Source organism: Mesorhizobium sp. AR07, from assembly GCF_024746815.1.
Classification (GTDB): domain Bacteria; phylum Pseudomonadota; class Alphaproteobacteria; order Rhizobiales; family Rhizobiaceae; genus Mesorhizobium.
In genome coordinates, this window is the sequence record NZ_CP080527.1 from 1 (window position 1) to 115,343 (window position 115,343).

General features: G+C 59.4%; 102 protein-coding genes and 6 pseudogenes (1 of these 108 running past the window's edge). 59 read left to right on the top strand and 49 right to left on the bottom strand.

The window, feature by feature from the left end; genetic code table 11:
* The 6 genes from BPNPMPFG_RS34480 to BPNPMPFG_RS34505 all read left to right on the top strand — a co-directional run bounded on the left by BPNPMPFG_RS34480 (window position 1) and on the right by BPNPMPFG_RS34505 (window position 16,141).
* A complete protein-coding gene (locus BPNPMPFG_RS34480; protein WP_258597965.1) occupies window positions 1-5,148 on the top strand; it encodes a DEAD/DEAH box helicase in 5,148 nt (1,715 codons plus the stop codon).
* Between the two features lie 221 nt (window positions 5,149-5,369).
* A complete protein-coding gene (locus BPNPMPFG_RS34485) occupies window positions 5,370-7,934 on the top strand; it encodes a DEAD/DEAH box helicase (RefSeq protein ID WP_258598229.1) in 2,565 nt (854 codons plus the stop codon).
* A complete protein-coding gene (locus tag BPNPMPFG_RS34490) occupies window positions 7,934-12,754 on the top strand; it encodes an Eco57I restriction-modification methylase domain-containing protein (protein ID WP_258597968.1) in 4,821 nt (1,606 codons plus the stop codon). The genes BPNPMPFG_RS34485 and BPNPMPFG_RS34490 overlap by 1 nt, the downstream gene beginning before the upstream one ends.
* Before the next feature lie 100 nt (window positions 12,755-12,854).
* The gene (locus tag BPNPMPFG_RS34495; RefSeq protein ID WP_319946026.1) at window positions 12,855-14,714 is read left to right on the top strand and encodes a chromosome segregation protein SMC; all 1,860 of its coding nucleotides are present in this window, start codon (window positions 12,855-12,857) and stop codon (window positions 14,712-14,714) included.
* Complete coding sequence (locus BPNPMPFG_RS34500; RefSeq protein ID WP_258597972.1) at window positions 14,711-15,487, top strand: HNH endonuclease; 777 nt, start codon at window positions 14,711-14,713, stop codon at window positions 15,485-15,487. The genes BPNPMPFG_RS34495 and BPNPMPFG_RS34500 overlap by 4 nt, the downstream gene beginning before the upstream one ends.
* A 93-nt stretch (window positions 15,488-15,580) precedes the next feature.
* Window positions 15,581-16,141 carry a cold-shock protein gene (locus tag BPNPMPFG_RS34505; RefSeq protein ID WP_258597973.1) on the top strand — a complete coding sequence of 187 codons (561 nt, stop codon included), beginning with the start codon at window positions 15,581-15,583 and terminating at the stop codon, window positions 16,139-16,141.
* Window positions 16,142-16,599: 458 nt separating this feature from the next.
* On the opposite strand, the gene BPNPMPFG_RS34510 is transcribed toward BPNPMPFG_RS34505, so the two are convergent.
* The 3 genes and pseudogenes from BPNPMPFG_RS34510 to BPNPMPFG_RS34520 all read right to left on the bottom strand — a co-directional run.
* The gene (locus BPNPMPFG_RS34510) at window positions 16,600-17,634 is read right to left on the bottom strand and encodes a sensor domain-containing diguanylate cyclase (RefSeq protein ID WP_258597976.1); all 1,035 of its coding nucleotides are present in this window, start codon (window positions 17,632-17,634) and stop codon (window positions 16,600-16,602) included.
* 85 nt (window positions 17,635-17,719) lie between these two features.
* Window positions 17,720-19,564 carry a sensor domain-containing phosphodiesterase gene (locus BPNPMPFG_RS34515; RefSeq protein WP_258597979.1) on the bottom strand — a complete coding sequence of 615 codons (1,845 nt, stop codon included), beginning with the start codon at window positions 19,562-19,564 and terminating at the stop codon, window positions 17,720-17,722.
* Window positions 19,565-19,836: 272 nt separating this feature from the next.
* Window positions 19,837-20,483 (bottom strand): annotated as a pseudogene (locus BPNPMPFG_RS34520) (MFS transporter); the annotation flags it as partial.
* A gap of 336 nt (window positions 20,484-20,819) precedes the next feature.
* Between BPNPMPFG_RS34520 and BPNPMPFG_RS34525 the strand changes: the two are divergent.
* The gene (locus tag BPNPMPFG_RS34525) at window positions 20,820-22,769 is read left to right on the top strand and encodes a putative bifunctional diguanylate cyclase/phosphodiesterase (protein ID WP_258598194.1); all 1,950 of its coding nucleotides are present in this window, start codon (window positions 20,820-20,822) and stop codon (window positions 22,767-22,769) included.
* A gap of 127 nt (window positions 22,770-22,896) precedes the next feature.
* Here the strand turns inward: BPNPMPFG_RS34525 and BPNPMPFG_RS34530 are convergent, their stop codons facing one another.
* Window positions 22,897-23,280, bottom strand: coding sequence for a hypothetical protein (locus BPNPMPFG_RS34530; protein WP_258597981.1), 384 nt, complete (start codon window positions 23,278-23,280; stop codon window positions 22,897-22,899).
* Window positions 23,281-23,322: 42 nt separating this feature from the next.
* Here BPNPMPFG_RS34530 and BPNPMPFG_RS34535 point away from each other — a divergent pair, with 42 nt between their 5' ends.
* From BPNPMPFG_RS34535 to BPNPMPFG_RS34590, 12 genes are all read left to right on the top strand, one after another.
* On the top strand, window positions 23,323-23,469 hold the full coding sequence (locus BPNPMPFG_RS34535; protein ID WP_258597983.1) for a hypothetical protein: 147 nt from the start codon (window positions 23,323-23,325) through the stop codon (window positions 23,467-23,469).
* 514 nt (window positions 23,470-23,983) lie between these two features.
* Window positions 23,984-24,172, top strand: coding sequence for a hypothetical protein (locus BPNPMPFG_RS34540; RefSeq protein ID WP_006205770.1), 189 nt, complete (start codon window positions 23,984-23,986; stop codon window positions 24,170-24,172).
* A gap of 183 nt (window positions 24,173-24,355) precedes the next feature.
* Complete coding sequence (locus tag BPNPMPFG_RS34545) at window positions 24,356-25,255, top strand: DUF3991 and toprim domain-containing protein (RefSeq protein ID WP_258597985.1); 900 nt, start codon at window positions 24,356-24,358, stop codon at window positions 25,253-25,255.
* Between the two features lie 333 nt (window positions 25,256-25,588).
* Entirely contained in the window at window positions 25,589-26,194 is a 606-nt protein-coding gene (locus BPNPMPFG_RS34550; RefSeq protein ID WP_258598196.1) for a DUF1419 domain-containing protein, read from the top strand.
* Between the two features lie 10 nt (window positions 26,195-26,204).
* Window positions 26,205-26,603 (top strand): DUF3085 domain-containing protein, encoded by a 399-nt coding sequence (locus tag BPNPMPFG_RS34555; protein WP_258597992.1) that lies wholly within the window; start codon window positions 26,205-26,207, stop codon window positions 26,601-26,603.
* A gap of 85 nt (window positions 26,604-26,688) precedes the next feature.
* The gene (locus BPNPMPFG_RS34560; RefSeq protein ID WP_258597995.1) at window positions 26,689-31,779 is read left to right on the top strand and encodes a helicase-like domain-containing protein; all 5,091 of its coding nucleotides are present in this window, start codon (window positions 26,689-26,691) and stop codon (window positions 31,777-31,779) included.
* Window positions 31,780-32,105: 326 nt separating this feature from the next.
* A complete protein-coding gene (locus BPNPMPFG_RS34565) occupies window positions 32,106-32,294 on the top strand; it encodes a hypothetical protein (protein WP_258597997.1) in 189 nt (62 codons plus the stop codon).
* A gap of 415 nt (window positions 32,295-32,709) precedes the next feature.
* Window positions 32,710-33,180, top strand: coding sequence for a Ros/MucR family transcriptional regulator (locus tag BPNPMPFG_RS34570; protein WP_258598198.1), 471 nt, complete (start codon window positions 32,710-32,712; stop codon window positions 33,178-33,180).
* 813 nt (window positions 33,181-33,993) lie between these two features.
* The gene (locus BPNPMPFG_RS34575) at window positions 33,994-35,739 is read left to right on the top strand and encodes a ParB N-terminal domain-containing protein (protein WP_258598002.1); all 1,746 of its coding nucleotides are present in this window, start codon (window positions 33,994-33,996) and stop codon (window positions 35,737-35,739) included.
* Between the two features lie 97 nt (window positions 35,740-35,836).
* Complete coding sequence (locus BPNPMPFG_RS34580; protein WP_258598003.1) at window positions 35,837-36,313, top strand: UCP036055 family protein; 477 nt, start codon at window positions 35,837-35,839, stop codon at window positions 36,311-36,313.
* A complete protein-coding gene (locus tag BPNPMPFG_RS34585) occupies window positions 36,310-37,194 on the top strand; it encodes a DUF7007 domain-containing protein (protein WP_258598007.1) in 885 nt (294 codons plus the stop codon). The genes BPNPMPFG_RS34580 and BPNPMPFG_RS34585 overlap by 4 nt, the downstream gene beginning before the upstream one ends.
* A 164-nt stretch (window positions 37,195-37,358) precedes the next feature.
* Window positions 37,359-37,508 carry a hypothetical protein gene (locus tag BPNPMPFG_RS34590; protein WP_258598014.1) on the top strand — a complete coding sequence of 50 codons (150 nt, stop codon included), beginning with the start codon at window positions 37,359-37,361 and terminating at the stop codon, window positions 37,506-37,508.
* Between the two features lie 13 nt (window positions 37,509-37,521).
* Here BPNPMPFG_RS34590 and BPNPMPFG_RS34595 read toward each other — a convergent pair whose 3' ends face one another.
* Window positions 37,522-37,830: an alkylphosphonate utilization protein gene (locus BPNPMPFG_RS34595; RefSeq protein ID WP_128364903.1), complete on the bottom strand. Its 309-nt coding sequence runs from the start codon at window positions 37,828-37,830 to the stop codon at window positions 37,522-37,524.
* 515 nt (window positions 37,831-38,345) lie between these two features.
* On the opposite strand from BPNPMPFG_RS34595, the gene BPNPMPFG_RS34600 reads away from it, so the two are divergent.
* From BPNPMPFG_RS34600 to BPNPMPFG_RS34615, 3 genes are all read left to right on the top strand, one after another.
* On the top strand, window positions 38,346-38,933 hold the full coding sequence (locus BPNPMPFG_RS34600; protein ID WP_258598017.1) for a BAR domain-containing protein: 588 nt from the start codon (window positions 38,346-38,348) through the stop codon (window positions 38,931-38,933).
* 337 nt (window positions 38,934-39,270) lie between these two features.
* The gene (locus BPNPMPFG_RS34605; RefSeq protein WP_258598019.1) at window positions 39,271-40,197 is read left to right on the top strand and encodes an ArdC family protein; all 927 of its coding nucleotides are present in this window, start codon (window positions 39,271-39,273) and stop codon (window positions 40,195-40,197) included.
* Window positions 40,198-41,063: 866 nt separating this feature from the next.
* Entirely contained in the window at window positions 41,064-41,378 is a 315-nt protein-coding gene (locus tag BPNPMPFG_RS34615) for a DUF736 domain-containing protein (RefSeq protein ID WP_056567591.1), read from the top strand.
* Between the two features lie 164 nt (window positions 41,379-41,542).
* On the opposite strand, the gene BPNPMPFG_RS34620 is transcribed toward BPNPMPFG_RS34615, so the two are convergent.
* Window positions 41,543-42,838 carry a DUF2130 domain-containing protein gene (locus BPNPMPFG_RS34620; protein ID WP_258598022.1) on the bottom strand — a complete coding sequence of 432 codons (1,296 nt, stop codon included), beginning with the start codon at window positions 42,836-42,838 and terminating at the stop codon, window positions 41,543-41,545.
* A 117-nt stretch (window positions 42,839-42,955) separates the two neighbouring features.
* Between BPNPMPFG_RS34620 and BPNPMPFG_RS43635 the strand changes: the two genes are divergently transcribed.
* On the top strand, window positions 42,956-43,186 hold the full coding sequence (locus BPNPMPFG_RS43635; protein ID WP_495885009.1) for a sunset domain-containing protein: 231 nt from the start codon (window positions 42,956-42,958) through the stop codon (window positions 43,184-43,186).
* Window positions 43,187-43,380: 194 nt separating this feature from the next.
* Here BPNPMPFG_RS43635 and BPNPMPFG_RS34630 read toward each other — a convergent pair whose 3' ends face one another.
* From BPNPMPFG_RS34630 to BPNPMPFG_RS34640, 3 genes are all read right to left on the bottom strand, one after another.
* Window positions 43,381-43,668, bottom strand: a complete 288-nt coding sequence (locus tag BPNPMPFG_RS34630; protein WP_258598023.1) for a WGR domain-containing protein — start codon at window positions 43,666-43,668, stop codon at window positions 43,381-43,383.
* A gap of 210 nt (window positions 43,669-43,878) precedes the next feature.
* The gene (locus BPNPMPFG_RS34635; RefSeq protein WP_258598024.1) at window positions 43,879-44,220 is read right to left on the bottom strand and encodes a hypothetical protein; all 342 of its coding nucleotides are present in this window, start codon (window positions 44,218-44,220) and stop codon (window positions 43,879-43,881) included.
* Window positions 44,217-44,909, bottom strand: coding sequence for a nucleotide-binding protein (locus BPNPMPFG_RS34640; protein ID WP_258598025.1), 693 nt, complete (start codon window positions 44,907-44,909; stop codon window positions 44,217-44,219). Before BPNPMPFG_RS34640 ends, BPNPMPFG_RS34635 begins: the two co-directional genes overlap by 4 nt.
* On the opposite strand from BPNPMPFG_RS34640, the gene BPNPMPFG_RS34645 reads away from it, so the two are divergent.
* The 3 genes from BPNPMPFG_RS34645 to BPNPMPFG_RS34655 all read left to right on the top strand — a co-directional run bounded on the left by BPNPMPFG_RS34645 (window position 44,802) and on the right by BPNPMPFG_RS34655 (window position 47,912).
* Window positions 44,802-45,116, top strand: coding sequence for a hypothetical protein (locus tag BPNPMPFG_RS34645; protein ID WP_258598231.1), 315 nt, complete (start codon window positions 44,802-44,804; stop codon window positions 45,114-45,116). The genes BPNPMPFG_RS34640 and BPNPMPFG_RS34645 overlap by 108 nt on opposite strands.
* A 118-nt stretch (window positions 45,117-45,234) precedes the next feature.
* Entirely contained in the window at window positions 45,235-45,645 is a 411-nt protein-coding gene (locus BPNPMPFG_RS34650) for a hypothetical protein (RefSeq protein WP_258598026.1), read from the top strand.
* Entirely contained in the window at window positions 45,642-47,912 is a 2,271-nt protein-coding gene (locus BPNPMPFG_RS34655) for a relaxase/mobilization nuclease domain-containing protein (protein WP_258598027.1), read from the top strand. Before BPNPMPFG_RS34650 ends, BPNPMPFG_RS34655 begins: the two co-directional genes overlap by 4 nt.
* A gap of 132 nt (window positions 47,913-48,044) precedes the next feature.
* Here the strand turns inward: BPNPMPFG_RS34655 and BPNPMPFG_RS34660 are convergent, their stop codons facing one another.
* The 14 genes from BPNPMPFG_RS34660 to BPNPMPFG_RS34725 form a co-directional block, all read right to left on the bottom strand.
* On the bottom strand, window positions 48,045-48,326 hold the full coding sequence (locus BPNPMPFG_RS34660) for a helix-turn-helix domain-containing protein (protein WP_006205593.1): 282 nt from the start codon (window positions 48,324-48,326) through the stop codon (window positions 48,045-48,047).
* Window positions 48,323-48,646 (bottom strand): type II toxin-antitoxin system RelE/ParE family toxin, encoded by a 324-nt coding sequence (locus BPNPMPFG_RS34665; RefSeq protein ID WP_027054595.1) that lies wholly within the window; start codon window positions 48,644-48,646, stop codon window positions 48,323-48,325. Before BPNPMPFG_RS34665 ends, BPNPMPFG_RS34660 begins: the two co-directional genes overlap by 4 nt.
* Window positions 48,647-48,866: 220 nt before the next feature.
* Window positions 48,867-51,194, bottom strand: coding sequence for a type IV secretory system conjugative DNA transfer family protein (locus BPNPMPFG_RS34670; RefSeq protein ID WP_258598029.1), 2,328 nt, complete (start codon window positions 51,192-51,194; stop codon window positions 48,867-48,869).
* Complete coding sequence (virB11, locus tag BPNPMPFG_RS34675; RefSeq protein WP_095204880.1) at window positions 51,172-52,218, bottom strand: P-type DNA transfer ATPase VirB11; 1,047 nt, start codon at window positions 52,216-52,218, stop codon at window positions 51,172-51,174. Before virB11 ends, BPNPMPFG_RS34670 begins: the two co-directional genes overlap by 23 nt.
* On the bottom strand, window positions 52,184-53,413 hold the full coding sequence (virB10, locus tag BPNPMPFG_RS34680) for a type IV secretion system protein VirB10 (protein WP_258598030.1): 1,230 nt from the start codon (window positions 53,411-53,413) through the stop codon (window positions 52,184-52,186). Before virB10 ends, virB11 begins: the two co-directional genes overlap by 35 nt.
* Window positions 53,414-53,522: 109 nt before the next feature.
* Window positions 53,523-54,359 carry a P-type conjugative transfer protein VirB9 gene (virB9, locus tag BPNPMPFG_RS34685; RefSeq protein WP_258580742.1) on the bottom strand — a complete coding sequence of 279 codons (837 nt, stop codon included), beginning with the start codon at window positions 54,357-54,359 and terminating at the stop codon, window positions 53,523-53,525.
* Window positions 54,356-55,087 carry a VirB8 family type IV secretion system protein gene (locus BPNPMPFG_RS34690; protein WP_258580743.1) on the bottom strand — a complete coding sequence of 244 codons (732 nt, stop codon included), beginning with the start codon at window positions 55,085-55,087 and terminating at the stop codon, window positions 54,356-54,358. Before BPNPMPFG_RS34690 ends, virB9 begins: the two co-directional genes overlap by 4 nt.
* 12 nt (window positions 55,088-55,099) lie before the next feature.
* Window positions 55,100-56,062: a TrbL/VirB6 family protein gene (locus BPNPMPFG_RS34695; RefSeq protein WP_258598032.1), complete on the bottom strand. Its 963-nt coding sequence runs from the start codon at window positions 56,060-56,062 to the stop codon at window positions 55,100-55,102.
* 334 nt (window positions 56,063-56,396) lie between these two features.
* A complete protein-coding gene (locus tag BPNPMPFG_RS34700; protein WP_258598034.1) occupies window positions 56,397-57,080 on the bottom strand; it encodes a type IV secretion system protein in 684 nt (227 codons plus the stop codon).
* 41 nt (window positions 57,081-57,121) lie between these two features.
* Window positions 57,122-58,018 carry a hypothetical protein gene (locus BPNPMPFG_RS34705; RefSeq protein WP_258598035.1) on the bottom strand — a complete coding sequence of 299 codons (897 nt, stop codon included), beginning with the start codon at window positions 58,016-58,018 and terminating at the stop codon, window positions 57,122-57,124.
* Window positions 58,015-60,426 carry a VirB4 family type IV secretion/conjugal transfer ATPase gene (locus BPNPMPFG_RS34710; protein WP_258598036.1) on the bottom strand — a complete coding sequence of 804 codons (2,412 nt, stop codon included), beginning with the start codon at window positions 60,424-60,426 and terminating at the stop codon, window positions 58,015-58,017. The genes BPNPMPFG_RS34705 and BPNPMPFG_RS34710 overlap by 4 nt, the downstream gene beginning before the upstream one ends.
* Before the next feature lie 2 nt (window positions 60,427-60,428).
* Complete coding sequence (locus tag BPNPMPFG_RS34715) at window positions 60,429-60,737, bottom strand: VirB3 family type IV secretion system protein (protein ID WP_258598037.1); 309 nt, start codon at window positions 60,735-60,737, stop codon at window positions 60,429-60,431.
* Window positions 60,738-60,742: 5 nt separating this feature from the next.
* A complete protein-coding gene (locus BPNPMPFG_RS34720; RefSeq protein ID WP_023819752.1) occupies window positions 60,743-61,051 on the bottom strand; it encodes a TrbC/VirB2 family type IV secretion system protein in 309 nt (102 codons plus the stop codon).
* 12 nt (window positions 61,052-61,063) lie between these two features.
* On the bottom strand, window positions 61,064-61,921 hold the full coding sequence (locus BPNPMPFG_RS34725; RefSeq protein ID WP_258598040.1) for a lytic transglycosylase domain-containing protein: 858 nt from the start codon (window positions 61,919-61,921) through the stop codon (window positions 61,064-61,066).
* Window positions 61,922-62,010: 89 nt separating this feature from the next.
* On the opposite strand from BPNPMPFG_RS34725, the gene BPNPMPFG_RS34730 reads away from it, so the two are divergent.
* Entirely contained in the window at window positions 62,011-62,550 is a 540-nt protein-coding gene (locus tag BPNPMPFG_RS34730; protein ID WP_258598042.1) for a hypothetical protein, read from the top strand.
* A complete protein-coding gene (locus BPNPMPFG_RS34735; protein WP_258598043.1) occupies window positions 62,550-63,149 on the top strand; it encodes a thermonuclease family protein in 600 nt (199 codons plus the stop codon). Before BPNPMPFG_RS34730 ends, BPNPMPFG_RS34735 begins: the two co-directional genes overlap by 1 nt.
* Here BPNPMPFG_RS34735 and BPNPMPFG_RS34740 read toward each other — a convergent pair.
* From BPNPMPFG_RS34740 to BPNPMPFG_RS34760, 5 genes and pseudogenes are all read right to left on the bottom strand, one after another.
* On the bottom strand, window positions 63,106-63,390 hold the full coding sequence (locus tag BPNPMPFG_RS34740; protein ID WP_156394383.1) for a hypothetical protein: 285 nt from the start codon (window positions 63,388-63,390) through the stop codon (window positions 63,106-63,108). The two genes, BPNPMPFG_RS34735 and BPNPMPFG_RS34740, sit on opposite strands and share 44 nt — an antisense overlap.
* 148 nt (window positions 63,391-63,538) lie before the next feature.
* A complete protein-coding gene (locus BPNPMPFG_RS34745; RefSeq protein ID WP_258598045.1) occupies window positions 63,539-64,396 on the bottom strand; it encodes a DUF1173 family protein in 858 nt (285 codons plus the stop codon).
* Window positions 64,393-64,764: a DUF1173 family protein gene (locus BPNPMPFG_RS34750; RefSeq protein WP_258598047.1), complete on the bottom strand. Its 372-nt coding sequence runs from the start codon at window positions 64,762-64,764 to the stop codon at window positions 64,393-64,395. The genes BPNPMPFG_RS34745 and BPNPMPFG_RS34750 overlap by 4 nt, the downstream gene beginning before the upstream one ends.
* Before the next feature lie 238 nt (window positions 64,765-65,002).
* Window positions 65,003-65,164, bottom strand: a pseudogene (locus BPNPMPFG_RS34755) (thiamine phosphate synthase); the annotation flags it as partial.
* A gap of 118 nt (window positions 65,165-65,282) precedes the next feature.
* Window positions 65,283-65,657 carry a hypothetical protein gene (locus BPNPMPFG_RS34760; RefSeq protein ID WP_258598049.1) on the bottom strand — a complete coding sequence of 125 codons (375 nt, stop codon included), beginning with the start codon at window positions 65,655-65,657 and terminating at the stop codon, window positions 65,283-65,285.
* A gap of 696 nt (window positions 65,658-66,353) precedes the next feature.
* Between BPNPMPFG_RS34760 and BPNPMPFG_RS34765 the strand changes: the two genes are divergently transcribed.
* Both BPNPMPFG_RS34765 and BPNPMPFG_RS34770 read left to right on the top strand, forming a co-directional pair.
* Window positions 66,354-66,806, top strand: coding sequence for a helix-turn-helix domain-containing protein (locus BPNPMPFG_RS34765; protein WP_258598050.1), 453 nt, complete (start codon window positions 66,354-66,356; stop codon window positions 66,804-66,806).
* 146 nt (window positions 66,807-66,952) lie between these two features.
* Window positions 66,953-67,285, top strand: coding sequence for a hypothetical protein (locus BPNPMPFG_RS34770; protein WP_258598051.1), 333 nt, complete (start codon window positions 66,953-66,955; stop codon window positions 67,283-67,285).
* Between the two features lie 42 nt (window positions 67,286-67,327).
* On the opposite strand, the gene BPNPMPFG_RS34775 is transcribed toward BPNPMPFG_RS34770, so the two are convergent.
* The 3 genes from BPNPMPFG_RS34775 to BPNPMPFG_RS34785 all read right to left on the bottom strand — a co-directional run bounded on the left by BPNPMPFG_RS34775 (window position 67,328) and on the right by BPNPMPFG_RS34785 (window position 69,390).
* Window positions 67,328-68,038 carry a hypothetical protein gene (locus tag BPNPMPFG_RS34775; protein ID WP_258598052.1) on the bottom strand — a complete coding sequence of 237 codons (711 nt, stop codon included), beginning with the start codon at window positions 68,036-68,038 and terminating at the stop codon, window positions 67,328-67,330.
* Window positions 68,039-68,049: 11 nt separating this feature from the next.
* Window positions 68,050-68,736, bottom strand: coding sequence for a hypothetical protein (locus BPNPMPFG_RS34780; protein ID WP_258598053.1), 687 nt, complete (start codon window positions 68,734-68,736; stop codon window positions 68,050-68,052).
* Between the two features lie 63 nt (window positions 68,737-68,799).
* The gene (locus BPNPMPFG_RS34785; RefSeq protein WP_258598054.1) at window positions 68,800-69,390 is read right to left on the bottom strand and encodes a hypothetical protein; all 591 of its coding nucleotides are present in this window, start codon (window positions 69,388-69,390) and stop codon (window positions 68,800-68,802) included.
* A gap of 67 nt (window positions 69,391-69,457) precedes the next feature.
* Between BPNPMPFG_RS34785 and BPNPMPFG_RS34790 the strand changes: the two genes are divergently transcribed.
* Entirely contained in the window at window positions 69,458-70,528 is a 1,071-nt protein-coding gene (locus BPNPMPFG_RS34790) for an acyltransferase family protein (protein WP_258598056.1), read from the top strand.
* Complete coding sequence (locus BPNPMPFG_RS34795) at window positions 70,525-70,800, top strand: hypothetical protein (protein WP_258598058.1); 276 nt, start codon at window positions 70,525-70,527, stop codon at window positions 70,798-70,800. The genes BPNPMPFG_RS34790 and BPNPMPFG_RS34795 overlap by 4 nt, the downstream gene beginning before the upstream one ends.
* Before the next feature lie 231 nt (window positions 70,801-71,031).
* On the opposite strand, the gene BPNPMPFG_RS34800 is transcribed toward BPNPMPFG_RS34795, so the two are convergent.
* From BPNPMPFG_RS34800 to BPNPMPFG_RS34825, 6 genes are all read right to left on the bottom strand, one after another.
* Entirely contained in the window at window positions 71,032-71,688 is a 657-nt protein-coding gene (locus tag BPNPMPFG_RS34800) for a hypothetical protein (RefSeq protein WP_258598059.1), read from the bottom strand.
* Entirely contained in the window at window positions 71,655-72,137 is a 483-nt protein-coding gene (locus BPNPMPFG_RS34805) for a thermonuclease family protein (protein WP_258598061.1), read from the bottom strand. The genes BPNPMPFG_RS34800 and BPNPMPFG_RS34805 overlap by 34 nt, the downstream gene beginning before the upstream one ends.
* Before the next feature lie 101 nt (window positions 72,138-72,238).
* Window positions 72,239-72,574 (bottom strand): single-stranded DNA-binding protein, encoded by a 336-nt coding sequence (locus BPNPMPFG_RS34810; protein WP_258598062.1) that lies wholly within the window; start codon window positions 72,572-72,574, stop codon window positions 72,239-72,241.
* A gap of 69 nt (window positions 72,575-72,643) precedes the next feature.
* The gene (locus tag BPNPMPFG_RS34815; protein WP_258598064.1) at window positions 72,644-72,988 is read right to left on the bottom strand and encodes a hypothetical protein; all 345 of its coding nucleotides are present in this window, start codon (window positions 72,986-72,988) and stop codon (window positions 72,644-72,646) included.
* Window positions 72,989-73,076: 88 nt separating this feature from the next.
* On the bottom strand, window positions 73,077-73,250 hold the full coding sequence (locus tag BPNPMPFG_RS34820; protein WP_258598065.1) for a hypothetical protein: 174 nt from the start codon (window positions 73,248-73,250) through the stop codon (window positions 73,077-73,079).
* A 192-nt stretch (window positions 73,251-73,442) separates the two neighbouring features.
* On the bottom strand, window positions 73,443-73,757 hold the full coding sequence (locus BPNPMPFG_RS34825; protein ID WP_258598066.1) for a hypothetical protein: 315 nt from the start codon (window positions 73,755-73,757) through the stop codon (window positions 73,443-73,445).
* Window positions 73,758-73,952: 195 nt separating this feature from the next.
* On the opposite strand from BPNPMPFG_RS34825, the gene BPNPMPFG_RS34830 reads away from it, so the two are divergent.
* A complete protein-coding gene (locus BPNPMPFG_RS34830) occupies window positions 73,953-74,690 on the top strand; it encodes a helix-turn-helix transcriptional regulator (RefSeq protein WP_258598068.1) in 738 nt (245 codons plus the stop codon).
* A gap of 1,135 nt (window positions 74,691-75,825) precedes the next feature.
* On the opposite strand, the gene BPNPMPFG_RS34835 is transcribed toward BPNPMPFG_RS34830, so the two are convergent.
* The 5 genes and pseudogenes from BPNPMPFG_RS34835 to BPNPMPFG_RS34850 all read right to left on the bottom strand — a co-directional run bounded on the left by BPNPMPFG_RS34835 (window position 75,826) and on the right by BPNPMPFG_RS34850 (window position 78,671).
* Window positions 75,826-76,545: an IS5 family transposase gene (locus BPNPMPFG_RS34835; RefSeq protein WP_258598069.1), complete on the bottom strand. Its 720-nt coding sequence runs from the start codon at window positions 76,543-76,545 to the stop codon at window positions 75,826-75,828.
* On the bottom strand, window positions 76,469-76,765 hold the full coding sequence (locus tag BPNPMPFG_RS34840) for a transposase (RefSeq protein ID WP_258598070.1): 297 nt from the start codon (window positions 76,763-76,765) through the stop codon (window positions 76,469-76,471). Before BPNPMPFG_RS34840 ends, BPNPMPFG_RS34835 begins: the two co-directional genes overlap by 77 nt.
* A gap of 111 nt (window positions 76,766-76,876) precedes the next feature.
* On the bottom strand, window positions 76,877-77,521 hold the full coding sequence (locus BPNPMPFG_RS34845; RefSeq protein WP_258598072.1) for a hypothetical protein: 645 nt from the start codon (window positions 77,519-77,521) through the stop codon (window positions 76,877-76,879).
* 410 nt (window positions 77,522-77,931) lie between these two features.
* Window positions 77,932-78,165, bottom strand: a pseudogene (locus BPNPMPFG_RS43640) (Y4oE-related protein); the annotation flags it as partial.
* Between the two features lie 89 nt (window positions 78,166-78,254).
* Window positions 78,255-78,671 carry a Ros/MucR family transcriptional regulator gene (locus BPNPMPFG_RS34850; RefSeq protein ID WP_319946027.1) on the bottom strand — a complete coding sequence of 139 codons (417 nt, stop codon included), beginning with the start codon at window positions 78,669-78,671 and terminating at the stop codon, window positions 78,255-78,257.
* Window positions 78,672-79,351: 680 nt separating this feature from the next.
* On the opposite strand from BPNPMPFG_RS34850, the gene BPNPMPFG_RS34855 reads away from it, so the two are divergent.
* From BPNPMPFG_RS34855 to BPNPMPFG_RS34900, 10 genes and pseudogenes are all read left to right on the top strand, one after another.
* Window positions 79,352-79,705, top strand: coding sequence for a hypothetical protein (locus tag BPNPMPFG_RS34855; protein ID WP_258598076.1), 354 nt, complete (start codon window positions 79,352-79,354; stop codon window positions 79,703-79,705).
* Between the two features lie 228 nt (window positions 79,706-79,933).
* The gene (locus tag BPNPMPFG_RS34860) at window positions 79,934-80,179 is read left to right on the top strand and encodes a hypothetical protein (RefSeq protein ID WP_258598078.1); all 246 of its coding nucleotides are present in this window, start codon (window positions 79,934-79,936) and stop codon (window positions 80,177-80,179) included.
* Between the two features lie 521 nt (window positions 80,180-80,700).
* A complete protein-coding gene (locus BPNPMPFG_RS34865; RefSeq protein ID WP_258598079.1) occupies window positions 80,701-82,029 on the top strand; it encodes a trypsin-like serine protease in 1,329 nt (442 codons plus the stop codon).
* A complete protein-coding gene (locus tag BPNPMPFG_RS34870; protein WP_258598080.1) occupies window positions 82,026-82,883 on the top strand; it encodes a lysozyme family protein in 858 nt (285 codons plus the stop codon). Before BPNPMPFG_RS34865 ends, BPNPMPFG_RS34870 begins: the two co-directional genes overlap by 4 nt.
* Window positions 82,884-83,126: 243 nt before the next feature.
* The gene (locus tag BPNPMPFG_RS34875; RefSeq protein ID WP_258598081.1) at window positions 83,127-84,551 is read left to right on the top strand and encodes an ISNCY family transposase; all 1,425 of its coding nucleotides are present in this window, start codon (window positions 83,127-83,129) and stop codon (window positions 84,549-84,551) included.
* 357 nt (window positions 84,552-84,908) lie between these two features.
* Window positions 84,909-86,319 (top strand): annotated as a pseudogene (locus tag BPNPMPFG_RS34880) (ISNCY family transposase).
* 310 nt (window positions 86,320-86,629) lie between these two features.
* On the top strand, window positions 86,630-87,592 hold the full coding sequence (locus BPNPMPFG_RS34885) for a hypothetical protein (RefSeq protein ID WP_258598082.1): 963 nt from the start codon (window positions 86,630-86,632) through the stop codon (window positions 87,590-87,592).
* A gap of 363 nt (window positions 87,593-87,955) precedes the next feature.
* Window positions 87,956-88,258 (top strand): hypothetical protein, encoded by a 303-nt coding sequence (locus tag BPNPMPFG_RS34890; protein ID WP_258598083.1) that lies wholly within the window; start codon window positions 87,956-87,958, stop codon window positions 88,256-88,258.
* Window positions 88,259-88,299: 41 nt separating this feature from the next.
* On the top strand, window positions 88,300-88,596 hold the full coding sequence (locus BPNPMPFG_RS34895) for a transposase (RefSeq protein ID WP_258598070.1): 297 nt from the start codon (window positions 88,300-88,302) through the stop codon (window positions 88,594-88,596).
* A complete protein-coding gene (locus BPNPMPFG_RS34900; protein ID WP_258598069.1) occupies window positions 88,520-89,239 on the top strand; it encodes an IS5 family transposase in 720 nt (239 codons plus the stop codon). The genes BPNPMPFG_RS34895 and BPNPMPFG_RS34900 overlap by 77 nt, the downstream gene beginning before the upstream one ends.
* 22 nt (window positions 89,240-89,261) lie before the next feature.
* Here BPNPMPFG_RS34900 and BPNPMPFG_RS34905 read toward each other — a convergent pair whose 3' ends face one another.
* Window positions 89,262-89,726, bottom strand: a complete 465-nt coding sequence (locus BPNPMPFG_RS34905; RefSeq protein WP_258598084.1) for a hypothetical protein — start codon at window positions 89,724-89,726, stop codon at window positions 89,262-89,264.
* On the opposite strand from BPNPMPFG_RS34905, the gene BPNPMPFG_RS34910 reads away from it, so the two are divergent.
* Together BPNPMPFG_RS34910 and BPNPMPFG_RS34915 are read left to right on the top strand one after the other, a co-directional pair.
* A complete protein-coding gene (locus BPNPMPFG_RS34910) occupies window positions 89,725-90,147 on the top strand; it encodes a helix-turn-helix domain-containing protein (RefSeq protein WP_258598085.1) in 423 nt (140 codons plus the stop codon). The genes BPNPMPFG_RS34905 and BPNPMPFG_RS34910 overlap by 2 nt on opposite strands.
* Complete coding sequence (locus tag BPNPMPFG_RS34915; RefSeq protein WP_258598087.1) at window positions 90,144-91,013, top strand: IS3 family transposase; 870 nt, start codon at window positions 90,144-90,146, stop codon at window positions 91,011-91,013. The genes BPNPMPFG_RS34910 and BPNPMPFG_RS34915 overlap by 4 nt, the downstream gene beginning before the upstream one ends.
* A gap of 588 nt (window positions 91,014-91,601) precedes the next feature.
* Here the strand turns inward: BPNPMPFG_RS34915 and BPNPMPFG_RS34920 are convergent.
* Window positions 91,602-93,158, bottom strand: coding sequence for an ISL3 family transposase (locus BPNPMPFG_RS34920; RefSeq protein WP_258598088.1), 1,557 nt, complete (start codon window positions 93,156-93,158; stop codon window positions 91,602-91,604).
* Window positions 93,159-93,887: 729 nt separating this feature from the next.
* Window positions 93,888-94,238, bottom strand: a complete 351-nt coding sequence (locus tag BPNPMPFG_RS34925; RefSeq protein ID WP_258598090.1) for a DUF2958 domain-containing protein — start codon at window positions 94,236-94,238, stop codon at window positions 93,888-93,890.
* Window positions 94,239-94,928: 690 nt separating this feature from the next.
* Between BPNPMPFG_RS34925 and BPNPMPFG_RS34930 the strand changes: the two are divergent.
* The 5 genes and pseudogenes from BPNPMPFG_RS34930 to BPNPMPFG_RS34950 all read left to right on the top strand — a co-directional run.
* Window positions 94,929-95,365: pseudogene (locus BPNPMPFG_RS34930) on the top strand (transposase); the annotation flags it as partial.
* A gap of 757 nt (window positions 95,366-96,122) precedes the next feature.
* A complete protein-coding gene (locus BPNPMPFG_RS34935; protein ID WP_258598091.1) occupies window positions 96,123-97,172 on the top strand; it encodes a polysaccharide biosynthesis/export family protein in 1,050 nt (349 codons plus the stop codon).
* A gap of 324 nt (window positions 97,173-97,496) precedes the next feature.
* Complete coding sequence (locus BPNPMPFG_RS34940) at window positions 97,497-99,311, top strand: capsular polysaccharide export protein, LipB/KpsS family (protein WP_258598093.1); 1,815 nt, start codon at window positions 97,497-97,499, stop codon at window positions 99,309-99,311.
* Between the two features lie 121 nt (window positions 99,312-99,432).
* Window positions 99,433-101,256, top strand: coding sequence for a glutamine--fructose-6-phosphate transaminase (isomerizing) (gene glmS / locus BPNPMPFG_RS34945; RefSeq protein ID WP_258598095.1), 1,824 nt, complete (start codon window positions 99,433-99,435; stop codon window positions 101,254-101,256).
* A 224-nt stretch (window positions 101,257-101,480) separates the two neighbouring features.
* Window positions 101,481-101,663, top strand: a complete 183-nt coding sequence (locus tag BPNPMPFG_RS34950; RefSeq protein WP_258598097.1) for a hypothetical protein — start codon at window positions 101,481-101,483, stop codon at window positions 101,661-101,663.
* 589 nt (window positions 101,664-102,252) lie between these two features.
* Here BPNPMPFG_RS34950 and BPNPMPFG_RS34955 read toward each other — a convergent pair.
* A pseudogene (locus tag BPNPMPFG_RS34955) lies at window positions 102,253-102,428 on the bottom strand (IS701 family transposase); the annotation flags it as partial.
* Window positions 102,429-102,886: 458 nt separating this feature from the next.
* Here BPNPMPFG_RS34955 and BPNPMPFG_RS34960 point away from each other — a divergent pair.
* From BPNPMPFG_RS34960 to BPNPMPFG_RS35000, 9 genes are all read left to right on the top strand, one after another.
* A complete protein-coding gene (locus BPNPMPFG_RS34960) occupies window positions 102,887-103,984 on the top strand; it encodes a nucleotidyltransferase family protein (protein WP_258598099.1) in 1,098 nt (365 codons plus the stop codon).
* Window positions 103,975-105,003: an NAD-dependent 4,6-dehydratase LegB gene (locus BPNPMPFG_RS34965; protein WP_258598101.1), complete on the top strand. Its 1,029-nt coding sequence runs from the start codon at window positions 103,975-103,977 to the stop codon at window positions 105,001-105,003. Before BPNPMPFG_RS34960 ends, BPNPMPFG_RS34965 begins: the two co-directional genes overlap by 10 nt.
* 2 nt (window positions 105,004-105,005) lie before the next feature.
* Entirely contained in the window at window positions 105,006-106,205 is a 1,200-nt protein-coding gene (locus BPNPMPFG_RS34970; RefSeq protein WP_258598103.1) for a DegT/DnrJ/EryC1/StrS family aminotransferase, read from the top strand.
* Entirely contained in the window at window positions 106,202-106,978 is a 777-nt protein-coding gene (locus tag BPNPMPFG_RS34975; RefSeq protein WP_258598104.1) for an acylneuraminate cytidylyltransferase family protein, read from the top strand. The genes BPNPMPFG_RS34970 and BPNPMPFG_RS34975 overlap by 4 nt, the downstream gene beginning before the upstream one ends.
* Window positions 106,975-107,589 (top strand): hypothetical protein, encoded by a 615-nt coding sequence (locus tag BPNPMPFG_RS34980; protein ID WP_258598105.1) that lies wholly within the window; start codon window positions 106,975-106,977, stop codon window positions 107,587-107,589. The genes BPNPMPFG_RS34975 and BPNPMPFG_RS34980 overlap by 4 nt, the downstream gene beginning before the upstream one ends.
* Before the next feature lie 239 nt (window positions 107,590-107,828).
* A complete protein-coding gene (locus BPNPMPFG_RS34985; protein WP_258598107.1) occupies window positions 107,829-109,100 on the top strand; it encodes a tetratricopeptide repeat protein in 1,272 nt (423 codons plus the stop codon).
* Window positions 109,101-109,126: 26 nt separating this feature from the next.
* Entirely contained in the window at window positions 109,127-110,173 is a 1,047-nt protein-coding gene (locus tag BPNPMPFG_RS34990) for an ABC transporter permease (RefSeq protein WP_258598108.1), read from the top strand.
* 281 nt (window positions 110,174-110,454) lie between these two features.
* On the top strand, window positions 110,455-110,898 hold the full coding sequence (locus BPNPMPFG_RS34995) for a hypothetical protein (protein WP_258598109.1): 444 nt from the start codon (window positions 110,455-110,457) through the stop codon (window positions 110,896-110,898).
* Between the two features lie 145 nt (window positions 110,899-111,043).
* Window positions 111,044-111,490 carry a hypothetical protein gene (locus BPNPMPFG_RS35000; RefSeq protein ID WP_258598111.1) on the top strand — a complete coding sequence of 149 codons (447 nt, stop codon included), beginning with the start codon at window positions 111,044-111,046 and terminating at the stop codon, window positions 111,488-111,490.
* 209 nt (window positions 111,491-111,699) lie between these two features.
* Here BPNPMPFG_RS35000 and BPNPMPFG_RS35005 read toward each other — a convergent pair whose 3' ends face one another.
* The 3 genes from BPNPMPFG_RS35005 to BPNPMPFG_RS35015 form a co-directional block, all read right to left on the bottom strand.
* A complete protein-coding gene (locus BPNPMPFG_RS35005) occupies window positions 111,700-113,043 on the bottom strand; it encodes a hypothetical protein (RefSeq protein WP_258598113.1) in 1,344 nt (447 codons plus the stop codon).
* A gap of 243 nt (window positions 113,044-113,286) precedes the next feature.
* Entirely contained in the window at window positions 113,287-114,537 is a 1,251-nt protein-coding gene (gene neuC, locus BPNPMPFG_RS35010) for a UDP-N-acetylglucosamine 2-epimerase (protein ID WP_258598115.1), read from the bottom strand.
* 1 nt (window position 114,538) lies between these two features.
* Window positions 114,539-115,343, bottom strand: partial view of an LbetaH domain-containing protein gene (locus tag BPNPMPFG_RS35015; protein ID WP_258598117.1) — the 3' portion only. 71 nt of this gene lie beyond the right edge of the window; the window shows 805 of its 876 coding nt (coding positions 72-876); the start codon falls outside the window, past its right edge; it ends in the stop codon at window positions 114,539-114,541.

Genomic DNA, 115,343 nt, shown 5'->3' on the forward strand with positions numbered 1-115,343 from the left:
GTGGACATCTTCGATCTCGATCAAGCGCTGATAGAGCGATATGAATCATTCGCTCGCTCCTTCTCGGAGATCCGCGCGCCGGAAATCCGCGCTCAAGTTGATACTGCCTATAATGAGCAGCGTTTTTGGCCCGAGCCCCTGATCACCATTAATCCGCGCTTTGAGTCTGGTCATTCTGTTGATCAGCTTGTCGCGCAAGAAGTGCTCGATCCGGCTCTTAGCAAGATATTCGCAGCAGGCCCTGACCGGACGCCGATCAAGCTTCACCGCCACCAAGATCGCGCTGTTGCGAAGGCGCGCAATGGTGAAAGCTTCATCGTGACCACGGGCACGGGGTCAGGAAAGTCGCTGTGCTTCTTCTTGCCGATCGTCGATGCGGTGGTGCGCGCGCGGCGCGCAGGCGAGCCGCAGCGGACGCGCGCGATCATCATCTATCCAATGAACGCACTGGCTAACAGCCAACTTGAGGAGCTCGAAAGATTCATCGGCGGATCGGGGCTCGAAGAGGAGCTGCGCCCGACCTTCAGCCGCTATACCGGCCAGGAAAGCGATGCGGAGCGGCAGGCGATCGCCAAGGCCAAGCCCGATATCTTGCTGACGAACTTCATGATGCTCGAACTGCTCATGACGCGCCAGGATGGGCTCGATCGTGCCGTCATCGCTAATGCATCCGGCCTGGATTTCTTGGTGCTGGATGAACTGCACACCTATCGTGGCCGTCAGGGGGCGGACGTCGCGATGCTTGTGCGTCGTGTGAAGGACCGCCTTGTCAAAGAGCGGAAGCTGCTGTGCATCGGTACGTCGGCGACGATGTCGAGCGCACACGACGAGATTGAACGAGCAAGTGCCGTTGCTCGCGTCGGCAAGCTGATTTTTGGGGAAGAACTCAGTTCGGCATCGGTCATCGATGAGAATCTCGCGAGGGCAACGGACCCCCGAATCAACACCACAAGCCTCGGTGCAGCACTCAGAGATGCGGTTCTGTCGCCAATACCGGAAAGTCTGACGGACGAGGAGTTGCATTCCCATCCGCTCGCCTGCTGGATCGAGACTGAGATTGGGCTTGTCGAGGGCGAAAAACTGCGCCGTCGCCCGCCCATGACCTTGAGCGATGCGGGCTCCAAGCTCGTGGCCCAAACTAATGTCTCCTCAGAAGAATGCAGAGCCGCTCTCGCCGCGATCCTGTCGTTGATGGGTCGTAGCGAAGAGCTTCGTGGCGGCGTTAGCGACCGGGCATTCCTGGCATTCAAGCTTCATCGATTCATTTCTGGCGCTGGCCACGCATACGCAACGATCGAGCCCGCGACCGATCGGCGTGTTGTGCTGGAAGGACAGGTCTTTCATCCATCCGATCCGAACGCGCGCTTATATCCAGTCTTTTTTTGCCGTGAATGCGGTCAAGAGCACCACAGCGTGCGGATTGAGAATGTGCTCGACGGTGTTCGCGTTCTCGCACGGCCGATTGACGACCCAGCAAATGAAGATCCGGAGCCAGATGGAGCACGGACGGGCTTCCTGGTCCCCGCGATCAATGTTGATTTCTTGTTCGGGGGCGCTGTCGCCGACTATCCTGATGATTGGCAAGAAACGACGCCGGCCGGACAGGAGCGGCTGAAAGCGGGGCATCGCGGCAAGCACGAAGGACAGCTTCTCCTTGTGAAGCCTGATGGGTCGTTCGCCGGTGACGGGGTGCCGGCGTGGTTCTTCAGCGGAAAATATCGATTTTGCCCCCATTGCCGTCATCAGCCGCCACAACAGGCACGTGACATCAACAAGCTTGCAGGCCTATCGGCCGAAGGGCGAAGTTCTGCGACGACGCTTATCGTCTCAACCATTTTGGCATGGATGGAGGCGGACGGTACGCTTGAGGAAAGCAGCCGGAAGCTTCTGGGTTTCACAGACAATCGCCAAGACGCGGCCCTGCAGGCGGGGCATTTCAACGACTTCATTTACGTCAGCTTGCTCCGCGGCGGCATCTTGCGCGCCGTGCGTGACGCAGGTGATAAGGGCCTCGCGGATGTTCGATTCGGCGAGGCCGTTCGCAAGGCGCTCGGCTTCGATCTTGAGGAATCTGACCGTCTGTCCGACTGGATGGCCGATCCGCGTGTAAAGGGATTTCACAACCGCCAGGCCGCCGAGGAAGTGCTGACGTCGATCCTGGCACATCGCGTGTGGGCGGATCTCCGTAAAGGCTGGCGCTTCACGAATCCCAATCTCGAAGAGGCCGGCCTTGTGGAGGTCCGCTTTCCTGGACTGGGTGAACTAGCGAGCGACGATGAGGAGTTCGCCAACAATCCGCGATTGGCGACCGCCACGCCCCAGCTACGGGCCAAGCTCTTCAATCTGCTTTTCGACTACATGCGTCGCGGCCTTGCCATCGCAACAGAAGCGTTGGATCGCCAGCGGATATTGCAAGTCGCCGAGACGTCGAGGAACCACCTCCGCGATCCTTGGCTTATCGATCAGAACGAAGAGCAGGAATTGCGGCAAGCCGGATTTCTGATGATAGATCCGCCGAGCAAGGCGGAGATCAGCGCCGCGGAAGATGTGCTGATCGTCCGGGGTGGCTGGCGGACAGCGTTGGGCAAAGCACTGCGCAGCAAGGATGTGTGGGGTGAACCGCTCCCAGTCAAAGAATATGACGATGTTATCGCCACGCTACTGCGTGCGGCCGAGAGTCACCAGGTCATCCGCCGGGTGGTTACGGGCGGCGAGGCTTCTGCGTGGCGCCTGTCGTCGACCGCCTTGCGCCTCTTTCCGGCGACCAAGAGGGCCGACGGAAAACGCGAGAATCCCTTTTTCCGCACGCTCTATGAAGAACTGGCCGAAATGCTCGGGCAGGAGGGCGACTTGCCCTTTGCCTTCGAGGCTCGGGAGCACACTGCTCAGGTCGACCAGAGGGTTCGCGCTTGGCGCGAAGACCGGTTCCGGTTCGGGAAGCCGGATATCGAACGGATCGCCCAGAATCGAGACGAAATGCGTCAGGAAGGTGAGCCTGCCAGCTTCCTTCCAGCGATGTTCTGCTCGCCAACGATGGAACTCGGGGTCGATATCAGCGCGCTGAATGCTGTGTTTCTCCGGAATGCGCCGCCGACGCCGGCAAATTACGTGCAGCGGGCCGGTCGTGCCGGCCGCAGCGGCCAAGCAGCGCTTGTTGTCACTTATTGTGCCGCCCAGTCTCCCCACGACCAATATTACTTCAACAATCGTCAAGGGCTCGTCGCGGGCGTGGTGAAGCCTCCGGCCCTGGATCTCGCCAATCGCGATCTGCTGCGAAGCCATCTCCACGCAGAATGGTTGGCGGCGGCCGTCGTGCCGCTAAAGCCTTCGATCCCTGAGAATTTGAACATGGCGACGCCGGAGATGGCCATCTCAAATGAAATTGAATCCGCCTTCGCAAAGCTCGTCGCGAGCGGAGCGGCAAAGGCCACGATGCGGCGCCTGCTTGAGCGAACTGCCAGCGTGGTCGAACTGGCCGATGCGCCTTGGCTCGTCGATATCGATGCCTTTGTTGATGAGACAGATAGAGAAGCCGCTCAGAATTTTGCAGGCAGCTTCGGCCGCTGGCGGGAGCTCTACCAAAGCGCCCGCCGTGAACAGGATGAGGCTCATCAAATTCAGCAGAAAACGTCATTCAAGCCGGGCGAGCGCAAAGAGGCCGCGCGCCGTCATTTCCGCGCGACAGAAGAGCTCGACATGCTTGAGCGCGGACAGGCCTCGAACGGTTCGGACTTTTATACCTACCGCTATTTGGCAACCGAGGGGTTTCTGCCGGGCTACAATTTCCCGCGCCTTCCGCTCTATGCGTTCATTCCTGCGACTAGGCGCGCGGCTGTGTTGCAGAGGCCGCGCTTCCTTGCGATTTCGGAATTTGGCCCCAACAGTTTGATCTATCACGAAGGGCGCGCTTACCGGGTCGTACGTGCGAAGCTACCGGCTCATGGCCGCCTCGATGATGGCAAGCTCGCAACCACCAGCCTCATCTTGTGCGCCGAGTGCGGAGCGGCGCACTCCGATGACAAGCTCGAGCGATGCCATGCATGCAACGCGTCGTTGGCCGGCGTGGATCGTCTCGATAACGTCTATCGGATCGACAACGTCGAAACCGCACCGTCGTCTCGCATCACAGCAAATGATGAAGACCGGCAGAGGCGTGGCTTTGAGATCCAGACCGTCTTCCAATGGCAATTCGAAAAAGGCGTTCCTGATATCCGGACGCTCACAATGCGTTCGGAAGGAGAGCCGCTTCTTCTCCTTGATTATGGTGCGCGCGCAAAGCTATCGCGCATCAACAAGGGACTCCGCCGGCGGAAGTCGAAGTCGATAAACGGCTTCTGCATCGATCCGACGTCAGGGCGATGGGTCAAGGATACGCTCAACGGCGGGGATGACGATGAAATGGATGTCACGATCCCGAAGTCGCAGCGAATCGTGCCGATCGTCGAGGATCACAAGAATGCGCTCCTGGTACGGCCACTCGCGCATTTTGACAATGGGCAAATGGCGACCCTCCAGCATGCCCTTCTTCGGGGCATCCAGATCGTTGCTGAATTGGAGGAGGGCGAACTCTTGGGTGAGCCTTTGCCCAAACGAGAGGACCGCAAGGCGATCCTCCTTTATGAGGCGACCGAAGGTGGAGCTGGGGTTCTAAACCGTCTCGTCTCCGATCCTTGCCGCATGGCGGAAATCGCGAGTCAGGCGCTCGACCTCATGCACTATGATTTCCCAGCAGATGGGGGCGGGCTCAAGGAGCGGTCGGATGCCTGCGTCGCCGGCTGCTACCGCTGTCTGCTCTCATATTTCAACCAGCCCGACCATAATCTGATCGATCGTCGCGACGCGGAGGTCACAACCTTTCTCTGCCAGCTCGCAGCGCCTGAGGTCGTGGAGGCTGGGCCGGTGGAGGTCTCAAGCGGCTGGCTGAACGCGTTACGCCGGTGGGGATTGCCTGCACCATCCTCGCGCAAGGTCGGCGGCACTGTATACGACCTCTATTGGCCAAGCTTCCAGGTGCTCGCGGTATCCGGACCTGTGCCGGATAGACTTGCTTCGGCATGCGCCGACCTGGGAGTGGATGTCGTCGAGCTTCCTGATGTGCCCGGAGATGCGGCGCCGAGGGAATTGGTTGAGTTGTTGGGGGCGGCATAGTGGAAGCGGTCAGATTTTCGCCGGGGGATCTTGTCGAGGCGCGAGGACGCGAGTGGGTCGTTCTTCCGTCTCCTGATGATGACATCCTCAACGTCCGACCCTTGTCCGGGTCGGAAGCCGATGCGCAGCGCATTGCGCTTGCGCTTGAAGTAAATCCTGTCAGGCCGGCGCGATTTGCTCCACCAACACCTGAGCGGCGGGATACCCAAGATGGTGCGCGGTTGCTGGCGGATGCGCTCCGTCTGTCGCTCCGCCGCGGTGCCGGCCCCTTCCGGAGCGCCGCCCATCTCGGTGTTGAGCCGCGCGCCTATCAGCTCGTGCCGCTGATGATGGCCTTGAAGCTGCCTGTCGTGCGGCTGCTGATTGCTGACGATGTGGGAATCGGCAAGACGATCGAGGCAGGATTGATCGTCCGCGAGATGCTCGATCGCGGCCTGATCGACCGTTTTTCGGTATTGTGCCCACCGCATCTCGTTGAGCAATGGGTGGATGAACTTGCAGAAAAGTTCGACATCGACGCCGTCGCCGTCACGTCGGCCAGGGCGCGCAGCCTAGAGCGCGGACTCCCCGCGGCTCAGAGCTTGTTCGAGGCCTATCCGCACACCGTCGTCAGCCTCGACTATATCAAGGCCGACAGCCGCCGCGATGAGTTCGCGAGAGCTTGCCCCCCATTCGTGATCGTCGATGAAGCGCACGCTTGCATCGGCGGAGACCGTGGAAGACATCAGCGTTTCGAGCTTCTCGAACGCTTGGCCTCTGATGAAAAGCGCCACATGCTGCTCCTGACGGCAACGCCGCACAGCGGTGACGAAGCCGCATTCGACCGTCTGTTGGGCCTCATTAGCCCAGACTTCGCAGGAGGTCTGCATGGCGACGAGAATGCACGAGCCCGATATAGCCGCCGCCTTGCTCAGCATTACGTTCAGCGGCGCCGACCCGATATCACTGAGGCTAGCTGGCACGAGAAACGAATATTTCCCGTCCACAATGTGAAGGACGAGCCCTTTAGCCTCAGCGGCGAATTCGCCACCTTCCATGATCGCGTTCTCGACTACTGCCTAGCGGTCACTCAGCGAGCCGGCACCGACCAACGCAGCCGGCGGCTTGCTTTCTGGGGCACGCTCGCACTGATGCGATGCGTCGGCTCCTCGCCTGCGGCCGCGACCAATGCGCTCCGCAATCGTTTGTCGGGTGTCGCGGACGAAGAAGCGATGCAGCCCGTCGTCTTCGACGAAGATGAGGGTCTGCTCGACCAAGGCGACGTGGAGCCTGGCACGGCCAGCGCCGGCGCTGAGGAGCGCGGTGAACTCGTCGCGCTGATCTCTACGGCAGAGTCACTCGATCGCCGTCGTGCAGAGGATCCCAAGGTCGCCCGCCTGTTGAAGGTTGTGAGGGAATTACTTCAGGAAGGAGCCATGCCGGTCATCTTCTGCCGGTTCATCGCAACGGCTGAGGCGCTTGGCGAAGAGATTAAGCGAGTTTGGCCGAAAGCTGACGTTGCGGTTGTGACTGGACGCCTGCCGCCGGAAGAGCGGCGTGTCCGCGTCGACCAACTCGACAGCTCTGAGAGCCGGATCCTGGTCGCGACGGACTGCCTTTCCGAAGGCATCAATCTGCAGTCATTGTTCGACGCCGTCGTCCATTATGACCTCAGCTGGAATCCGACGCGTCATCAGCAGCGCGAAGGGCGCGTTGACCGATTTGGTCAGCAGTCGCCCATCGTCCGGTCGGTCACCATCTTTGGCGACAACAGCGCGATCGACGGGGCGGTGTTGCAAGTCATTCTCCGCAAAGCGGACGCAATTCGCAAGGCGACGGGCATTTCCGTGCCGATGCCCGAAGATAGCGAGGGCGTGACCTCGGCGCTTATGCAAGCGCTCGTGCTTCGTGCCGGCGGACATCGCACGCAGCTGGCATTCGATTTCGGCCTGTCAAGCGAGCGGCTAGATGGCAGATGGCGCGACGCCGAGGAAAACGCGAAGGCAAGTCGCGCGCGATACGCGCAGGGAGCCCTGAAGCCCGATGAGGTATTGCCGGAATGGCAGCAGATGCGCGCGCTGAATGGCGGCCCGACCGAAGTCGCACGCTTCACGGAACGTGCCTTGAAGCGGGTGGGAGCGCCATTGGAGAAGGTCGGAAAGCACCATCTCGTTCATCTCGACGCGATGCCCGACGCTATCAAGGAGCGCCTGGAAGCGCGGGGTTTGCGTGGAACGCGAAGGATTGGCTTCGAGGATGATCCTGCTCCGGGCGTTACCCACGTCGGGCGCGTCCACCCGCTCGTCGCGAGCCTGGCCGAGAGTTTGGCAGAGGGCGCTCTTGATCCGGAAGGCGCCGCGTTCCGGCCGCTTGGCCGGTGCGGCGCCTGGCGCACGCGAGCCGTTAGTCAAATGACAACGCTGCTGCTGCTACGCCTCCGCTTCAAGCTCATAACTAGCGGCCGTACAAACCGCATGCTGTTGGCGGAGGAGGCCACTGGGATTGCTTTTGGGGGAATAGCTCCGGCGGCGCTCCTCGAAGGACCGTCCGCTCTTGAACTTCTCGAGGCTGAGGCAACAGGGAATCTCGATGAGGTTGCTCTTGCGCGTCAGCTTCAGCGGGCTCATGAACGATTAGTGAGTTATCAGCCTGCGATAGGATCTTACGCAGCGGAACGTGGCGCTGCGCTTTCTGCGGACCATCTTCGGCTGACGGAAGCCGCACGCGGCGGGGCGACAGTCGAGGTTGTTCCTGTCGTACCAGCGGACGTCATTGGTCTCTACGTCCTCCTTCCGGAGGGCGAGTGATGGCTCGGCATCTCAAACGCACCGCCAATATTGGGCTTACCGCTGTATCGATCGAAGGTGGGTTGATCTCCCCCGATCAGGTGGCGGCGATCGCCGCCACCGCGCCGGATCAGAAGGCGGCAGCCGACTATGGTTGTCCCAAAGGGACGAACCTGCGAGACGAGATCACGCGCTACTTCAGGATCGGCCAAGCGCATTGGCAGGCGTATGCCAAATTGCCGGCGCCCAACGAAGCTCAGACAGCGACCTTTGTGAAAAGCTTGCTCCAGGAAGCGTTCGGGTTCGAAGCTCTGCGCGGTCCGAACGTTCACCATCAGGATGGCCATACGTACCGCATTGGCCTTGAGGCAAAGGGCGGCCGAGTGCCGATCGTGGTGGTCGCACCTCTACCGGAAGGAGATGCGTTCACCAAAGCGCTTACGCAAATGGGCGACGATCATGTCGGTACGATTCCGCGTCGTTCTCCGAGCGTACTGATTCAGGATTGGTTGAACGCAAATTCCGAGTTCTTATGGGGTCTGGTCTTTGCTGGAGACCGCCTTCGCCTCATGCGGGACAATGCCAGCTTCACCCGGCCGGCCTTTATCGAAGCGGATCTCGGCGCGATCTTTCGCGACGAGATGTTCGCGGACTTTACCGCGACATGGCTGCTGATTCATGCCACGCGCTTTGGCGGCGAGAGCGCTGCAGCAGCCGATTGCGCGCTGGAGCGCTGGCGTGAAGCTGGATTGCGAGCCGGAACCTCGGCGCGCGATCGGCTTGGAACGAGCGTCAAGGAAGCGCTTCTGGCACTCGGCCAGGGGTTCCTGGACGCGAATCCCAATCTCCGCGCGAAGCTCGATGAAAACCATACCAGCACGCAGGGTTGGTTCGAGCAGCTTCTACGTGTTGTCTACCGACTGATTTTCTTGGCGGTCGCGGAGGATCGCGAGCTCCTGCACGGACCGGATGCATCGGAGGCGGCGCGCGACCTCTATGCTTCGGCTTACGGCTTCAGCCATATGCGAGAGCGTTCGGCGCGGCGTTCGTCGCACGATCATCATCATGACGCCTGGGAAGTGGCGAAGATCGTTTTCCGAGCGCTGGAGCGGAGTGAGCAGCTGCTAGGATTGCCTGCGCTGGGCGGGATTTTCACGCGCGGCGCGACGCCCGACCTTGATGATGCGGAGCTGCCCAATCGGGCGTTCTTACGTGCCATCTTCCACCTGAGCTGGCTGATAGAGGATGGACGCCGCGTCCGGGTGAACTGGCGCGACATGGCGACGGAGGAGCTTGGCTCGGTTTATGAGGGACTGCTTGAGCTTGTCCCTATCCGCGAGGACCATGGGCGACGATTTGGCTTCGCCGATGCCAACGAAGCCAAGGGCAATGCGCGCAAGACCTCGGGCAGCTACTATACGCCGGACAGCCTCGTCCAGACGCTACTCGATTCCACGCTCGATCCCGTTCTTATGCGGGCCGAAGCGGAGGGAGGTGCCGAGGCGATCCTCAAGCTCTCCGTGATCGATCCAGCCTGTGGATCGGGTCATTTCCTGCTTGGCGCCGCGCGTCGGATGGCGGCCCGCGTGGCGCAACTCCGCGACAGCGAAGCACCGGACTACCCTGCGGCGATGCGTGATGTCGCGCGCCATTCAATCCACGGCGTGGATCGCAACCCGATGGCGGTAGAGCTTGCGAAGGTCGCGCTCTGGATCGAGGCGCTGGAGCCCGGTAAGCCACTCGCTTTCCTGGACAGTCATATCCGATGTGGTGACAGTCTTGTCGGGGTGTTCGACGTCGCTAGTCTCGCTGGTGGCATCCCCGACGCGGCCTACGATGCGCTTGAGGGCGACGACATCGAAGTGGCAAAAGTCTATGCCCGCCGCAACAAGGAGCAGCGGGAGGGCAAGGGTGCGACTGGGCTCTTCGCCGAGCTGAAGCCACCAGCCGTCGCGGCTGAGGCGTTGACGGCTATGCCGGAGGACACTCTGGCCGATGTCGCCGCCAAGGAGTCAGCCTTCGCGCGGATACACAGCGGACCGAATTGGTCGCGGCTGAAGGCCGCCAGCGACGCCTATGTGGCCGCGTTTTTCATCCCCAAGACCGGACCGATTCCGGGGCCTACCGACTTCACCCGGCCTCTTACGCCGGAAACCGACCACGTCTGGACGGCGGCGCGTGGTCAACCGCTTTATGACCCGCTCATCGCAGAGGTCGAGAGGATTGCTCACTCGGTCAGCGCCTTTCACTGGCCACTAGAATTCCCGGCGATTATGGCGCGCGGGGGCTTCGACGTGGTGATCGGCAATCCACCGTGGGAACGAATCAAGCTGCAGGAGCAGGAGTTCTTCGCCGCGCGCGATCCCGAGATCGCGACCGCTGCAAACAAGGCCGAGCGGGGTGCGCTTATCAAGGCGCTGAAGCAGGCCGACCCGGGGACGCCGAGGGCGTCGTTAGCGGCGGAATTCGAGTTCGCGAAACGCGCGTCCGAGGCGGCAAGCGTGTTCGTGCGCAAGGGCGGGCGCTTTCCCCTGACTGGGACAGGAGATGTCAATACCTACGCGTTGTTCGCCGAGCTTTTTTCCCAACTCGCGCGGGCGGGCGGACGCGCCGGAATAATCGTGCCAACCGGCGTCGCCACCGACAGCTCCACAAGTACGTTCTTCGGCGATCTAGTAGTCAACCGAAAGCTCTTCAGCCTATATGACTTCCAAACCGGACTTGGGTTCTTTGACGATATTGGTCACGCTCGATTCAAATTTTGCCTTCTAACGGCAGGTCAAGCGAACACGGGACCTGCGGCGATAAAACTCAGCTTCTTTTCAAGAACAGAGGAAGAGTTTCGAGATGAGCGGCGTCATCTCACGCTCACGCCTGATCAAATTCTTGAATTGAATCCAAACACTGGAACTTCTCCAATTTTTAGAACCGAATTTGATGCGGTTCTGACTCGAAAGCTCTATCGCGTAGCGCCCATACTCATTCGCGAGCGCCCGGAGCACCAAGATGGCAACGACAATCCGTGGGGCATTAATTTTCAGCGCCTGTTCGATATGTCGACGGACAGCAAGCTGTTTCGCACTGCTTCACAGCTCGCCGCGCATAGCTTCCAACGTGATGGAGCGGATTGGGTGCGTCGAGACGAACCTCGCTACGTGCCGCTCTACGAAGCGAAGATGATTCATCATTTCGATCATCGTTTCGGTTCCTACGCGGGCTTCTCCGAGCGCTCGGGCGAGGGCTCATTGCCGCCGACGCCAGACGCTGCCAAGGCCGATCCCGACTACGAGGCCGACCCGTGGTACTGGGTGCCGCAGGCCGAGGTCGAGCTGCGCGTCGCACGCGCGCCGTCGCGCCTCAAGCAATATTTCCGTAAGGAGAACGCCGAGGGTTGCCTGAAGGTACTGGCGCAATGGGTACTGGGCACGTTGGACCCCGAAGATTTGCTGGCGGGCAACCTGGCACGCTCAGCCTCCCGCGCGAGCGCGCACCTGCGCGATGTACTGGGGCAACGCGCACTCGAGCGCGATATTGTAGGCGGTAAATTCGCGACATGGCTTCACAAGGCCGCGGACGGCGCGCACGAGATGCGCCGTGAGACGCCGCTTACCGACGACGATCTCGTCTTCATCAAGACCGGTCCCGCCGATCCGCTGGCGCTCACGGCCGCGTTGATCAACCGCAAACAGCCGCACTGGCTGATGGGTTGGCGGGACATCTGCCGATCCACCGACGAACGCACGGTAATCGCGAGCATTTTCCCGAAGGCAGGTGTGGGCAACAAGCTTCCTCTAATGGAATGTGCAGACGCCGGCGCAGAGGAGGTTGCTTGCTTCCTAGCGAACCTGTCGTCGATCTCCTTTGATTATGCTGCACGTCAGAAGATTGGCGGCACAACGATGAACTACTTCATCTACAAGCAACTCCCCGTCCTTTCCCCACACCAATTTTCGCGTAGCGATCGCGCCTTCATCATGCCGCTCGTGCGCGAGCTCACCTATACCTCGTATTCGATGCGTCCATGGGCCGAGGATCTCGGCCATGCGGGTTCACCGTTTATCTTCGATGCCGCCCGCCGCGCGGATCTGCGAGCCGAGCTCGACGCTCTGTTCGCGCTGAAATACGGGCTTTTGCGCGATGAACTGCGCTATGTGCTAGATCCGGCCGATACGCATGGCGCGGATTATCCCTCCGAAACCTTCCGCGGTCTCAAGCGCAACGAGGAGGCCGCCCTGGGCGAGTTCCGCACGCGCCGGCTCGTGCTTGAAGCCTATGATCGGCTATCCGGATCGCACGTGGCGAGCGGACCGATCGAGCTTCGCTCTGCTCAGCCACGGCCGGTTGAGGTCACTCTGCCGGACGCCACATGGGCACGGGCTCAACAATCCACCCCTGGAGACACGGGCGCCGTCTTGGCTGCCATTCTCAAAGCCATGGATGGACCGAAGCCGATCCGCGATGTTCGTCTCGCCGCCGCCTTCGTCATGGAGCCGCGCCTACTTGCTCCGCTCCTGCCGACCGCCAAAGCGGCGGAATGGCGCCGCCTGGTGGGTGCGGAAGCTGATCCTCTTGCCGGAAATGTCGCCACATTTGTAGCAAGGAACAACACAGCGTGGGGCGCGGCCGTCCGAAACCACCGCGGTAATGGGCGACTGGTTGAGGATCTCCAGCGTGTGACATGGGCACGTGGCGCCGGATTGGACGCCGCCGACACTTCGGGATGGCTCGAGGGGCGCTCGGTCTTCGTGTTCGACGCCTTGGAGAGTATCAACCTCGACGCAGCGGTAAATTCATTGCCCGCTGACATTCAGCACTGGGTGGCCAATGCCGCAGCAGCCTGACCTTCTAGACCCGCAGCTCCTGACGGTAACACCCGGGTTGGACGGGCCGCGGCTCTGGGTGCGGCGCCTCGTCATATGGAGGGAACCCGGCGGGGAGAAGGTGCGGGACATCGAACTGCGTCCCGGCCTGAACATCGTCTGGTCACCCGATGGAGCAGATGATGCCGCATTGGCAGGTCAGACAAATGCCGTTGGGCATGGTAGCGGCAAGACGCTTTTCTGCCGGCTTATCCGCTATTGTCTCGGCGAGGACCGCTTCGCCACGGAGCCCCAGCGCGATCGTATCGGCACAGCATTCCTGAATGGCGTCGTTGGTGCCGAGGTTGTGCTTGATGGGATTTGCTGGGCGATCGTTCGCCCACTTGGCGTGCGCCGCAGACACATGGCTGTGCCGGGCGGAAATCTCGATGAGATCGCCGCTGGCGAGGGGGCTTCCACTGGGATGGAGCCGTTCATCGAAGCAGTCGACCAGCGCATCATCACCACCGCGCTTGCCGAGTTGGTCCGCCCGCAGGCGAATGGGCCTGTTTGGCCGGTCGCGCTCGCTTGGCTGACGCGAGATCAGGAGTGTCGATTTGATGATGTTCTGGATTGGCGCTCGCCGACGTCCGATTCGGATTCCCCAATGCCCGCTAGCGGGCAGGAGAAAGGACCAAGGCTCGAGGCGCTGCGTTCGTTTCTGATGGCCATCACACCTGAGGAGCAAGCCACGCGGGCTGAAGTGAATAGCCTCGGCGAGCAACGCCGAGTCCTGGATCAAGAGATCGGCCATCGCCGGTGGGAAATCGAGCGTACCCAAACGCGGCTCGTTGCGGGTCTCGACCTCCAAGGCCAGGCGCTTCCCGAAATGCCACTGCTGATTGATGTCATGCGCAGATCCGCTGGAAGGCGCTTGGCGGCAGCAATTCAGCTTCCCGCTGGTGGCGACGCAGAACTCGTCGCAGCACGCGAGCAAAGAGAGGCCGCGAGAAGTGATTGGGCACGCCTGGACGGCGAACGCATCCGAATCCATACTCTTGTCCCCGCGGAAGAACGCGCATTGGCGATGATACGGGGGGAACTGCCGGGAATTTCTTATTCAAAAATAGAGGCGGAAAGCCCGATTTGCCCAATCTGCGAAGTCCCGATAGATCGCGCCTTGGCAGAGGGGTGCAAGCTCTCACACAAGATACCAGATGCCGACGCATGTCGGCAGCGCTGGGGTCAACTTCAGGCGGATCACAACGCGCAAGCGAACCGGGTTGAAAGCTTGCGGCAAGAGCAGAAACAGATCTTGCCCCAAGTCGCGCTGGCCAAGCAGCACTTCGATCGATCAGTCGAACGCGTGGAGAGTATCGAAAAAACCCACGATGCTCGAGAGTCCACTTGGTATACCGCCCGCAGGCTCCAGGACGATGTCGAGCGACTGGCTGAGCTCTGCGAAACCCAGGAGGCTGCGATTAAGCGTCTCCGTGAGCAGGGCACGAAACTAGAGACAGAGAGGGAGCGGCTAGGCGCGTTTCGAGACAAACAGGCCCGCGTTTTTGGCCGCATAAGCGAAAAGTTCGACCCGATCATCCGACGGTTGGTCGGCCAACATGCAAAGGGACGGATCATCCTTACAGGGAATGGTCTTGATCTGTCGGTTGACATGGGCGGCGACCGCAGGACAGCCGCGATCGAGTCGCTCAAGATCTTGGCTTTCGACCTTGCCGCGATGTGCGTCAGCATCGAAGGCGCGACTCGCGTGCCGTCGTTCCTGCTTCATGACAGCCCCCGTGAGGCCGACCTTGGCTTGTCAATCTATGGAAGGCTCTTCGATATCGTTCAGGAGCTTGAGCACATCGGCGGAAGGCCGCTGTTTCAGTACATCGTAACGACCACGACGGCGCCTCCAAGCGAGTTTAGGGAACGTCCCTACCTGCAGCTCAAGCTACACGGTGATCCGCCTGCGCAACGCTTGCTCAGGGTGGACTTGTGATTAGCACGGAACGCCGTCTCACAGCTTATCCATTCGTCCTTCTCTCTGAGCTGCGAGATGCCGCGAACGAACATGGCTACCGCATTGGTCCTGAAGAGGCCGGGGGGTGGATCTTTTTTCGATCAGCCAGCGCGCCAGGGGAGATCGGACTGGCGGCCGCGGGTGTCTCTGGGCCTTTCTTTTTGTCTGTCGTGCTGCAAAGTGTGGCGCGAGCTCTGGATGCACAACCTGCATCTCCATGGGCCAAAGGCCATGCAGGGGCCTTCATGTTTGCCACACGTGATGATCTGCATGCTGGGGTCCAGGCGGTTTACCGCCTATCGGTCAGCCTGCCCAATTTCCCCCTTGAGAAATATGAAAAGGCCGTGGCGGGAATTGGCGAGACTGAAGGGGAGCGCGCCCAGAAGTTCAGGATTGGGCAGAATATCTTTCGTGATGCCCTGAGGGAATACTGGAATGGGAGTTGCCCGTTGAGCCGGATCTCAAATCCCGATCTTCTGCGAGCCTCGCACATGATGCCATGGTCTGACTGCGCCACCGATGCTCAGCGTCTCGATGTGCATAACGGACTTCTCCTGTCCGCTCTATGGGACGCTGCCTTCGATGCTGGGCTGGTGACATTCGATGACGCAGGAATGGTATTGACGTCTAGTCACTTGGAGGGCGTTGCGCGTGAAGCGCTGGCCATCAATGAAGCGCCGACGCTGGCGCTACGTGATGAGCATCGGCCCTACCTGGCCTATCACCGCAACCACGTTTGGATTCGGGGTTAGGCAGCACAGAAAAAGATTTGACATAAACGCGTCGCCCGATTGAGATTATCTTGACGGTAGCGTAGTTCGCCAACCAAGCCAGTCGAGATGATCATGGGCAAATATCGAGACCATCGCGAGCCACGCGGGCATCGCCATGACGATGACCCCGTTTCCTTTTCGGAACGGACCTCCGAGCCAAGCTATTTTCAGCGCCCGGCGACCGTGACGGCGCACCCCGTCGACGCCGAGGTATTGTGGTTCACAGTCAGCAAGGGTTTTGGCTTCGTCAAACTGTCGGACGGCAGGGAGGCCTATCTGCACGTCCGAGTGCTAGAGGCGGCCGGAAGCCGGGATGTTGCCGAGGGGACGCCTCTCAAGGTCACGGTCGAAAAAAGTCCGAAAGGTCATCAAGTCGCGCAGGTGCTGGAGATCGGCGATCAGATCACGAAAACTCCGTCGCATAATCGCGCCGCTGGAGGGACCATCGTCGAGACAGGTGCGCAGCTAGAGTGCGGTGCTATGAGCAGGCAAGTCTGGTCGCTAAGTCCGGTCTGGAAAAGGCGCACGAGGTCAGAGGCAACATTTTCGGCTTCTGGTGACCCCGGCTGGATATGGCTCTGTTGGCAAAGCTGGTCGAAAACCGACTTCAGGCTTTCCAAATCACTTGGATAGAGGGCTGGGTCAAGGTTGAGACGATCAATCATCCGGGCCTCCTGCGGGCTGAGATCTTGAACGACACAAAGGCGGCGGCGGAGAGACCCGCCGACAGGCGAAGATGACTCCGCCGAAAGTGCTTGTCATCAAAAAAAGTTACTGACGGCTCGGCACATTCTTGACAACGAGGCAGGACCATATTCCTATCATGTTTTTGGCCGGAGACAGCAATGCCTGCCAGCCGCAAACGCATCCAAACCGATGCCTATCTGGACCGCTTTTGGCCCTATTACGCCGCTGTTGCGAGACGGCCTACAAACCCGCCCACAGCCGGGCTGCGTCAATGGCAACCGGGTGACCGCAGCGTGCAGAGGGCAGAGGGCATATCTGCCGCGCTCGAGGTTTGCTTCTGGCCCAGGCCAACGAAATCGGGACCTTCTGGCTGAGTCGGTGCGCGGGGCTGTAGCGTCTTTTGATTAGGCCGCGTCGGGACCTTCCGATGCGAGCAGCAGTGCAACTTCGACGCGGTTTCGGCCTTTGTGCTTGGCCTTGTAAAGTGCGGTGTCGGCGGCGAGAAGCAGGCCTTCCGGCATCCTGATCGTCCCGCCCGATCGTGACAGTGCGGTCGCTGAACCAATGCTGACGGTGACGTGTCCGCCGCCTTCCAAATTGTCGCCATGAGGCAGGCCGAGGTTTTCGATTGCGAGCCTCAGCCGTTCCGCTATTTCAAGTGCTCCCTCGCTGTCGGTATCAGGCAAGATGACGGCGAGTTCTTCCCCGCCGTATCGCGACGCCAGATCCCCTGGACGATGAAGCACGTCTCTCATGGCGGCAGCGACGGCACGAAGACAATCATCACCAACCTGATGACCGTATTTGTCGTTAAAGCCTTTGAATCGATCGATATCGAGCAACAGCAAGGACATCTGTCCAGCGCTGCCAACGGTGCGCCGCCATTCCCTGTCCAAGGTTTCGTCGAAGGCTCGACGGTTGGCCAGGCCGGTCAGCCCGTCCGTCATCGCAAGCGAGCGGAGTTGTTCTTCGAGCCGTTTGCGTTCTGTTATATCTCTCATGATCAGGACGAAGTCGCCTGGAACGCCAGTTAGCGGATCACGGACGATGCGCGCCTTGCTCTCCACCCAGACGGTTTTCCCATCTTTGCGCCGGATCTCGATCGCAAGAGGCTCGCCTTCATCTGCTCCGGCAAGCAAGAGCGCGGCTGCCGCAGCGATGTTTTGAAGATGCTCGGGCGGGACGAACTCCTCCGGACCATGCCCCACCATTTCCTCCGGAAGCCATCCCAGAAGTCGGGTGCATGACGGTGAAACGTAGCGTGCCTTCGTGTCCGGCCCGAGTTGCATGATGACGTCACCGCTGTTCTCAGTGAGCATTCGGAAATTCGTTTCCTCCGGGAGAATGTCCGATCGGATAGCCTGGCCTGCCGATGACTGCCCCGACCCGGTGCGACCAAAAGCCTTGCGAATAAGCTGTGACGCGGATGGCATGCGCATATTTGTCTCCTCTTCGGACATTCTCTGCGAGGCGCCGCAGCATTCTGTATCGCCTGTTCAAGCCGCCCCCAGGGAGGGATTTCTGTCAGGCGATCAGATCGATTGGGTTCGCTATGTCGCTCGCAATCCAAGTCTCCTCAGCAGGTGGTTGCCCGAACCGCTTCAAAAGGCCTTTCGCTATCTGACGTGGTACCGCTTGCGAAAACAGATATCCCTGACCGAGCTGACACCCGATCTCCGCAAGTAAGACGGCCTGGGTTTCGTTCTCGATGCCTTCGGCGATGACCTGGATGTCGAGCTTGCGAGCGATGCCGACCAAGCCCTCGACGATCGCCAGGCTCGGATCTCCCTGGACAAGGCGATCAATGAAGGATTTGTCGATCTTGATGATATCGACCGGCACCGTCAGCAAATGGGTGAGCGAAGCGAAGCCGGTTCCGAAATCATCGAGTGCGACACGCAGGCCATGGGCCCGCAACGCCTTGATCTCTCGAGCAACGACCGGATCGCGCTGCCCGAGATAGACCGACTCCGTGACCTCCAAAATGATGTGCTTCAACGGAACGTTCTCGCGGCCGAAGGCGGCTTCAAGACGTGCGTAAAGCGTGCCGCTATGAAAATCGGCTGAGGTAATGTTGATGCCGACATGCTGCAACGGAATACCTTGATCCAGCCACGAGCGCGCGTCGGCTGCGACGATCGCTATCATGCGTTCCGTCAGATTCGAAGCGACGCTGACATCGGACGTCGCCTGGTGAAACGCAGCGGCGGAAACGACCTCGCCATCCGGCTTGCGAAGGCGGCAGAGGGCCTCCATGCCGACGATCGCGCGGGTGTCGAGCCGCAGGATCGGCTGGTAGAACGCGTCGATCCGGCCTTCGCGCAAAGCCACGTCAACATCGCGGATCACCTCGATCCGGGTCTTGATTGCGCTGCCGATTCCCGGCGAGTACAGCACGAAGCCACCTCGCGAAGTTTCCTTGGCGTGGTAGAGCGCGAAATCGGCGTTTTGGCGCACGCTTTTCGCATCGATGTCCCCCGCCGACAGCACTGCGCCGCCGATGGTAGCCTGTGCCAGGATCATGTGCCCGTCGCAATCGGCGGGCACAGCCAGAGTGTCGAGAATATGACGCGCCGTGCTCTCGATGCCGGAGGGCGCGCCAGCTCGCTGAAGGATTACGACGAACTCGTCGCCGCCCATGCGAAACACACGGTCAGGCGCTACGCTTTCGGCGAGACGTGACCCCACCGCCTGTAGCAAAGCATCGCCGGCGGCATGGCCGAAGGTGTCGTTGATGGTCTTCAGGTTGTCGAGGTCGATGATCAGGACCGCCCAGGCGCTCGGTTGGCCAAAGGACAGCCGCTCCAGGGCGACGTCCAAACTCGCCCGGTTCGGCAGGTTGGTGAGGGCATCGATATAGGCGCCGTGCTCTCGCTCGACGACCCGCCGGTGACGCTCAAGCGCGATGGCGCACAGAGAGGTACAAGAGGCGACAACCTTCTCCTCGCGAGGGGTGGGGCCGCGTTTCTCCGGAAAGTACAGGGCAAAGGTGCCGAGCACAGCGCCCTCTGCATCGCAGATCGGGCTCGACCAGCAGGCCTTCAGGCCCAGCGCCAGGACCGGCTCCTTGAAGCCGATCCAGCGCGGGTCGGTCGCGATGTCCTTCACAGCCACGGCTTTTCCGAGATAGGCCGCACTGCCGCAGGAGCCCACCAGCGGGCCGATCATCAGGCCTTCGAGAAGAGCCATATATTCATTCGGCAAGCTGGAACCTGGGAGGGGATGCAACAACCCGTTACCGTCAACGCGCAGAACGGAACATCTGACGCCCGGCAACAGTTTCTCGATCTGGCGGCAAAGACGGTCCGTCGTCGCTTCGAGCGTTTCGCCCCTGGCGATCATGAGAATAGTGTTCTGGAGATGCAGCATGTTAACCCGCCAATCCGCGTTCCTAAATACCCTGCTGGCATTCCTGGTGAAATCCCTTTGAGGAGACGCAGTGTACGAGATGATAATGTCGGGTAATTCTTTATAAGTTGGACGAACCCGTTTCGGTGAGGATCCGCGTTGAGCGGGGGGTGATTTCCTTGAGGCCAGCCCGGGCCTCTAGTTCCGGGACCACCGGCACGGCGATGTGATCCAGCCCATTTCGGTTGAGCGCCATACGTTAGCGATCACGGGTGATATGGGCCGGTCGGGCTTCAATGACGGGGAAGGTGAAGGATTGACTGATAGGGTTTGCGGGCCGAGCTTGTCGGACGCTCAATCGCAAGCGTCATTTGAGGCACTTCCTCTCCCCCATGCAACTGGAAGACACGCTCGTCCAGTCCGTCCAGGTCGGCGTGCGGAACGTTTCTGTCCATTGCATAGGCTTCTGAAGGTTACGCTGGAGCGTCCAGTTCCGAGCGCCGACGCGGCTGTGGACATGCCTGCGCTGCCGCATGAGGTCGAGGAAGGCCTCGACATTTCTTTCGGCTATCAGATATTCGACCTTGACCACGATCGGGCCGCTTCTTGGCTTCAGATTGAGAGCGACAGCTGGGGCGTCGAATTCCTCCAAAGAATCGGGCTCGGACTCGTGGCGCTCGCGAAGAGGAAACAGCACGCCGGCTGCGGCGACCAGCAACATGGCTCCAGCGGAACCCTCCAGCGCCAAGGTCAGGGAATAGTTCTGGGAAGCCGTGCCCCATACCCAGCTGCCGGCAGCGATGCCGCCGTCTATCAATGCATAATAGATCGAGATGGTCCGCCCCACGACCCAGCGCGGGCTCGCCAGCTGTACGCTCACGCCAACCCCCGACCAGGCGGTGACCCAGCCCGCGCCGCCCAAGGCGAGCGCAATTTGAGCGGCATATGTATATCCTTTGGAAAATCCGTAATCTGCCGTCTCGGCAGGCACGAGGAATGCGGCTCGTGAAAATCACCGGGGAATTCATCCGAGACTCGCTCCTCATTCAGCCTCGCCTCGACCATACAATTCGAAGGCCAGGTTGGCTTGACCGCCGGAGCAGGCGGAGCCTTGGGTCCCCGATGGCGCGCGGACGGGCCGGTGCGAAAGGTTCGGCGGGCGTTCGGGGCTTTCGAACTGGGTTGTCAAAATTTGCGGTTGAAATTTACTTTTACCGAATTGTTCGGTAGGGGATCAACACGCAGCGACTACTCTAGCGCGGGGGGTGAAAGAGTGATGCAGCGTCTGTCTCCCGCAAGGTTCGGTGACCTTCTGGCGGGAGACCTGCGAGTTTTTGGCGGGCCCTCGACGATCGAACCCCTTGCCGGCCGAATCAGGGCGGAGCAGGTCAGTCTCGTGCTTCGCAACACGCCTCTTGGCATGGTTGCGAACATACTCAATGCGGCCACTTTTGTTATGGCGCTTTGGGGCTCGCCCGACCAAACGAATGCCGTCCTCTGGGCGAGTGTTATCATCACAGCCTCAGCTGTCGTAGGCTTAAGAGCGAGATCATCGTTTCAGTCAGCCAAACCAAGGTCAGTGTCTCGCCGGACAACGCAAAACCTGGTGCGGAACGCCTTCCTGTTCGGTACTTGGTGGGGCGCACTTCCCATTCTGTTCTTCAGTGGGGCAACAAGTGCCGCCCAGGTCGTCATCACCTGCCTGAGCGCAGGGATGATCGCAGGCGGTGCCGCTTCCTTTTACACGATTCCTATTGCGGCCATCGCGTATACGCTACCGATCTTCGTCGGTTCGGCGGTTGCCATTGTGCGGGTGGGAGACGCCGTCAATCTGCCCGTCGCAATCCTGATAGTGAGCTACGCCATCACGCTGTTTCGTGCAGTGCTTGCTCACGCGTCCGAATTTACCCAACGCTTCATTCTACAAGCGGAAAGTGAAAATGCCATTCGCAGGGATGTTCTAACGAGTCTGCCAAACCGGTTCAGCTTCAATGAGCGGCTCGAGAGCGCGTTGCTGGACGCAAAGCAGTTTGACCGACACTTTGCGTTACTGTTGTTCGATCTGAATAATTTCGACGAGGTGAATGATCACTTTGGTCGAGCAATGGCGGATGCCCTTTTGGTCAAAGTGGCTGCGAGACTTCGCAAATCAACGCGGGAGAGCGATGACATTGCTAGGTTGGAGGGCGGCGAATTTGCAATAATCGATCCACGCGATATCAGGCCAGATCAAATCAGGTCCCTGGCTAAACAGATCATAGATGTCATGCGCGCGCCGTTCTTGATCGAAGGCCGCGAAATATATTGTAAGGCCTCTATCGGCATCGCTTTGGCGCCCACTGACGGTTTGGATGCCAACCAGCTCCTGCGGTGCGTCGATACCGCGCTATACAGGGCCAAGACGCGGGGGGCGGGCTCCATCCAGTTTTTCAGCGCAAATGACGATGAAGCTGCTGCAAGGCGCCATGCCCTTGAGCGCGATCTGGCATCTGCGCTCGCCAATGACCAGCTCTGGCTTGCATTTCAACCCTTTCTCGACCTCGGGAGCGATCGCATCCGCGGTTTTGAAGCGCTTCTGCGCTGGCAGCATCCGACCCTCGGCGCGATTCCTCCATCGGAGTTCATTCCTATCGCAGAAGAAACCGGATTGATTCACGGCATCGGACATTGGGCCGCCAAGACGGCTTGCTTGGCCGCGGCACAATGGCCGCGCGACTTGCGGGTTTCCGTCAATTTGTCGGCAGTGCAGCTTAAGGACAAGGCCTTGCTGGATGGAATTGTAATGGCCTTGGCTGAAGCCGGTTTGGAGCCCCAAAGACTGGAGGTCGAGATCACGGAATCGGTGCTGATTTCCGATTTTGAAGACGCTATTTCATTGTTACAATCGTTGAGTTTTCTATCCATCACAGTTGCGCTTGACGATTTTGGCACTGGCTTTTCATCGCTCACATATCTTCGCAAATTGCCTCTTTCGCGGCTCAAGATCGACCGATCTTTTGTCCAGGATATGCTCACCGATGCGGACTGCGCCGCGATTGTGAGATCACTGATTGAATTGGCGCACGAGCTTCGAATTGAGGTAACGGCCGAAGGCGTCGAAACTCCCGAACAGCTCGACTATCTTCGCCACGTCAGATGTGACGAAGCTCAAGGCTATTTGATCGGGAAACCTGTCCGGATTGACGACATTCTTTGCATCGCTGCGAAGCCGTTGGTCAGCAGCTAAATACATGAATGGCACGACCCGCACTTTGCCGACGATGGTCTTGTTTTTTCTCGTATGCCAACGGTGACGAGGTGAGGCAACGGACGCCACCCGGCAACATTGTTCGTGGAGGCAATGCGGTCTGCTTTCATCTTGATAGCAGACGATGCCACTCCGCGAACTCATCGGAATTTCCGACAGTTTTCTTGGCCATGGCAGGCGTCGGTTCCGGGGCAGCATCGTGGGATCTGTCCTTCAGGAAGTCCCAAGGCAAAGAACTGTTTTCGATCTCCTCGATTACAGATCCAGTGGCGAATGATGCAGCAAGATCGACAGCTTTGCGGCGGCGTGTGATCCGGATTGCCGACGAAAGAGCTTGGGCGGTTGTCCTGTAGCGGACCGGGCTCTTGCCGGAAATTGGGCGGATGGGGAGCAGGACGTTGAGAACCTGTCTGATCGGATTCATGGAAGCTCCCTTTTGACTATCGGCGGCAACCATATAACCAGCCGCGGCAACGAATGACAATTGCACGACGTGATTCCATCCTTCGTGCGCGACCACAGCAGAGGCCACGTGACGGAACTGACAAAACATCTCGGCACCGTGATCGTGACATCGGACGGCACCGGCCTGTCGGCTCCCGGGCGTATCAGAACTTTTCCGATGACGCTGATGGCGACGGTGGACCCCGACGGCAAGCAACGAGGACGGGTCCGTTGAATTGGCCCCTTGCGAATTTGGCGACTGGAACGTTGAAGTGGTTCAACAGCACCAAGGGGTTTGGATTTATCCAGCCGACATCCCAGGCGACAACTTATCGGCGGTCAGCCCGATCAGGCTGATGTGCCTCTCGTATTCTTGTCGGCCATGGTGTGCCCGGATGGAGTTCTTTGTGCGGACGCCACTATCGTGGCGGCATCGTCGGAAACAGGAAGAACGGTTTTTTCGCCCAGACCTTGATGAAGCCGGCATAAGTCAGCCGCAAATGCGGCAGGCATGAATCCGCGAGGTTTCGCGGCGAGTGACTTGGCTCCTGTGCAGAGCCCATTTCCCGCTCTTTCGGCTTAATTCCCTTGTTCCAGCCCGGACCTTGCCGATCAACCCGCTTCGGGGTCGGACTACGCAAGCGTGCCGTCGCTCAAGGCTTCGCCATCGCGATGATCGCGGTCCCGGCTGGACCCGACGGGCGCCTGTCGAGCGGGGAATGGTCCCCGCGAACACGGGAGCCAAACAAATGTCGCACGAACTCAGCCTCGCTCAGAGCCACGCCTGGAACCTCGCTCGCACCCTGATGACGCCGGTCATCCTCTTCAAGGTCAATGACAACGAGTACGGCGTTCTCCCTGCCGAAGACCTCGACGGCGACGAGGTCGAGGCGATCGCCGAATACTGTCCATACACAGGAGGCCGGCCGGTTCATTGAACCGGCCCTCTATGCCACGGCGTGCCGCTTGCGAGCGGCAGGCCGCAAGGGAGGCTGCGCCGCGGCGGAAGCCGCGCCCTTGCGCCCTTTGCTCTTCGCGGCGGTCGCGGAGTGTTCCGCGAATTGTGTGGAAGAAATAGACTTGGAGAAAGGCGGACCGGAAGGCTGCCGGGAGAGAAAAAAATGGAAAAGACGGATATAGAAGCGCTGCGCGGCCGGGTCGGCTGTGCGGCGGTGCTGGAGACCAGCGGCTTCACGGTCGACCTCAAGGAAAGCACGCGCAAAGCGGTCAAATACCGTCGTGGCGACGATATCATCATTGTCATCCATGACGGCAAGGGATGGTTCGACCCGTTGTCGGATGCAAAGGGCGATGTCTATTTGCTGGTGCAGCATCTGGATGGCGGCGATTTCCTGGATGCCTTGGTGCAGGTAGCGTCGCTTGTGGGATTCGTGCCAAGCGAGCCCGAATGGAAACGGCAGTCCCGGGAGACCGAACCCGACTATTCCGTCACGGAACGATGGGCGGCGCGACGCAAGCCGTGGCGCGGGTCGGCGACCTGGCGCTATCTGCGCGATGAGCGGCACATTCCCGAACAGGTCATCGCGACAGCGATCGCTCAGGACGTTCTGAGGGAAGGCCCGCGCGGCAGCATGTGGGCTGCCCACAGCGACGCGGCTGGTATCGTCACTGGCTGGGAGGAGCGCGGCCCGCAATGGCGTGGTTTTGCGGCCGGAGGCGGCAAGGTGTTGTTCCGGTTGGGGACGGTGACAGCCGCTCGCATCTGCGTCACTGAAGCGGCGATCGACGCCATGAGCCTGGCCGCGATCGAACGGAACCAGCGCGACACGCTGTATGCCAGCACCGGCGGCGGTTGGTCGCCGGCGACGGACACGGCTCTTCGCCTGTTGGCAGGAAGGCCGAACACGCGGCTTGTAGCGGCCACCGACGCCAACCCGCAGGGTGAGACATTCGTATCGAGGCTGCGTGAGCTTGCCGGCGAGCTCGCCTGCGACTTTGAGCGGTTAAAGCCGCTCGCCGAAGACTGGAACGCGATGCTGCAGGACGCGGCATCCCCCTGACGGTGCCGATCACTCAACTGCCGCTGCAGAATTGAAGATCGCCGCCCCGCGCTTTGCCATGGTCATGTCAACTTGAAAGGGTGCGTCACGCGGCCATGACAGCCGGTTCGCACCGTCAAATTGGGGAGGGCAAGAAGGGAGAAAAGAAAAGGAAACCCGGCTGCCGCATGCCCGCCGGTCGCGTGCAAGGGTGAAGCTTCGCCCGGCTGCGCCGGCCCTTGACCCGCCCGGACGGAGAGGCGGCCGCGGGGAAGGGGTCATGAAGGGCTGAAGATGATGGGCATCCACGAGGATGCTGCGCGCTCAGCCCGACGAGGCCGAAGGAGCCCGCCGATGAACCCTTTTTCTCCCATCCGTAAAGTCTACCAGGGCATTGCCGACCGCCGGCAGATGTTCCGTTTGTTCGACCGCCATGCGCAGCGCCCGAACCGGGATCACGTCGATGCCGGATCTCTTTATAGCGGCGAGTGGTTTGGAGTCGGCCGCGTCGAGCACGACTACATGCTGGAGATCCTGCCACCGCTCTGGATGCGGGGCGAGATGTTCGCGTTGCGCGAGTTGCTTACCGACAGCATCACCAGCGTCTTCTACACGCTGCGCATCGACGGCAAAACGCGCTACTTCCATGCCTACTGCGATCTGAATGTGGCGCGATCGCCTGCCGAAATGCGCGATGCCATCGTCGAGCGCGAGTCCTGGCCGGTGAAGGCGATGACGCGCGAAGAGCGGCTGGAGCATATCTGGAGCGCCACCCACGACGAGTACCGTGGCTATGCCGGGGACCGATGGCTGCCGGAGCATCACGGCAAGCGCACGGTGCTCTGTTATGGCGGTCGGCAGGGCGCCATGCTGAAGCTGCTCGACGAGCTCACCGATGATGAGATCGCGGCGAAGCTGCCGGTGCATCTGCGCCACCTTCCCCTGGCCGTTGCCGCGTGAGGGGGATGCGATGTTCACTTTTCCCATTCTTGCAGTTCGCAAGGTCATCGAGCGCGGAAAAACCGATGCCGCCAACAACGGCGGTTTTCGCAATCCCTACTATGGCCTCAAGCCCGTCCAGGGTGAGATCCCCGGCCTGTGGTTGGTCGGAGACGAGGGCGTGTATGTGCTTTCGAATGGCAAGCTCGCCGAGGGCCAGAAGGCGCTCCTTTGCTATTCCGAAGAATGCCACCCGATCGGCAACCCCGACTGGTTTCACTACAAGCAGCGCCATTTCGGTGGTGACGACGGCATCGAATTAATCGACGCCGAGCAACTGATCCCGCTGTTCGATCGCAACCTTCGCTGCACGCATCTGCGCGTGCAACTCACCGAGACCGAAGTCTCGCTCTCGCTGATCGCCCGCTAACCCCAGCAAACCTGCCAGCCCTTTCACGCGGACGCCAACGCCGTCCGCGCGATCGTGCTCGCCCTCAAATCCAAGGAGATTTTCCATGGCTGATGACGACCCCTTTACCATCGATCTGTTCGGCAGCACGGCCATTTCGTCCGGACTTGGCCTTGGCGTCACGGCCTTCGCGGCTGACTTCGGGCCGGGCGATGACGATGATCCCAATTCTTCCGCGCCTTCGCCGGTCACGCCGGCGGTTGCAGCCACGCAACCGACGTCGAAGCCTCGACGGGTTCATGGCCTGAACTTTCATCTTGCCGGCGATCGTGGGCTGGCCCGGGGCTGGAAGGATCGGGCCCGCGACAACATCGCTTCGATCCGGCTCGCCGCCGAGATCGAGGCCGATGAGCGCCCTGCCACGCGCGAGGAGCAGGAGCGGCTGATCCGGTTCACCGGCTTTGGCGCGTCCGACCTTGCCAATGGTGTCTTCCGCCGTCCCGGCGAACTCGGATTCCGTAAGGGCTGGGACGAGATCGGCTCGGACCTGGAAGATGCCGTCGGCGAGATCGACTATTCCTCGCTCGCACGCTGCACCCAGTATGCCCATTTCACCCCGGAGTTCATCATCCGGGCAATCTGGGCGGGTCTCCAGCGCCTCGGCTGGCGCGGAGGTCGGATTCTTGAACCAGGCGTCGGAACCGGCCTGTTTCCGGCACTGATGCCCCAGTCCCTGCGCGATGTTTCCCATGTCACCGGGATCGAACTCGATCCCGTCACCGCGCGCATCGCTCGGGTGCTGCAGCCGCAAACGCGGATCATAGCCGGCGATTTCGCCCGCACCAACCTGCCGGCACATTTCGATCTTGCGATCGGCAATCCGCCGTTTTCGGATCGAACCGTGCGCTCCGATCAGGCGTACCGGTCGATGGCATTGCGGCTGCATGACTACTTCATTGCCCGTTCGGTCGATCTGCTGAAGCCGGGGGCTCTTGCCGCCTTCGTCACCAGCTCAGGCACGATGGACAAGGCAGACAGCACCGCGCGCAAGCACATTGCGAAGTCGGCCGACCTGATTGCCGCCATGCGCTTGCCCGAGGGCAGTTTCCGAACTGACGCCGGCACGGACGTCGTGGTCGACATCCTCTTTTTCCGCAAGCGCAAGGTCGCCGAGCCCGAAGGTAATCTGTCCTGGCTCGACATCGAGGAAGTCCGCCAGGCGACGCAGCATGAAGGCGCGATCCGCGTCAACCGCTGGTTCGCGCGCCACCCGGATTTCGTGCTCGGCACGCATGCCACGATCTCGGGGCCTTACGCCGAGGCCTATTCCTGCCTGCCCCATCCCGGTGTCGATCTGGAGCGGGCGCTCACCGCAGCGATCTCCCTCCTTCCGGAAGAAATTTATGACGGCGAGCCGGACGAAATTGATCATGACGCCGAGCCCAGTGCCGATATCGTCGATGCCTTGCCGGAAGGCGCCGGCGTGCGCGAGGGCAGTTTCTTCGTCGCGAAAAATACCGCCCTCGTCCAGATGATCGATGGCGCTGCTGTGACGATCACCGTGCGCAAGGGCGGGGCGAGCGAAGGCGTGCCGGAAAAGCACGCGCGGATAATCCGCAAATTGATCCCGATCCGTGATGCCGTGCGTGAAGTCCTGAAGGCCCAGGAGTTCGACCGGCCCTGGAAGCCGGCCCAGGTCAGGCTGCGCATCGCCTGGTCGAATTTTGTGCGCGTCTTTGGCCCCATCAACACGACCGTCGTTTCCACCAGCGAGGACGCCGAGACCGGCGAGGTCCGCGAAGTGCATCGCCGGCCGAACCTGCAGCCCTTCCTCGACGATCCCGATTGCTGGCTGGTCGCCTCCATCGAGGACTACGATCTCGAGACCAATACCGCCCGGCCGGGTCCGATTTTCACCGAGCGCGTCATCGCGCCGCCCGCGGCACCCATCATCACAAGTGCTGCCGATGCGCTTGCCGTCGTGCTCAACGAACGCGGCCATGTCGACGTCGATCACATCGCCGAATTGCTGCATGAGGATGTCGATGACGTCATCACCGAACTCGGCGACGGCATCTACCGCGATCCCGAGACCGGTTCCTGGCAAACGGCCGACGCCTATCTCTCCGGTCAGGTCCGCGACAAGCTGAAAGTCGCGGAAGCCGCTGCCGCACTCGACCCCTTTTTCGAGCGCAATGTCCGCGCCCTGGTCGATGTTCAGCCGGCCGATCTTCGGCCTTCCGATATTACGGCCCGTCTTGGCGCACCGTGGATACCCGCCGCCGATGTTGTTGCCTTCATCAAGGAGACGATGGGTGCCGAGATCAGGATCCATCATATGCCGGAGCTGGCATCGTGGACCGTTGAAGCGCGGCAATTGGGATGGATGGCGGCCGGCACGTCCGAATGGGGCACTGATCGCCGTCATGCCGGCGAGCTCCTAGCGGACGCGCTGAACAGCCGGGTGCCGCAGATCTTCGATACCGTGAAGGAGGACCATGCTGAAAAGCGCGTGCTCAATGTTGTGGATACGGAAGCCGCCAAGGAAAAGCTGCAGAAGATCAAAACCGCTTTCCAGAACTGGATCTGGTCCGATCCCGACCGGACCGACCGGCTGGCGCGGGTCTATAATGACCGCTTCAACAACATCGCCCCCCGACGATTCAACGGGGATCACCTGCAGCTTCCAGGCGCCTCCGGCGCCTTTTCTCTTTATGGGCACCAAAAGCGCGGCATCTGGCGCATCGTCTCGGCCGGCTCGACCTACCTCGCCCATGCCGTCGGCGCCGGCAAGACCATGACGATTGCCGGGGGCGTCATGGAGCAGCGCCGGCTTGGCCTGATCGCCAAGGCCATGTTGGTCGTTCCCGGCCATTGCCTTGCGCAGGCGGCCCGCGAATTTCTGGCGCTCTATCCGACCGCGCGAATCCTGGTGGCCGATGAGACGAATTTTTCCAAGGACAAGCGACATCGCTTCCTGGCACGGGCCGCCACCGCCGCTTGGGATGCGATCATCATCACGCACAGCGCCTTCCGCTTCATCGGCGTGCCGTCGGCATTCGAGCAACAGATGATCCACGACGAACTGGAACTTTACGAGACGCTGCTGACAAAGGTCGAGAGCGACGACCGCGTCTCGCGCAAGCGCCTCGAGCGGCTGAAGGAGGGGCTCAAGGATCGGCTGGAGGCGCTGGCGACCCGTAAGGACGACCTGCTCACCATTTCCGAGATCGGTGTCGACCAGATCATCGTCGATGAAGCCCAGGAGTTCAGGAAGCTTAGCTTCGCCACCAACATGTCCACGCTCAAGGGCGTCGATCCGAACGGCTCGCAGCGGGCCTGGGACCTTTATGTCAAATCCCGGTTCGTGGAGACGAAGAATCCGGGCCGGGCACTCGTGCTGGCCTCCGGCACGCCGATCACCAATACGCTTGGCGAGATGTTCTCGGTGCAGCGCTATCTCGGTTACGAAGCGCTGCTTCAGCGCGGCCTGCACGAGTTCGACGCCTGGGCTTCGACCTTCGGCGACGTCACGACTGAACTCGAATTGCAGCCATCCGGCAAATACAAGCCGGTGACGCGCTTCGCCACCTTCGTCAACGTGCCGGAGCTGATCGCCATGTTCCGCTCCTTCGCGGATGTGGTGATGCCGCAAGACCTTCGGGAATATGTGAAGGTGCCGGCGCTTTCGACCGGCGCACGTCAGATTATCACCGCCAAGCCGTCCGCGGCCTTCAAGCGCTACCAGATGGTGCTCGACGCCCGCATCAAGGCCATCGAGGAACGCGACCGTCCGGCAGAACCTGGTGACGACATCCTGCTCTCGGTTATCACCGATGGCCGTCACGCTGCTATCGACCTGCGCCTGGTCGATCCGGACAACGACAATGAGCCGGACAACAAGCTCAACGACCTGATAGGTAATGCCTTCCGTATCTGGCAAGAAACAGCGGAACGCAGCTACGTCCGTACCGACGGCAAGCCGTTCGAGCTTCCGGGCGCAGCGCAGATGATTTTTTCCGATCTCGGCACGATCAGCGTCGAGAAAACCAGAGGCTTCTCGGCCTATCGCTGGATTCGCGACGAGCTGATCCGCAGGGGCGTTCCGGCATCGGAAATTGCCTTCATGCAGGATTTCAAGAAGTCGGAGGCCAAGCAACGCCTGTTCGGTGATGTGCGGGCTGGAAAAATCCGGTTCCTGATCGGCTCCTCCGACACGATGGGCACCGGCGTCAACGCGCAGCTCCGCCTCAAGGCGCTGCATCATCTCGATGTGCCGTGGCTTCCCTCCCAGATCGAGCAGCGCGAAGGCCGTATCCTGCGGCAGGGTAACCAGCACGATGTCATCGAAATCTTCGCCTACGCCACCGAAGGATCGATGGATGCCCAGATGTGGCAGAACAACGAGCGCAAGGCCCGGTTCATCGCGGCCGCCCTCTCCGGAGACACGTCCATTCGGCGGTTGGAGGATATGGGTGAGGGGCAGGCCAGCCAGTTCGCGATGGCCAAGGCGATCGCCTCTGGCGATCCGCGTCTGATGCAGAAGGCAGGTCTGGAGGCAGACATTGCTCGTTTGGAGCGCCTTCGCGCGGCCCACATTGATGATGAGCACGCCGTTCGACGGCAGATCCGCGATGCCGAGCGCGATATAGAGTACTCGACCCGGCGCATCGGCGAGGTCGGAAAAGATATCGAGCGCCTCGTGCCGACGACCGGCGATGGGTTCAGCATGGTGGTCGGGGGCGAGGCGTTCACGGAGCGCAAACTCGCCGGTCGTGCGCTGATGAAGGAAATCCTGACTCTCGTGCAGCTTCAGAAGGAAGGCGAAACCACTATCGCCTCCATCGGCGGGTTCGATTTCGAATATTCCGGTGAGCGTTTCGGCAAGGACAGCTACCGCTATGCCACCAGGCTGATGCGCACCGGCGCCGATGATGAGATCGAGCTGCCGGTGACCACCACGCCGCTTGGTGCGATTTCTCGCCTCGAGCATGCCTTGGCCGGCTTCGAGGGCGAGCAGGTACAATACCGCCAGCGTCTTGAGGATGCCGAGCTCAGGCTCACCTCCTATCGCTCGCGTCAGGGCGGCGAGTTTGGGTTCTCTGGTGAACTGGCCGAGAAGCGCCGGCAGCTTGCGGAAATCGAAGCCGATCTTGCGTCTTCGATTGATGGCCAGGACCGGCATGAAGCCGCATAGCGGGCTCGATACAGGCTGCCGATCATTGTCAGCCATTGACCGGCGGCAAAGGTTCAAGGCCGCTCGGGTGCAGGCGATGCAGGAGGCGCGCCGAACTGCTTACCCATGTTGATGCCACGTTTCGGTCATGCTCGGCTCCGGCCAGCCAGACCACATGACGTAACGTCAAGAATCAGCTAACTGGATCATCGCGGCGGACCTGATTGGACCGTCCGGCCGGCGCCTGCCAGAGCCCCGCGCAAAAGCAGGCGCCGGCCTTTTAGCGCTTGAAAGGCGAGCAGTCCTATTGTTTCGTCTTGTCCCCATCCAGACACGAGGCAGTTGCGATGGACGACACCAAAGGCGGCGCAAACCACACGTCCGTTGAGATAGTCGAGGCCATGGGCGAGTGGTTCGTTCGTGTTGTTGGGAACGGCGAAGAACTTACCCGATCATTCGACCTAGAATCGGTCGCCATTGCCTTCGCGGAAGGCCAGCGGATACGCCTAGGGCTTAAGGACTTCAAGCGGATCTGACCCGACTTCCGCGTTCACACCATAGCCGCCTAAATTCAGTTTGCTATCGATCCGTTGCGGATGGCCCTATGTGCCGATCAACTTCCGTTCTTCACCATAAGACGGCAGGACCAAAGTCTTGCCCCATGCGAGCAAAGGTCTGACGTAACCGCTTTGGTTCCGTACTTGTCCGTGGACGTTCCGTTATTTTAGCTAATCCGCATGTAATCGGCCCGTCACTTAGATGGATGACGGCCGCCTGTTTTATTGGTCTACAGCTTAGTCACGGCCAAAAAGAACGCGTCAATTTCGGCGTCGCTCTTGCCCAGCGCCGCAAAGCCGGCCGCCATCATTGGCCTAGAATAGATCAGGTCCGGTTGCGTACTGGACATCGCTCAAATAGAGATGGGACAAATCAGACAAAAGGACCGACACACTGACAGAAGAATCCGACCACCGCGCCGCCGAATTAGCCGAGCTTACTGCGGAGATTGTGTCCGCCTACGTAAGTAAGAACCCTGTACCGGCTACCGGCCTCCCTGAACTAATCGCATCCGTGCACATGTCTCTGTCCGGGCTTGGTACGCCTATCGCGCCTGTCGTTGAGCCGCAAACTCCCGCGGTCAACCCGAAGAAGTCGGTGACGCCAGACTTCATTATCTGCCTCGAAGACGGCAAGAAGTTCAAATCCCTGAAGCGGCACCTTAGCACGGACTTCGGTCTGACGCCGGACGCCTATCGCGAGAAGTGGGGCTTGCCGCGCGACTATCCGATGACGGCTCCGAATTACGCCGCGCAGCGCTCGCAACTGGCGAAGTCCATCGGACTTGGCCGCAAGGCTGAACCCGTCGCATCAGCCAAGAAGGCACCTTCGAAACGGAAAGCCAAAGTGTCCGCCACCACCTGACGCTACGTAACGACTCAGCTATGTCAAGGCGCGGCGGATCCCAATCCCGCCCGTGGCCGGCGCCATTCGGATAAGCTTCAGCGAGGGCGCCGGCCTTTGTTCTTAGCGTGGCGGAACTCGCCGGGCGAAGAAACCCCAACCACCTCAAGCCCGGCGAGCCTACACCTGATCAAAGTACGATCAGGACCGGGATCAACCGGCACCACGTCCGAAGCAAGAGCAATGCCAGCACTTTGGTCCCAAAATGGGACAATACCGGGGTCCCCCGCTAGAGGCGCGGGGCTTCGCTCAACGATGTGGAAGGCTTAAGATAGACTGCCTGGTAGCCTCCATCAGATGGTTCGGAGTTTGCCGGTCGACGTCTTTCCGGAACGTTTGTCTTGCACGAGTTCGTAGCTGACCTTCTGAGGGTGACCTCATGATCACAGCGCGACAGCTTCGAGCCGCTAGAGGGCTCCTCGCGGCGTCCGTAGGTTCAAAGACGTTAACCTCCAGTTTGCCGTGCTAAATTTTCCGCTTATCTCCATACCCCGGTCTACGTCGCAGGGATGAGGAAAGGAAAACGGAAGAAGAATAAAACCCGCTCGCAGATCGGGCGGGCCGCTGACGCTGGCGCTCAACCGCGCCACTCGCGATCCCGGCCGCGTCGTCCTGCGCAGGGCCTAAGAGCCCCGCTCGGCCAGCCGGGCAGGGATGCTCGGCCGCGGTTGCACCGGCCTGCCCGCTCCGCGGTCCGGGGGATGTCTTCGGGATGAAGACGAGGAAGGACACAGCGAACGGCGGTGTCCGCAAACCCCTTGAAGGAGCATCTCCATGGAACTGAAGTTTGTCGATCCGCGTGCGCTGAAGGATAACCCTGACAAGGCGCGACGCTCGAAGTCCAGTCCGCAGGCCGACGCGCTGCTGCTGGCCACCATCCGCGCCGTCGGCATCGTGCAGCCGCCTGTCGTCGCGCTGCAGACGGATGGCGGCAACAGCTACGTCATCGATGCCGGCCATCGTCGTGTGCGGCAGGCGATTGCCGCCGGTCTGGAAGAGATCGCCGTGCTGGTGATCGATCGCGCCGAGGATGGTGGCGCAATGCGGTCGCTAGCGGAAACGCTCGCTCATGAATCGCTCTGTCCCGTCGACCAATGGCGCGCGATTGAGCGACTGATCGCGCTCGGCTGGACCGAGGAAGCGATCGCCGTCGCTTTGGCGCTTCCCGTCCGCCAGATCAGGAAGCTGCGCCTGCTCGCCAACGTTCTGCCGGCCATGTTGGACCAGATGGCCAAGGGCGACATGCCCAACGAGAAGGAGTTGCGCACCATTGCGTCGGCTTCGCTTGATGAGCAGAAGGAGGTCTGGAAGAAGCACAAGCCGTCCAAGACCGATCCGCAGGTGTCGTGGTGGAGCGTGGCGCAGGGCCTGACGAAGCGCCGCATGTACGCGCGCGACGCCAGCTTCGGTGACGATCTCGCCCAGGCCTACGGCATTGCCTGGGTCGAGGACCTGTTTGCTCCGGCCGACCAGGACAGCCGCTATACGACGGATGTCGAGGCCTTCCTTGGCGCGCAGCAGGAGTGGATGGCAAACACTGTGCCCAAGCGTGGCGTGATCGTGGAAGCCGGTCAGTGGGGCGAGCCGAAGCTGCCGCCCAAGGCCGAGCGTGTGTACGGTAAGCCGTCGAAGTCCGATCACACCGCCATGTATCTCGACCGCGACGGCAAGGTGCAGTCGGTCGCCTACCGCATGCCGGCGGCCAAAAAGCCCAAGGGCAAGAATGGCGCTGACGTCAAGGCCGATGGCGATGATATCGTCGTTACGGCAAAGCCGCGTCCGGACGTAACGCGCAAAGGCATGGAGATGATCGGCGACCTGCGTACCGACGCGCTGCACGAGGCGCTGTCGCGCGCACCGATCGGGGACGACACGCTGATGGCGCTGCTCGTTCTCGCCTTCGCCGGCCAGAATGTGACAGTGGCATCTGGTGCCCGCGACATCTCCTATTACGGGGCCGCAGGCCTCGGCGAACATGCCGCGCGCCTGTTCGACCAAGAGGGCAAGCTCGAGTTCGACATGGACACGCTGCGCATTGCCGTGCGGTCCTTGCTGATCGACGTTCTGTCCTGCAGGGAGAATCGCTCGGACAGCGGCGTTGTCGCCCGTGTCGCCGGCGACGTCATCGCCGCCGACAACTTCTTAGCCAGCATGGGGACGGAGGATTTCCTGTCATGCCTGTCGCGACCGGCACTGGAAGCATCGTGCACGGATACGTCGGTCCTGCCCCGGCAGAAGGTCAAGGACACCCGCGCCGCCTTGGTCGAGCACTTCAACGAGGGCCGCTTCGTCCATCGGTCGGCGCTGTTTGCGCCCACTCCGGAAAAGCTGACCTCCTGGCTGAAGATGAACGAGGCCCGGCAACAGCCCGAGGACGACGGCACGCCGCAGGACCAGGACGAGCTCGACGGCGATGCGGTTGTCGAGCCCGCGCATGACTACGTCGGCGAGGACCCCGCTCCGCAGGACGAGCACCTCACTGACGAACAGATCGAGGCTTACAAGGTGGCCGCCGAGTAGGCGGCTCCACCTTACCTTTCCCTCCGAACGATCATTCCGCCGCCGGCACATCACCGGCGGCGGTTCTGTTTCCATCATGAGCACCACGGAGAAAACTATGTCCGCCCAATTGATCCATGACCTTGTTCCACTTGCATCCATCGTGGCTTATTCCGACGGATCCCCACGCCCGCCAGAGCGGCATCGCAAGAAGCTCGCAGCCTGGGAAAATCGCAACGGTGGCGGCCGCCTGATCCGCAAACAGGCCGAGGCACGCGTCGGCAGTACGACGCTGCCGGCCTCGATCACCCTGCACAAGGGTGACTATGGCAGTCAGGGAACCATCGTGCTGCGCGTCCACCAGACATTTTCGGTGAACAGCGACCTGAAGTTTTCGGTCAAGGAGCGGCCCGCCATCGGCACGGTTCTCGTTCTCGACCGCGCCGGCGACGATGCGGAGCTTGTCCATCTTGCCGCAAATCGCACGGCCGCCGAGGAATGGCTGACTCGCCACGGCTATCCGAACGCGGTGTTGCAGCAAGTCACGGCCGAGACCGTTGCGGTGGATGCTGTAGAGGGGAGGACGGCAGCATGACTGCGCGAACTTCTGAAACCCATGTCGTCGAAACCCCCGGTTTTCCGGGAGTTTCTTTTGGCCGAAGCGCCGATGGGCTTTGCGTTACCCTTGTCGGTGAGCTTGCCTTCGCCATGGCTCCAGCCCGCGATGGCCGGCACTATCTCGTCACGGGCTGGCGTATACGCCGGCCCATGGCCGAATGGACGTGCGGCGATTTCTACGGCCATACCGGTGAGCTTGCCGACGAGGCGGCGTTTCGCGCGCATGTCGAGGAGAACGCCCTCCACCAGCAGCAGCGCGCAGCTCTCGGACGTCGCGAGATCCACTCCCGTGCCCACACGCCATGGGGAACGTCGCAGGGAGCAACCGTCTATGCCAAGGGCGTGGTGGCTCACTCAACGGCCGGCCATGGCGGGTTCCATCTGTCGGCGGAGCGAAATCGCAAAGTCCATGGCATGCTCCGTGCCAATGGCGGCTGGTATGAGGAAGACTGCCATTGGGCGGCCGTCGCCCAAGCCTTCCCGCGGCTCTTCACGGACTTCGAGAAAGCTGGTGCGGAAAAGTCGATCCGCGACTGGTACCCGGATGCCTGGGAGGCGATCCACGGGAGGGTGCTCGAACCCGGCCAATCCGCGAAAAAGGACGAGCGGGCATTTTTCGAGAGGCATACCGATGACTGGGTCGTGGTGTCGGCGATCCGTTCCGGGCACCAGGCCGGTTTCACCGAGGTTATCGCGACCCCTGGCGGCAGGCGCGGAGCGGGCACGGAGGAACGTCGCTTTCTCGTTGCGACCGACGAATACCATGTCGGCCGCTTTGGATTCGTCATCGATGTTGCGCGCCACCGTGTCTATGGCGGGCCCTCGAGCTTTATGGATTGGCAGGGGAGGGAAGCATAATGTCTGTCTCCGATCGCCGCGCACATCTCTTTCGCATGGAGCAGCCTCGGCGCCAGACACACCGCCAGCTCGCTATGATCGACCGGCGGATCATAAGGCGGATCAATCCGCAGCCCAGAACCCAATGTGCCCGCTATCGACGCGGCAGGGGCCCGGAGCCGGCAATGTTTCTCGAACGATATCGGGCCAACCTTGCAGCGATCACACTGGACAGGCAGCACGAGATCGACGCTCTCTCCCGCAAGCTTGCAAGGCAGGATGCTGCAATCGAGGCGCTTCGTGCCAGACCGCCACCGGACCTGATGCGCGCCTGATACCGCGACCGGGTCAGCGCTTGCGGACGAACTCCGTTCGCAACACCAGCCCCTTGATCGCATCATGCCGACAATCGATTTCTTCGGGATTGTCGGTGAGCCGGATCGACTTGATCACGGTCCCCTGCTTCAAGGTCTGGCCGGCACCCTTGACCTTGAGGTCCTTGACGAGGACGACGGAGTCGCCGTCGGCGAGCACGTTGCCGGCGGCATCGCGCACTTCGATGCTTCCGGCGGAAGCTGCAATGGCAGCCATCTCCGACGCTGGTCGCCATTCCCCTGTCGCGTCGTCATAGACGTAGTCGTCGTTGTGACCGGTCATCGCTGCTCTCGCCTCGGGATTGAATGCAGTGCGCTGTCAGTCCGACGTGGGAGCAGGCCAAAGATCTGATCCGCAGCGGCGGACCGGCGCAGCTCATCTATACCAGCAGGAGCCGGCGTTCAAACCACTGTCGACCCTCGCGCAGCCTGGCGGGCAGGCAGATCGTGTGGACGCGGGAATTGAACACTGCATTTCCTCCCGCATGCCGATGTCAGAATCCATCCCTTGCCGGTTTTCCCGGCGGGTTTGCTGCGGTCTGAACCGGCGGCTGTCCACTTCAAGGCCGCTATCGCGCCGCGGTGCGGCCGGAACCCGCCGATCTCGGCAAGGCTGGCCCGCGTCCCGCGCAGGGCAAGTGAAGAACTGGCCCCGCTTGTCCGCAAGCCAACCTCGCTCGCCTGGCAGGCTCCGGACCCTGAAGCGTCCAGCTTTCGCCGGTTCCTTTTGACCGCACCCGCAGGGAAGACCGGCAAGGGCCGGAACACCTGAAGGGCATCGCTAGAAAGGATCGCATGATGTCCAGTTCAACCCGCTCCACCAAGGCCAAGGCCCGCGTCGTCCAGCTCCGCAAGGGCACAACCCTCGAAATGGTCCGGCTCTGCTGCCCGGATGGCCACCAGGCCACCCTCATTTCCGAAAGCTTCGGCCTCCCGGTCCTCGACAGCGACGGCATCCGTGAATTCCACGAGCGCAGTGTGATCGAAAGCGCCGATACGCTCTCCGAGGGCCTTTCCGAAAAGGCCATGCAGATCCACCTGCAAAGAATCGTCGGGTCCCATGTCGGCTCCGCCTTTGGAGCAGGCCAGTTCTACTCGAAGGCCGTCACCGAGGCGAAGGATGCCACGGCCAAGCTCGCCAATGACACCCGCGACGAGGACATTGACGGTCCGGTCGGCTTCGACAGCAAGGCCCAGCGCAAGCGCGAATTCGCCGCCGAAATGGGCCTTCAGGCACATGCCCTGCGCATGGCTGCCGAGGGCGCCGTTACCGCCTACGAGCACATCGTCGGCGAGAGCTGGAAGCCCTACGAACGCCAGACCGAGAACCCCGGCCAGACCGTCAACCGGCAGGCAGCCGATCTCCAGATGGCGGCCCTTGGCTAATGCCATTGGGCGGAGCTTCGGCTCCGCCCGATCCTCTCATACTGAGGCTGGTGTCCCTCGGGGGCGCCGGCCTCTTTGCATGTGCCAAAGGCACCGAACTCAAAGAATGGAAATGGGCTGGTCGTCGGGACCGCGCCAATCGCGGCCGTCACGAATGATGGTCCTGCTCCGGTGCTCGTCCCGCGAAACGGCTGCGCCGTCCTCCACTGACGTTGCGGCCCGCAAGCGATGGTTCTCAGCTTCCCCATCGATCCTCCGCGGGTTCGCGGACCTGCGGTCCTGCGCGTGCGGACCTCGTGACGGCCGCGATTGGCGCGGCCTCGAATGGAGGTTTGAAATGGACAGGAACAACAACAAGCCCCGCGTCGACATCTACGCGAAAATCACCGATCGTATCGTCGCGGATCTGGAAAAGGGAGTGCGCCCCTGGGTCAAGCCCTGGAGCGGGGCGAACACCAAGGGGCGTATAACGCGCCCGCTCCGCCACAATGGGCTGCCGTATCAAGGGATCAATACGCTGCTTCTCTGGTCAGAAGCGGTTGCAAGGGGCTTTGTTTCCCCAACCTGGATGACATTCAAGCAGAGCGTCGAGCTTGGCGGCCATGTGCGCAAGGGCGAAACCGGTTCCATGGTTGTCTATGCCAGCCGCTTCACCCGGACCGAAACCGATGCCCAAGGCGAGGAGGTCGAGCGCGGCATTCCCTTCCTCAAGGCCTATACGGTGTTCTGCGCCAACCAGATTGACGGTCTCCCAGCACAGTTTTACGACAACCCCGCGCCGGTAGCCGATCCTGTGGAGCGGATCGAAAATGCGGATGCCTTCTTCGCCAATACCGGGGCTGTCATCCGCCACGGCGGCGACAAGGCATATTTCAATCCAGCTCTCGATATTGTGCAAATGCCTGCTTTCGAAAGTTTCCGCGACGCGCCCAGCTACTATGCGACCCTCGGACACGAGCTGACCCATTGGGTCGGCTCGGAAAAGCGGCTCGATCGCAACCTTTCACGTTATCACAAGGATCGCTCGTTCAGGGCGCACGAGGAGCTTGTCGCAGATCTAGGGAGTTGTTTTTTAGCGGCCGATCTCGGCATCGTCCCGGAATTGGAGCCCCGGCCCGATCACGCAAGTTACCTCGCGAGCTGGCTTGAAATCCTCCGCGACGAGAAGCGTTTCATCTTCGCCGCCGCGGCCCATGCCCAGCGGGCTGTCAACTATCTGCATGATCTCCAGCCAGAGCCGGCACAGATCGCGGATGCTGCATGATGCTGCGCCATGTGGCGATCGATGCGGAATAACGACCGGGCGGCGTAGGACGATGCCGTGGAGGTGGATCGGGCGATCCACACCCGCCTGCGTGGCATACGCGGCGATGTCTTCCTGCATCGCTCCGGCGTTCCCCTGGATGAAGCCGATAGGTCTAAAGCGGCCGACCGCGGCCAGCTACCTCTGGCCGAATGCGGTCGTAATCGTCCCGCTTGGCACACGTCGGTGGCTTTTAGCACTCCGGCGCACTGCAGCCGGCTGAAGTCCCCGTGGCACCGGCCAGTTCGGGTAGTAGCCCAGCGGGCCGAGTCAGATCAGCCGGCCCGTGCGACATCCAGCCCGAGATGGGTATTTCCATGACCGTATAGCGGCTATCCATCTTGAAGGGGCAGACGCCGGACCGTCAAAGTTTCGCCAGTCGGCCGGTCGTCAACCGACCGAAGTGAGGAGCCGTCGCGCCCCTTTTCCGGTTGGACGATCTTCCGTTGTGCGATGGCGCCTGACGGGGAGAGACGGGTTTGATGGCACCTCACCGTGGCTGCGGTTGCAGTGATCATGCCGATAGGCTTCGCCTGTCGTCTGGCCGGCGGTTTCATGGAAGGGCGCACCACCTGCGTCCTCGATGTAGCTGGTCTGACCGAAGACCGTCTTCGCTTCGCTCCGCCTCGTTCTCAAACCCGCAACAGCCGGTCGCGACTTTCTTCCCCTGCTGGCTTCGCCATCATTCCTCGCGGAACAAGAAAGCCTCGCCCTGGCTGCCCTTCACTGTCGTTCCGGCCCTTCGGGTGCGGGCCGATCGCCTCCGGTCTGTCGACCGCCATCGAGGTCGCGGTGGTCGCGGCCCGAGAAACTCAAGGAGACGACAAATGGCTACCATCGGCACTTTCACCTCAAACGGCAACTCCGGCTTTACGGGCACGATCAAGACGCTCAACCTCAACGTCAAGGCCAAGCTGGTCCGCGTCGACAACCCCTCCGACAAGGGTCCCCACTTCCGCATCCTCTCGGGTGCAGTCGAGCTAGGTGCAGCCTGGCAGAAGGTTTCCAAGGAAACCGAGCGCGACTACCTCTCGGTCAAGCTGGACGACCCGAGCTTCCCCGCTCCGATCTACGCCACCCTGATCGAGGTGGAAGGCGAGGAAGGCCTGCAGCTGATCTGGTCTCGCCCCAACCGGGACTGATCGCCTCGACGAGGGCTCCGCCGCAAGGCGGAGCCTTCGGCCTTCCCCAAGCGAACGCCGGCAGGCGGAGGAGGGCTTAAGCCCCCTCTTTCAGTCGCGTCCTCTGGTTGCGGCTCAGTCGTTGGGAAGGCGTCCTTGATCGCCTTGGCCGGCGTGAAGGTCACCTATTCGGTTTCGGGAGAAGAGGCTACAATCGCCAGCACCTCCAGCCCCTCAATCTCCTGCATCACTTTTCCGGCGATACCCTGCAAGTCACCATACATGCCGACGGTCGACTCGATCACCCCTTGGATCTGCGCCTCGCGCTTGGCCCACAGGCGTGTTGTGGCCTTGCGTTCTTTGGCGAGGTCGTCCTGCATATCGGAGAATTTCTCCACGATCGCCTCGACGCGGTGGCGGAACCGCGGACCGGTCAGGTAGCCGTAGACCTGCTCCATTTTGGTGGCCTGGCCATCCCGGGCGAGGCGGGAGTTGGCCAGCTCGATCAGGGATTGTCGAAGCATGATGGCGATCGGGATCGCACATTTGGGATGGGCGATATAGACTCCGTCCACAAGATCGAAGGTATCCACGCCGGGAGGCAACGCTTCCGAGACCATCAGCGCGATATCCGCTTTCGCGGCTCGTTGATCTCCTCTGAGCTTGCCTAGCCAGCCCTGGCTCCAGTTCTTGGTGCGTTTCGATTCCCACAAAATGGCTCCGCATGGCTGGCCGGCCGGTCCGACCACGCGGTGCAGGACATCTCCGCCGAACTCACCCTTGGCAACCGGTTCGAGGATGTCCATCGGGAATCGGCTGGCAATGAGGGACTCCAGCTCCAGCTCGAGTACCTCGCCCTGCAGCTGCTGAGAGCCCTGTTCCGCACGGCGCTTCAGCTCCTCGATCTGGCGCTGCATGCCGGCGATCTGTTCCTCTTTCTCCGCAACCTTCATTTTGAGGCCGTCTTCGGCTTCCGTTCTCGCCTTGATGCGAACGGCACCCAGCCCCTCCTGTATCTTCCTTTCGATGGTCAGCGCCATCTCGCGCTTCTCATCGTCAAGCGCACGCTGCTGTTTCAGGAATTCCGCCTGTTGCTGCTGGGCCTCGGCGAGCTTTTCGTCGCGCGCCTTCAACGTCGCCTCCAGCTCGGCAAGCTTGTTATCCCTGTCCTCCAGGTCCACCGAAAGAAGCAATTTTGCCTTGCGGGCTTCCTCGGCCGCGATTGCGGCTCGCTCAAGCTTGATTTGCTCAGCCACCTGGTTGCCGATGTCCTCTTTGGCGGCGTCGATCGCGGCCTGCTCGCGTTTAAGCTCTTCCTCCCGGGCCGCCATTGACGCGTTGCTCTGCGCCAGGCGCCGTTCATAGTCCTCGCGGGTGGCGGCAATCAGCGGCGCCGCAAGCGACTCATTGAGCTTGATGTCCGTTTTGCAGCTCGGGCAGCTGATCGTTGGTTCATTGAGAATCCTGGGCTGTACGGTCATTGGCGCGCTGACTCGGCTGGGGGCTGATGTAGTCTCAGACTATATATTATCGGCCGCTTTTGGAAAAGAACGAAGAGTGAACATCAGTGTTATCCCCAGCGTAAGGACGGGAGGGCGATTTCGTCGTCGACCTCGCTCAAGCAGTCCGCATCGACTCGAGACAAACATCCTGCATCGCCCGGTGCCTGCAACATCAAGGGCAACATCAACGCCCGTGGTGAGCACATCTATCACATGCCTGGCCAAGAGTATTACGATCGCACCGTCATATCGACCAGCAAGGGAGAGCGGTGGTTCTGCAGCGACGAAGAGGCGGTGGCCGCCGGTTGGCGCAAAGCAAAGCGTTAAGCCACAAGGGCAGGCGTTGCCCTGCTTTTATACTGCGCTGGCGCGGGCCGTGGGAACGGTGAGTGCTTCGGCAGGGCCCCGAAAGTGCGAGCATGCGGCAGCGTCGAGATCACTGACTTCCGACTGGCGACATCGCGCCCGCGCCGGGTACACGAGCGACTTCCGTTCCTCACGTCGCCCCAGCGGCTACCCTGTCAACTAGACAACCAGACGGGATCGCTTCTGCGCGTCGGGTAGGTGGATCGCGGCTGATAGCCGCGCATCCGCTTGGCGCGCAGCAGCGCGAGGAAAAGTTCGACGGCTTCGCCCTCGGTATCAAAGGAGTGCTGTACCGTGCGGCCGGTGGTTCCGATCCGACCCCAACGCCGGACCAGGCAGGTCTGGCCGAACAGGGTCTCCTCGATCGACAGCGCATAGAAGCGCGCCATGTTCCGATCCGCGTCGCGGCGTTCGATACAGAGGCGATAGAGCTGCGCGATCATTGCAGACAGAATCGCGCAGCCGGACGCGCGCGTCCAATGAATGGTTTGAATCAGCAGACGCGGATCGATTCGCTCTGGTGATGGATGGAACCGAACGTCAGTCGTTCAACAGCGTCTTTGATGGCCCTTCCCGGAGAGATGTAGCCAATCCACGTTGGCCCGTATCGTGCGCGGTCGGTCGTAACGATCGACGCTGATGGACGCGTCTGGCTACTTCGGCTGCCGGGCAAGGAATTCCGTTATCAGACCCTGAACCACCTCCTGCATGGTTGTCCTGTTGCGCGCGCAATGGACCTGCAGCTCGATCATCTGCGAGACCGGAATGCGCGTGTGTAGCCGGGCTGTCCCGCCGTCTGGCTTTGGCCTTTCAATCTTCGCTTTCGCCTCTCTGGCAGACCGGGTTCTCGTCTGCTGCTCCAGGTTGTCCGTTTCGCTGATGCTGGATTCCACTATGGCAGCCATGTTGCGCGAGAACGGATCATCCGAACGGGCACGCGGTTTCAAGGCGGGCAGCGGCAATTGGTTTGCGGTCCGATCGCTTTTCTCGTTCATGGGGGGGTGGCTCCGTTCAGTTTGCTGATGATCTCGGCGGTCAGGGCATTCGTCTGGTCGCGAGCGTCCTGCACGGCCTTGTTCACAGGCTGGACTTCGTAAAGCGTCCCGGCGGTTGCGATTGAGGCGAAGGTCGGCCGTTGCGACAAAAAGGTCTCAAGCACGCTTGCGTTGGCCTGCCGCAGCAGCTGGATCGCTGTGCGGAAGGCCATCGTGTTGTGCTCGATCCCCGAAACCATGTTGAGCATCACCGCGTAGGGAATTTCGCGATGGCGTCCGCCAAGCGAGCGGATGTGCCGGATCAGACCGAGGCATTGCTTGACATCGAAGACGTGCGCTTTCGTCGGGATCAGCACGAAGTCGGCGTTGGCGACGGCCGGTCCGAGGGCGGCCACGGCCGTGCCTTGGACGTCGACCAGCAGCAGGTCCTCGGCGTCGGATTGCGCCAGGCGATCGATCAGTTCGTCGGTCGAGTTGATGGGGATGACGTCGATGTTTGAAAGCGCGTACCCGGCGCGGCGACTGTTTTTGCTCCACTCCAGCGCTGACAGTTGCGGATCGGTGTCGAGCACCGTCACCCGATGACCGGCGGCGGCGAACTCGCCAGCGAGCAGTATGGTGGTCATGGTCTTGCCGACCCCGCCTTTGGGAGAGGCCACTGTGATTTGCACCGCGCGTTGTTCCGGCATTATTTTTTCCCAATGTTGCGTCACCTTGGCGTCAAGGCGCATAGGCGATTTGGCGCCAAAGTGACTTTCTTGCATTATGCCTATGCGCCGATGCAACAAAGTGCGAAGGCACATAAGTGCCTATGTGATAATATGAATTTGCGCATCGGTGCAATGTCCCGGGATGCAGAGGCGGCTCGGGAGCAACACATCAGTGAATCAGTATAATGTTGCGTATTGAATTGACAAGATACGCAATTTGGGTCCAAATTGGCTGAGCAGGTCGTCGCTTCGCTTCGACCTGGACCGTCTTCGACGTGAGGCCCATCCGCCATAGCGAGGAATTTTGGACACCAGCGCCGCCCACAAGGACACTCGAAAGCGTTCCCGGATCGATATCGGGCCGGAGGCGGGCGCGCTCCTGGATGAGGCCTGCAAGGTGTTCCAGCTTGACCGAACGGAGACGTTGCGGCGCATTATCCGGGCCAGCCTGGATGTCGGTCCCGCTCTGTCAGCTGAGAATTCACGCACTGTCGCGGTGTTGGCCTCGCAAGTCCGGATGGTCGGCCGAAACCTCAGCCAGCTTCTCCATGCCATTCATTCCGGCCACGCTGCCCCCATGGAGGCGGCGTTACCGATATGGGAAGCACTGGATGAGAGGGTGAAAGCTGTCGACGCCGAATTGACGGCGATGACGATCGCGCATGGCCTGAAACTTCGGAAGGCGGCGCATCTGCTGCATGGTGAGAACGCGTGAACCTCGACCAGTCCTCCATACAGGCTATCGCCGATCGGATCCGCGCGAGCGCAGCTTTTGAAGACGAGAACCGCAAGCGCCGGCATCGGGCCATGTTGTCCTTTGCTGGAAATGACAATGATTGGTTGCTCAAGACGGTTCGCGGCCGGACAGGGGAGGGCGGTTTCGGGGCAAGCCAGCCACCTGAACCGCCCGTGCCGCGTTCGTCTCCCGGGGAGCTGGAACCGCCGCGCGGTAAAGCCGGGCGACTAAACCTCGCCCTGCCAGCAAAGCGGCGGAAGCTCGCCGGCGGACCTCGGCCGAGGGCCGCTGCCGACAAGCTGGCGGCCGGGTATCAGCCGGCCGTTCTGAAGGTGATTTCCTACGGGCATGGCGTCACAAGGGCAGCCGCCATCGGTCAATATATCCAGAAGGAGGGCGTCGCGCTCGAGACGCATGACGCGCGTATCCTGGCAACGCAGGAAGCCGTTGCCGAGGAAATGAAACTGTGGGGCAAGGGTTTCGACAAGCGGCGGGAGAGCGAGGATGTGGCGACGTTTCGGCTTTCGCTGGCAGGGCAGGAGAATGCCGAGCGCCTTTCACAGGCAGTTCAGGCAGGTTTCGCCGGCCACGGTTTCGCCTATCGTATCGACACACTGCAGGACGGATCGAGCGTCGCGCGCGTCGTCGCGACCATGGCCGGACAGAGCGTCGTGCGGGGTGAGAACGGGAACGAGAAAATAAAGCATCGGTTTCACTTTTCCGATCGACGCCAGCAGGATCGCCAGTTCTCGGCACCGACCCGGGCCATGATCGCCTCGCGGATCTCCGAGGCGCTTGGGGTCAAGGAGGATACCGTTTCGGTGAAGCCAATTGGGGAGCCCAGCCACGGCAAAGCCGGTGTCGTGTTCCAGCTCTCGCGCCTTACCCATGACGGAGCGGCGATCGGCGCCGACGGTGCCGCGATCGCGTCTGAGGAGGCGGTTCGGCAGACTGCGCAGTCCTGGGACAAGACCCTAAATTCCTACAAGCCTCGCGACACCATGCACATGATCCTGTCGGCCAAAGCGGGCGAGGACAGGCAAGCTCTGGTGAGGGCCGCACGTGGGTTCCTGCATGAGCAGTTCCCCAATCACAAATTCGCCTTCGGCATGCATGCCGACATGGCCGAGGAGGGCGGCCATATTCATGTCCATGCCATCGTCGCCGTGAAGGGCGAGGACGGTGAGCGATTGCGACCAGGTCCGGCCCAGCTTCGCGAATGGCGTGCGCTCTATGCCCAGCACGCACAAGCGCAGGGCATGAAAATCGTCGCGACTTCCGCGGCCTATCGGGCGTCATCACAAAGCTATGGTCCGCGCGACAAGGCGATAGTGGCCACGGCCGAGAAGCCGCGGCCGGGCAGGGAGGCGCGGGACCGCGCCTACGCCCGTGCAAACCCGCACGTCATCGAGAAAGCCCGCCAGCGGATCAATCACGCGAGGGCCAACCCGATAAAGATTCCGATTTCGGCGCGCCAGCTGCAGGCCACCCACGCAAGCCTTCGGGACTGGCACTCGGTTGCTGCTTCTCAGCCGGATAACACGATAGCGAGTCAATTTATTGATCGGATGACGCAAGCTTTCCGATCCGGTACTGTTGTGGTTGCTATTCGAGATGGAAAGGGTGTTCAAATGAGTTCAGATGCCACCGCGGACCAGATGCGGGAAAACCTAAAAGAGATCAACGAGACCGTTAACAAGACAGCGGCCATGATGAACGGCCCGACGAAAGCGGAGTTCTTACGGCGCGCAGCGCCCACCATGGAGCTGCTTGCGATCCGGACGGATCTCAAATCCCTGCAGGAAGGTGGCGTCACGCATGTCAGCGAAGACCAGGCCCATCGGATTGCCGGCGCGCGCGCCGAAGCTTTGATCCATCGCGCCCAGGAGATCGAGGCAGCTGAGCGGCTTGAGGCCGATCGCGCTCGCGAGATCCGTAATCGCGCCATCGAGCAGGAGATCCGCGACGAACGAGCCGGATCGGCTGATCCGACCTCGCTTGAGCAGGTTGCGCAAGACCGCGAAATGGTGCGCAACGCCGAAAGCATCGCTGCGAAGGAAGCCCGCGAGGCACAAGCCGCAAGCGAAGCCGCGCGTTCATTGGCGCAGAATCCTAACGAGCGGCTTGATCCCGAGATCGTCAAAGGCGAACGGCTCGAAGAACTGCAGCGCCTGCAGTCGAGGAGCATCAACACCGCTCCAGTCGAAGGCGAAGAGCCGGATTCACAAAAGCCGCAAAAGCAGTAGTTGCCTCGTAATGCGCCACTGCGTGGGCTCGTTGTTCCCTAAGCCGGGCTCTGGCAGCGGCTCCGTTCGGCACACGCTGGCGTCCAAACGCGGATGTACTCCGAGGAAAGACGAGGATTAGACACCTCGTGATTATGCAACCTCCTTCACCCGGATTTCTATATCCAGGTGAGCGGAGGCGGCGATGTTGACGAGCGCGTCAAGCGAGAACTTGGCGAGCTTACCGCGCAGCAGATCATTGATACGAGGGCGCGTCAGGCCGAGCCGCTTGGCGGCTTCCTCCTGGGGAATGCCCCAACGCTGGACTGCCTTACGGATTTCGTAGAGCAGCGCCGAGCGCGCTTTAAGGTTTGCTGCCTCCTGTTCGGTGTCCGCCAGGGCGTCCCAGACGTTCTCATAGATTTCTACGTTCATCGTTCTGCCTTCCATCGTTTTAGCCGTTGAGCCGCCAGATCGAGGTCTTTCTTGGATGTGGCCTGTGTCTTCTTCTGGAACGCATGAAGCACCAAAACGCGGTCCTCCAGCGTTGCCAGATAGATGACGCGGAACGCTCCCGATGCCTCCCGGACTCTGATTTCCCTGACGCCGGCCCCCACGATCTGCATAGGCTTCCAGTCGTCGGGATCGTCGCCGCGCTGGACAAGTTCGAGCTGCCAGCCGGCCTCTATCCGCGCATCGTCAGGAAACGCTCGAACATCCGCTCTGCTGCTTCCAAGCCATTCAATCACCTTCATCGGGGTGCACTGTATCGGTTTTGATACATGTTGGGTAGAGTGAAAATCAATCGCATTTTACGGACCAGCAATCAGCTCACGTCCCCACCCAGAACCGGGAGGCGCAACGAAACGGTTCGATGCGCCCGCCATCGGATTAGCGACGCTTCGTCTTGTTCTCACACTCGACATAGGCACCGAAGACACAAATCGCTCATTTGTATTCAACTGAATTCACGTCCTAGCGATCGCCGTGACATCTAATTTGATCCTGCAGCGCCTCAAGAGCGGCTGACGGTACCCCGTCGACATCTCCGCTATCCACTGGCGGTGACAGGGAACGAGCGCCGGCCTCCACTTCCTGATCGAGCGATGCGAGCAGCGCGGCGATCGACGTGGACTTGTTCCCCGGCCGGACTTGGAATTGCAAGACACTCGCCTTGCCTTCAGACGCACTCGGGTCGGACGTCTTTGATGCTGCCGGCGCCGATCGCCGGCCAAGGGTGGGAAGCGGCCGCGGCGCATCGTCAGCCGTCTGAGCGGTCCGCTTCGGCTTCAACTCCGGAACTTCAGCGGCGACCTCGCTCTTTGCTTCAGCCTCACCGCCCGTTGGAAGGCCTGAGCTTGGCAGCGCCTGTGGTGCGTCCGCGCTGTCGCTCTTTACTTTCGGCTTTAACGCGACGGGATCAGCCCTTTCAGCCGCCTCACCAGTCGCACGCGGCACCGCATCGGCATAGACTGTATCGCCCGAAACCGGCGCTTCGACGGTATCGGGTTCCCCCAACTCGAAAGGTGCCGCGGGCGCGTTGTTAGCCGCCGCTTCGACCTCCGCCATGGAGCGCAGCGGAAGATCCTGCCATCGTGAGAGAGGCGGAACCTTCAAGCGCCGGTGCCGAAATTCCTCATAGGTCGCCTTATAGGGAGCGTCCTTATAATAGGTGACCTTGCGCACCATGAAACCAGGGGGGCTCGAGCCCAGAACCACGGCCTGCTTCGCCGGCATTTGCCGAAGCTCCGCCGCCGTTCGGAACGGCCTTTCCTGAAAACTTAAACTCTTGTCTCGGCCCCCAAATATACCTTGACCAGCCCTGATGATCGCTGTGGGCACCTCGATCGTGGTCGGTCCCAGCATTACAGAGACATGTTCCGAGGTCTCCACGTCGTTCATGCGGATGAAAAGCTTCACCTGACACGCGGTCACCGTGGTCTGCCGCGTCGCTTTTCCATAGACTTCGTCAAGCTGGGCTAGATCCTGCAGGATCAGGACCATGCGAAAGCCATAGCCCGCGTTGATCGCCAGCTTGGAAACGATAGACTCCATTTTGCCGAGCTGGCGAAACTCGTCGATCATCACCAGGACCTGATATGGCTCGTCCGGGCCTGGCGAGGAAGCCATCAGCACATCATGGATTTGCTGAACCAGGAGTTTGATGATGGGCCGGAACACGTCGAGCTGCGCCACCGAGCAGCCGATGAAGAGAGCCGTCGGGTCCTTGCGAAACTTCGAGATATCGAAATCGGTCGACGCCGTAGCGGCTGCAACGAGATCATTGGTCCAGGGGTTGAGAGCCGCCGTCAGGTTGAAGTAGGCCGAGTTTCGCGTTTCCTTTTCCAGCGCAATGAACTGGTTGAGCCCGTGTACGACCCACGAAGGCAGATATTTTTCCTCGTCATTGCGGATATTCGTCAGCACCCTGAGAAAATCCACGCCGGTCGAAAGAAGCATCGCGACGGCGCGCAAATGACGCTGCCCCTCATAGCGTGGTGACGTCAGCACATAGCCTATCATGGCCGAAAGCAGCTGCCGGCCGGCGCGCGCCCAGATCTCGGAACTTCCTGTCGCCTCGGGGATGATGAAGGAGGAGACCACCGCGCAGTCCGTCGGCATGCGCGCATCGCGCCGGATGAAATCCAGCGGATTATAGCGATGCGAATCCTGCTCGCCGGGCGAAAAGAAAAAGACCTTATCGCCGAGAGCCTGCCGGTGCGCACCGAACGCCTCGAAGTTCTCCCGCTTCGGATCGAACCACACCGAGGATCCTCGCCACATATAGCCGTTTGGAATGACAAAGCTGACGCCCTTGCCGGATCGGGTCGGCCCGACCACCAAGACGTGCGCGGGCTCGTCCGAGCGGATCGTCGCCCCACCCATCTTGCCGAGGATCAAGCCTTGCTTTGCCAGCAGGTTTTTCCTTTCGGCGTCCATGATCGTGCCGAACCGCGCATCGCCGTAGTGCTTTGGCTTGCGGTTGATCAGGCTTGCAAAGATCAGGCCGACGCCGATCGCCACGACAACCGCGACCGCGATCGCGCCCCGGATGATCGTCTCGCTCTGCGTGGGATGATAGGCCAGGCGCTGGCTGAAATGCTGCCAGGCAACGAACAGGCCGCTTAGGCTGCGTTGCGCGTTCTGGTACTTTAGAAGCCCCCAGCGCGAGGCGCCTTCAGAGGGGAGGGCGGGGTTCCACCGCCATGTCGCCACCAACTCGTAGGCCAGGCTCCAAAGAGCGAAGAAGGCGGCGAGGCCGATGAGGCCGAGGAGAAGCCTATAAGCGAATACGCGAGACATTCTGGGGAACCTTTCTGGCGGCTCTCCATTCGGTCATGCGGTTGAACCAGATCGCCGAAGTTCCGCGCCAGCCGCCCCGGCGCGTTTGTTGGATCACAATCGGCAGGACCGACCGCACGTAATCGATGATCTCTGCCTTGCTCAGCCCGAGCCCAGCTTGCATGACCATCAATGCTAGCTGCTCAAACGCACCGGTCGGGCTGTCCGCATGGATCGTCGTGATCGATCCGGGATGGCCCGTGTTGACGGCGCGCAAGAACGAATAGGCTTCCGCTCCCCGGATCTCGCCCAGGAAGATTCGATCCGGCCGCAACCGCATGGCGGCTTGCAGCAGCGTTTCAACGGTCACGTGCGCCAGGCCCTGGTCGCCCTTTGATGCGACGAGGGGCAGATAGTTGGGCTGGTGTGGTTTAACCTCTCGCGTATCCTCAATGGTGAGGATCCGCTCATCTGAAGGCACCTCGTGCAAAATGGCGTTCAGAAACGTCGTTTTGCCCGACGATGTGCCTCCTGAAAGCAATATCGAATACCGTTCCCGCACGGCCAGGCGGAGGAAATCCTCGATCTTGCCGGCGTCGAGATATTCGCAAAGGGCGCTGTCGGTCTCGCTCAATTCGCCGGGATCCTGGACGGAGATCGTATCGAACGCCCCCCGTTTCCGGTAATCATCAAGGCGCATATCCTTCACCACCTGCTTGCGGATCGCGAAGGCGCCTCCTGTCGGCGTCGCCGGCGCAAGCACGCCCTGGAAGCGTTCGCCGCCGGGGAGGGCCGCCGAAAGCAAGGGATTTTCCTCGCTGATCGATTGCGAGGATGATGCCGCTATACGTTCCATGAGGTAAGTGATCGCGGCGCGGTCGAGCTCGGGGACGTCGAAGGGCTCCATATGTGTCGAGCCAACAATTTCGACCCACACAAGTCCAGGCCCGTTTGCACAGATTTCGACCACGCGATCGTCGTCGAGCCAGCGCCGCACCGGCTCCAGCGCCTTATTTAGAAAGACGGTTCTTTGCTGCCCGCTCACGTCGTATCTCCGTCAACGCCTCGCGTACCGGGTCCGGATAGAACTCCGAAAAATCGAGGTCCCGGCGGACGAACACCATGATGCGCGACCCCTGATCGACATGGATCGTGGGCGCGATATTGATCGAATTGCGAAGCGCCTCTTCGGCAATGCGGTTGAGGCTTTGCGAGACCTGTTGCGCGCCGATTTGGCGGGCGCTCTGTAGGTATTGGTTGGGCTGCGTCTGGATTGTCACCGTCTGTCCGGTCTGCGGGTCCGTGTAGGTCTGGTTGGTGTTCGACCCATTCTGGTCGTTGCCAAGGTTGGCGATGAATTGCGTCGCACCGCCCACGACACTTAGAAGGATCGCCGAGCCGAACCGCTCGAAATAATGGTTGTCGACCTCGCCCGGCATGCCGCTGCGACCGAGCTCGTCGGTGCCCGTCGAACCGAGCTGCACCGACATGCCGTCCGATCGAAGCAGGCGTGTCCACACTATGAACACCCGCGTTTGGCCGGTTGCGAGGCCACTGCGATATTCACCGATAAGGCGGGAGCCAGCGGGGATCAAAACCCTGCGACCGTCGAACGACCACACATCCTCCGACACGACGGCCCGAACCATACCGGCAAGATCGCTCTGGATCGCGGTCTCGAGTACGCCCTTGATCATCGTCCCTTGGGCGACCAGAGCGTCCGTGCGCGGGTTCATCGTGGCCTTCGATGTATCCGCTCCGCTCTGGCTCGCCCTTGCCAAAAAACGCCGATTGGGGTCCTCCTCGCCCTCGCCTGCGTTTCCGGCCGCTGCATCCGTACCATTGCCGCCCAATGCTGACGCACTGCCAGGCGCATCGCCGCTATCGACGACGAGCTGCTTGGCGCGCAAGCGCTCCCATTTGCGGCGCTCCTCTTCTTCTTGCCTGCGCCGTTCTTCCTCAGCCAGACGACGGGCCTCGGAATCATCCTGGACCTGTGGTGGAGCTGCAGGCGGTTGCAAGGCTGGTGGAGGGGGAGGCGGAGCCTCGACCGTCGACGGCGGCTGTGCCGGCGCCGCCGGCGGCTCCTCGGGAGGCGTCGGGATTTTCAGGGTCCCGTTGTCAAGCTGGGGACGCGGCGTATCGAGCCCAGGTGCGGGAAACTGTGTGGTGTGAAACTCCTCGCCATCCGACGCCGTCAACAGCGGCTTGTCTGGCGCACGCGTCGCCGCATAGATCATCCAGCCAGCGAAGACCACCGCACCCAGCGGAACCGCGATCTTGAAGAATGTGGTTGCCCCGAATTTTGGCGCGGCGACCGCCGTGCCTTCCTCAGCGAGCATTCTGTACTCATTGGGAGATGGCATCGGGTCCCCTCACTTTCCGAACAGTCCCACCGCCGACACGCTGCGGCTCGTAAGGTTCAAGCCCGGTCGGTTCGTTCACATTGTTCAGTCTCAGATTGAAGACGCAGGTTGCTTCGTTGCCGTTGCGCAGGGTCCATTGGTAATTGACCTTGTCGACGACGATGTACGCGCCCTCGCGGCGATAATTCACAAGGGTCTCATTGCGCTCGCTGTCGACGACATAGATCGCCGGCACTTCCCTTGCCGGATCGAAGCGGAACCAGGTCTTCACGCCGTCGTCGTAGATCACGAGTGGCTTATTTGCCGACGACCCCTTGTAGGCATAGGACGAGTTGGCGTTTTCGGCCTTGAAACCCTGCCGGTTCGGCTGTGCCGCCCGGGCCCGGGCTTCGTCCATCAGCGCCGCGTCCGACACCTCTTCGGGATAGCGGAACTTGATCGCATAGACTTGTTGCGCAACCGGCCGAAACTCGCCGTTGAGGAAGAACACATAGCTGCGCTTGTTCGTCAGGACGTTGAGATTTCCGCCCGCATTCTTCTCGATCGGCTTCACAAACAGCACATTGCCCTTCTTGTTGGGCTCGATGCTCCAGGCCGGGACGTCGCCAGCGCCGAGAGTTTCGATTTTCTCGTCATCGCCGAATTCGATCATGGTCGAGGCGCCATAGCTGGCCGGCACCGACACCACATCGTCCTTTTGATACCAGACGAAGCGAATGCGACTGTCACGAGATCCCGCCCGAGGGGTCTGTTCGGCAAGGGCCGGCTGAACCGCGCAAACGCCGAGCCCGATTGCCATCAGGATGGCGGCGACCTTCATTGCGGTGTCTCCGCGGTGGGTGCCGGCGCCGTCTCCTGATCGCGCCGATATTCGAGCACCTGGAAGCCGAGCGGATTTTGAAAGCGGATCTCGTTTTTGGCCGGCACGCCGGTGTAGCGGAACCGGATCAATGACACCCAATGCCGCTGCACGGTGTTCGCCTGGCTCTTTTCCTCCGTCATGAACCGGACCAGGGCCGTCCTCTGGTTGGGAAACGTCACCGACTTCACGGTCACAGCCACGACGGTGTTTCGCCCGTACAGCACGACGGGGTTCGTCACCTTGTTTGCCGGGCTGAAAAGCTCGACGAGCTCCCTCGAGGCATCGCCGGCGCTCAGCAATTGCGCGAGATCGAAGTTGTCCTTCAGCGCCTTCGGATCGTAGGTCTCGCGAGCCTTCACATAACGGACGATATCGAACATCCCCATCGACTCGTCCTGCTGCAAAGGACCGTCGGCTAGCGGCCGCTTGACCTCGACAAACCCGGTGGATTTGTCAACCACCACCATGTAGGGCTCATAAGTCTTGAGCGGCAGCGCAAGGATCAGCGCGCCCACCGCTGCAACGGCAATGACCGAGGCGACGCTTGCCACACACCACGCCAGAGATCGCGACCAGCGATTGCGGCGCGCGATATCTTTTTCCCAGATTGCCGCATCCACGTAGTACGGCAAGGGAGACTCGGTTTCCTTCGCCGGTCGCCCAGCGTTTTCCTTCACATCGCTCATTGGTGCCCCAAACTATGCGGGATCCGTCAGCTTTCGGGAAAGCCGTGCATATTCCGCTGAATTCTCATACCTTTTCTGTGCGAGGCTCACGCGTGCCCGCTCGCGACCCGCCAGGCGTTCCTGCCGGGTGCTCCAGCCCAAGCGTCCCATCAGCCTGCGCTGACCGGCTTGGCCCATCGCTGCGAAGGCGCCGCCGTAGAAGCGCCCAAACGAAGGCGTTCCAATACCAATTCCGCCCGCGAGAGAGGCGGCAACGTTGGTGATTTGCGACAGCAGCAGCACGCCAACAAGGCAGATCAGGATCAGCGGCGCGGCTTCGGTCAAGGTCGTTGTCGCAGCGCCGTTCGACCGGTTGACCGCGTCGAAATAAGTCTGGGTGATCGAGATGAAGAAGGCACAGAATGCGTAGACCAGTATCTGCACACACATGTACTGCACGATCGCGGTTACCCAGCCGGCGAAGAACCGGGTCGTGTAGCCGAACAGCATAAGAATGATGAACACTGGGGCGAGCGCCAGCAAAAGCCAAAGAAAGATCTTCGACAGGATGATGAGGAAGATCGCATAACCGATGAGCAGCGCGCCGACGACAAGGATGATCGCCGCCAGCACGTAGCCGCCGAAGTTCAACACCCCAAGGCTCTTGATAAAGGCGGAGGTGGAATTGGCGAGCGAATCCCAGATATTTTGCAGGGCCGTCTGCACCGAGTTGACGGAGTTCAGCCCGGCCGATGTCCCGGTCACATTGGCCGAAACGCTCGTCAGAAGGCTGTTCCCGATCGCGGAAGGTGTCTCATTCGCGAACGAATAGGCATATGTCTGAAAGTCCCCCCAGCTCGTCGCCAGAGCGTAGATGACGAAGGCGCGGAACAGGCGCCAGACCATCTCTTTTCCCGATCCGGTCGAGGTTCCCTGCCAGATGCCGATGGCCCAGAATATCACGTACAGCGTCAGCATCAGGCCGGCGACGCCCACCTGTCCGCCGCCGGTCAGGGCCGACGCCAGGTTCTGGTAGGCTTGCGATACATAGTTATTGCCGAACTTGTCGACCTGTTGCAGAAGCGTCGTGATATTGAAGTTCATTTTTTCGCCGTCCCACCTGGAAACAGAGATGGATCGCTATTGAGTGCCTTCATCGGACCGCACTCGAATGGCTTCTTCGCTTCTGTTCTTGGTTCGGGCGCCGCGAACGCCATCGGCTGCATCGGTCCCTCGTCGCGCGAGCATGGAGCCTTGAGCGGCTTGTGGCCGCACCCGGAGGTCGCGACAGCGCCAATGATGGCGGCCGCTGATAGAAGAAAGCGCACCGTCATTGGCCGGACTTGTATTCGAGCCCCCGCGAGGCCTGCGTGATCAGGTTCATACGATCGATGTTTTCCTGGTTGGCGGCAGCCGTAGCGGTGTTCACCGCGCCGATCAACTCGTTCACGGTCAGACCCGTTTGCACCATGATCTGGCTGTTCTGATCGATCGAGCCCTTGATGTCCTGCGCCGTGCCGATCCGTTGAGCGCCCGACTGAAAAGCGCTGGAACGAGTCTTCACCCCATTTTGCGAGGAGTCCACCAGCCCGGTAACAGTGGCCGCGACGTTCACCAGGGCGCTGTAGTTCTTATCCATCTGCGTCGTCTGGCCATTGATCAGGCCCGAAATGGTTTTCACCAGCTGCAAGCCATTGATCATGTTCGAAACGATGCCCTGCGATCCATTGCCGAGGCCGGCGAACGACAACGAGCCGCCCGAGATCACGCTACCAAGCGAAGGCGCGTCCCCCATGGAGAAGCCGCCATTGCCCAAGGCCATCTGCGCGAGTTGGCCGGCTTGGCTAGACCGGTCGCCCGTGACGGCCTGCAGCGTCTTTTGCGTATAGTTCATGATGTTGCGGTCGGTGCTGAGGATCTCGCTCGTGGCCGATGCAATCTGCCGAGCCTGTTCCAGATTAGCCTCGTCGATCGTAGGCACTTGCGCAAAGGCGATACCGCCAAGGCCAAGCAAAAGTGCCGCTGTTAACGGAATTCCACGCATAGCGCTTTCTCCTATTGAGCCTGATATTGCTTGACGGCCGACATCAGTTCGTCGGTCGTCATGGTCACGGGAGCGCTGTTCGCGTCCCTTTGGATTTGCGAAAGCACGGGCGAGACGTTTTCAACCGTGTCGGTCGTGCGCGGCGCCGTGCATGCGCTGTCCGTCGAGGGGCAGCATGGGTTGCCGGCCGTGCCGCCGCTCATAGCCCCGGGACAGCTTGTCGAGCCACCCGAGCCAGGCGGCGGGCCCGAGCCAGGCGGCGGGGACGCGGGAGTGGGCACCACCAGTCCGGAGGATCCCCGACCCGTCAGTGTGGCAGTGCCGATGTTTCGCACGTTGAAAGCTTGGGCGAAGAACCCGGTTGCCTGGATCACCTCGTTGAACGTCAGCCCGCCTTGGGCGCGGATTGCGCTGTTGCGGTCGAAGGCTTCCATGACCGTTTTGTCGGTCCCGATATCCTGCCCCATGGTCTCGAAGGACTGCTTATTGGGGGCCACCGTTGACATGCTGCCGTTCATGCCCCCTAGAACCTGACCGGTGATATCCAACTGGCCCCTTTCGCCGGCATTGCCGCCGACAGCGCCCGATCCCGACCCGGTCGAGGCGAACGCCGAAGAGCCCTTGATGTCCGGATTGGCCTGTTCCAAGGACGCCCGGCCACTCGCCGGATCGACCGAAGCCTTCGGGCTCTTCACGTCCTGCGCCTTTTTGGGTGTCGTTACCGAGCAATTGACGCCCTGCGTGGCGGACTTCGTATCCTCCTGGATGAGCTTGATCTGAACCTTGTCGGCCTTGTCCTCGCTCCGCTGCGACAAGATCGGGCTGTCAGAAACCGGCACGGCCGCCATGGCCGTCGATCCCGCGAAAATCGTCACAAGGGCGACCGTCGCGCCCATGATGGTCTTCATTCCGGGTCCCTCCCAAGAAAGATTGGCAACCAAACCTCCGGATCGTCGCCCACGCGCGCGCGCAGCGCGTCGAGCTCCTGAACCGTCTCAATTCGACCGGAGAGGATCTTGATCGCGTCAGGCATCGCGCCCAGATTGAGGCGCGCAATGACGCTGTCCTGGTCATGCTTGATCAGGAATTTGCGGGCTTCGGGCGGGGTTTCGCGGATCCATTTGATCTCGCGCTCCGACAGCCCGAACGCCCTGTGCGATTCCTCGTCGGCCTTCGGGTTGGGGAAAAAGATATTGGTCGGCGTCTGTTCGATCAGCGTGTTGGCGATCGATGACTTCACAATATCCGCCGCTGACTGCGTGCCGAATCCAATGATGCCATTCAGCTTACGAATGGTTTTCAGCTTGTCCTTGATGAAGTAGCTGAAAATATCATTGTCCAGCAGCTTCCAGCCTTCATCGAGGAAGATCATGACCGGTTGCCCGTCAAGCAGCTCCTCGATGCGATGGAAGATATAGAGCAAGGCCGCCGTGCTGGTCGTTGCGTCGCTCAACACGCTCGTCATGTCGAAGCCGAAAATGGACGACATCGAAAACGAGTCTTCCGCGTTGTTGAACAACCAACCGCGCTGATCCGGCCTCATCCATGGCTGCAAGCGCGAATAGAGATCGTCATCGCCGGCGCGCATCGCACCGCGCAACAGCTCGGCGAACTCCTCCATGGTTCGACCTTCGGACGGCGCGCTCGCCACCTGGGCGATCGCGTTGCGGATGACTTGCTCCTCGCGCGTCGAGTGGGCGTGTCCGTCGGATCGACGCAGCATGAAGCTGAAAAGCTGGAAGAGAAAATCCCGGTTGCGCGGCGTATCGGGCAGGCGCAACGGATTGAAGCCGGAAGGCTCCCCGGCCTTCAGAACCTCATAGCGGCCGCCAAGCGACCGCACGAAGATATCCAGGCCGCGGTCCTTGTCGATCATCACCAGCTTGGGGCGCGGCGTGATGCGCTGCGCCTGTGCCGCGAGAAAGCCGAGCAAGACCGTCTTGCCGGAGCCCGAGGGACCGTTCAGAGTGAAATTGCCGAGGTCTCGAACATGGAAGTTGAAGAAGTAGGCCGTTTGCGACGTCGTCTCGAGGACGCTTATGGGCGTTCCCCAATGCACCCCGCCAGCCCGGCCGCTCGGATAGTTATGAAAGGCGGAGAAGCCCGCCATGTTCTTCGATGAGATCATCGACTTGCGCGCGACATAAGCGAAATTGCCGGGCAGGCTGGCCCAGAACGCAGGTTCACAATTCAGGTCCTCGCGAACCCACAGGGCGGACACCTCCGTCAGCGCCGTGCCGACATCGGTCACGCAGCGCGCCACGTCGTCCATGGTTTTCCCGAGGCACAGCACCGTCAGGTGATGCAAGCCATAGAGCGCTTCCGAGGACAGAAGCTCATCGCGCGCTTCACCGAGTTGATCGGCCACGATCGAACCGGCTTCATCCGACATGTCGATCTTGCGCCCGACCCGCTCCATCTGGGTCAGCGCCTGGGGCTTGTCGATGATGGCGAAGGATTGCGTGACGATGAATTCGTGCGGCACCTTCAGCATGGGGTTGAGCATCCCCGGTCCCGTGATGGAGGGGTACTCGCCGACCGAAATGATGGCGCCATATCGCGTTTCGCCAGGGAACGCCCCGCGAATTTCCAGCGCATTCGGGCCGAAGAACAGCCGCTTCGTCGCTAGCGCCTCCGCGAGTTTCATGCGCGGCAGCGCCATCGGCCGCGGAAATCCGCCATTGACGAGCTGCACCAGGAATTCCAGCGGCTCGGAATGCCAAACGTCACTGCGCTTGACGACGGTGAGAACCCGCGCGCCATACGCCTGCAGGCTCTCTCGGACGGCTTTCATCACGTCCGTGAGTTCGATCAGCGCCCGCTCCTCGCTCGAAGAGCGACCGTCCGCAGCCCTTCGTCCCAAAAGCTTGCGGATCACGAGATCCGCCGTCCCGACCGTGCCCTGCAGCTCGCGCCGCACGATCGTCAGGTAGATATCGTTCACAAACATGCGCTGTGTGCGAAGGGCCGCCGTATATCGCGCATCCAGCTCTTGGCAGAACTTATTTTCGAAGCTCGACTCGATCGCGGGCTTCACCTCGCGGCGCACGATATGCGAGTAGATCGCATAGCGGGAATTCGCCAACCCCCGAATGAGATCGTTGCGGCCGAGCAGGCGCGAATTGATCTCGGCGATATCGATCGTCTCGAAGCACAGTCCGCTCATGTGAACGAAGGACATCAACATTCCGTCCTGCGTCTTGATCACCTCGTCGGACACATGCCGTGAATAGGGTATGTGAGCCGAAACCGGGTTTTCCCGACGAGATACGGCCCCGAAACTCAGTTCATCACGAAGAGCCCGCGCAATTGCCACGGTCACACCCGATAACTGCGCGCACCCCAGAAGCTGGCGCTTCGGGGCGGCGTCTTTCGTGAACGAATGAACATGATCTCGATGAACATGGGATCGCGCATGATCGCGATCCTGGCGACCGCATAGAGCGGCACGCAGATAGAGAGCATGACCAGATTATGGGTTGCAAGGAACACGACAGCGGTCAGCACGCCGATGAACCCCGCGAGCTCGTAGGGGATACCGAGCACCGTCGGCGCTCGGGTCAAGCCCTTGACCAGCGGAGTGATCAACAATTTGGGCTCGCCAGGATCGAGCCGGCCGTCTGCCATGCCGATCACCTTCCGACCGCGGATTGAAAGAATTCGACGATCTGGGCCGAGCCGAAGACCAGCACGATACCCAGGACCCAGCTTCCGGCCACAAACCATGACAGGCGTGCCGCCCAGGCCATGAAGCCCATGAAAATGCAGAACAGAACCGCCAAAGCCGTCGCGATCGGCCCGGTCAGGGTCTGCACCAACGTCTGCAGCGTGCTTTGCACCGGCTGGAGATTTCCGCCCCCAGCCATCGCCTGCGTTGCCAAGAGCATGAGCGGCATCGCCACACCAGTGCTGCGTGCAGCAAACATCTTCCACAAGGTCATCAAAGCTTCTCCTCAGTCAAAGTTTTGCACCATCCCGCCTTGCCAGACCGGCGCCGTCGCTTCGCGAGACGTCATTGTGCTGCCATTGCGGGAGTTGGTGCGGGATGTCGGATCATTTCGTTGATCCGCTGCGCCGGCCGCAGCCGGTTGAACGCCGGCCAGGTCAAGGCTCACCACCCCGGTGGGCATCACTGCCTCAGACCCGACCGATGGCCATTGGTAGAAATCGTTGATGACGTTGGCGACGTAGCCAACCGTCTCGGGGTAGGGCGGCACGCCCTTATATTTGAGAACCGCGATCTCGCCGGCATTGTAGGCGGCGAGCATGTATATCGGGTTCGGAAATTTGCGATGCAGATCTCGCAGAAAGCCGATCCCGCCTTTCACATTATCCGCAGGATCGCAGATATTGACACCGTAGCTTACCGCCGTGGACGGCAGAAGCTGCATCAGGCCATAGGCCCCTTTGGGCGATAGCGCGCCGGAATTGAAGCGGCTTTCGGCCCGGGCAACCGCGAGGACGAGGGGCGGGGCAAAGCCTTGCTGGCGCGCGACCGCTTCGACGATCCGCTGTCCTTCGTCCTTCGACAGGGCAGCGACGCCGGGGCATGGGTTGTCAGCCAAGGTCGATGTCACCGTAGCGGCCGCGCGGTCAGCACCTCCCGCCGCAGCGATCCGCTGCACGTCCTGGCTTTCAACCTGGTAGGCCGGCATCACCCGGCCATTCACGTCGACGGCAGCATTAACGCTGCGCGTGGCAGGTGCCGTAACTCGGTCCTGGAATTTCTGCGAAGCTTCCTGTGCAGACGCCGCTTGGCACGTCGCCAGGATCGCACCCGCTGCAAGTACCGTTCTGCGGGATCGAATCATTAAAATAATCCTGCGCCGTTGCCGATTCGGGAATGCTGAATTAATACAATGAATCGATGAACTGCAATCGAGAAAATGAGGCAGACACAATGAAAATGAGCAAGGTTCTTCCCGTTGTGGCGTTTTTGCCGACCTTGGCGGCTCTGTCCCCGGCGCCGGCCCATGCTGATGATTTTGGCTGCAAGGTCTTGCTGTGCATCCTCAACCCGCAGGGTTGGGCGAGCGTCGGGGAATGTGTGCCTCCGGTCGAGCGCGCTTTCCGTATGGTCGCGCATGGGGAGCCCTGGCCCCAGTGCCCCGAGGCCGGCAGTTCCGGTCGCATCGGATATGAGAAATTCAAACCCTGCCCAGACGGCACGATCGCCCTCTCGCCCGAGACGGAATCGAGCGGGAGCGACAACAGCTCTCGCTCACAAACTGTCTACAAGCCCGACAATAACGGCGCTTTCTGTGCTGCGCGGAATGCAACGAATGCCTCTTGGGACACGAACCCGAGAGGTTCGGGTTACGGTGCGCGTCCAACATCGGCCGTGACGCGGCGCGAGCAGAGGACGGAGCCAAACTATCTCGATCTCACAACGACCGACGGCAAGCAACGGTTCTGGTTCAATCTGAGCAGGTATCAATAATGAAACCTGGCTTCGCCGCCGCCGGAATTCTCGCGGCCGTCCTCGCCAGTGTTCCGGCACTGGCCGAGGACAAATCCAATCCCTGGTTTCCGATCCCCGCCACGGCATCGTTCAGCACCGGCGACACCTGGACCTATGCCGGCGAGACCCACCGTCTCTACGGCGTTCAAGCCTGCCTGCGACGCACATATTTCACAAATGGCGCAGGGGGGCATGTCGATTGCGGGGAGGCAAGCCTTGCAATGCTCGTCTCTCTCATCCGGGATCTCAAACCTCAATGCTACACGGCCGCTTGGCAGGCCGCGACCAAAACGCGCTTCGTGGTTTGCGTCGCGCAGCCTACTTCAGGATCCGCGGCCGGTTCTCGCATCGATCTCGGCACGGCGCTGATCTCGACCGGCTGGGCGTTCGCGGCCGTCACTCCGAACGGCGCTCCGGTCCATGCTCCCTATATCGTCGCGCAGGAGGTCGCTAAAAAGCAGCACCTTGGCCTGTGGCAGTTTGCCGACGTGCCCGATCCGAATGCCATCATCCTCCGCGATATCCGAAACGCATCTAACCAGGCTGGTCAGTCTTCGAATCCGCCTGCAAATCGATAACCGGTCCCCGGCGCGTTGGATCATACTGTACATTCTGCTGAGGCCATCGCCGGACCACGAACGCGACGGCAAGCGCAATCGCCGAAATCAATCCGAGAACAATAGCCGCGATCAGCCCCGGCTCTCGCCAAAACGATAGACTGTCCCACTGGTTCAAAAGCCGGGCGCCGGACAGCACCAAAATGAGGACTGTTGCGATGACAATGCCCGTTCCCGGATCCATGTCGAATTTCTTCAGCATCGCTTTCTCCTTTTCGCACCCCCTGGTCACGGCCCCGATCAACGGTCGCTTTTAGCGTAAACACCGGCGCCAGGCGCAAGCCCCTAGGCTCAGCCTGCCCTCTGGGTGCGCCAGCCGTCGCCCGCGCTTCGGCTTTTCAGTTGTTCGGTCAATATTCCAAAGCCTGCCTGCCGGGCGGAGCCGAAAGCCGCTGCTGTTTGCCCGGTAGCGCCGGTCTGGGGCCGCTTGCGTCCCAGCGCCAGGTCTCGAGCTCGCAGCTTGAAATCAGATGGTCGAATTCCGCCCGTACCGCCTCCTTGGCATCGTGCGGTACGACAAAAAGCGCGGTTCCCTGTTGGTCAACGTCGGTCAGAAGACCGAACGCCATCGGCACCGCTGGCAGCACGTTGTAGCGCAACGTTTTCACAAACCGCCGATGCTCCCCGGTCAGGACCTCGATCAATTCCTTTTCGTCGTTGTGCTGAAACGGAATCCAATTTTCCGTCACGTTCATAAAGCCGATTTCGTCGATCGACAGAATGCCGGACGGCATCTGCATGACCGTTGCGATGGTGATCAGGTGCGAATTTTCGTGCAGTCGCCACAGGTCGAATTCCGCTGCAAAGCGCTTCGGCACTGCCTTGAACATTTTCTCATCCAGGAAGAGCGGTGCGTCGGGCATATGTTTGATCGACAGCTTGCCACCAAACCGGGCGGGATCCAGCGATTTCACAATTCCGATCACGATCTTCTTGTGCTTCGCCTTAGCTGCCGCCGCGAAAGCCCGCTCCCGGTCCGCAGCCAGGCGATCCTTGTGTTCAGGCGAGTACATTGCCGGCATAAACAGCAGCTCGCGCAACTGGAACTTCTGGCTCGACTTTGCATCGGCCGCGCCCCAAAGAAATTTCCGGACCAACCCCCAATTTCTTTTTCCCGCAAAGCCGGGCGCCATTAATGTCAGTTCCGCCTCTTCCCAGAGATAGTCAAGCAAGCCTCGCAGCGTGAGCTTCTTCGGATCGGCTTTCACGGTGTGGTGCGAGTCCTCTCGCCGGATGACCCCTGCCGCGCCTTGCCTTGTGTCAGTGCAAAGGCCAGCTTCAGCCGCGCGGCCTCCGATGCAGGATCCTCAATGATCGCTTGACCCAGGACCTCCGCCTTTCCCGACAGGGCAAGGGGCAGTTCATAGCGATCACAGTCTACCGCATGGTCCTTGCCGGTGTTCGGCATGCGCTTGACGATCAATTCCTCGCCGACAGCGGCAATGTACATCGGCACTCCGGGATGGCGACACAAACACAAGACACGGGCCTGCTTGTCCCGCGCCTGACGCAAGAGCGTCTGAATTTCCGGATGCTGTGGGCCAACCGTGCGACCCAGAATAGCAAAGTCACTCATAAGGATGCCATCCGACTTTAGATCGTGTGCCCTATGATTAAATCATTGAACCGATATCTCATTCAACCCATTGGGCATCAACGATGCTTCCCATGGATTGACGTGGTTAAGCCTGGGTCGTCGCCGCGTCAGAGGGGTCGTCCATTCCACCGCCATCGCTTTCCCTTCGAACAAAGCGACGCTCATGGACTACGCGGGCCTAACAACCTGTATTCGACCCAGAGAAATTATCGGTCTCCCTCAACCCGTCGGCCCGTATCGCCAACAGGTTGACGGTCTGCAAATCCTCTTGGCCAAGATGCACGAAGTAGCGGCCTTCCTCGATTGCCAGGCGCCAGTGGTCGTTGACGATGAGCTGGCAGTGGTACTCGGCGCACGAAGCCTTTTGGAACTCGGGACGTCGCCTTGCGCAAAGGCGTCTAATCATTTGCGTTACCGTATCAGGCAGATCGCAGACCTGATGAAACAGGCGGACGGTCTGTGTGCGTGATTGAGCGGTTGCTGGCGTGTTGGGACTGTTAGAGTTTGAAGCGGCCAAGGCGCCGATCGTTGAGGCGGTATTGCCAGATGAGGTTCGGATCCTTGGGGTTGACGCCGGATGTCGACCATGCGGACCGCTCGAACTTTCCAGCGTCATGCAAAGGAGGATCGTCATCACAGCGCGACGGCTGTAACGACGAGCGAAGACGATAACGTCCGAGTTTGCGCGTCAGAAACGCGATGACACAGACGGCGGCGAGGGACAGGATCAAGAAAGCAGTGGAAAAGATGAGCATGCGAAGGCCGGCTTCCTGATCGGGCAGAGCGAAGAAAGCGAGCACGCCGCCAGCGAAAATTGCGAACGCGAACCTCATGAACATGAGAGAGAGAGCCCCTATTTCGATGTTGATCATTATAATACCACAGATCGATCGTCATTATAATGATCAATGGAGATAGGATGGCCCCTCATGGATCAAGCGTTTTTCGACGGCGGGCGGCATGGTGCCGCTTTTGGCGGCACCGGCTTCAGACTGCGGCGTATTACCCGGCGCCTTTTCCAGCTCGAACAGGCATAGAGATTGGATCCTCGCCGACTCCGCGGGGCCAAGCCTTGCGGTCCGTTTTGAGCGTAATCGGCAGTAAGAATCGTGAACTGCGCAGCCGCCTAATATGGTTACATAGCCGGGAAATCATCCGCGCTCTTGAAACAGCGGCGTCGAGGTTTCGCTTCTGGTCGATCTGAACCAGGTCATTCGAGATGGTATGGGGCAACAATTGCAGGGCCTGCCCGCCGCAGGGGCAGAGATCAGGGTTGTCCCTCCGGATTAGGTGTTGCACGACAAATTCATAAGTCGGATGACTAGGCCATCCAAACTGGATCATTTAATTATTCATTTTCAACAGGGCATGCAGATCGAAATGCTATCGTGCTCTGGAATGATTTGCGACGGCCAAAAAGGCTATACGCCTCACTTTGAGGGAAGTATGGGGAGGATGCCGCGACACTTTAATGGGGCAATGAGTCATCGTTTCGGCTAACAACCTGAGCACTAGACATTTTACAAAAAATGGCCGTCATATTCCGACAGATAAGCAGGAGTGCAACCGTGCCGATATTTAAAAACAAGACAGAAGACAGCGATGGTTGGCTTTCGATCCTGCTCGCGCTGCGACTTCGCCAAATCGAGAACGAGTACCCGGACTATGCGAGTTTTGCCGACGCTACGGGGCTATCGCGCGGCACGCTCTACCAGTTGCGGACGGGGAAGGGGAACCCGACATTCGTCACCCTGGAGCGGCTGGCACGGCACCTGAAGGTTCCGGTGTGGACGCTCATTGGTCGGACTGGTGACGACGACAGCGTGAAGCGGGACATCGAGACGTTCGGCTTCAACTTCAACGAGATTGCGCGGCATATTGAGGCCACGCGTGCTGTGAAGCGCTCGATGACGGAGTTCAGTGGTGTACCTTCTTTGAAAGAGGCAGCCAGCCCCGCTGGGGCAACCTCCGAGAAGAAGCGGCTGCCTCCGGCCAAAAAGGGACGCAGGACGAGCCAGTAGCATACAAGAAAAGTAGAAACTACTAAACTACCAGCGTAGATTCATTTGCTACGATAGGCCGAAAAATATATTTTATATTTCTTTGACTCGCGTCATAAAATCCGCCAGCGTCGATGCAACGGCATCATTTTGCTGGAGGGGTCACCATGCAAGCGAATATCTGGCAAGTCGCAGGAGACAATGCGCTCTATAAGGAAACGGCGGCGTTTGTCGATTGCCAGCCGAAACCATGGGTGGAAGAGGTTTCGGAATTTTTGCGGAAGAAAGGCAAGCCCGAGGCGATCACGTTGGTGATCGGACAGTTCATCGTGGCGGCTCTATTCGAAGGACGATACGCGGATCTGCTGTACTGGTCGCTGGTTGCGGCCGAAGTGAACTGCGTTGTGATGGAGCAATGGCCTGATGATGTGCGCCAGGAGCTGGCAAGCCATCTGAAACGGGGATTTGTAAAGCTCTGGTCGCGCAATCTCTCCCATTGAAGGCGGCGGGCCGACGGCATGGCCCTCAATGGGGAGACGGCGTCACACCTGACCAGGGGCAACGTTGATGTCGCTGCCGGCGGGACCGGGAGCGGATGAAGCGAGTTTTGTGTCACCTGCTGTATTGAAATCCCCTGGCCCCAGGCACGCGGCGGTGTCACCTTCTTGGCAGCTGGCGTCGGCCATAGAGCGTGCGTTCTTCGCCATATCGCAGATCGTTGTCCCGTTGATATCGGAGAATCCGCTACAGCGGCCTGAGCGAACCATCTGCTGGCAATTGCCAGTCCCCAATTGAATACAGGCCGCAATAAATGAGGCATCGACCTTCTGACCGTCGAAGGTCCCCATCTGGATGAGCTGCTTGACGGGCGCGGAGTTATAGCCGTCGTTTGTAAGCTTGGCCCAGGTGTCGACCTGAAACTGGAGGGATTGGCAGCCAAACTCGGAACGCGACATGCCTGCGTAGTTTTTGATGTTGGTGTTGTTCAGCTGGAAAATGCCGGTGCAGCAAGAGCCATTGTAGACGCCTTTGTTGCCGCCGGATTCGAAGCGACCGAGGCCGCCAAGGCTGCACGATGTGGTTTTCAGCTCGTCGTGCAGGGACGAATTCTTCACGGCATCGGTGATGTCCTGTGCGGAGTAGTCGGTGCGCTCGCAATATTGTGCGCCGGCTGCATACACTGCCGCCACCGAATTGCAGACTAGAAGGCCGGCGGCAAGGACGCGGCTGAGTTTGGAATAGAGACGATGCATAGGATCGTGCCTCACGGAAGCTTGACGCTGGTTGTGCATCGAGACCAATTCGTGCCGCCGACGAAGGAACGAAAACGGATCTCTTTGGCGTTTGCTTTGACGTCAATTTCGGTTCGATCGTCACGATTGGCCTGGGGTCGATCGTCATCGGACAGGTCGACGTAGCAGGCTTCCGCGCGTGCAACGACTTTGCCGCTGTCTGGATCGATGATGCGCGCCTCGCATAGGTCAGGCTCGATGGAAGAGCCGACGTTGTTTGCGCCGGTCTCGCATTTGCGGGTCGAGGCGATTGAGACGATGAAGGTATGCGATCCGACTTTGATGGGCTTCGACAGGATATCGAGTGGCGGTATCTGCCCGGCCGGAATGGTTCTGTGCAACTCGTCACGCCAATAGGCGGTATTCGAGGCGATGATATCGGACCAAGCGGTCTGCATGGCCGGCTGCGCGTCTGCGGTCCTAAGCGACTGGTAGCCAAGAGGCTCCCATGCGTGTGCGGAGATGGCAGACATGGGGATAATCGCGAGGGCGGCAAGCGTGGACATGGTAAACCTCCTGAGCTTCACACCGCCGTGGCCGCCGCCAGGAGCCGCGGTCAAGACCGCGCATCGCGCGCCGTCAGGGAAGCCTTGATCCGCTGGCGATGGCCGGTGGCAGGCTGGTGTCCTGAACAAGGTCAGGTTTTCCATGTCGATCATGGTTGCGCTCCTTCGGGATATCGAGGTTGGTTGCCGAAAACACAACGGCATGGGCTGCTTCCTCTAGGGTTGCGGGACAGGGACCCGGAATTGGCATTCCTGGGCGATTTCACCTTGGAATACGATGCCGGAGCGAATGGTTTTGGCCTGAACATCATATGCACCCATCGCACCATTCCGAGCGAGGTCGGGGCGGACGTTGTTCGGTTGCGCGCCATATTCGATGAAACAGCCGGAGCCGGCGTCAGCGACCGTGGATCGGCCATTCTGATAGATCGCCAAGCGCATGGGGCATCGTTTCAGTGTGGCATTGCCGACAGGATCGGTGCGGATCGGCGAGCAGCCGGTGAGCGTGTGCAGGACCGAGAGGACGACGGTTTTGGTCGGGCTGCGAACGACGATGTGACTCTCGGAAGCCGGCGCGTTGGCGACCGCAAAGCGCGCATCGCCCTTGGCCACGTAGGCGTCGTTGTTCTTCTTCAGTCGGTCGGCCCATAGGGAGGCGTAGGGCACAGCTTCCGAGTTCGGGAGCTCGAGATCGGCATAGGCGACGGCCCGCCAGGCGTTCGGATCATGCGTGAGCGACTGAGCCGAAGCGTGAGGCGACAATGTAAGGGCAGCCGCGACTGCGACAAATGTCAGGCGTTCGTGCATTTCTTGCCTCGCTGTTATGCCCTATGATTAAATCAATGTCTTAGTGATTGTCGAGCGTGATATTTGAATGGAACAAGAAGCTCGCTTATCGGGGCTGGATGAATTGCGAGGCCTGGCGATCGGGCTGGTGGTGCTGTCGCATGTCGGGCCGGTCTTCGGAGAAGGCGGGACGGCCGCCGCTCTGCTGTTTGCGCCGGCGTGGAGCGTGGGGGTTGACCTGTTCTTTGTGATTTCCGGCCTGGTGGTGGAACGCTCATTGCGAAGCCTGCGCCTCGAGCGCGGTGCGCTCGAGGCGGCCTCCGCCTTCTATGTCAGGCGTGCCATGCGGATCGTGCCGCTGGCCTGGTGCGTCGGCGCCATCCTCTCGATCGGGTTGATCATCCCGGGAAGCGGCGTTGAGCCTGCAGACGCGAAGGCGGCATTCGCCTTCATCTCGAATGCGCATTGGGCGCCCTGTTTCGGGGGCGCCGCAGGATGCGGGAACGCCTTTGCGTTCGCGCCATTCTGGTCGGTCGCCGCCGAGGTGCAATTCTATCTGCTGGCTCCGCTCCTGGTGTTCCTGCCACCCCGGCGTGCGCTTGTGGCGCTGGCCGGGCTCGTCCTCGTGGTCGGGGTGTTCACGCTGCGGCCATGGGGCGGGACGCTTTGGACGTTTCGTATCGATGCAGTCGCGGTCGGGCTGGCGATCGGAGCAATCATGGGGACAAGTGCATGGCCGCGTCTGGCGAAACACCTGCGGGTGATCGGCAACATGGAAGCGGCGTTCTGGATGTCGGTCGCGGCCTTCCTGTTGGCGATCTTGCCGCCGGCGACGCATGGCGTGGCGACTGCCTTGCTGGCGTTGATGTGCGGATGGATCGTGGCAAGGGCGACCCTGCGGGGCGGTTCCGTTACTTGGCCTGGGCGGATGCTGCGCCGACTAGGAGGCATCTCCTATGCCCTCTACCTGATCCACCTGCCGGTGCTGGCGCTGTGCAACTGGTCGCTTGGCCATTTCCTGGGTACCCCGGCGACCGTAACGCTCTCGATCGCGACGGCGATCGGGATGTCTCATGTGCTAACGGCGGTCATGGGAGCTCCGCTCCACCAGCTCGGTCGCCAATGGTCAAATCGAACAGTACGGGAGGTGTCGCCGTGACGGAAGAAAATCGTCAATGGTCGCTTGGTGGTGTAGATGTGGATCAGATTCCGCGAGGGGTGAGAGCGCTGGCGGAGCAACTATTGACGGAGAACGACGGCGATGCCGTGGCAGCGCTCGTCGGGGCATGCTGCGTCATTGGAGCCATGCGCCCGGCGATATCGAGGGGGATGGTACGCGATGCATCCTCGTCAGGGGTCGATATAGCGCAAGTGCTGGATGTGTTCGTCCGAAGCGAGCACCAGCCAGAAGAGCAGGACCGGAAATTGTGAATTGCGTGTAGCTGCTTGAATTTGTCCGCGATCGCCTGGGAAAAAATAGGCTCGGCGAGAGCATTGCCGAGCGGTCATCGGTCGACAGCGAGGGAGACGTGGTAGTAAATCGGCAAGCTGCGTGACGACACATCCGTAGCGTCGCAGAAGCCAGTCGCGAAAGCTTTGGTTTTGCGACAGGGATCGTTCCGCCGTATGTTCGTCTCGACCATTGGAGTGTGACGGCGCCGCTTAATAGCGGTCGCCGAACAAACCCTTGCTCTTTGGGGGCGAAGGTTCCTGATACGTCCACGGCACGGACTTGTAGGACGGTCTTGGGTCTTGGACGTGCCAAGCCTTCCGCCAGTAGTAGAAATTGAGGGGTACTCGGGCCAGCACGCGGCCATCGTCCGACAGGAGGTCGCAAGCGCAGGCGACGACGGGGCCGTTGTAATATTGCACGCGGCCGGAATAGCCGTTGAGCGCTCCTGGCCGGCAGGCAAAGACGCGGACGCCTGCAGCAATCATGTCCGGGGCTTCTGCAGGGACGGAGACCGTCTTTATACCTTCCTTCGTGAGCGAGCGCACAGGCACGGTGCTCCAACGCGAGCGGCGCAAAGCGTTGTTCGCCTGGGCTTCTGTTGGGTAGCCGGTGCGCCGGGTCACGATCGGCGGGAAGCGGCCCCAGTCGGGGGCATATTCCTGCCGGCTGCGGCTGACCCAACCCGGCTTCCAATAGGGGTCTGTGACCGCAACGGGGCTGGCCAAGGCAGAATGTGAAGCATCCAGCGAACGCCCGGCGCAGCCGGCGAGCAACGCCGCGGATGCGACGACGGGAAGGATATGGCGAAAGGGACGCATGTCGTGCTCCGGGGTCATGGATTTGGCGAGGATTTCCGGTACAGCCAAGGCATCTGGAATGCACTGGCCCAATTACCGCGATAGGATTTGCGAGCCTCACGCTGGAGCTGGGCGTAGATGGGGATGCGACGATCGGGATCGTCGGGGAGGGTGATGGCTATACCGGCTTTCAGCATTTCGCCTGCGACGTCGGCCATTTCGCCGGTTGCGCAACGCGCGACGATGACAGCCTCGTCTTTCCGGACCGGCAAGCAGGCAACCCATTTAACCAAGGTGGCCTTCTCGAGCCATGCCACGGCGACAACGCCACATGGCCATGTCTGCTTTCCAAGCCTCGCGGTCTGGCCCAGATCGCAGGCGTCAACGCCGTAGAGCCGGTACTTTTGTTTGGTTTCGACATCCTGGAACGTCGTGGGCGAGAGGACCACGACGCGCATCGGATTGCTCGCTGCGTGGTCGCCCGGGGTATAGACGTCGGGCGCCGTGGCGGTATCCAACGTGGGGACCTGCGCTGGGGCGACTGGCGGCATTGTCAGGGCGAGGCCGCAAGATGTCGCGGCGATCGCAAGAGCAGCGCCAATGGTTTTACGCGCCGGCTTCACTGATCGGGTCTCGGGCTGGCGTGAGCGCACAGATCGATGCCTTCGGCGATCACCTCCGTGGTGGAGTGGATGACGCCGTCCTTCTGATGCATGCTTTCCGACACGCGCGCCTGGACGAGCCCCTTGTCGCCTTTGTGAATCTGGCGCGGCACGAAATCCGCCATCTTTCCCTCGAAGAAGGTGACCGTCATCCAATCGCTGACTGATTTTCTTTGGCCCTCGTCGTCGAGCCATGACCGGTGGGTGGCGACACTGAGCTTGACTGTCTTGCCGACCTGGCGCGGTTCCCGACCGACCTTTCCAGGAAGCAAAAGTTGGCCGCTGGTTCCCATGACTAACTTCTCTCAAGATTCATTGGATCAGTAAACTATCTCACAAATCGCTGTGCAAGTGTCTCGGGCTCAAAATCCGGACGGTGGGGGGGGGGCGCTCGTGCCCTGGTCCGGCGCCGGATGCGCCGGGGTCGGTTCCACGGTGTCGAGCTGGGCGCGGGCGGTCTGATTTTTATGATTTCGGCCAGGGCTGAGGCCACGACCGCATGCTGCGCTGCCCTGCTCGGCAGGGCGCAGCCCCGTCGTCAGTTGGGCGACAAGCGGATTGATATAGCTGGCAATGTTGCGGCCGGTACGCTGGAAAAGGCGACGAGCGTTTTCATAGGTGAATGGGCAATCGCGGAGCTCGAGCACGGCTGGAACTGCCACGCGCGGCGTGCCGTATTTGCGCAGCATCAGGATTGCGAACGCCACTTTCGATTGCCGAAAACGTTCGAACCCTTGTCGCCTCACTCGGCTTGTCGCCTCCGGCCACTAGGTCGGTCCCGATCGCCGTCCGGCTTCAGCGGTCCAGGAGGACCTGAGCGAAAGAGCTGCAAATGCGTGTGTTGTTGAGGGCGGCGCATTCGGTTTTCGCATACGCGCAGACGATCGCCGGGTAACTCGACCACGATCGACCTACCGCCAAGGTTGACGGATTGTCGAACACTTCGACGCTGCGGAGCTGAATTTTCATGGCGCAACCTCACACGCGGAAATGAGCGACAAGCGCCTGGTTGGCGCGATCCGACACCACGGCGCAGGCGCAAAGCTTGAACGGTCCTGTCGCGATCCGTGATCGCCGGCACTGGGAAATGCCTGTCAGGCAATCGATACGCTGAATTCGCGCCATGCCGCAGCTGTTGCAGCGGCATCCGACTGGACGAATTCAGCGGCTTCGTGGGCGGCCTTGCCTGATGTCGCTGCGAGCCTTCTGAATCTGCTGTTCGAGCGCGAAATAGCGAGCCGTAATCGAGTTCAGCTTTGTGAAAAACTGCCTGCTCTGCGCAGGGTTGCCCGGCGCAGGCGGAGGAAAGAAAGCAAAAAGAGCGTCCCGATCCGCGTCTAATTGTTCCAGCTCCGAGCAGAGGCGGCAAATCTCGTGGTCATCCGTCGCGGAACGCTGATTTGATGCACGGCGGTTGGCACGTGTGGAGTTAGTCTGCCGAGCCACATCGTTTGACGAAAGTACAATCGTATCCAAGGCGCTTCCTCCACGCCGGGTTGTGGTCATCCAATCTAGAATAATGCGGGTTGCAGTCTATGTATACTGGCGGTTTCGCCTGTCACTTTTGACACCTCGTGAGGCGCTGGAATTTCGCGTGGAGCAACCTTAATTAGATGACCGCCGGAATGGCTTGGATAGCTGCACGTCGATGACAAGGAGGTATGGCTGGACATGGCGCAATCTGTGACTGATTTTCATGGCATAACTGAGCGAATTAGGGCAGTTGCCTCTCCTACGGACGCAACGGAGCTTTTGAACACAATTGTCAAAGCCTACGGCCTAGAGACGGCCGCCTTCCTTACCGTCAGGCCGGTTTACGAGGAGCCGAGTCAGCCATTCTATGTGACCACATATTCGCCTGACTGGGTGAAACGCTACATCGACAAGAGGTTTTTCGACATCGATCCTGTGCTTCTCCATGGGCTGCGTGCTGTGACATTGGTCGATTGGAAGGAGATCGACCTATCAGACAAGTCCGTACGCACGTTCTTCGGTGAAGCGAGGGAACACGGGGTCGGAAAGCATGGCGTCACGATCCCGGTTAGGGGTGCTGACGGCGAACGCGGCATTCTGAGCGTAACGAGCAACGAGGACGCAGCAGGGTGGCAGGCGTTTCTCAAATCCCAGGTTCGTGACTTCCAGCCTCTCGCAGGCGAATTTCACAATGCTATCAGCCGAATCCAAGGAACGCCCCTCCATCAGACGGCCTGCTCTGATAGAGAGATCGAATGTCTGAGGTGGTACGCGAGGGGAGAGAAGGTCAAGAGGACCGGGGAGATATTGTCTCTGTCCCCTCGCACAGTTCGATTTCATCTTGATCTGGCACGGGCCAAGCTGGGCGCCAAAAGCTTGACGCATGCAGTTGCGATCGCGACAGAGCGCGGGCTCTTCTTCCAAAAACTGTTTTGATCGGTAGCCAAGCGTTTCGCGAGAAGGGCTCGCCGGCAATAAGCTCCGGAAAGGCGACGCGACGCTCCGAGGGTAGAACGGTGGTCAACCAAATGGCTATTCGCAAACCATACGGTACCGCTTGCCGGACGCGCTGACGCTCTTGCAGACAAGCGGCTTGTGCGGCCCGGAAGAGGAGAGCGGAGGACTAGCGACCCGCGGCATGCGTCTCCTTGATGTCCTGTGAGTTGCCGTACGGCGCGGTTCGAACCTTTCCGGCTCCTGTGGCGCTACCGGAAACACGCTGGCTTCGATTTGTGGCTGTTGCAGGCGAGGCGGCTCTTTGTCAAAGAATCGCCTAGCATCCAGCGGTCTTGGAATAATCACCGTACCATCATCGCTGCGTGCGCAGCCGCTGCCCAACAGCAAAGCCAGCCCGAGGAAAAAAGGCAGTATCCGTTCAAACATAAGTACACCCCTGCCGGGCATATACCCCGGCTTGCGGGTCGCCGACAACCGGCGGAATGGCGCAGGCACGTTGAGGCAAGAACCGTGGCCACAATGAACCCTAGGCGGACCGGCCGCTTGCACCAGTGGCGGGCAGTGATGCCGAATGTTTCGGAAGGCGTCACCTTGGCCGAAAGGCTCAGCCGACTTGTGTGATGGTAATCGTCGCAGGCAAGGTGGTCGCACACGGCCTCTGCTTTTTCCCATCACCAGCAAGGCTCCGCGACCTGACCGTCGTTGCGTCGAGATCCCGGAGACCGAGGCGAAGGGCGAAGCTCTATACGCCGGCCTGGATCACCGTGGGTGGACGAATTCAATGGGGCAGCAGTGGCGGGAACAGATGTCACAATCGACGCCTATTGGCTAAATGTCTCGGTCGGGTTGCCACGCGCAATTTGAAGGTAGTTAGGCTGAGCGGCCCGGCGACGCGTAAAGCTGGTGATCCTGGGTCTCCATCTTTACCCAAAAAATAGGTGAAACAGTTTCTTTCAGTATGGCTGATTTATGAGACCTGTGCGCGGGAAGCATTTAGCATTGATTTTGTTTGATCTTTTCCGCTTCCGGGGTAAAGGGTGCAAAGTATCAGCGCTGACGTCGTCGGCTGTATCTTCTGACGCTCTCGTGTGAGCGTCAGTGGTGTTTTTGCCCGCTATCCAGCCATACCGAGGACCTTCAAACTGCGTTTCATATTGTAGGCGATGGCAGTGAGGCGAATTTGAACGCCTGCCTTTGCAAGCCCTCGCCATCGCATCCGGCGAAGGCCGTAGCTTCGTTTCCACGTGCCAAAGATCTTCTCGATCCGGCCACGAATGCGATGGATCGGTTGGTTCCAGGCCTCAAGGCGTGCCAGTGTTTCGGCTTCGTCCCGTCCCCACATGCCGGTGGCGACGATGTGTGGCGTTCCACCCTTGGCACGCACCGCGTCGCCGAAATGATTGCCGCGATAGGCGCTATCGGCAAACACCTGGCCGGGATTGTCAGGCAGAGCATCGGGACCGGCCTTGCCGTCGTTGATGTTGGCGGGTGTGACGGCGATCTCCTCGACCAGAGCTGTATCGGCGTCGGCACCGACATGGGCCTTGAAGCCATGAACCGCTGGTCGACCCTTATGCTTGACCCAATGGCCCTCTTCGTCATCCTCACTGGCCGAGGCGATGATCGTCGCATCGACAAGCGTACCGGTCTTCACCTGAATAGCTTTGGCCTTGAGCTGGCCGGTGATCTCGTCGAACAGCGTCTTGTCCAGACCATGGGCCACAAGGGCCTTTCGAAAACGCACGAAAGCCGTTCGCTCAGGTGTCGGCTCTTGAGCCGAAAACCCGCAGAACCGTCGGAACGAACGATCCTCTGTCGTCCAACGCCTCGGCAAGCTTGACGTCGGACAAGTCGTACCAGATCGACAGCAGCATCGCCTTGAACAAGGCCTCTGGCGGCCAGGCAGGCTCGCCCTTCGAAGAGCAGGAAATCCCACAAAGGGCCTGATCGATCGGCACCCAGTCAATCAGTCTGGCAAGCGCATCCAAAGACGAATGCTGGCCGCGATCAACGGCAAAACCAAACTTTTCCTGACCAATGCGCCGACGTGTCATCGCATCCCTCAATCCATTGTACTGATTGAGAGAATCACAGATCAACACGCCAGTCCAGACACCCGCGCACAGGTCTCATTACCTGTTCTAGGAAGGACCATCCCGATCAAATCACGCCCCGCTCGGGAGTCTCTCCTTGACGCGCGTGCCGGCGAGCTCAAAGAGCGCGCAGGCTATCTCGTCCTCGGTCCAGCCGGATTCCGCAGCGCGCTGAACCAATTGATCGAGGGCCGGTTCCAAGGCGAGTTGGCACTGAAGGGCGCGGACCGGATGGTCTACCCAGCTTGGGTGCGCGATCGCAATGCTTGATCGCTTCGTTGCAGGCCATGGGCTCTCGCCCCTCTCCTTTTGCCAAACGAGGCGCACCAGCTCACGTGTTGTTCGTGCGCGGCTCGGCAACCGCTTCATCTTCTCAACTAGCCGCTCCAGCGATCCCTCGCGTTCCAACTCCCTAAAGAAATGACGCGGCGTGGCGCTACTGAGCCCGTGCATCTGGGCCAGGTTCCACACATACGGATAGTCGACCATGAAATCGGTTCGAGGCGAGACCTTGGACGGTTGAGCCTCGGTCAGGATGCCGCCGCCCACGAGCCGATCGGCCCTCTCGATGATTTGGCGCACCCTCGGTGTCGACAAGTCATGTTCCTGCGCCAGGTCGGCGAAGCGCTTACCCTTCAGAAAGCCTTCGACCAAGGCGACGTTCCTATCGACGTTCGAGCTAAAACCCCAACAGGCCCGCAGTTTTTCCAGCATCATCCCGTTCGTTCATCCGGTTGTTCGCGCCCCTGCAAACCTAACCGGCCAAATCGGCGCTTGGAAGCCCTCAGGTTCACGTCATGGCTCCGGTGCTTACGTCGCCGCCAAAACGGCCAACTGACAGAACAATCAGCGAACTCTTGTTCTGGCCAATGCGGCCGACGGTGACCTTGTGAACACGAAAGATCCGGGCGATCACCATGATCGTTGTTGACCGCAGATCTGGCGAGTGTCGTCTTCAACAAGACACCCGGTAGCTCTCGGGAAATGTTGAACAATCCCGTCTGAAGATTGTTGACTTTCGTGTCCGAGGCTCGATCCATCAGGATCGATGTTGTAAGCCGCTGTCGACCTATGTCAGCGAGGCTCGCCGCCTCGGACGCCTCCGGGCGTGACCTCCGTCACGGTGCTCAACGCCATCCTTCGGGATGGCGTTGAGTGTCGAGGGCGGTAGCTGTTCCGTGGCTTCTTGATACCGCCAACGAACTTGCGAGCTGAGTGCCTGGATATTTATCGTCATTCCGCTTCCAGAAGACCGCAAACCAAAAGCAGAGGTCGTGCTCGCGATGGTCGAAGTGTGCCGTCAAGGCGCAGTGAGCTGCAGCGGTGGCCGCATTCGGCCCATACAGGTCGAGTGCGGCCTTGACCGCCTCTTCCGGCTAAGCCATCCAAATCCAAAAAGCGTAAAATCGCTGCGATGCTACAAGCTCCCTTTGGCCTAGACGGGCACAGCTCAGGCCTTCGCCTTGCGTTTCGCCGCAGGTTTCTTGACTGGAGTTGCCATCCTTCCCAAGCCCAGCGACTTTGCCAAAGCCGATCGGGTCGCCGAATAACTTGGCGCAACCATGGGATAGTCTTTCGGCAAACCCCATCTCGCCCGGTATTCATCAGGCGTCAGCCCATGACTGGTCGCAAGATGGCGCTTAAGCGACTTGTATTTCCTACCGTCCTCAAGGCTGATGATATAATCCGGAAACACTGACTTTTTAGGGTTGACTGCCGGCGTCGGGGCGGGTTCTGCGATGGGAGTTGACGCACCAATATTAGACAGTGCCGAATTCACGCTCGCAATCAAATCGGGCAATCCAGAGACTGGCACCGCGTTTTTCTGGACATAGGCGGCAACGATATCTGCAGTAAGTTCAATCATACTATTGCTTGGTTCCCCGGGCATCGACGTGCTCCTTCAATTATCACATCCTCATATCCGTCAAAGAGACGATATGCCACCAACCTATGCCACTCGCACTTTCCCCGATCAAGCCGGATATTTGGCATTTCTGTATGACGCAGGGTTACAACGAACTTTCGTTTGGTGACAAAGCGTATCCACGCCAAACCAGCCTCCCGATTGGTGCTGGGCCAAAGGATGTTGAAATGTCCTCAATTGAAGATGGTCTAGGGGGCGTCAAAATTCGGCTCGAGATTATGCGAAGCGGGATATCATGGAGTGTAGAACGCAAAATGCTAATAAAGCCGTCGCTGTTGCTACAGAAATCCCCTGGTCGGATCGCCTAGCTGACGCCGAAAAGCCCGGAGCGCAACACTCCGGCCTTTCTGTGGTTGTCCAAATGACATCGCGATGCCGGGCAGGGGCCTGGCATCGTCTTAGGAGAAAAGTTCAAGGCTCTTGAAACGCCCTGCGTCGGCGCAATGCCGCGCCTAGAAAAGAAGCATGGATTGCTTAGGCGAGGGTCCGAACGGGACCGGGGCAATCCTGGAGGAGCTTCGAAGCGTACCCTTTCCATCATGCTTACCGCTTATCAGACGGCTTTGGCTTCCTTCGCTCATGGGCAATGACGCCAACGCAGCAGAGAGAGGAGAATCGAAATGAATCGTCATCTTAAGAAGTACACCGCCGCTGGGATGTTCGTGCTGAGCATGACCAGCTTTCTGCCCGCTGCGCACGCGGCGGACTGGTGGAGCAGGAATGTCGCTCCCGTCGGCAGGGGGATCAACAAAACGTTCAACTCCATTGTGAAGAACCCGGGGGAGATTCTCCCCGTCTGCTGGGGCTCGCCGCAGAAGTGCCACAGCGAGAACATGCCTGGAGACGCTAAGACCTCGCCAGTTGCGGACTCGGACAGCGCGACCTCGATCTGCGTGCAGCCCGACGGGCAGGGCGGCGCAATTGCCTGGTTCTACCCCTTCCGGCCCGCGCAGTATCAGCAGAACGCACCGTAACGGTTACCAATCTACGGCAATGCGAAGAGCGCACGATCTCTGGTCCCGTCCTGCCTGATAACAAGCTCACCATTGCTCCGACGGGCTGGACGGAGACCGTTTTCGCCAACGGAACGAAATTCTGGATGATGCGCGGGCGCATCCTCTGACCAGCCATGGCGCCTGGCTCGCGCACATCGCGAGCCGGGCGAAGACTGTCCTTTCCCTCGAAACTATCAGGAGAACACAATGCGCTATTTCATTCTCACCGTCGGCTTCATCGTTGGGCTCCCCGTTATCTCGGCCGAGGCTCAGAACCACAGCGACAATCCCCTGGCTCATGGGCAGTACATTTCGCCCTGCCAGGATGGCAATAGCTGCAACACGATGAATGTTGGCTCGCTTGGCGGTAAGCCGGGGCCGAACCCGGTGCCGGGCGGCTACCCCGGCGTCCCGTCCACCGTTGCGCCACCCCCGCCTCCACCACAGAAGTAGGCGTCGGCCTCGTCGATGCCTGGGCGGAAATTGCCCCTCCAACGGCCTCATCTCCTCGATCATAAAAGGTGGTCGAGGAGACCAGTTTGAGGCAATGCTATCAATGGATGGCTCTGGGGCAATTTCCCGGCCATACCAAGCTTTGCGCTGCAATTTAACAAGAGCCGGAGTCGGTGCGCGGCCCTTTCGGGCTTGGCATCGAGCGCTACATCCACTGGACGGCTACCAAGAAGCTATCCGCTTAGGGCCGACGACGCCCGTAGGCTCGGCCGCATCAATGTGTAGCCGATGGCGCAGATCTGGGTTGCTAGGCATCGCCCTAGGAGCCGGCTGCTCTGCCATTGTGCCACAGCGCACCGTCCAGGACGGTGCGCTTTTCTTTTTCACGAGGTAGACGGTCGTGGCAGGCGTCGTCGAGACGAAGAGACCGGGCCCCGGTCAATTAAAATATTTTATCCATCCATACTTGTCGTTGTCTTTGAAATGCGATCTGATGATTGGGGTTGTTGGGATGGCTTCCAATGAAGCAACTATTGGCGGCTTTGGTGTTTTTCGTCGTGGCCGGACCAAGCTTTGCCGGAGACGTCGGAATTGACCGCCAGATAGAATTTGGGGCAGGCCTCAAAGGCGCCTTCGACGGTGGTGCACTTACAAAACTCAATGTCGCCCCACACTCAATTGCGACATGGTCTAATCCTTCATGGTCAGATGCTGTTCATAACCAACCGGGTGAGGGGCTCAGTTTCGGCTTCGACACGTTTGACCTTAAACCCAAAGTCACGAAATTCCACCTGGGTTTCGACACTCCAGATCATTGCCCAACGTGCATCATCTTCCCTCTCGATCCTCTTCCCAAAGACGCTCCGATCAAGCTTCCTCCCGACACACTTGCTCACCTTCAACCAGGTGTGAATGCACAGAGCGTCTTCCGCGAAGCCGCTGCGTGGGGCGGAGACGACAGCGAGGTGTTGGGGTGCAATATAGCCACCAGTTCGTTCCTGAAGACGCTCAGCCACAAGCGCCCGGAATTCTCCTGGCGCCAGTTCCCGGAAGTGGTGAAGCTTTCGATCACCCGGCCCGGGACTTTGGGCGTCGAGGGATGCACGGGGACAATCGTCGCCGCCAACTGGGTACTGACCGCTGCGCACTGCATCACGGGAAAAAGCTCGGCCGCGCTTGCCAACAACGACGCTAACCAACCGGAGGAGCAGGATTTTGTGTTCTCGCCACCGACGAACGATCAGGCGCTTCAGATCAACGCCATGAATTCAGCACTCGTAGATGTCGACAAGGTCCGATATGGCGATAAGGCCATCGTCAATAAACTTTATGATGCCGAACCCTCTTCAAATTCTCACGATGTAGCGCTGGTGCATGTCGCTCAGCCATTCAATCCCGGGGATTTTCCAGAGGCGTCCTTGGCCGACGCTTTCACCAGTTTAGCGACGCTCGCTGGTTATGGCGTATCGAACACTGCGGCGCCCCTGGGGGAGTTCTTTGTCACGTTTCCTCCTTCACTGGCAGAAGAGGGCGAACATTTCACGTTTGTGCCCGGAGAGAAAAAGGGAGCGTTCTGCCAAGGTGACTCGGGCGGTCCGGTCTTTGTTGGTCTGAACAGAGGCTGCAAGCCTGGAGATACTTTCGCGGAGAAGCGGCCCAGAGCGGTCCAGGGCGTCATTTCCTTCAACATCGAAGGCGTGGAGAAGTCCATGGCGGCGACCTGCATGGCAGCGAGCAAAATGGCAAGCCAGAGCGTCACGCTCACGGAAATCCACGACTGGATCTGCCGAACATCGAACAACGAGATTAACGGATGCGGCTCACAACCAACAGCGGGGAAAAGCAAATGAATAGGCGTGAAGTGCTCGTCGGTGGTGCGGTATCTGCTGCGTGGACAGTCATGGGTCTGCCCGCAATGGCGCTCGCCGACAATCTCAACTTCGATCAGACGCTGGCGGCTCTCCGGGACAGCGGCGTAACCTTGCTGGGTGCTGGAGGCAGTTTGGAGGCCAAGGACGCGTTGCACGCCGGCGTCGCGACTTCGGCCGGCGTGTCCAACGGCCCAATATCGAACACACCGATCGCGCCGGAAGCAATCGACCTAATTGTGTTCTGCGAGGTTACCAGCAAAAAAGCCTATACGAAGAAATACAAGGGGTTGATTTGGCCCGGTGGCAGGTCCGGTGTGACCTGTGGAATCGGTTACGATGTCGGATATGTGACTGAGGAACGGCTGCAGGCGGATTGGGCGGGGTACATTTCCGACCAGGACATAAAGAATATCGCAAAGGCCTGCGGCATCAAGGCCAAGGCGGCCAAAAGGCTGCTTCCGCGAATGGCTCACGAAAGTATCGAGTTCGACACCGCCTATCGTCAATTCATTGAGAAGGACGCACCGCGCTACACCGGTGAGGTAGAGAACGTCCTGTTCAACACGAAGCTGCTGAGCCCTAAGTCCTTAGGTGCTCTGGTGTCCTTGGACTACAATCGCGGCTCCAGCTTCAAGGCGAAGCCCGCTAAAGACAGGAAAATCGATCGCTACACCGAGATGCGCAACATCTATGCCCACATGAAGAGCAAAGAGTTCAATAAGATCCCGGACGAAATTCGCAATATGGTCCGCCTTTGGGAAAACGATCCCGAGGCGTCGGGTCTTGTTACGCGCCGCAATCTGGAGGCAAAGCTCTTCGAGGAGGGGCTGTAGCGGGTTTGCACATATTCGATTTAACATAAGATAGATTATGCGAATAAAATCAATTGGTTAGTCTAAGTTCCATAATTAAACTTATGCAACTTTTGCGTGTAGCAGCTATTTAGTAATGCGACAGTTGCCCCAGTTAGAGATGCGACACTTCCCGCTTCCGAGGCTGGTCAACATGAAGCTGGAAAGGAAGGCTGGCGACTTCACAGAGCCTGGCGTGAGACCGGGCTTGTTGCGGGAGCCGTCATGCCTTTGGTCACCTTGTCGCAAAAAGAGCTGCATCGTCTTGAAGCCATCCAGAAGATCCGTGACCGGCGGCTGAGCGTCGTCCAGGCGGCGGAGCTTCTTCATCTCAGCCGCAGTCAGGTTCACCGGCTGTTGCAGGCCTATGACCTGGACGGCGCCGGCGGGCTGGCGTCCAAGAAGCGCGGCCGGCCGAGCAATCGACGCCATGATGAGGACTTCCGCAACACCGCATTGGATCTGGTGCGCGATCGCTACCGGGACTTCGGCCCGACGCTTGCCCGCGAGAAGCTGCTTGAGTGGCACCAGATCGCCGTCAGCACCGAGACGCTACGCAAATGGATGACGGAAGCTGGCATTTGGACATCGCGCCGGGAGCGCAAGAAGCAGTTTCACCAGCCACGGGGTCGGCGCGACTGCCTCGGCGAGTTGGTTCAGATCGACGGCTCGCACCATTGGTGGTTCGAGAACCGCGGCCCTAAATGCGCCCTGCTCGTTTACATCGACGACGCGACGGGCAAGCTGCTGCATCTGCGCTTTGCTGGTTCGGAGAATACGTTCGACTATCTGATCGCCACGAAGGCGTATTTACAGGAATGGGGTAAGCCGATCTCCTTCTACAGCGACAAGCATGGCGTCTTCCGCACGACGCATGGTTCGGAGAAGGATCGGACGACCGGTTTGACCCAGTTCGGCCGAGCGCTTTACGAACTGAACATCGACATCATCTGCGCCAATACCCCTCAGGCTAAAGGCCGTGTCGAGCGGGCTAATCAGACGCTCCAGGACCGGCTTGTGAAGGAGCTGCGCCTGCGCGGCATCAGCACGATCGAGGCGGCCAATGCTTTTGCGTCGGAGTTCGCTGCCGACTTCAATGCCCGTTTTGGCAAGGAGCCACGCAATCCGAAGAACATGCACCGTCCTCTTGCCAAGCACGAGAACCTGGACGGCGCGATGTGCCGCAAAGAGTTCCGCACGCTGTCCCAGGCTTTGACACTGCGCTACGACAAGGTGCTGTTCATCCTCGATCCAAGCGCCTTCGCGAAGCGCCTGGCCGGCAAGAAGGTCGTCGTCTGCGACTATCCCGACGGCCGGCTCGAGATCATGGAGGGCACCACCCTCCTGCCCTACAGAACTTTCGACAAGCTGCGCTCGGTTCATAGATCGGAGATTGTCGAGAACAAACGCCTGGACGAAGCGCTTGCAATGGTGGCCGAGATGCAGGCTGGCCGCGAACTGACGCGAAGCCAGCATGGACCCCGCCGCACCGGCCAGACGGACCATATGTTCGGGATCCCTGATGGCAGCCAGAGCAACGGCTATGTGAAGCGTGGGCGCAAGCCTGGCCGAAGGACGGATTTCATGAACGATCCCGCCGTCATCGCACGGCGAGAACAGGCGCTAACGAGGCTGGAAGCTGCGGAATGAGATGTCGTGACCAGATCATCAGCGACATTGCGCCAATGTCGTAGGCTGGTCGGACGCTGCCCTTCGCATCCATGTCGTTGGCAGGCTCTCAAAGCTAAAGCCGAAGAAGCCACGATTGATCGCCCCCGATCGGGCTGCGCAACCCTGACCAGCTGACGCCCGATCGGGCGCTCCCTTCGGCGCCAAGAAGCGCGTCACTGTCGCATTTCTAACTTGCTGGCGGTGTCGCGTCTCTAAATCGCTTTGACATTGCGTGTACGAGCAAAGTTAAAATGTCCCACTTCTGCAAAGTAGGAATGTCGCTTCCCCTTTGCTGAATGCCATTCTCCCCGGCGCCGTTTGTGAGGGAGACAGCAAGTGGGATTGGTTTTGATGAGCGAACGCGAGCTTCAACGCATAGAGGTGCTGTCGAAAGTCACTGATCGGCGGATGACGACCATCGCTGCGGCACATGTGCTGGGTCTGACCAGGCGCCAAGTGCAGAGGCTTTTGAAGACGCTTCAGGTCGACGGCGCTGGCGGACTGCGCCACAAGGCGCGCGGCCGGCGTTCGAACCATCAGATTATAGACGGCATTCGGGATTTCACTCTATCGCTCGTCCGCGAACACTATCTGGACTTTGGGCCGACGCTTGCGGCTGAGAAGTTGGCCGAGGACCATGGCGTCACCATATCGCGTGAGACGCTTCGCAAATGGATGGCGGAGGCTGGGATTTGGCTGTCGCGGAAGCAGCGCCGGACATTCCATCAGCCGCGTCTGCGCCGGGAATCTTATGGCGAGCTGGTGCAGATCGACGGCAGTGATCACCGTTGGTTCGAGGAGCGCGGCGACCCATGCACCCTGCTCGTCTTCATCGATGACGCGACCGGCAAGCTCCAGCAGCTTCGCTTTGTGAAGTCGGAGAGCACGTTCAGTTACTTCGAGGCCCTGGAGCTTTATCTGAAGGCGCATGGTTGCCCGATAGCGTTCTATTCCGACAAGCACACGGTGTTTCGGGTGGCGAAGGCCGAGGCTCGTGCCGGCCGCGGCATGACCCAATTCGGCCGAGCCTTGTCCGAGCTCAACATCGAGATCCTGTGCGCCAATTCGAGCCAGGCCAAGGGCCGGGTCGAACGTGTCAATCGCACGCTGCAGGACCGGCTTGTGAAGGAACTGCGTCTTGCTGGCATCTCAGATATCGAAGAAGCCAACGCTTTTCTGCCGGCATTCACGACCAGCTTCAACGACAAGTTTGCGAAGATCCCTACCCGGTCGGACAATCTGCATCGTGCGATGGGGAGTATTGACCCGGTATCGACATCGTGTCTTGAACATGCCGGCCGATCGACTCCGCGACCTGCTCTGCAAACGCGAGCAGCGCTATGTCGGCCAGCAATTGTCTTTCTCCTACGAACGCAAGCAGATCATGCTGGAGAAGAACGATATCTCATGCGGCCTGGTCGGCAGATATGTCGATATTTACGAGTTCGCCGACGGTCGCCTGGATGTTCGGTGGAAGGCATGCTCCCTGCCCTACACTGTCTTCGACAAAGAGCAGCGCGTCACCCACGCCGCGGTCACCGAGAACAAGCGGCTTGGCGAGGTTCTGTCCTGGATCAAGAGCCAGCAAGATGAGGCGCGGCCCGCGCCGAAGATTAAGACGAACAGCGAACAGACTGGCTATCAGAAGCGCGACAGGAAGCCGGGGCGTAGGAAGGATTTCATGAATGATCCTGCTGTCATCGCGCGTCGACAACAAGCGCTGGCAAGGCTGGATGCTGCCGAGTGAAGTCAGCTCTCAAAGCTAAAGCCGGGAGCCTTCTGGATCGCACCCGATCGGGCTGCGCAATCCCGACCAGCTTACGCCCGATCAGGTGCTCACGTCGGCGCCAAGAAGCGGGTCACTGTCGCGTTTCTAAATTGCTGCGACCTGCCGTGCGAATTACCTCCTGGCGACATTTCTACTTTGCTGGCCGAGCGACATTCGAACTTGGTTGCAACATTGCGTGTGTAAAGTTACAATAGCACCTTATCCGCGATGTCTCAAGTTTGTCGTAGAATAAGGTCTATGGTCGCTTCGGCTTGAGAAGAGGGACCACATGAAAAGGCCGTGCGCTCTAATTGTGTCGACGTTGATTGTTCTAGCTTCCACTTTAGCCGGATCATCTCATGCCACAACACAAGCTGAATTGGCCTGCTTAGGCCATTATCACGATCGAGCAAGCGCCGCAGCGGGTATGCGAAGTGAACAGGCTTACTATGCCTCCCAAAACTGCAGCTATAGCGCGCAGGACTGCCAATACCACTTAGAGCAGCTCCGAGAAATAGAAAGCAAACGCGCTGATTGCCTCGCAAAACTAGATAAAAACCCCAAAACGGCAACCCCCGCCCCGCCCCCAAAAATAAAAGCGCCTCTGAACCAGCCACAAGCGGCAGCAGACAAGCCGAAACCATTTGATCCTGGGTATGATCTTGAGGGCCTGCCCGCGCTAGAAACCAAATTCAACTGCAAAATGGCCATCTACTCCGCCGAGTGCATGGCAATTGCAAAACGCAAGGCGGATCTGTCAGGGGGCATTTCGCCATCTGACACCGTTGACCCGCAAAGTCTGAATTCCATAGCGGAAGTGAACAGAGCAGAATTTAAAAACCATTGCGACGGTGAGAATAAAGGCACGCAACTTTGTCTCGCCTTGCAGGAGCGGCAATTTGAGTTTGCGAGAGGTCTAAAGCCACAAGGTGGAGATAGAACGTCAGTTCAAAGCAAGTGCATGAATTATAACGAGAAACTCCATCAGGAATGTGTAACAGTAGCCCCCCAGACCAGCCATGCACCTGAGTCAGGCGCCACCACCGCGACTATGACCTATGAGTTGGAATTCACGAATACCTGCGACATGACAGCTTCGATTGCAGCCGACGCGGTGGGAGCTACCGAGAATATTACAAGAGGGACCGGAATTGGGCCTTTCTCCTCATCCACACTTGTCTGTCAGACATATCCGGGAGAGCCAAGTAGTTGCAGCGGCTTCGCCAATCCGCGTGTCATGAGCTGCCATTAACGAGGGGCGCATCGCAGGACCGGGCACAGTGGCTACGTTTAGCGCCACCATGGGCGTGCAGGGTGGCCACTTGTGCTTCGGCGAGGCAAGCCGGTGCGACATCGGTTGCCCTTCCGACGCGCCGGTTATCAGCGCCTCGACCATTACCGCCACGTTCGTGGGGGATGGATCCGGCCTCACCGGCGTCGGGGTAGCGAGCGATCACATCGTAAGAGGGAGCACTGCGGCGATTATCGGCCCGAACGGCGTCCTCGCCCGGATTGTTAGGACGGCAACGTCCCGAACGGATCGGGCGAAGATCCGCGGCGGCGCCTGGTTTGAACTATGCCAGTGCCGCCCTCCAAGGCGGCCGCAGGGGGCGGGTTGACCGAACCCGCGAAGCATCATTTCGCCGGAATTGAAACCTACGTCGTCAATGCCCACATCATCCGCGTAGGTGGCGCATCGTTACAGAGGTGCAACATGGTTGGTTCGTTTTTCCCCCGGGCATCGTTCAGAGCGGATTTTGGCTCTGGATCGGGCGGTGGGTCGCTCCCTAGCGACAATCCGGGCGTTTTGACCCGGAAAATCGGCAGCATTGCCCATATCGCGCTCCATGATTTCGAAAGGGAGCGCGCAAAGCTGTTCTTTGAGACCTGTGCGCGGGTGTCTGGACTGGCGTGTTGATCTGTGATTCTCTCAATCAGTACAATGGATTGAGGGATGCGATGACACGTCGGCGCATTGGTCAGGAAAAGTTTGGTTTTGCCGTTGATCGCGGCCAGCATTCGTCTTTGGATGCGCTTGCCAGACTGATTGACTGGGTGCCGATCGATCAGGCCCTTTGTGGGATTTCCTGCTCTTCGAAGGGCGAGCCTGCCTGGCCGCCAGAGGCCTTGTTCAAGGCGATGCTGCTGTCGATCTGGTACGACTTGTCCGACGTCAAGCTTGCCGAGGCGTTGGACGACAGAGGATCGTTCGTTCCGACGGTTCTGCGGGTTTTCGGCTCAAGAGCCGACACCTGAGCGAACGGCTTTCGTGCGTTTTCGAAAGGCCCTTGTGGCCCATGGTCTGGACAAGACGCTGTTCGACGAGATCACCGGCCAGCTCAAGGCCAAAGCGATTCAGGTGAAGACCGGTACGCTTGTCGATGCGACGATCATCGCCTCGGCCAGTGAGGATGACGAAGAGGGCCATTGGGTCAAGCATAAGGGTCGACCAGCGGTTCATGGCTTCAAGGCCCATGTCGGTGCCGACGCCGATACAGCTCTGGTCGAGGAGATCGCCGTCACACCCGCCAACATCAACGACGGCAAGGCCGGTCCCGATGCTCTGCCTGACAATCCCGGCCAGGTGTTTGCCGATAGCGCCTATCGCGGCAATCATTTCGGCGACGCGGTGCGTGCCAAGGGTGGAACGCCACACATCGTCGCCACCGGCATGTGGGGACGGGACGAAGCCGAAACACTGGCACGCCTTGAGGCCTGGAACCAACCGATCCATCGCATTCGTGGCCGGATCGAGAAGATCTTTGGCACGTGGAAACGAAGCTACGGCCTTCGCCGGATGCGATGGCGAGGGCTTGCAAAGGCAGGCGTTCAAATTCGCCTCACTGCCATCGCCTACAATATGAAACGCAGTTTGAAGGTCCTCGGTATGGCTGGATAGCGGGCAAAAACACCACTGACGCTCACACGAGAGCGTCAGAAGATACAGCCGACGACGTCAGCGCTGATACTTTGCACCCTTTACCCCGGAAGCGGAAAAGATCAAACAAAATCAACGCAAAATGCTTCCCGCGCACAGGTCTCTCTTTAAGGTCTACGAAAAGAAGCTGCCGTTCCGATATTACGCCCCTGCCTTCGTCGTCGCTGAGCTTGAAGAAGCGCACCGAAAGCACCCGACCACGGACATGGTGCATAAGAGTCTGGCCTGTTTTCTCGACCAGACCTTCCAGTCCGCCACTGAGGCGCTGCAAGGCGCTGTTTGGCATGGCATCGTCTGCCGCCAACAATCCGATGACAGCAGCAAGGATATCGTGCGTCTGAATGACACCTGCGTATTCCAATGAAACCGGACAGTGATGGAGTGCACCCCAGACTGAGACAAGGAAAATAGCGGACAGTTTCCCCGCAAGGAGAGGAAACTGGGGCATGGCCGGACGGCAAAGAGTTATTGATGATGACCAAAAGCTGGAGCTTCTCCGGCGCATGGAGGCGGGCGAAACCGTCAGCAAGTTGGCAGATGAGGTTGGCGTCAGTCGCCAACGACTTTACGAGTGGCGTGATCATCTCAGGCTTCGTGGCAATTTGAAGTCACGTCGGCGCGGCCGGCCGGCCAGATCGACAGCAGGAGTTGACGGGACCGCACAGCTGCAGAGTGCAGTGGATGTGCCGGCACCTCAGGAAAAGGCACTGACCAAGGCCAGGCGCCGGATCAGGGAACTGGAGCAGAAGGTCGGGCAGCAGCAGCTCGATCTCGATTTTTTTCGCGAAGCCTTGCGGCACTTCGAGGAAGATCAGCGTCGGAGCAGCGCTCCTGGCGAAATGGGATCTTCAAAATCATCGAAAAGATGATGACCGGCCTGTCGCAAGGCGAATTCAACATCGACAGAATGTGCTGGCTCGCTGGTGTCAGCCGCGCGAGCTATTACCGTCACTGGCTGGGTTCAGCCCCTCGTCGAGCCGAGACGGGTTTGCGCGATCTCATTCAGAAGCTGGCTCTCGGCAACACACACTACGGGTACCGCCGGATTGGAGCCCTGCTTCGGCGTGAGGGGTGGCAAGTTAATCACAAATGCGTTCTGCGGATCATGCGTGAAGACAATCTGTTGTGCCTGCGCGCTAGCCCCTTTGTTCCTGTGACGACCAACTCCAGGCATGGTTGGCAAGTCGTGCCGAACCTCGCGAGGGGAATGATCCTCAATGGCGTAAACCAGCTATGGGTTGCCGATATCACCTTCCTGCATCTGGCTGAGGAGTTTGCCTTCCTTGCCGTTGTCCTTGACGCGTTCAGCCGCAAGGTTGTCGGATGGGCGCTGGATACGCATCTTAGAGCAAGCCTTGCCATCGAAGCTCTCGAGATGGCCATCGCTGATCGCCAGCCCGTACCCGGGAGCCTCATTCATCATTCCGACCGCGGGGTTCAATACGCTTGCGGGGCCTACTCCGAACTTCTGCATCTACACGGTATCCAGGCGAGCATGAGTCGTGTCGGCAATCCTTACGACAATGCGAAGGCGGAGAGCTTCATGAAAACCCTGAAACAGGAAGAGGTGCAAGGTCTCGCCTATAAGGATGCAGATGATGCCCGCAAGCACATCGGCGCTTTCATAGAGACCGTTTACAATACGCAGCGCCTGCATTCGGCGCTCGACTACCTCAGTCCGGAGGAATACGAACAGAAGCATTCACGCGGGCGACAGATGGAAAAGGCTGCATAGCTTAACACGGGAAACTGTCCGCTATTTTCCTTGTCTCAGTCTGGGGGTGCACTCCAATCGCGTCCGGTTTTTGATCGGAACGATGTCCGGTTAATCGTCGGAATTTGCAACACCCAGCGCAACCAAGCAAGCAGGATCGAGCAGGGTCTGAAAAAGCTACATTCGGAATTCGCTCTTCGCCTGGCGAAGGAGCCCTAGAGGAAGAAAAAATTCGAGACTCTTGAATTGCCCCGCAACGGCAAAGCGCCAGCGCTACAAGGCGGCATGGGTTGCAAAGGTGAGGTTCCAAGCGGAACCGAGGCAATCCTGGAGGATGCTTCCATGCCTTTACCATCATGCTCGTCGCCTTCGGCAGCGCGAGCCCGATAGGCGACGCTCATGCCGGAGGTTGGGGACACGGACCCAGCTGGCATCAAGTTCGCAAAGACGCGGGAACCATAGCCCGGGGCGCAGGCCACACTGTGGAGAAGGCGGTCCAGGAACTCGGCAAAGTCAAGGTGAATGTGAATCGGCGTGCAAAATTGACCCCATAAGCCGGGGAATCGGCGTCCAATTTTGGGTCTGACGCAATCTCGATGAAGTTTGCGTTCATGCAGCACCGATCAATCTGGCTTGAAGGAGATCGAGCTTTCCGCGTCCGTACATCTGGCGCTTCACGAGCTTGAGTTTCGTAATCTGGCCCTCCGTCTGACCGTTTGACCAGGGTTCGGTGATCGCGGCGCGGACGGCTGCGCGGTCGCGCGTGATGCCGCTGGCGAAGGACGCGATGACACTCGTGCTGGCATCGACGATCCACGGATCAAGATCCGCCTCAATCTTTTTGCGGACCATCGAATGGAACCTGTCGATCAGGCAACGTGCTTCGACCAAGATAGGCACCCTTGTCTCGATGGCAGCGATGGTCACCGTGTCGGACTTGGTCAGATGGTCCCGGGCGGTCGTCATCAGCCGCGCGATCGTCCTGGCCGACGGCACCTTTTGCAGTTGCTGATCAGAAGCGCGTTCGGCCCGCCGTCGGCGGGTTGCCCACTCTCCGACCACGCGAAGGGAACCGCGAAAGCCTTTGGCGTGCAGGCGTCGCCAGAGCTCAGCTCCATTGTGGCAGCCCGAAGCCCATAGCTCATCCAGCAATGGCAATTGCGCATCCAGCGAACTCTGCCGAACCCGGAACACATCTGTCCGCTCACCACGGATCACCTGGCGGACGAGCTTGCGGCTGTGGCCGCTTCGGCGCACGATCTCTTTGATAGAAACGCCTTCGCCTGCGAGCCTCATGATCACGGCGTTGGTCTCTTCGCGCCGCAGATAGCCCTCATATTGCAGCTTCTCGGCGCAAGTGAGCAGGTCTGGATCGACCTTGGTGGCGCCGATCGCAGCACGGATCGAACGCATCGATTTCCGGACGGCATCCAGGAAGGCAGAACTGGCGTTCTCCATGAGATGCCAGCGATCGGCGACCTGGATCGCGTGCGGTAACGCCTTCGCCGCCGCTTCGCCGTAACCGCCGCCCCGGTCACGTGCGATTATTCCGATCTCCTGATGATCCGTAAGCCACGCCTGGACGGTCGCGATCTCGCGGTCCGGCAAAAGTGTCACGATCCGCCGCCGCTCCAGATCGCATACGATGGTGCCGTAGCGATGGTTGCGGCGGAAGGCCCAGTCATCAATGCCGACAATGCTGAGAGGATCGGTTCGCACGCAGCTTCGCCGCCGCACCACCCGCAGCAGCGTATCGTTGCTGACCGGCACCATCAGCCGCTTGGCAATGCTCGCGGCCGGCCTGCCGCCGAGCGCCAATCCTAAGTGGTGAACGACGCATTCCAGACGCGAGGTCCGGCGGGATCTCTCCGCGACAACCCCGTCATCAAACCGTTCGGCAAATATCCGTCGTCGACAGAGCGGTGCACTGCAGACGAAGCGTCTCGCAACGAGCCGAAGTTGGATCTTCCTGCCCGCGCAGGGCAAATCCGCAACCGTCCTGACATATCGGCTATGGATTCGGTTCGACGACTTCCCGCACAGCGGGCAAGCCCGCCTATCGACCTCCGCACGCGCTGAAACCACGATCACGCCCTCGTCCTCGGCGGTACTCTCGACGATCAATCCGGCCGGGATCAGGGACGACAAACGCAAATTGTTCGCCATGGTGCTGATTCCCCTCAGAAAACAGCACCACGCCGCCATGCAAAATCATCGAATTTGAGTCAGACCCAAAATTGGACGCCGATCGGGGGTCAGTTTTGGAAGCCGTTTGACAAAGGTGAACGTTGCTATCGGATCGGCGGGAACGCACGGAGCGGGTATGCGCGGTGACGCCCCCTGCACGATTGACGAGGCCAACCAAACCCAACAGCTACCGGAGTACCCGCGGTTCGAGAATTCGACCCGTTCGAGACAAGAAGTTTTTGACGGGCCCTGTCGAGGCATGGGTTGTGAAGGCCCGATTGAAACCAATCCCGGCAACGATCTCCCCGAGAGATTGCCCGAGCCCGTGGGCGAGCCCGTAGCGGATTGACCAAACGCTTTCTGCGTTTCGCGTCGTCGATCGGCATCCGTCGGCTCTCTCGTCGGCTTCGGCATGATGATTTACAACCAATAGCACATCATTCTTCATGCTTCGGCTGTTCGGGCTGATGATGCTGGAACTGCCGCCGCACGTTGCCGCGAGAATGGGCCATCATGTCCAAAGGCAGGGCGAAACCGACACGGAAATACAGTCATTGCTGGATACGCAGGCGGAATCTCATCTAACGGTCGTCTGCCGACAGCGATTCCGAAAGGGGCAAGGGTCCGAAGGACGGGAACGCCTCCGGAGGAAGGGGTCCACCGTCGGCGGAGCCACGGCGAAAGTGCCGGCATAGCCGCCCCTTCTCCTTATGGTTTCGACGGTATTTCGCCGACGAAACGGACCTCGGGGGCTATCGTTCCGATCGGCCTGGACGGGCGGTAGTCCGGATCGAAGTCGAGCAGCCTGCCCGCCCTGGAGCGGTTGTAGATGAGCCCGGGGATTGATACCCAACCCATCAGCGGTACACTGCCGTCGCCGGGGAAGAACGCACCGAAGGCGAGCATGTCGTTGTGGGGCGATCTTTCGGAGAGCAGCCACTCCGATCCCGTGTCCAGCGAAATAATTCGAACGACCGGGAAATGATCGAGAGAGCGTCCGCGCTCTGCTGAGGCTCGGCCATTTTCGAGCAATTTTTCCATTTGTGCGATCGGAATCATCTTGCCTCTCCAGAGAGCCTGTCGTTCAGCCTGCTTTCCATCCAGAGGCACGCTGTAAGGTGATCGTGATGTAATCCACCCCTTCGCGGTGTCGAAGCGAGGATTTCGCACCAGCCCATGCTCGTTTGACGGGCCGACTCTTTCCGAAAGCCCGCCAACGTCTCGAAGTGAAGCGGCCGATAGGCTCTCCGCAAGGACCGTGCCGCAGATGTGCATGAGGGTCGGACACAGCCACAGGGCGACGACAGACCAGTCCTCAAGATCTGCGCGGGAGACATAAAGCGGATTGGTCTCGATCGCCGGGCCGATGTCATGAGCAGTGCGTAATACTTGATCGTTCTGGACTCAGGTAAGCGAATCGAGTTCCAGATTGACGGAATATCCAACTTTTATTAGTGGAAGCTAATATTGTATCGTGAGCCCCATAGCCATCCTCACGTTTATCCTTCCACCAGTCGCCCTATGCTACCATTCTTGATTGTGCCGGGGTTATGGCAATCCAGATTTGCTAAGTCAAGCTTGTTTCGAACAAGATAATATGAGATTTGTGTGCCGTCTAAATTCTAGTCGCGACGCTACTTTTATCGTTAAAAAGCAGTGGAGAAAGAGGGAAGTATTACCATTGCGTTTCATAGGCGAATTACTTATTTCTTCGATTCCGTGACGGGCGGCTAAAAGGGATTATTGGCGATGGTTCAATCGATTGAAACGACATTCGAGGTATGGGCCTCGTCACTACGCGAGGTGAAGGCCCGGATCAGTGGGCTTTTTCCTCAGGAACGCGTGGCAATCTCGGCCGGACTGTTCCTTGAAGGCCTGCTCTGGGACGAGCATCGCAAGACCGGCTGGATGCGAGCCGAGGCTGCGGGTGACCCCGGGCCGTGGCGTCCTGTGGGGTAGTGCGGCAGGTCTACGGCTCGACTGGCAAGATAGCCACCTGCCAGATCGGGGTGTTTGTGGCCTATGCATCCAGGCACGGGCATGCTTTCGTTGATCGCGCGCTGTATCTTCCGAGGGCTTGGACGGATGACCCTGCCCGCTTGGCGCGGGCCCAGGTGCCTGCCGGCAAGACTTTCGCAACAAAGTCCCGCCTAGCACTGGATATGATCGCACGCACCGTCGCTGCCGTTGACAATAAGCGCTCCGGGGAGCGGGTCCACTCGACCCAGCTTCCGCCATACTTGACCTGCAACCCTTTTTTGTCGTCCTGCAGCACTAGGGTCAGGAAGACAATGGCGGCTGTCGAGATTGCCTCGACACTTGCACATTTCACGGTATATTTGCTCACCAAGTCCTCGCACGCCAGCCCGCATTATAAGAAAATTGCAACTGTAATACTAAGAGCATGGCTTGTAATTCAGCATGTTGAGCCACCCGTTTTCGGGGATGTATTGGCCTCATATTGTTGCAATCCTGTCATGTTTGAGAGAGAGCGAAAAATTTATTGACAAGGGCTCTAGCGATGGTTCAGAGCATGTCCCAGTTAGCATTGGGGAGCCACGGAATGCAGCGAGGTAAGGACACCTTCTCGGGGAGGCTAACGTTAGCCCCTGTCAACTCAAGCGAAACCTCACCCGCCTGATGAGATAACCGCACCGGAGAATGTTTCCGTACGTCCTCCGATGAGCGACCGGTGCGTTTAATTCGTGTTTGTGCGAATGGTTCATGACGTTGACATGGAAGAATGGATACGAATGGATCAATGTTGCTTAAAATTGTAATTCGGCCTTTCGCATGATCGCCCGGCGGACTCTTATTTTTGGACTTTTCTTTGCGACCGGGGGCTGCGCTTCTCTCCCAGCGTCCGGACCAAATGCGTCGACAATAGACCCGAAGGGACGCCGCGCAAACCAAGGCTATCAAGTTGTCGACCTTGACGCTGACGTGGCTTCGATCCTTGAGCGCCTATCGGGTTCCTCCTTGGCAGACGGGTTTGGCAGCCATCCAGGGGCTCCTTCGCAACAACTCGGGATCGGCGACACCCTCTCCGTCACTGTATTCGAGGCAGGCCCAGGTGGCTTGTTCACCGCGCAGACCGACGGACCCTTCGCTACGGGTGGGCACCAGACGGTGATCCCTAACCAGACCATTGACCGAGACGGATTGATAACCATTCCTTATGCTGGAACAGTACGAGCTGCCGGTCGTACGCCGAAGGCGGTTGCCGCCGACATCCAGAAAAAGCTTGGTCCTCGCGCGCTTGAACCGCAAGTTATGGTTTCCGTAGCCAACAATGCAACGGCCACAGCGTCGGTGCTCGGTGAAGTTACGAGTGGAGGCAAGGTCAATCTTGGTATCCGCGGCGAACGAATTCTCGATGTTATCGCTGCGGCAGGCGGGATTAAGGCTCCGGAGCAAGAAGTAATTGTCCGTCTGATGCGTGGCCAGCGCACGGCCTCAGTCGCACTCCACACGATAATTTCGCGACCTAGCGAGAATATCTATGTGCAACCCCAAGACACTATTCTTGTGATCCGGCAACGCGTCACTTTCACGGCGTTAGGCGCTGTAGTCCGCCAAGGCACGCTGCCGATTCCGTCAAATGATTTCACTTTGTCGGAAGCCTTGGGAACTGCAGGGGGGCTAAACGACAGTCGCGCAGACCAGTCGGGCGTCTTTCTTTTTCGCTTCGAACGCCCCGAACTCGTTCGGGCGCTCGGCAATCGCATCGATCCCTCCGTGATCGGTTGGGATATCATGGGCAAAGCGCGAGGAAACGCGGAGTCGCTGGATTATGTTTTCCCATTAGTCTACCGCATTCGCTTGTCTGATCCCGCCTCGCTATTGGTCATGAGCCGAGTACGCATTCTGGATCGAGATATCCTGTACGTAGCCAACGCTCCTTCAGTCGAGATCGACAAGTTCCTCGGCCTTGTCAGCCAAACTTACGGCATCATTCGGGGGCCGATTTCGATCGCTCAGATCGCCGGCTGATATACATTGACGAATACAGCAAACAGCCATGGGTCTCCCCGCCGGCCATCGCTGCCCTGGCGGAGTGGCGCGAACATTCTTGCGGGCTCCAGAGCGCTGTCGCGCGACACGCAAATAAGCTTACTGCTAGACGCCCGCCTCATCCAGAGGGCCGGTGACGCCCGAGGGATTGAAGGTGGCTGTGGCTGGGGTCGAAATCCGCGCAATGAGTCGATAAGCACCCTTTGTGCGACGCGCGGACTTCCCTTCTTATTCCTCGAGGATCCCTATTTTCGCTCTTGGGGGCTTTCGAAACAGTCCTACGCGACGCCTTCGGTGGGCGTTATGATCGATGCTAATCAACCAGCTTATGACTGTAGCGGAGCAGGGTCTGCCGCCGAACGGTTGATGGTCGCACGCATTGCCGACCAAGGAGACCTGCCGAAAACGGATTTGCGGGAATTAATAATAGGGGCACGGCTAAGCAAGTATAATCTTCCCTCCAACTACCTTGGACCGATCCGCCAGCAAGGCCGGATTAAGCTAGGGATCATTGACCAAGTTAAGCATGACCGTTCTCTCTTGCACGGCGGCGGCAGTGATAATGCTGTGATTGCCATGGCCAAGCACGCGATTAACCGGTCGCTCAGTGAGGGTGCCGAGCTCGTACTCAGAACCCACCCAGACGTTGCCGCTGGAAGGGGCCATTCAGCGCTCGCCTCCATCTTGCCGCGTATGTGCGCGGCATACGGAATACATATCACAACGTCAGATTGCTCCTCCGCGCCCATCTTCTTCGATGAGATTGATGAGGTTTTTACGCTCACCAGCAGTGCGGGCTTCGAGGCCCTGGTACGGGGCATTCCCGTCACATGCTTCGGTGCGCCATTCTATGCGGGTTTCGGCCTAACAACCGATCTCGCAGGTTCCGCGGACGCTATCGTGGCTCTGGGGCGACGGGCTTGCCATCCGCCGCATTCCAAGGATGAAATCTTAAGACGGACGGACATAATCGTCTCCGTTGTGCTCGAGGAAATGACCTTGTGGTGGGACCCCGTGAAGCGCGAGCGCTGCGATGCGCTACAAGGCCTGCATCGACTTGCCTCGTGGGCTGCGGCAGAACGTTTCGACGACAAGCCCATTACCATCTACGGAACGGGCAGATGGAAACGGGCAGCCGTCCGAGCGATGGCAGCCCATCCTGGGGCTTCTGTGTCGTTCTCTATGCGACTTCGCCCTCGGGCACTCAATAGCTGCCGGAATAACCTGATCTGGGGTGCCTTCGGAAAGGACTTAGGTGGCGAGCAAGGTTACATAAGCGTCGAAGACGGCTTCATTCGGTCGGTGGGTCTTGGAGCCGCCCTCGTGAGTCCCGCGTCGCTCGTCTTTGATCCCATCGGGCTTTACTATGACGCAACGCGGCCCAGCCGTATCGAGACCATCATAGAATCAGGCGATGGACTGACGGACACACTCGTGGACCGCGCTGCAAAGCTCCGAGCGCGCATTGTGGGGTCAGCAATCGAGAAATACAATGTCGACGATGGCACCCGACCCGTCATGAACGAGTGTGTGCATCTTGTCATTGGTCAAGTCGTCGATGACCAATCTGTGTTGATGGGCGGTGCGCTCGCGCGACCCGGCGATCAGCTTGTGAAATTGGTCCGAACTTTTTATCCAAAAGCTAAGATCGCATACCGCGCCCACCCTGACGTCGCGGCGGGTCTAAGGAACGGCGATCGTACGAGCTTACATGCCGATATTCAATCCGCGGGCGGTTCGCTCTCTAGTTGGCTGACAACGACCCAACGGATACACGTAGCGACTTCGCTCGCTGGGTTTGAAGCCTTGATGCGTGAGGTGCCAGTTTCGACCTATGGAATGCCCTTCTATGCTGGTTGGGGCCTGACTCAAGATTGCCTTTCCTGTCCGAGAAGAACGCGGCGCCCGACGCTTGACGAAATGGTGGCAGCAGCGCTGATCCTGTATCCTCGCTACCTTAGTATTAAAAGCGGGCTGCGTTGCGAGGTCGAAGACGTCCTAGATGAGATCGAAGCGATCCGTGCGGGTGTGCTAGCACCGCCACGACTTAACCAGCTTACAGCTCCATTACTGAAGATCATGGCAGGGCTTGCCAAACGATCCGGTCTTCGCTTTTGAAAGTATTAAAGCGATATTTGTTGAGGTCGAAGCTAACTTAAGTATCGAATATACTGATTCTATTTTATCTCGTCGGCGGATCTTTTCGCTGGTTTTCCATGGGGAATTGGGGACTGAGAGCATGTGCGGTATCGTTGGAATTGTCGGTCAGTCGCAGGTCGCGCCACTTATCGTGAGTGCACTGAAGCGGCTCGAATATCGCGGCTATGACTCGGCCGGTGTCGCCACCATCGAGCATGGTCAGCTTGCCCGCCGCCGCGCCGAGGGCAAGCTGAGCAACCTCGAGCGCCGGCTCAAGGATGAACCGCTCGACGGCACGATCGGCATTGGCCACACACGCTGGGCAACGCATGGCGTGCCCAACGAGACCAATGCGCATCCGCATTTTTCCGACGGCGTCGCCATCGTCCACAACGGCATCATCGAGAACTTCGCCGAACTGCGCGAGGAGCTGATCCGCGACGGCTATTCTTTCTCGTCGCAGACCGACACCGAGGTGGTGGCGCATCTGGTGGCGCGCGAACTGGCCGGGGGGCTGAAGCCGGTAGAGGCCGCGCACCAGGCACTGAAGCGGCTGGAAGGCGCCTTTGCGCTGGCCATCATGTTCAAGGGCGACGAAGACCTGATCATTGGCGCCCGTAACGGCCCGCCACTGGCCGTAGGCCATGGCGACGGCGAGATGTTCCTGGGCTCCGACGCCATCGCGCTTGCACCCTTCACCAACTCGATCACCTATCTGGAAGACGGCGACTGGGTGGTGGTGCGCCGCGGCGGCGTTAGTATCTTCGATATTGACGGCAAAAAGGTCGTCCGCAAGCGCCAGCAGTCGCTGTCGACCAGCTTCATGGTCGACAAGGGCAACCGCCGGCATTTCATGGAAAAGGAAATCCATGAACAGCCCGAGGTGATCTCGCACACGCTGGCGCATTATGTGGATTTCGTCTCCGGCGTCTCGAAGCCGCTCGACCTGCCATTCGACTTCGCCAAGATCGGCCGGCTGGCAATCTCGGCCTGCGGCACCGCCTATCTGGCCGGCCTGATCGGCAAATACTGGTTTGAGCGCTATGCGCGGCTGCCGGTCGATATCGATGTCGCCTCGGAGTTCCGCTATCGCGAAATGCCGCTGTCGGCAAACGATGCCGCTTTCTTCATCTCGCAATCGGGCGAGACCGCCGACACGCTGGCCTCGCTACGCTACTGCCGCAAGGCGGGCATGAAGATCGGCGCCATCGTCAATGTGCGCGAATCGACCATGGCGCGCGAATCCGATGTGGTGCTACCGACGCTGGCCGGCCCGGAGATCGGCGTTGCCTCGACCAAGGCATTTACCTGCCAGCTCTCAGTGCTGGCGTCTCTCGCCGTGCGCGCCGGCGTGGCTCGCGGCACGATCTCGAAGGAGCAGGAAAAGACCCTGGTTCGCGCGCTTTCGGAAGCGCCGCGCTATGCCAATCAGGTGCTCAAGCTCGAAGAGCAGATCGAGCGGATCGCGCGCGAACTCTCGCGTTACAAGGACGTGCTCTATCTCGGCCGCGACACCAATTTCCCGCTGGCCATGGAAGGCGCGCTGAAGCTCAAGGAAATCTCCTACATCCATGCGGAAGGCTATGCCGCCGGCGAGCTGAAGCACGGGCCGATCGCGCTGATCGACGAGAACATGCCGGTAATCGTCATCGCTCCGCATGACCGCATTTTCGAGAAGACCGTGTCCAACATGCAGGAAGTGGCGGCGCGCGGCGGCAAGATCATCCTGATCACCGACAGCAAGGGTGCGGCACTTACAAGCGTCAAGACGATGGAGACGATCGTGTTGCCGGACGTGCCGGAAATCATCTCGCCGATCATCTATGCGCTGCCGATCCAGATGCTCGCCTATTTCACTGCCGACTTCATGGGCACCGATGTCGACCAGCCGCGCAATCTGGCGAAATCGGTGACGGTGGAATAGCTGCGGCAACACGCCGTCTTTAAAAACTACCGGGCTGCGGTTCACTAATGTTGCGCTGCAACCCGCGTCTCCAGTCGGGCTAGCGGATCGCCAAAGGTCGGAAAGGTGTGTCGGCGCAACAAAGGCGCCGTTCTGCCGTTCCAGCCATGGGCAAGCACTATACCAATTCGACCAAGGGCAGGTTTTCCGCCTCGCTGGCCAGTCCGATGTGGTCGGGGTGAACAATGCTGGGGGCCGTTAAAGCGTTCCATACGGCCGAAGACCACGCCATGCTCGCCCTGGGCATCGCCTTTTTCAAGGTAAGAGGCACGGGCATGGGCAGCGCGTGGGAGAAAGTCAGCGCGCGATCTCCTGGCGGATCCATATCGAACAAACCAACGGCCAACTTCTGCGCTGACGAGTCGTGATTTTGTGGGGCCAAGACCGCGTAGTAAGCCTGCCCTTTCGCATTCTGGCACGTGCCGTCGCATACCCAAGCTTGCCGCGATCCGTATCCTTTGCGAACTGGACAGATCGGGGCAAGCGCAATGCTCCGCCCGACACACGCGGTCATCAGCATGCCGTCGCTTCGATAGCTACTTGTTGCCAGAAACGTCCGCCGCTGCGATCGCGTCTTGCCGGCGACCGCCGATGAGTGGCTCGATCGATCAGGATAATCGGACCCCACTGAAACCGATTACGGCATTTTGTCGCATGACCATCTCCTCATTTCTCCCGATCCAGACGAATCCGGCTGCCTTCCGGCCTCCATTCAGAAGACCGCTAGGAGCCCTTTTTCACGGGCAATTTCATGATTGAAACATGAGGTTACTGTTGCTGTTTGGTCGGCAGGGTGCTCGGCAAGCGCGCGCGGGGGGCATTTGCCGTCTCCAGGACTCTTAATGTCACAGGATTATCGAGCAAGGCCTTCTTACGGCGGAGAACAAACTGCGCCTCGACCATAACGAAACCCGTCCTTTGCATGGGGGCAGCGTCTGCATCCCATTTGACCCTTCAGAGAATGGCCTGTTGGCGCGACGGCCCGGGGGCAGCCGCAGCCTCGGCGCGCGTCCAACCGGTCCTGCGATGCTCGTCCCGGAACAGGCCTTCAGGGAATTAGTCCGGCCGAAATCGCCACATGTTCCTGAAGGCAAGCCCCTGATCCGGGACTTCACCTCGCGTAGTGACGAGGCTCATATCTCCAATGTCATTTCAATCGGTTCAATCATCGCCAATAACCCTCTTTAGTCTTCCGTGGCGGAATGGGAAAAGGGCAAGAAATCATGAAACGCAACTGTAATACTTCTTCCACTCTCAGTTGTTTTTCCTACCGATAAAAGTAACATCGCGCCGACAATTAGACGGCATACAAAGTGCACATTCTATTATTCATGACAAGCTTGACTCAGAAAATATGAATTGCCATAAGGCCGGCACAATCGCAAACACAAACACGCGTCTGAAGATAAGCCTGAGAATGGATTTGGAGATAACGCTGTAATATTAGATATGCGTAATAAGCTCTGAATCATCACGAAAATCTGACGGCATGTATTCTTACATGAATCCGAATAAATGAAGTATTGTCTGTGATTAACCTTAACCCGCATGGGAGCTGGTCGATTGACCAGCAAATGTTATGGGGGAGCTTATGCTTGGTGTTGTACGGGCTGATCAGAAGGCTTCGAGCGTAACTGCGTTTTTCGCCGAGACGACTTTCGAGAACATGTTCGTCGTCGACGAAGAGCAATGTCTGCAGGCCGAAATCCACCATCATGAGTGGCGCCGTCTGCTCGCGCTAGGCATTGACGACCAAACCTGCATCGAGCTTTTGCTATCTTCTTATGACGAGATAGAGCGCAAGTGCCGAACGCCTGCGCGCGTGGCGCTTAAAAGCCGCTTCCCACGCATTGAGGCGAAATATGACGAGCCTGGGCATCGTATTGTACACACAGAGATTCGCATGCCGAGCCCCACGAGGCTCGACGCGCACGGACTAATAATGGCAGGCGGCTTCGGACGCAGGCTCGGCGATTTGACAAAGACCACACCTAAGCCAATGCTGGATGTTGGCGGCAAGCCCATCGCCGAGCATTTGCTCGACAATTTGGTAGACAATGGCATCAGCGATATTTTCGTGTCACTCTTCTTCGAAGGGGATGTGGTAACGAACCATTTTGGCGATGGATCTTCGTTTGGTGCTCGCGTTCGCTATCTCAAGGAAACCACGCCATTTGGTACGGCGGGCTGCCTTTCGCTGCTACCTCGCGAGATCAAACACCCCCTCCTCGTTGTCAACGGCGATGTCATAACCACTGCGCAGTTCGGCCGCCTTGTCGAGTTCCACAACGCGGCAGGTTATGACATCACCGTTAGCGTCCGTCCCTTTCCTATCCAGATGCAATTTGGCGTCATCGATCAGGTCGACGGGCTTATCTCCCGCATTCGCGAGAAGCCAAAAATCATCCACCAGATCAACGTCGCGATCTATGTCTTGTCACCGTCGGTCTTGGAGCATGTCCCCGCGGGTAAAGTCGATATGCCGTCTCTGATCGAAACTCTAATTCCACTCGGGTTTCGAGTCGGCGCGTTTCCGTTGATCGAGGACTGGATTGACGTCGGAACGCTGCCAGATCTCGAGCGCGCTCGAATTAAAGTCGAGGCCGGCCACCACCGTCACGAGCTATCCATTGAGAGCGCCAAGGTCATGGTACTCAAGGAGACTAAGGCTGCTGTACTATGCGGATAGACGACATTTTAACAATTTCAGGCAAAAGAGTTCTGGTGACTGGCGCGGACGGATTCATCGGTTCGCATCTCACCGAGGAGCTTGTTCGCCAAGGCGCAAATGTCCGGGCCCTCACAATCTACAATTCACTTGGTACGAAAGGATGGCTCGACCATGCTGCTCGTGACATCCGCGAGGCGATTGATTACCGTCCGGGCGACATCCGCGACCCATTCTTTGTGAACACGATCACGAAGGACATCGACGTGGTCTTCCACCTCGCCGCGTTGATCGCTATACCCTATTCATATGTAGCTCCACAAGCTTACTTGGAGACTAATGTTGGTGGGACTGCCAACGTTGTTGAAGCGGCGCGGTCTAATTCTGTTGAACGTTGTATAGTCACATCGACTAGTGAGGTTTACGGCACCGCACGTGCCGTCCCAATAACGGAGGACCATCCGCTGCAGGCGCAAAGTCCGTATTCAGCCTCTAAAATTGGGGCAGATATGATAGCGCTATCCTACCACAAGAGCTTCGACACTCCAGTTTCGGTGGTTCGCCCGTTTAACACATACGGCCCTAGACAATCGGCTCGAGCCGTCTTGCCGACGATTATCACGCAAATTGCTGCTGGGATCACATCGATCAAGCTCGGGGATACCCGGCCGACGAGGGACTTCAATTATGTAAAGGATACAGTTTCTGGCTTCATAGCACTCGCCAAATCGGCGAAATCGATTGGGCATGTGACCAATCTCGCATCAAATTATGAGATCTCGGTCGGTGAAGCGGTGAAACTGATCGCCCACAAGATGGGTGTAGAGATTACGATCGAGATTGACGCGGCCCGCCTGCGTCCAGAAGCAAGCGAGGTCGAGCGCCTCTGGGGCGACAATGGTCTTGCGCTTACCAGGGCAGGTTGGAGGCCGATCTACGGTGGTCTTGACGGCTTTGAGCGCGGTTTGGAAGAAACGATCGCCTGGTTCCGCGATCCCACTAATCTCGCTCTTTACAACCCTGGCCGCTACGAAGTCTAACGATGCAAACCGTCTCCACTATCCCGCTCGCCGTACCTAATATTGGTCCCGAGGACATCGCATCTGTCCATACCGCAATGACCGATGGTTGGGTGTCTTCCGTTGGCCCCGATGTTCCTGCATTCGAGCAAGCTGTTGCCGCTGCTAGCGGCACCTCCTCTGCTGTAGCGGTTGCCTCTGGAACTGCCGCTCTCATGATCGCGTTGAGGGCCTTACGGATCGGCCGCGGCGATCTGGTGCTATGTCCGACATACACTTTCGTTGCTACCGCCAACGCGATCCACTCAGCGGGGGCTGACCCGATCTTCGTGGACATCGACCCGGCAACTTGGGCAATTGACATTAATCACGCGGAACAGATGGTCAGCCGACTGGTTGCGGTTGGCCTGCCCAAACCGAGGGCAATCATAGTTGTGTACCCAATGGGAAACCCGATCGACATGACTGATGTCAAGGTGTTCGCTGAACGCCATGGGATCCGGATTGTTGCCGATGCGGCCGCGGCAATCGGTTCGACCTTTGATGGGCGCCCAATCGGAGGGCACGCCGACGCAACGACGTTTTCCTTTAATGGCAACAAGACCATGACCACGGGCGGCGGCGGGGCCATCGTGGGTGACGACGGTTTCATCGCAGCAGCAAGGAGCTTGGCGTCGACTGGGCGGTTGGGAGTCAATTATGATCATGATAGGCCCGCTTTCAACGAGCGGATGACCAATATCGAAGCGGCTCTCGGGCGTTCGCAGATCGCACGCCTAGATAGTTTCATCGCAGCCAAGGCGAGAATACGGGCGCGGCACGATCTTTTTGCGCACAAGCACGATCTGGACGTATTTCCACGACACCGCTTGGCGGAGCGCGGCGATTGGTTTTCCGGTGTAGTCTTACGGCCTGAAACAGATATTCGCGATGTCGTTTCCGTGCTCAACTCCCGTGGCATTGGCGTTCGACTCTTTTGGAAACCGATGCACCTCCAAGAGGCCTATGCTCCGCTTCTCAGCTCGTTGAAGCAGGCAGGTCTCTCCACCGATGATCTTTACCCCGTGGCGGACGCCCTATGGCGAAGGGTTCTACCTCTCCCGTGTTCGACCAATATAACCGATCGACAGATCGATGAAGTGCATGCCGTTTTGGCCTACGCTCTAGCCAAAACCGAAGGTGCCAATGATATTCTGTTGACGCGACTGGCGGCAATCGCTTGACCGGACGCATCGGCATCATACTTGCGCGGGCCGGCTCTGTCCGTCTTCCAGGCAAGAATACTCGCGAGTTCGCGGGCAAGCCAATGATAACTTGGACCTACGAACGCGCGCTCGCTCTAATCAACCTGGGCCATCTCGATCATGTCGTGGTCTCAACCGATGATCCCGAAGTCATCTACCTCGCGCCCGAAGGTATTGAGGCGATCGAGCGCCCTATGCATCTGGCCACGTCATCCGCCACATCGTTCGATGCCGCGGTTCATGCACTTTTGGATGCCGAAATGCGGTTTGGACGAATGGACATTGTCAGTCTTCTACAACCCACTTCGCCGCTTGCATCCGTTGCATCAGTCGCGAGTGTGATCAGATCGGTGTCTTGTGGCTTTGCCGGCTCCGCCATTACAGCTTGCGCCATTGGTGAACGTGACCCTTCAACTGGATGGATGCCCACACTGAAATCAAACGGCATGCGGCGTATCACCGAGATCGCGACAGGCCTAACCATCCCGACCAAAAATCCTGAAGGTCAATTCAATATCGTGAGTATGAAGAGGGCTGACGATTTCGATAATCCGACGCATGTGATCACAGGAGCGGCTTACTCGGTGGAACGGAATGCCTTCGTCGAACGCGGGGCTTTTATACTGTCCCGTTGCGCCGGCACACTTGTCCCCGCATCTGAGGCTATTGACATTGACACGATAGAGGATTGGGACGCAGCTGAGAAAATTGCCTTAGGCGGGGCGATCGATAACGTGGCTCCAACTGAATGAAAGATGCAGAGCCAAAACAAAGGGATGCCCTGGTATCGGAGATCCTGACGAAGGTCACGACGTCCATGCGCAAGGGCGACCTCGGAATGGCTGCCAGGTTGCTAGGCTCCCTGGATCGAGACCGTGTGCCGACGGCAACTGAAGTTACTCTGGTTAGCCGATTGTCGCGAATGATCGCGGCGGCCCTTCGTGGGCCGCTAGACGAACAGCGTCTCGTCGAACTCATTGCGATTGCCATCCAACTGTCGCCAACCAACGAAGTGGCAGTCGACCTCTCAAGGGCGCTTGCTCAAGGATTGCGCACGCAGGTTGCGTCAACCATCGCTCAGGGGGGGTCTATCCCTAGCACATTCGACCTTCTCGTAACGACGTTACCGCTCCTCTCAAGCAAAAGAGTCGACGGCGAGTTGTTCGACGCCGTTCTGTTCGTGGCTCAGCATATCCCCGACACATCAGAACTAACGCAATTGCTTTGCGAGATGGCGGGGCAATGGCGAAAGGTCGGATTTGACAGCCTCTCATCGGAACGTATCGAGTGCCTCACTCAGATAGCATCAAGACATCTAACTTCGCTGTATCCCGGAACCACACAGGAAGAAAACCCTCCATAGGCGGCCAACGCGGTCGTCAAAATCTAGACTAGTCTCACATGCAATGCAGAACTGCCCTAAAATCCCAGACAGAAGGCTATTCCATGTCAAATAAAGTAGGTAAGGACCAGCCACAGAGGCAGAAACAGCCGCGGAGCCGTCGGACACCGGCTCGCCTCGATACACCCAAGCTCGCTGTATCCGACGCGTCAGTCGGTGTTGGCCGACGCGAAGCGAGCTCAGGACGTGGGGATTTTCGCATGATTTCGGCGCAGACCATAACCCGTATAGGCGATCATGAATCCGCGATAAAAATTTATATGGATATCCTTTCTGAGCGACCCAAGGACAAGCCCGCCCTTGCGGCACTTGCCCGTATTGGCATTTCGCGCAAAAACATTGATATCCTTGGCACGGTGGCCAAGCAAGCTGGCCTTCTCGATCAAGCTACATTGGCATCGTTGGTCGGTCTTCTTCTAAGAGCTGACGCTGTATTCGTGTTGCGTGATATGATCCTACGAGAAGGAATTCTTGCTGCTGATTTTGTTGCCCCAACCGTCCGCCGTTGCCACTCTATGTTGCGCAATACCGCTGGTGGGAATGATGAAAGTCGTGCTCACAGGGCTCTTCTTTGCCATTGTATTCTCGACATCGCTCCCGACGATGCGTCCGCCCGGAGCGGTCTCGCCCGTCTGTTCGAGAAAGAGCTCGTTGCCGCCCGTAAACTTTCGGGAAGCGAACTGAGGAAGGCCGCGGCGAAGGTACTCGATGAAGACCCACGAAATGCCGAGGCCTTGCGATTGCACGCGGCGGCATGCCTTGACATGGGCGACCTTGCTTCGGCCTATGTTTCGCTGGCGCGGCTTCCCAATGCCGATCTGACACAACCTAGGATTTCGGCGCAATTCGTCGTTGCCTCGTCTGCGTCGCGCTCACTAGAGGAGCAAGTGGACGATCTGCGTCGGCTCGATGGTAGTAAAACAGATAAAAATGCGGTGCTCGTACATCGCGCGAGCAGAATAGGTCTCAAAGCAGCGTCCACTGCTGGGGATTACGCGGCTGTTATCGCCTTCGCGGATCTTGTGCTAGCGCAAAATGAAGGCGACGTTGTTGCGGTTAAGCTGCGTTCCGCTGCCATTACACAGCTTAATCGAAGCCTCCAGAAGGCCATAAGAGCCGGGGTAGTTTCCCAGGTTGAGGCCTTGTGGGACAGTATCGCCAATGTCGCTGACGTTGAGGTGAGTGGCGCCGCCATGCGGTTTTTTCTCCGCACGAAGGACTACGGGCGGGCAGAGGCTATCGCTGAGAATCTGTTGCTGATCGAGCGTGAAAACTCGATAGCTAATGGGGTCAAGGCAAAACTACACCATGAGCGCGGGGAATATGGTCAGGCGCTTCACCGGGCAATGACCGTTCTCAAGAACAACCCACAAGATTTAGCCATGATGCGTATCATACAATATGCTGGTGCAAGGCTCACTCCTGCGCAGCGCCCGAAGAGCATATCGGCGAATAATGTCAGGAACCGATGAGTCGGGAACCACAGGAGCCTGCCGTCATGGATGTATCGGCGCTCTCCATGGCTGGAGAGGCCGAAGCATCTGCGCGGATCGAGATATATAACAGATATGTGGAGCAGGCGACTGGACCTGTCGAGCGTCTCCGGCGTGAGATCGAGGTCCTTGCTTTTGAATCGGGACGCAGAAAGAAAATTGCCGAGTCACAGGCTCGCAAGGTCCGTACTAGTGTCGGCAGTCCACGCGCGGATGCAATCCTGATACAATCGATCAGTGGAATTGTCGGGGCAGTGGATGTGCCGCGTCCGCCCCGCCGCGCGCCTGCATTGGCAGTTTGGTCTGCGTTATGGGGGTTAAGATTCCATACAGATATGAATAGTGACCGGCTCGGTATGTTCTGGTGGCTTGTTGAGCCCCTTCTGCACGTAATCCTGATCACGTTTGCTACACTTCTCTTGCACGGTGGAGAAGTGTTCGACATGCCGGCCTTTCCATTCGCAGTTATTGGGGTCATTGTCTGGCTTACCTTCCGTACGACCTTCTTAGCAGCACTAGCCGGGCCAGGCGCGTTGGTACATTTAATTGATCACCCCGACGTTTCGCGATTCGATGTGATCGTGGGAACTTCGGTCAAAGGTGTGATAGTCAATAGCTGCATTGGGATTGTCATGCTTGGTGGGTGCGTGGCGGCCCGGGTGACCCGCTTGCCGGAAAATCCGCTGATGTTTGCGGGAGCACTTGCGTCGACTGCCGCCCTTGGGCTTGGTAGCGGTCTAATTGCATACCACGGTTCTCTTTATTATCCAGGGCTTAGAAAAATTTACGTAATGATTCTACGAATCATAGCGACATTCTCGGGTTTGTTCTTTGTGAGCGAACAGGTCCCCGGGGAGTATGCGGCGTATGTCTTATGGAACCCCATCCTGCACCTATCGCAATTTGCGCGGAGTGGCTGGTTTTATACGTATGATAGCACGGACGCATCGTTTGTTTACGTCTTCTCTTTCCTTTGCGCTACGCTGGCTATCGGATTTGGCTGTGCCGTGATGGACCGCCGTGCCCGCGCACGACACGGGGAATACGCATGAGGTCAGCAGGGCGTATAAGCTTAAGGGATGTCCACCTTGTTGAGCGGGTTTCGCCGGTAGGGCGATCTTCTCGCCGCAGAATAGTATTATCGGGTGCCAGCGTCGACATCGCCGCGGATCGCTATATTCTCACAGGCGAGGAGAACGATCGGCGGTGTCTGGTCGATCTGATCGTTGGACGCAGAGACCCAGCGCTGGGATCCATTAGCAGAGAGGGTCGTTGCTCCTATCCCGTGGGGAGGACCAGTCCCTTTGCGATCCCGGTACGTGGGGCTGAAATCGTGAATTTCATGGGGGAGATATATGGTTTCGATGCGAGCCATGCATTGCGCGAACTCCACGGTATCCTGCCATGGCCCAACATACTTGAAACCAGGCTCGACAAGGCTGAAGCTCATCAGCGTCTTGCATTATCGATAGCCATGGCAAGGTTTATCGATGTTGACATTCTTGTCATCGATGGCGCTTTGGCCCACCCGGCGTTTCCTGAGCGATTCCTTCGCTATGTCGGGGGACTGCTGTCGGAGCACGTTGCAGGGCGTCTCATTTTGTTTTCTTCACGGCAGTTCAATGTGGCGCGCGCGTTTGCGAACCTCGCTGTTAACATCACAGACGGCAAATTGTTCATAAGTAACGAGATCATGGCGTCTCAATTACCTAGCGTTGGTGAAGAGACACCGGCGGATGAACCGGAGTTGGTGTGCGAAGAAGTTGATTTGATTTGACGATCTGTAGAGACTTAAGCTGAAGCGTGGAGCGCTCTAAATCAATCGAACGGATTGGCATGGCGTGGCGACGAACATGCCGAGAGAAAAGCTATAATTGAATATTATGTTGGCCGAATGTTGTTCATCTACGGATACGCCGGCTTTGACTTCCACCGTCATTACTCGTTCTTTATTGTCGAAACGGATCGCGGATATGGTTATCGGGGAACCGAATGACGTTCGACTGAAAAGTGTCGACGGCCAATGGATTGTTCAGGTCGTCGAAAATGGCAACGTAACTCGGCATTTATTCAACGCTCAAGACCTTGCCGAGAGCTACGCCGAACTCCAGCGAATGAGACTCGGCCTGCCCGGAAAGCCACCAATTTGGGAGGAGAGCCCGGTGGATGAGCGCTCTAAGAGGCTTCGAGAAATACCAGACTTCATCATCGACGATGTCCTCGAGCTCGCCGAGTACTCTGATCGCGGTATTGTCACTACCCTAGTTGATACACACGGAGTTCGCCTCCGTCTCCACCTCACAGTCGTGACCTCGGAATTGCTTTGCGAGCGAATTGCCGACGCGCTGGAGCGCCGGTACGGCGGATAGGGACCTAAGGCCAAAAAATCCGAGATCACGCTACGCTGCGGCTCCTCAACTCTTCCTAGCCTCCTAGTTCGGACGCCCTTACTCCGCCTGGACGGCGCTATCAGACTTCGGATGGCAGGGCGTCCTTCTCTTTGCAGCGACGATACAGTGCTCTCTTCTAACTCGGAGTTAGCGTGAAATGCAGGGATCTTCGTCCGCCTGCCAGACGGTCAAGCTTCATCGGAGGCCACAGGAATATGGAATACCGGAAGCTTTGTATAGTAATCGATAAACGATCGTGTCGCCTGGAAGGCGGAGAGAGTGATATTAGTGATATCCTGGGTTGAAAGTGCTAAGAGTCGTTCTGGCGCGATATGGAGCCCCGGAGCAGGATGCCTGCCCCAGATAGCGTAACGATCGAAGTCCGAAGCAACGAGCACAACTGGACAGCCGGCGAGGCAAGCCTCGATCGCAAAATTGCTTGTTCCGGTCACCACAAGGCTTGCTGTCCCCGGCGTCACATCGAAATCTTCGACCCAAGGCGGAGCCATCTCTCTCCAAACGACTAGTCCCTGGGGCGCGCGTCTATGGGCGGGGTGAGGGCGAACGATGACGTTGTGCCCAGCCTCAGCCGCTATGCGGCCGAACCTCGACAGATTCCGCAAAATATCCAGTTGGGGCTGAAGCGCTAGCATGACAGGGCCGCAAGATTGCAGCATACGCGGCTCAATGGCGCTTCTACCGCGGAATGCCTGCGAATTTCCAAGCGGCTGTCCGGTTCCGACCGAAAGGGTAGCATCGAAGACATCGCAGATGTAACGCTCCGATTGCGTCATTAAAATTGTGTGTGCAGCGATTGTAGGCAGTCCTAACAACCGGCGCTTAGATGCATGGAATACGGATCGCAATGACATATTCGTCCAATAGACGATCGGGTGGGCGGCAAGATCGCAAGGCTGCAGAGGGGTTCCCGCCAATTGCTCAAGGCGGCCGTTCAGGATGCGATGAACGACATGGCTCAATAGAAAAGATAGAGCCGGCGGCACGCTTGCCTGCCGTAAGAGACGGAAAGCGCAAATGAGACCAATCGGGCGAAATGACTGAGGAAAAGTGGTCGTCGGCTCGATAACGATATCCGGGCGCAGGCCATCCGGCAGGCCCAGCATTGACGAAGTATCTACGAGATGGGATTGCGCTGATCCCAAATGCACACCGTGCATCGAGGCATTGGATAGGTGACCATTGTTCACCTCGTCCCATCCCTTGATCTCCTCTGCGGCTGTCGCGGCGAGCCGCTCGTGGAAAGGAAAGGAGGGCCCTTCATAACCACCTTCACGGCAAACTTCCAGCGCATCGACAAGCGGTCGCAGCAGCCCGACAAGATCGTTCATCACGAGAAATCGGGTCGCCGCGGCGTGGCGGCACGCCAGGTCGCAAATCTCTTTCGGCACCCCCGTTCCGCTGACCTGCAGAAGTCGGCATAGCTTCTCCGCGACTTGATAAGCGATACGAAAGACACGTTCCTCCGAACGCCCGTTCAGCATGAGGTGCTTGCCTCTTACATAATCCGGCATCCGGCCGCCCAGTCGGCGGTCGGCTATTTCGGAAGAGTTGATAAGGACGGGTTGGCCATCTCCAGGTACGGTGCTGATTTGCGGCAATCGAAGCATGGAGAGGACTGACGTCCGTTCAAGCGCCGCGCTTGATACTGACAAAGCACGTCGTGCATGAGCACTCAATCTGATCTCCAAACGGATACTATGAACGGCTCAGATGGAACTGGCAGCCTATTCGTCTCTAAAGTCAAAACGGAAGATTTAGCTTCGGTTTAGGGATGCTGAAGGCTTACTACGAAGTGTTGCCAGATCGAGACCTGACACATGATCAGCGATGATCACCCATGGGTCTGGCGCGTCGGAACGCGCAGGTCTTGCCTCGATCCCACCCCGCGGTTGATAAACATCTCCGATGTGCCTGGATTGGAATCCCATCAACAAGCTCTGGATTTCAGGCACAATCATCGCGACATCCCAAGGAACATCCGTTACGGGGCCGTAGCGGTCCCGTCCTTCTTGGCGACTACCGATGTTGAGTACCGGGACGCCAACGGCGCAGGCCTCTAAAATGCCAGAGGAGGAATTCCCCATAACTCCAGCGGACGCCATAAGCGCTTGAATATAGAGGTGTCCAATCGACGGCAGAACATGAACATCCTCTGGAAATCTTTTCATCAAGGCGTAGAGTTCCTTGTTGATTATATCACCGCCGGGGTCGAGGTTGGCGAGCGTAAACAAGATGGCAGGCTTAGGTCCTTTGTGTGACAGCTTTAAGTCGAGAACGGCCTCTACAACCCTTCTTGTGACATCTGCGATTTGGTCAGCTTTCGTTGTGGAAGCTGTCTCGGGGTGGATGGTGGCGATCAGGATTGCACGATGTTCAGGATTAAACCCTGTAAGTGTTTCCATGTCGACTGCAGCCAACGGCTCCGCGCGACGCGCGAGCGAGGCACCGATTGGCCCTGTCGTGACGATTCGCGATTCCACCTCGCCGATAGAGCGCAGACGCTCACCCTGCACGGAAAGGGCCGGGAAATGAATGTCAGCAAGTTTACTTATCGCATTCCGATAGCGCTCGTCTACGGCCCCTTCGGTAACGTGACCGCCCTCAAGGTGGGCCAAAGGAATGCGCATTGACACAGCAGCTAGAGCTGCACTCAGGATTTCGAAGCGGTCACCAAGTACAAGGACCACGTCCGGCTTGTAACGTTCAAAGGCGTCGGCAAACGAGATGACGGCCTGCCCGATGACCCGCGTCATGGCAGTATGGTCGGATAATGCGATACTTTCATTCGGCATGAAGTCGACCTGGTGGATCGGGCATAGACTCGATGCTTCGACGGCCCGAACAGTCATACCAAAGGCCTTTTTAAGATGGGTGCCACCAGCGAGCACGAACGTTTCCAGGCCTGACCTCGTGGCGAATTCGTTGACGACCGGCTCGAGCAAGTGCCACTCTGCCCTAGTGGTCGTCACGATTGCGATGCGGCGCGTTGCTGAGGGAATCTGCACTTTAACTATCCTGGCGACGTAGTTCGGCACGCATCCGGCGATCGTCACGTGATTCGGCTATGGCATTGTCCTTGACGTCACGATCGACAACGGCTCCTCCCGGAACCAAGGCGCCACATCCAATCTTCACGCCCGGCAGAACAATAGCGCCCGCCCCTACAAATGCAGCCTGACCAACGACGACCCCACCACAGAGGATCGCGCCAGGACCAATGAAAGCTCCGGCGGATATTTGGCAGTCATGGTCAATGTTGGCCCCGGTATTGATGATCGCGCGTGGTCCCACATAGACTTGCGCGCTCAGGTTGGCGCCTATGTGGACCTGTGCGCCATGCGCGATCTGACCGTCTGTTCCACGCGATTTGAGCGCACCCATGTAAACCTCATAGGCGTCCAGTAGCATGGCGGCAGGGTCGACTATCGGCGGTTCGAGAACCGTCAAACCCTCTTTGACCAACTGCATAGATTCGTATTGATCCACCGCCGTGAGCCGCGGATTCAGGCCATCGTTCATTATTGTTGCCCGCTGTCCGATACCATTGACGAGAACCATTTTGACTGGACCAGGGAGGCCGGCAATATGCGATATGCAAGCGCCATCACTTGCGTGATGGTGGACCACGGGCCCCTTTCCGCCCATATTGGACGCGCTGTCCGGCGTATTGCCAAAAGCAACGAGCAGGACTTCGACGATCTCCTTCGTTTCTCCCTGAGAGGCAACTATATGAATAGCCTCATATCTGTATGGCAATAGTCGGCTACCGGCCTCGTTGCGCCATGCTTCAGAGTGAATGGCAGCCCGCGTT

Coding starts and splice junctions, on each gene's coding strand:
- BPNPMPFG_RS34490 (WP_258597968.1), top strand. CDS start 7,934: ATGGCTCGGCATCTCAAACGCACCGCCAATATTGGGCTTACCGCTGTA.
- BPNPMPFG_RS34505 (WP_258597973.1), top strand. CDS start 15,581: ATGGGCAAATATCGAGACCATCGCGAGCCACGCGGGCATCGCCATGAC.
- BPNPMPFG_RS34510 (WP_258597976.1), bottom strand. CDS start 17,634: ATGCGCATGCCATCCGCGTCACAGCTTATTCGCAAGGCTTTTGGTCGC.
- BPNPMPFG_RS34515 (WP_258597979.1), bottom strand. CDS start 19,564: ATGCTGCATCTCCAGAACACTATTCTCATGATCGCCAGGGGCGAAACG.
- BPNPMPFG_RS34525 (WP_258598194.1), top strand. CDS start 20,820: ATGCAGCGTCTGTCTCCCGCAAGGTTCGGTGACCTTCTGGCGGGAGAC.
- BPNPMPFG_RS34540 (WP_006205770.1), top strand. CDS start 23,984: ATGTCGCACGAACTCAGCCTCGCTCAGAGCCACGCCTGGAACCTCGCT.
- BPNPMPFG_RS34545 (WP_258597985.1), top strand. CDS start 24,356: ATGGAAAAGACGGATATAGAAGCGCTGCGCGGCCGGGTCGGCTGTGCG.
- BPNPMPFG_RS34550 (WP_258598196.1), top strand. CDS start 25,589: ATGAACCCTTTTTCTCCCATCCGTAAAGTCTACCAGGGCATTGCCGAC.
- BPNPMPFG_RS34555 (WP_258597992.1), top strand. CDS start 26,205: ATGTTCACTTTTCCCATTCTTGCAGTTCGCAAGGTCATCGAGCGCGGA.
- BPNPMPFG_RS34560 (WP_258597995.1), top strand. CDS start 26,689: ATGGCTGATGACGACCCCTTTACCATCGATCTGTTCGGCAGCACGGCC.
- BPNPMPFG_RS34565 (WP_258597997.1), top strand. CDS start 32,106: ATGGACGACACCAAAGGCGGCGCAAACCACACGTCCGTTGAGATAGTC.
- BPNPMPFG_RS34575 (WP_258598002.1), top strand. CDS start 33,994: ATGGAACTGAAGTTTGTCGATCCGCGTGCGCTGAAGGATAACCCTGAC.
- BPNPMPFG_RS34580 (WP_258598003.1), top strand. CDS start 35,837: ATGTCCGCCCAATTGATCCATGACCTTGTTCCACTTGCATCCATCGTG.
- BPNPMPFG_RS34585 (WP_258598007.1), top strand. CDS start 36,310: ATGACTGCGCGAACTTCTGAAACCCATGTCGTCGAAACCCCCGGTTTT.
- BPNPMPFG_RS34590 (WP_258598014.1), top strand. CDS start 37,359: ATGTTTCTCGAACGATATCGGGCCAACCTTGCAGCGATCACACTGGAC.
- BPNPMPFG_RS34595 (WP_128364903.1), bottom strand. CDS start 37,830: ATGACCGGTCACAACGACGACTACGTCTATGACGACGCGACAGGGGAA.
- BPNPMPFG_RS34600 (WP_258598017.1), top strand. CDS start 38,346: ATGTCCAGTTCAACCCGCTCCACCAAGGCCAAGGCCCGCGTCGTCCAG.
- BPNPMPFG_RS34605 (WP_258598019.1), top strand. CDS start 39,271: ATGGACAGGAACAACAACAAGCCCCGCGTCGACATCTACGCGAAAATC.
- BPNPMPFG_RS34615 (WP_056567591.1), top strand. CDS start 41,064: ATGGCTACCATCGGCACTTTCACCTCAAACGGCAACTCCGGCTTTACG.
- BPNPMPFG_RS34620 (WP_258598022.1), bottom strand. CDS start 42,838: ATGACCGTACAGCCCAGGATTCTCAATGAACCAACGATCAGCTGCCCG.
- BPNPMPFG_RS34630 (WP_258598023.1), bottom strand. CDS start 43,668: ATGATCGCGCAGCTCTATCGCCTCTGTATCGAACGCCGCGACGCGGAT.
- BPNPMPFG_RS34635 (WP_258598024.1), bottom strand. CDS start 44,220: ATGAACGAGAAAAGCGATCGGACCGCAAACCAATTGCCGCTGCCCGCC.
- BPNPMPFG_RS34645 (WP_258598231.1), top strand. CDS start 44,802: ATGACCGGCGGCGGCGAACTCGCCAGCGAGCAGTATGGTGGTCATGGT.
- BPNPMPFG_RS34640 (WP_258598025.1), bottom strand. CDS start 44,909: ATGCCGGAACAACGCGCGGTGCAAATCACAGTGGCCTCTCCCAAAGGC.
- BPNPMPFG_RS34660 (WP_006205593.1), bottom strand. CDS start 48,326: ATGAACGTAGAAATCTATGAGAACGTCTGGGACGCCCTGGCGGACACC.
- BPNPMPFG_RS34665 (WP_027054595.1), bottom strand. CDS start 48,646: ATGAAGGTGATTGAATGGCTTGGAAGCAGCAGAGCGGATGTTCGAGCG.
- BPNPMPFG_RS34670 (WP_258598029.1), bottom strand. CDS start 51,194: ATGTCTCGCGTATTCGCTTATAGGCTTCTCCTCGGCCTCATCGGCCTC.
- virB10 (WP_258598030.1), bottom strand. CDS start 53,413: ATGATCTATGCGGCGACGCGTGCGCCAGACAAGCCGCTGTTGACGGCG.
- virB9 (WP_258580742.1), bottom strand. CDS start 54,359: ATGAAGGTCGCCGCCATCCTGATGGCAATCGGGCTCGGCGTTTGCGCG.
- BPNPMPFG_RS34690 (WP_258580743.1), bottom strand. CDS start 55,087: ATGAGCGATGTGAAGGAAAACGCTGGGCGACCGGCGAAGGAAACCGAG.
- BPNPMPFG_RS34705 (WP_258598035.1), bottom strand. CDS start 58,018: ATGAAGACCATCATGGGCGCGACGGTCGCCCTTGTGACGATTTTCGCG.
- BPNPMPFG_RS34715 (WP_258598037.1), bottom strand. CDS start 60,737: ATGGCAGACGGCCGGCTCGATCCTGGCGAGCCCAAATTGTTGATCACT.
- BPNPMPFG_RS34720 (WP_023819752.1), bottom strand. CDS start 61,051: ATGACCTTGTGGAAGATGTTTGCTGCACGCAGCACTGGTGTGGCGATG.
- BPNPMPFG_RS34725 (WP_258598040.1), bottom strand. CDS start 61,921: ATGATTCGATCCCGCAGAACGGTACTTGCAGCGGGTGCGATCCTGGCG.
- BPNPMPFG_RS34730 (WP_258598042.1), top strand. CDS start 62,011: ATGAAAATGAGCAAGGTTCTTCCCGTTGTGGCGTTTTTGCCGACCTTG.
- BPNPMPFG_RS34735 (WP_258598043.1), top strand. CDS start 62,550: ATGAAACCTGGCTTCGCCGCCGCCGGAATTCTCGCGGCCGTCCTCGCC.
- BPNPMPFG_RS34740 (WP_156394383.1), bottom strand. CDS start 63,390: ATGCTGAAGAAATTCGACATGGATCCGGGAACGGGCATTGTCATCGCA.
- BPNPMPFG_RS34750 (WP_258598047.1), bottom strand. CDS start 64,764: ATGAGTGACTTTGCTATTCTGGGTCGCACGGTTGGCCCACAGCATCCG.
- BPNPMPFG_RS34760 (WP_258598049.1), bottom strand. CDS start 65,657: ATGATCAACATCGAAATAGGGGCTCTCTCTCTCATGTTCATGAGGTTC.
- BPNPMPFG_RS34770 (WP_258598051.1), top strand. CDS start 66,953: ATGCAAGCGAATATCTGGCAAGTCGCAGGAGACAATGCGCTCTATAAG.
- BPNPMPFG_RS34775 (WP_258598052.1), bottom strand. CDS start 68,038: ATGCATCGTCTCTATTCCAAACTCAGCCGCGTCCTTGCCGCCGGCCTT.
- BPNPMPFG_RS34780 (WP_258598053.1), bottom strand. CDS start 68,736: ATGATCGACATGGAAAACCTGACCTTGTTCAGGACACCAGCCTGCCAC.
- BPNPMPFG_RS34785 (WP_258598054.1), bottom strand. CDS start 69,390: ATGCACGAACGCCTGACATTTGTCGCAGTCGCGGCTGCCCTTACATTG.
- BPNPMPFG_RS34790 (WP_258598056.1), top strand. CDS start 69,458: ATGGAACAAGAAGCTCGCTTATCGGGGCTGGATGAATTGCGAGGCCTG.
- BPNPMPFG_RS34810 (WP_258598062.1), bottom strand. CDS start 72,574: ATGGGAACCAGCGGCCAACTTTTGCTTCCTGGAAAGGTCGGTCGGGAA.
- BPNPMPFG_RS34820 (WP_258598065.1), bottom strand. CDS start 73,250: ATGAAAATTCAGCTCCGCAGCGTCGAAGTGTTCGACAATCCGTCAACC.
- BPNPMPFG_RS34830 (WP_258598068.1), top strand. CDS start 73,953: ATGGCGCAATCTGTGACTGATTTTCATGGCATAACTGAGCGAATTAGG.
- BPNPMPFG_RS34840 (WP_258598070.1), bottom strand. CDS start 76,765: ATGACACGTCGGCGCATTGGTCAGGAAAAGTTTGGTTTTGCCGTTGAT.
- BPNPMPFG_RS34845 (WP_258598072.1), bottom strand. CDS start 77,521: ATGATGCTGGAAAAACTGCGGGCCTGTTGGGGTTTTAGCTCGAACGTC.
- BPNPMPFG_RS34850 (WP_319946027.1), bottom strand. CDS start 78,671: ATGATTGAACTTACTGCAGATATCGTTGCCGCCTATGTCCAGAAAAAC.
- BPNPMPFG_RS34855 (WP_258598076.1), top strand. CDS start 79,352: ATGAATCGTCATCTTAAGAAGTACACCGCCGCTGGGATGTTCGTGCTG.
- BPNPMPFG_RS34860 (WP_258598078.1), top strand. CDS start 79,934: ATGCGCTATTTCATTCTCACCGTCGGCTTCATCGTTGGGCTCCCCGTT.
- BPNPMPFG_RS34865 (WP_258598079.1), top strand. CDS start 80,701: ATGAAGCAACTATTGGCGGCTTTGGTGTTTTTCGTCGTGGCCGGACCA.
- BPNPMPFG_RS34870 (WP_258598080.1), top strand. CDS start 82,026: ATGAATAGGCGTGAAGTGCTCGTCGGTGGTGCGGTATCTGCTGCGTGG.
- BPNPMPFG_RS34875 (WP_258598081.1), top strand. CDS start 83,127: ATGCCTTTGGTCACCTTGTCGCAAAAAGAGCTGCATCGTCTTGAAGCC.
- BPNPMPFG_RS34885 (WP_258598082.1), top strand. CDS start 86,630: ATGAAAAGGCCGTGCGCTCTAATTGTGTCGACGTTGATTGTTCTAGCT.
- BPNPMPFG_RS34895 (WP_258598070.1), top strand. CDS start 88,300: ATGACACGTCGGCGCATTGGTCAGGAAAAGTTTGGTTTTGCCGTTGAT.
- BPNPMPFG_RS34910 (WP_258598085.1), top strand. CDS start 89,725: ATGGCCGGACGGCAAAGAGTTATTGATGATGACCAAAAGCTGGAGCTT.
- BPNPMPFG_RS34905 (WP_258598084.1), bottom strand. CDS start 89,726: ATGCCCCAGTTTCCTCTCCTTGCGGGGAAACTGTCCGCTATTTTCCTT.
- BPNPMPFG_RS34915 (WP_258598087.1), top strand. CDS start 90,144: ATGATGACCGGCCTGTCGCAAGGCGAATTCAACATCGACAGAATGTGC.
- BPNPMPFG_RS34920 (WP_258598088.1), bottom strand. CDS start 93,158: ATGGCGAACAATTTGCGTTTGTCGTCCCTGATCCCGGCCGGATTGATC.
- BPNPMPFG_RS34925 (WP_258598090.1), bottom strand. CDS start 94,238: ATGATTCCGATCGCACAAATGGAAAAATTGCTCGAAAATGGCCGAGCC.
- BPNPMPFG_RS34940 (WP_258598093.1), top strand. CDS start 97,497: ATGATCGATGCTAATCAACCAGCTTATGACTGTAGCGGAGCAGGGTCT.
- glmS (WP_258598095.1), top strand. CDS start 99,433: ATGTGCGGTATCGTTGGAATTGTCGGTCAGTCGCAGGTCGCGCCACTT.
- BPNPMPFG_RS34950 (WP_258598097.1), top strand. CDS start 101,481: ATGCTGGGGGCCGTTAAAGCGTTCCATACGGCCGAAGACCACGCCATG.
- BPNPMPFG_RS34960 (WP_258598099.1), top strand. CDS start 102,887: ATGCTTGGTGTTGTACGGGCTGATCAGAAGGCTTCGAGCGTAACTGCG.
- BPNPMPFG_RS34965 (WP_258598101.1), top strand. CDS start 103,975: ATGCGGATAGACGACATTTTAACAATTTCAGGCAAAAGAGTTCTGGTG.
- BPNPMPFG_RS34970 (WP_258598103.1), top strand. CDS start 105,006: ATGCAAACCGTCTCCACTATCCCGCTCGCCGTACCTAATATTGGTCCC.
- BPNPMPFG_RS34980 (WP_258598105.1), top strand. CDS start 106,975: ATGAAAGATGCAGAGCCAAAACAAAGGGATGCCCTGGTATCGGAGATC.
- BPNPMPFG_RS34985 (WP_258598107.1), top strand. CDS start 107,829: ATGATTTCGGCGCAGACCATAACCCGTATAGGCGATCATGAATCCGCG.
- BPNPMPFG_RS34990 (WP_258598108.1), top strand. CDS start 109,127: ATGGATGTATCGGCGCTCTCCATGGCTGGAGAGGCCGAAGCATCTGCG.
- BPNPMPFG_RS35005 (WP_258598113.1), bottom strand. CDS start 113,043: ATGCCGGATTATGTAAGAGGCAAGCACCTCATGCTGAACGGGCGTTCG.